The sequence below is a fragment of the Fredinandcohnia onubensis genome (assembly GCF_002734215.1).
Taxonomy (GTDB): domain Bacteria; phylum Bacillota; class Bacilli; order Bacillales; family Bacillaceae_L; genus Ferdinandcohnia; species Ferdinandcohnia onubensis.
Genome location: NZ_NSEB01000006.1, coordinates 1 through 115343 on the forward strand (window position 1 = coordinate 1; position 115343 = coordinate 115343).

Consider the following 115343-nt stretch of genomic DNA (forward strand, 5'->3'; position numbering starts at 1 on the left):
TATTGTGTTCAGTTTTCAAAGAACTTTTTTACCGTCGCTCAAAAGCGACTTTAATAATATATCATCTAACAACATTTCATGTCAACAACTTTTTCAAGAAATTTTTCTTCTTTATTAGTTATGACTCAATCAATCACGTTGTCGTGATGACTTAATCTATATTATCAGTCCTCCGTATATTTTTCAATAGTTTATACCACGGTAATTTATGGTAAAAAAGAGACTCATCCAAATTAGGTCGAGTCTCTTCTATATATATTTATTGTTTTTGGAATCGTAAAACAGGTTTTCTAGCTGCTAATGTTTCATCAAGTCGACTTACGACTGTTGTATGTGGCGCTTCTTGAACGATTTCTGGATTCTCTTCAGCTTCTTTTGCAATTTGGATCATGGCTTCGATGAAGTCATCCAATGTTTCTTTAGATTCTGTTTCAGTTGGTTCAATCATCATACATTCCTCAACATTTAATGGGAAGTAGATTGTTGGTGGGTGATATCCAAAATCGAGTAATCGTTTTGCAATATCTAATGTACGAACACCCAATTTCTTTTGACGTCTACCTGAAATGACAAATTCGTGTTTACAATGTCTATCATATGGTAGGTCAAAATATGGTTCTAGGCGACGCATCATGTAGTTTGCGTTGATAACCGCATTTTCAGTTACAGCTTTAAGTCCATCTGGTCCCATTGAACGAATGTACGTATATGCACGAACATTGATTCCGAAGTTTCCATAGTAAGGTTTTACGCGTCCAATAGAATGTGGACGGTTATAATCAAACTGATAGCCTTCTTCTGTCTTAACGAGTACTGGTTTTGGAAGGTAAGCTATTAGATCTTCTTTCACACCGACTGGGCCAGAACCTGGTCCCCCACCGCCATGTGGTCCAGTAAAGGTTTTGTGTAGGTTTAAGTGAACCACATCAAATCCCATGTCTCCAGGGCGCGCCTTACTTAATACCGCATTTAGGTTTGCGCCGTCATAGTATACTTTACCACCGGCAGAGTGAATGATTTCTGTCATTTCAAGAATATTTTCTTCAAATAGACCTAATGTATTAGGGTTTGTTAACATTAATGCCGCAGTGTCTGGTCCAACTACACGACGTAAATCCTCTAAATCAACTAGTCCATCTTCATTGGACTTTACTGTAATGGTTTCAAAACCTGCAACTGTTGCAGATGCCGGATTTGTACCGTGTGCAGAGTCAGGTACGATTACTTTTGTACGAGCTGAATCGTTATTTGCTTCATGGTATGCACGGATCATCATTAAACCAGTCCACTCACCATGTGCACCAGCCGCTGGTTGAAGGGTAACTTCATCCATACCAGTGATTTCTTTTAGGTGTTCTTGCAGGTCATACATTAATTCCATTGCACCTTGGACAGTACTTTCATCTTGTAATGGATGGATGTGAGCAAATCCATTGAAACGTGCAACATTTTCATTTATCTTCGGATTGTATTTCATTGTACATGAACCTAATGGATAAAATCCTGAGTCCACCCCGTGATTACGCTTGGACAATGCTGTATAGTGACGCATGATATCTAATTCTGATACTTCAGGTAGTTCTGGCTCCTCTACTCGAAGATAGTCACTAGGGATAACTTCAGCAATGTTGATCTCAGGTACGTCTAAATCTGGCAAACTATAACCAGTTCGGCCTGGCTTAGTTAGTTCAAAAATTAATGGTTGATCTTGCTTATTCATGGCTATCCCCCAATTCTTTTACAAGAGTATCAATCTCTTCTTTTGTACGAAGCTCAGTAACTGCTACTAACATATGACCCTCTAATTCTGGGTAGTCACGACCTAAATCATATCCACCGATAATTCCATTTTCTAATAAACGAGCATTCGCTCCTTTAACTGATTTACCTACTTTTACAACAAATTCATTGAAGAATGGTCCTTCAAATGCAATTTCAAAACCATTTGCTGCAAATTGTTGTTTAGCATAATAAGCTTTTTGAATGTTTTGTGTTGAAATCTCTTTTACACCTTTTTTGCCTAATGCTGTCATCGCAACCGATGCTGCTAATGCGTTAAGCGCTTGGTTCGAACAAATATTTGAAGTAGCTTTGTCACGACGAATATGTTGTTCACGTGCTTGAAGTGTTAATACAAAGCCGCGTTTTCCTTGTTCGTCTACTGTTTGACCAACTAAACGGCCAGGTACTTTACGCATAAGTTTTGATGTTACTGCAAAATATCCACAGTGTGGTCCACCAAATGCCGCTGGGATACCAAATGGTTGAGCATCCCCAACCACGATATCAGCACCAAGTTTTCCAGGAGGTGTTAAAGCCCCAAGTGCTAATGGGTTGCTTGAAACAACAAACATGCTTTTACCTGTATGAGCAACAGTTTCAATTTCTTTTAATGGTTCAATTTGACCAAAGAAATTTGGATATTGAACAATAACACAAGCTACATCGTTATCCATTAGAGAATTTAATGCTTCAACGTCAGTAACACCGTTCTTTGTTGGAACTTCAACAACCTCAATGTATTGGCCCTTAGCATATGTTTCAAGTACTAGTCTTGATTCTGGGTGCACTCCCTGTGAAACTAAAACTTTTTTATTTCTTGTACTACCAGAAGCTAGCATCGCTGCTTCTGCAAGTGCAGTTCCACCGTCATACATAGAAGAGTTTGCTACGTCCATTCCAGTTAACTCACAGATCATTGTTTGAAATTCAAAAATCGCTTGTAGCTCACCTTGAGAAATCTCAGGTTGGTATGGTGTATATGCTGTATAAAATTCTGAACGAGAAAGAACATGATCAACAATGACTGGCATGTAGTGATCGTATACACCTGCACCTAAGAAGGAAGCATTGTGGCGTAAATCAGCATTTTTTGCTGCTAGTACTGAAAGTTCCTTCATTAAACTAGACTCTGATTTTGCCTTCTTAATGTTGTATTCGCCTTTAAATCGAACACTTTCTGGAATATCATTAAAAAGCTCATCGACTGTAGATACGCCGATTGACTGAAGCATTTCGTTTTTATCTTGTTCCGTCATTGGTAAATAACGATGTTTCATTGATGTACCCCTTTCCCAATTATCCATTTATTTTTTTGGTCGCTTATAAAACGGTGTTGCAACTATTACTGCTTTAAGGCGTTTTTTACGAACTTGAACTTCAACTTCTTTTCCTAGTTCGGCATGCTCTGATTTAATAAGAACTAACCCGATATTCTTTTGAAGAGTTGGCGATTGGGTTCCGGTTGTAACTTCACCCACTTGCTCATCTTCAACATATACTTCATAGCCATGACGAGGAATCCCTTTGTCAATCATTTCAATTCCTACGATTTTACGTGGAGCACCTTCTGCTTTTTGCTGTTTTAACACTTCTTTTCCAATAAAGTCGGCCTCTTTATTCGGCTTAACCGCAAAGCCGATTCCTGCTTCGATTGGCGTGATATCCTTTGAAAGTTCTTGACCATAAAGCGCAAGATTTGCTTCAAATCGTAATGTATCACGTGCACCTAGCCCACATGGTAAAACACCTTCAGGTTCACCAGCTTCTAAAATAGCATTCCATAACGCAGCTGTGTCTTCAGCTTGGCAATAGACTTCAAAACCATCTTCGCCTGTGTAACCTGTTCTCGACACAAGTGTTTTCTTTCCAGCGATTTCGACATCGTCTTGGAATTTAAAAAACTTGATTTCACTTAAGTCTGTGTTTGACATCTTTTGTAAAACTACTTCAGCTAGCGGCCCTTGAATTGCTATTTGGCCGATTTCATTTGAGATGTTTATGACTTCTACATCACCAAAGACATGCTGTTTTAACCAGTCAAAATCTTTGTCTGTATTTGAAGCATTTACAACGAGTAAGTAGTGGTCATCCGATTTTTTATAGATTAGTAGGTCATCAACCGTTCCACCGTTTTCATAGCACATTGCTGTATATTGTGTTGCGCCATCTTTTAAAAGTGAAACATCATTTGTCATCATTTTTTGGAGAAAAGCTAAGCTGTCCTTTCCTTTCACATCAATTTCACCCATATGTGAAACGTCAAAAAGACCTGCTTTTGTACGAACCGCTTCATGTTCCTCTTTAATACTTGAAAATTGGACTGGAAGATCCCATCCACCAAAATCAATTGTTTTGGCGCCATGCTTTTGATATTCATCAAATAATGGTGTTCGTTTTAATTCAGACAACCGAATTCCTCCTTAAAATTGATCATTTTAGTAAGCTACTTGGGTTTTTGCACCATAACCAAAAGATTCTGAAAATGCAAAAAAGGACAGATAAACTCCACAGCAGTGTGAAGTCTCTGTCCTTGCACCTGAAAGTTTACCTAAAAATTTATAAGTCTTAGGTTTGCCCCTTTGGTGGCCGTTAATCGGCTCTCTCCAGAGTTGCGTCAAACAAGAGTCTTTTTGCCTGAGAGATTCACAATCGGCTTGCTTGCTCCTTCGGCGCTACAAAAATGTAGTCTCTCCCCTTGTTCTCATTCGCGGTCTTCATATTTTTCATTTTTTTGGTAATACTAACAAAACGACTATGGAAATTTTATCATGTCCAAGCCCAAAAGCTCTTATTTTATCATTTAATATAATTTGCTAATCCCTACTGAATAGCGTGGAGAAGCGTTTTCTAACTACCTTCATCCTACCATCATCTAGAGATTTGGGCAATAACTTATTTTCTTAACATTAATTTATTTTTTTAGAAAAACGTTCGGGTTTTATAAAAGACCTTACTTTCTTCTATATAATATATCTACTAAGAAAGGACTGTAATTTTATGAATGTCGATTTTGAATTTGATCAGTCGTGGCAAGGTGACTTTCTGCAACGAATTGACGATGACGGTCCTTGGGCGAACTGGGAGTTATATAAACTTGCATATGAAGTAGAAAAACACCAGTCGATACCTGAATTCGAAGGACTTCAGGCTCCTAAGCATTTACCACAGCTAACACCACTACCACATCAGCTTGAAGTTGCTAAGCAAGTGGTAGAAAAAATGAACGGAAAAGCCATTTTAGCCGATGAGGTTGGGCTCGGGAAAACGATAGAGGCCGGCCTCATATTGAAAGAATATATGATTCGTGGACTGGTGAAGAAGGTATTAATCCTTGTGCCTGCATCCCTTGTGTCACAATGGGCTTCGGAATTAAATCAGAAGTTTTATATTCCAGCGGTTCAGCAAAAAAAGAGCTATATGTGGGAGCAATATGATGTAATTGTTTCGTCTATCGATACGGCAAAAAGAAGTCCACATCGGGAAATCGTGTATGAACAGGATTATGATTTGATCATTATCGATGAGGCTCACAAGCTAAAAAACAACAAAACAAAAAACTATGAATTTGTTCAAAACTTAAAAAAGAAGTTTTGCTTACTATTAACAGCTACTCCGATTCAAAACCGGATCGATGAAATTTTTAATCTTGTGTCATTGCTGAAGCCTGGGCACTTAGGGAATCAGGAGAATTTTGAGGAATCATTCGGAAAGAAAAGTCGTTCAATTGATGACCATGAGCATTTGAAGGAATTAGTGAATAAGGTAATGATTCGTAATCGCCGTGATGATACTGGAATCGAATGGACAAAGCGCAAGGTAGAAACAGTGCCAATTGAATTTTCTGAGACTGAACAGGAACTATATGATGCTATTTCTGCCTATCGGTCTAGCTTTTCAGGCTTTGCATCCAGTATGTTCTCGATTTTAACCTTACAAAGAGAAGCTTGTAGTAGTCGTGAAGCTGTCTACTTTACGTTAAAAAAAATGCTTGAGAAAAAGAATGAAGACGGAAGTAGTGCGGTTCCAGAGGATATGGTGATTGGCCTGATGAAAAAGGTGGAACAGGTTACTCAAAATTCTAAGGCGGAAAAAGCGGTTGAATTAATCAAGCAAATCGATGATAAAGTCATCATATTCACCGAATACCGTGCAACCCAAATGTATTTACAATGGTTCCTGCAGCAAAATGGAATTTCATCTGTTCCTTTTAGAGGTGGATTTAAACGCGGGAAAAAGGATTGGATGCGAGAATTGTTTAAAGGAAAGTTCCAAGTGCTGATTGCAACAGAAGCTGGTGGCGAAGGAATTAACCTACAATTCTGTAACCATATTATCAATTATGATCTCCCGTGGAATCCAATGAGACTTGAGCAACGGATTGGGCGTATTCACCGCCTAGGTCAGGAAAAGGATGTTCATATTTATAATTTCGCAACGAAGAATACAGTTGAAGAGCATATTTTAAAGCTATTATATGAAAAAATTAATCTGTTTGAACGTGTCATTGGACAATTGGATGATATCTTAACAAGATTGGATCTCGGAAACATTGAGGACCATATTCAGGACATCATGCTTCGTTCGCGCAGTGAGGGTGAAATGAAAATTAAGATGGAAAATTTAACTTCTATCATAAGCTTTGAAGAACAAAATGGTGGTGAGCAGCATGCAGCAACAGGAAATAGTTAACTTTCTCGAGAATTATTTTGTGTCAAACCATTGTGAAATTCTTGAACGTCATCCCGGATATATGACCGTACAATTAACAGTTGATTTAGATAAGCAATTAATGAACCGACCTTTTTATTGGACATATGTAGAAAAAACAGGTGGAACCCCAAATCCGATGAAGCTTACATTAATTACAGATCGGGACCAAACGCCTGACAATGTGAAGGGCGACTTTATTCATTTTGGTGCCCCCCGTTTACATCAAATTTTTGAATCAACAAAAAAACTTGCAAGCTATATTCGCTTGTATCAGCAATCACCACTCGGTGTTCAAGGAAATACCCCTCTTTACCCTTGGCTCGGGTTGAATGTGAAAATTTCATATAAAAGTGACCGCAAGCGTGATGTGCTGATGTCACTTGGATTGCAGCTTATTAATGGAATCATTGTTGAAGATTTTCAAGAAAAGGTTGAAAAGTTGCCGCTTACTCCGAAAATACCTGATCACACCTATACAATGTCACCTCTTGTTAAACCACAAAGTGGCATTAACCGTCTCCAGCAATATGTGAGAGGGTATGTTGAAACGCAGGACCACTCTTGGGCAGATGAAGCAAGGCAACGCTGGAACGAAGATTTAGCCTTGTTAGATTCCTTTTATGAAGGAATCGACGAAAAACCAGAAAGCTATGAAATTGAAAAAGAAGCACTCAAAGATCAATACGAACCGAAAGTTCTTGTCGAAATTATCAATGGCGGGTTGTTTTATCTTTGTCAAAACACGATGTAAAAATGGCCTATCCTCACTTCCGAGGGTAGGTTATCTTTTTGTGAGGGTATTTCAGAAGAAATCGTTCGACAAATACCTTACATTTTTATGGTGATTTTACATAAAAACACATTAGAATACTACTAAGTATTAACCATTCGCTTCATCAAGTTTACATTTCATAGGTCTAAATCCCTATCCTTCGAGTTTATTCTACACAAATAGTAAAAAACAGCCAAAATCCGCTTAGACGGACGGACTATTATTTATCTTTTGTAAATATTTTGACATCGACAGATTTTTACAGAAAGTTTTATTTTCATGTTTTATACTTCTAAATGTAATACAAAGGTTCTATACATAAGGGACTATCGTTTTAGGTAGACGGCTTAGGTTCGAACAGACAAAGGCAAACCTATTGAAAAATAGGGACGCAAAGTCACAGGTCTAAGATTGGACGTAACAATTAAGACGGCTGGACTGCCTGGAATACTAATTGTATTTTGGGAGGAAACGAAATGTTAAATGAAGTTCAAAACAAAGATGAGCAATTGGATCAAGATTGGATCGACCTTATTTTAGAAGCAGTGGAGATGGGAATGAGCGTCCAGGATATTCAAGCTTTCCTCCAAAGTAAACCAGCATAACGGACCTTCTCTATACAAATAATAATATTTAGGCTACGGATTGGAAACATAAGGATGCGAGGGACTCGGTGACAACGGGTTCTTTTATTTTTCAGTTTTTTGTGTTCTTATTATAAAACATTTTCTTCGTTATATGCTATAATAGGTATATGAAGGAAGGTGAGAAAGAATGATTGGTCAACGTATTAAAACATTTCGTTTGCAAAAACAATTATCTCTATCTGAACTAGCAGATCGCGCTGGAGTTGCCAAATCATACTTGAGCTCTATCGAACGGAATCTCCAATCAAACCCTTCTATCCAATTTCTCGAAAAAATATCTACAGTATTAGGAGTAACAGTCAATGAATTACTCCATGAACAATCAGAACCTGAAAGTGTAGAACTTGATTCAGAATGGACTAGACTTGTACGCGAGGCAATGAAATCAGGAGTTTCCAAAGAGGAATTTCGATCATTCTTAGAATTTAATAAGTGGAAAATGGATAATAAATAAAAAATGCTTCGGCACATCGGTTGCCTGAAGCATTTTTTATTTTTAAACAAGGTTGTTGATTTCCATTGCAGACACTCGCTTTCCGCGGGCGGTCTGGGAGCCTCCTCGTCGCTAGTGCTCCTGCGGTGTCTCCCCTGGCCACGCTTTTCCCGCAGGAGTCTCGTGTCTTCCTCTTCAATCAACAAGTGGAAATTTGATTAGCTTCTTTATCAACTTTATTTTCATATGTATGTATCGAAAGTGGAATTACTGTGGGATTCAGATTGTTGGGGAGTTGGGTATTTTTTATGTATTGATGAAGGATATGCTTCACCAGCATCGCGGGCACGTAATGTTGTGAGATTATGATTACAAATTGGGCAGTTCCATTCACCTTGCTTACTACTGCTAAAGGATGGCCGATAACATCTTGGACAAGTTTTTGTATACATAGGGACTCTCCATTTAGAAAATTTGAGTAATCCAATAGCCATGGAGGATAAAAACATATGCGTATAAAGCAGTGGCTACATAGGATAAAGAACGAATAAACTTATTCACAGGAATGCGAATGATAAAATAAAGTGAAATTAAACATAAAGAAAGCATTGCTTTTATAAATAAAAATAAGACCGGATGGATTTCGTATATGGTGTACATCAACGGATTCGCTTCCGAGATATGGCCGCCTAGGATTCCAAAATGAGTGATAAAAGCATCTAATAAATTTAGGGCTGCTAGAAAAATGAATAAGGGTTTCATAGTGGACCTCGCCTGAAATAGTAATAAAACTACCGAACGTTCTTTATAATGAACAAAACGTGTACAAAGTAGACCTTGATTTTCATCTTTTTATCCAATCAAGGTCTTGTTAAGGACGTTTTGTATCTAGTTTTTTTCTTTTTACATAAGCGAATAGGATTAAGCCTGCTAAAAGTAAAGCTGCACCGGTTGCCAAAAGGTTGAACATTTCAGATCCAGTTGTTGGGAGTTTGTTGTCTACTGGTAGGACGCCACCTAAAGTACCTTCTACGTAGAATTCAAATTCGAATTCACTTGATAAGCCTTGATACTCATTACCTAATTCGTACGGCATCTCAATGACAAAAATTAACCTATCTTGACCAGAACTTTCTATGTATCTGGGTTTTAGTTTTGTGAAATCACTTAATTTTCCAGCGAAAATTTCTTCATTTTCATTTGATATTTTTAACACAAGTGCTTCGTATAGTTTTTTGGAACCTGATTTGAAATTTGATTTTGAAAGATAATTAAAATCTTCAGATCCTTTATTGAAAATTAGTATTTCTCTACTTGCGATGTCACCTGGAACCATTTCAGTAACACTAAATACCACGTTTCTACGCGAGGTTTCAATATTTATTACTTCCTGATGATTTGAATCAGCAAATACTTGAATAGTAATGAAAAACAAATAAAAATAAACGATTACTCCAAATGTGAGTATATTTGTAAATAGTTTCATAGTAGCCCTCACCTAATTTATTATAAAAAACACAATCATTTCAACTCAGTAATTAGAAAGGTGGTATAAACCACCTTTCACTAACATTTTGAGATAAATTAATTATTAATCATTAGCTCCAGAATCAGCAGGTACTCCATTGACTCTTTCTACACCATCTCTTTGAATAGCTTCAAACACAAACTCAATATCTGCACCTTCACCTTGGTATTTGTTTTGATGTTGTTCACCATCAGCATCCTTGAGGTCTTTGTTAACAAATTCAATAGTTAGATAAACTTTGTCAAAATCTTTACCATCCTCATCTGTGTTTCCATTAGGCAAACCTGTTCCTCGAGTAATATCATAAGAACCATCAGCTTGATCCTCTAAATCTGCTAAAGAGATAAATGTTCTTCCTTTATCATCAACACCAGTTCCTGTTATTCCCTCTAATAAATCTCTACCTCTTGATCCATCAGGAAACCCATCTGAAGAGAATAATGTTACTTCAAATTGAGAAAGGAAATCTCTTTTACTATTACCTGCCCCTTTACCATCTTTTGTTGTTTTATCTACCCAATTCGATGAATTGATATCTAATAAAACCTGTTTTATATCCACATTACCGTTATTTGCAACTTTAAAACTTCTAGTTATTGTATCACCAGGCACTAGCTTTTCAAGACTAATTAGTTCTGAGTCTGGGTTAATACCTAAGTCTAGTACACCTGCAGTTATATTGTTTCCTCCCATTTTCTCAACATCATTAAATGCTGCCCAAGTTCCCCCTCCAACTAATGATAAACCTAATGCTGCTGAAGCTACTCCTAAACCTAATTTCTTCTTAATTCCCATTTTTCTTCCTCCTTGGTTTCTCCCCCGTTTTGGGGTATGTAATTTTTTTATATTGAACCTTATGTTTTCATAAGGAGTTCAACCGGTAATTTCAAGCGGGTCGTCCATTATCTTGCGGTTTGCTATTCTTCTCAATTTCTTTAATAGCTTGATAGATTGAGAGTCCGGAATATCCGAGTAATAAGATACCTGGAATGATTAGTAAAATCGCTGTTCCTTTTCCTGATTGAGCAAAGTTAATAAGATAACCAACATAAGGTATTGTAAATCCTGTATATTCTGCTACTACATTCTCGGCTAAAACGGGCTGAATATCCATATCTTCATTGTTGTCGCCCTTTGTTCTATATGTGGTATAACCGTTATTCTCAATTACTTCCATTACTCTGTGAGTTACCAGACTTTTATCTTCTTGTATAAAAGTTATTACGTCATTTTTTTCTAAGCCTGTTTTGTCTTCGACTGGCTTAACTGAAATAATTGACCCTGTTTTGAATGTCGGCTCCATAGAACCAGAGAGAACTGTTTTTAGTTGATATCCAAATATCTGAGGCTCTCCTCCAGAAGCTTTGGAGGAGATTACTACAAAAACCATTACTAATAAGAGTAGAAAAAGTATCACTGATATAGCGTTACTAGTAATCTTCAATATTTTTTTCGTCATCATTTTTACACCACCAATATATTTATTCGATTATAAACGGCCCAATAGTAATTCCTACAGACTCATTACCCATTTTATCTACAGTTGTAATTTTTAAAGTAACCGGATTCTGAGTTCCAACATCCAAATTTTTTATTTCCTCATTTGTTATATTATCTTTAATTGGTTTTTCTTGACCTACTATATAGATTCTCACATAGCTGAAATCCTCGGTTGGGTTTTTCCAAGATAAATTTAAGTTAGAGCTTTTTCCACTTCGACTCACCTTTTGAATTAAGACCTCATTAGGAGGTATATTGTCGATTGCAATTGTTGTAACTTCAATTGTTATACCTGCGGATTCATTTTCAGTCTCATCAATAGTAGTAATCTTGTAGGAATATATCTTATTTGGTTCTAAGTTCGTATCTTCATAAATTTCACTTGTAATATTACTTTCGATTAAATTTCCATCACGATAGACGTTAACATGTTTAAAATCTAAATCAGCTGGATTATTCCAAGATAAAGTAATAGAATCGCTAGTAGGAGTTCCATTTAAACTTATTATTTCTGCAGGAGCAACTTCATCAGTAGGTTGAGGTATAGTGTCCCCTTCACCATCTTCTTGGTCTACACAATCTGTTACATGTATTGTTCCGCTCCAAGGACCTTTATCGTCTCCATTATTTCCATTTGCATGACCAACTTCATGATAAGCTTTAAATTTATAAAATCCATTTTTTTCTGGTTGGTAATGGATTTCATAAACCTCTCCTTTATCTGGAATTGGAAATGTACCTTTTTTTACGATTTCACCATTTTTAACATTATCCTCTGTTTCACTCCAGTAAATTTCATATCTTGTAAGTTCATGATCAACACTTTCACCAGTATTTTTAAAGCTAGCAAAAATGCCATTTTCCGGAGAACAACTACCACCTTGACTAACCTCTTTTAAAGAACTATTTCCCCAATCGTTATCAGACGGTGGATACTCTGGTTCCTTATCTTCCCATTCTGCTTTAATACCAAACGAATATGTTTCAACATCATTAAAATAAGCCCCAGTATCTGTTGTAAGGTATGAAACCATTGCAAAAGACAAATACCATATCGCAGCGATCTGAGCTAACAGAGCTAATGTTCTTCCCCGCTTCCCAAACTTTCTCAATCTTGAGTGCCTCACTGTTCCACCCTCCTCATTCGTTCTTTTCAGTGAACGCATTACTTTATGTATTTTATTAAGAACGAAGTTGGAATATTTGTTTTTCATATTCATCAACTTCCTTTTGGTTTATGTATTTCGTTCGTTTTTGTTCTTATTACCGAACCGATAGTCTGAGTATAATCCATTAGCACTAATTTTGAAAAATCTCAAAATAAGCCATATTTTCTCAATAAAGAACGTTTACCGTTCGTTTTCTCGAAATACCTCCTTTTTCCTTACTATCTTGTAATTTTATAAAGAACAAAATGTTTCTTATAATGAACATACAGAAAGATTCTTTTAATTAAGGAGAAAGAAGATGATAGGATCTAGGATTAAAGATTTGCGAAAGCAAAGGAAGCTTTCAATTACAGAGCTAGCTAGGCGTGCAGGTGTTTCAAAATCGTATTTAAGCTATATTGAACGAGATGTACAGAAGAATCCTTCTCTACAATTCTTATCAAAGATTGCAACTACACTAGATACAAGTATTGAATATTTGTTAGGGGAAGACCAGGACAATCATTATGAACTTGACGGGGAATGGACGAAACTTTTACAACAAGCAATTGACGATGGGTTAAGTAAAGAGGACTTTCGAGAATTTCAACAGTTCATCCAGTTTCGCAACTGGCAGAATGGGCAAGAAGAGTTGAATGTTATTTCAACGAATCATAATGGGGGGAAGAAATGATACTTACTTCAGTTCAGGAAACACTAGACCAGGAATGGGTCAAGTTATTGGTAGAAGCTAAAAACCTTGGAGTTACAATTGAAGAAGTAGAGGCATTTTTCCATACAAGACAAACCATTAGTTGAGAAAAAGCGACTCCCAGGTCGCTTTTTCCATTTAATCCGTCTTCTCAACAGCTGATAACACCAAACCTCTTTCATTTTCTTGGGCTTTATATGTGATGTTGTTTAGTGTTGCAGTTCCGTTGATTTTTTTATCTTTGTCGCGAAGGAGCCCCAATTTATATGTGACTTTTCCGATGTCCTCTTCTTTTACAGCCTCTTCTGTGTTTGTTACGGCAACCAGTAAGAAGAATGCAGCAATTGTGTCCTCATATTTATCTAACGTAGTGCTGAGGTTGTCTGATTCTATGTCTTTTTTCACGATTGATAAACGAACGACTTCATTAGTTGTTTCATTTACGATTCCTTCAAGAATCATTCCGTTGTTGACATCGTGTTTAAATTCGCCATTTCTTACATTCAATTGTTCAATTTTGTCGGAATCCTTCATTTCTGTTTGGGCTTCATTCCAATTTTTAACGAGGTCTTCGGTTGTAAAGCCCAAAGAGCCCAGATTCATGATTTGTTCGTCAGCTTGTTGAATTTTGGTTGCTTTTGGATCTTCTTTTTTCTCTTGTTCTTTCGCCTTGTCGTCACCTTTACAACTAACAAGTAATAATGAACTAAGTAGCAAAATCGCAAAAATAAAAATTCGTTTCCGCATGATTTTCCTCCTACCTGCTAACTTTTCACATAAAGTTAATATGCGCGTAGAAGTACCAAATCATGCAGAACCGTCACACAAAAAAAGCGATCTGCTATAGATGGCTTTTTATTCGTAATCCTCTGTTTTGCTAATCATTACCCTTACAATATACACTTCATCATTTTCTTTTACTGTGTCTTCAATAACATCTTCATCCAAGCCAACTTGTATACCGTTTGATCCATCCTTAACTATTAACGCAAGTACTTGTGGCTTTTCTGCTTCAATATTTATTTTATCAACGATCTGAGTTTGAGCGGTGCCAATCGAGGTATCAACTTCCAGAACTGGGGACTGCATCGTGGAAGAACCTGTGCCGTCTGTCATCGATAATGTCCACCGTGCATATGTAGTGTTGTCCTTCAAGTTAAAATTCATTTTGGCAGCGGCCAATGTCATATCTTCGTTTGTTGCTGTCGCCCCACGTGCAATATCCTCTTGTTTTTCTCCATTTTTATATTGCTCAACCCAAACATGAATCATCTTTATATCTTCATTTTTTATTTTAAGGTCGTACATTAAAAGTGTATCGAACCCGAGTGAACTAATTATTTGTGTATTTCTTTCATTTTGTTTGACCGGAGTCAGCACACCATCTGCTTTCTTTGCAGTATTGCTTTCATTACTACAGCCAATCAGAGCAAGTAAAATAAGAAATCCAATCGTTATTTTAAGTAGCCTGCCCATTAGCACTCCCCCTTTTTTCTCATAATACCATACCTTTCCATTAAGCTGTATAAATTTTCCTACCGCAGGGAAATCTAAAGTAAAAGTGAGGTGCTGTGTGTGTTGCGCAAGATTTTGATTGGATGTTGCTTCTGTTTGTTATTAACCCCGACTGTTTTTATCGACAATGACTCTGCAGCTATTTCTGCTGAGCAAAAAAAGCCAGTCCCAGAGTATGCAAAATGGGGAAAGCTTGCGATGGAGGAGACACAGAAACGTTATCCCTCCGCTCAAATTGTTGATTACTTACACGTTGGAAGACATAAGAAGAATGTGATGTATGTTGAACGTTTTAAGCTTTGGCTGAAAGAGGATAATCGTGAATTCGGTGTTATTGTGAATATTACGTTTGAACCAGAGACTGAACGAGTTAAAAATATTACCGTTGTGGAAACAGACCGATAGTGCATTTACATATAATCCATCTATTATGTAAAAAATATGGGGTAAAGGAGGTGTGAAGGATATGACTAACTTTATTATGAAATTAATCTTGTTACCTTTAATAGTAGCCATTTGTTCTGGCATTTTTGATAGTGTTGATTTAGTTGCATGGTATCAGCCAATCGGGATTGGCGTACTGTTAGCCATTCTTGGTTATTTAATGGAGAAAGCGATGCTTAGAAGAGATACAACGGTGATGACAGATATTGCCGATTTTGTTACTGCAGCCCTGGTAGTATATTTTCTTTCCTTGTTTTACGATGGTGCTAGGGTTACCCTTTGGGGCGCAATCCTAACAGCCCTTGTTATTACATTAGTTGAGATACCTATCCACCGCTGGTTAGTTAGGTCAGGTAGAACCGAAAAATCTACAGCATGATTATTACAAAAAGAGGTGCCGAAATAAGGCACCTCTTTTCCATTTATCCACCTATATAAGACATTTCAATTTTCTTACGTTTCTTCGCAGTTTCCTCGGTTCGTTCATCTGAGTATCGATCACGTCTTACTTGCCAAATCGACTTAAGGGTTTCATCAATCTCATTTTCAGATACATCTGAACGAATTAATGATCTTAAATCATGGCCCGCCGTTGCAAATAGGCATGTATAGAGCTTTCCATCTGCGGAAATTCGTGCTCGGGTACAGCTTGAGCAGAAGGATTCTGTAACAGATGAAATGAAACCAATTTCCACATCTGTACCTACGTAACGATATCTCTTCGCTACTTCCCCATAATAATCGGCATCGACAGGCTCCAATGGCATTTCACTATGGATTAAGTCATGGATTGCCTTTTTCGAAACGACTTGATCAAAATTCCAACCATTTGTCGTTCCAACATCCATAAATTCGATGAAACGAAGGGTGATTCCTTTGTCTTTAAAAAATCGAGCCATCGGAAGAATCTGCGAATCATTCTTTCCTTTTCGGACAACCATATTCATTTTTACATGAAGTCCAGCTTCCTGTGCTGCTTCAATCCCCGCTAATACCGGTTTCACTCCTACGGAACGACCATTCATTCCTTTAAAAATATCGTTATCCATTGCATCAAGGCTAACATTAACACGCTGTAGCCCCGCTTCTTTCAATTGTTTTGCATATTTTGGCAAGAATATGCCGTTTGTCGTGAGGGCAATATCTTCAATACCTTCTATATGAGTTAAACGCTCAACGAGCTCATGGACATTTTTTCGAACTAACGGTTCTCCACCTGTTAACCGAATTTTTTGCACACCAAGTTTGACAAAGCTTCTTGTCAACGTTTCTATTTCAGAATAAGATAATAATTCTCCTTGCCTTAAGAATTGATAATCATCTCCAAAGATTTCTTTAGGCATACAATACGAACAACGGAAATTGCATTGATCTGTGACAGAAATGCGCAAATCACGTAGAGGTCGATTCAATTGATCAACGATTTTTTCATTTTTTGTAGTCATTTAACCTGTCACTCCTACACTTTAAGTACCTATTACTCTACCATACTAACAAATTCTTGTGAATAGAAACGATATTCCATGAAATCTGGTTTACGAAATTATTTTCAAAATGTAGACAAACGCCCACTACTTCTAGCCTATGGTTACATATCCATGTTAGTGAGGCAAGAATAAGGAGCAATTCTAGCCCAATCACGGTAAAAAGAAATATCCCGTGCCCGTAGTGGGAGATTAAAAACAGGAGGTAATTAGATGGGACCATATAGAAGACCATATGGATATGGCAGACCTGGCCGGTTTTTTTGGGGAGCACCTTTAGTTGGGGGATTAGTTGGAGGACTTGTTGGAAGTGCCCTTTTCAATCCATATTTCTATGGAGGATATGGTGGTTATGGAGGATATCCATTTTATCGCCCACCATTCTACCCTTATGGCGGCGGTTTCTGGTATTAATCAAAAAAGAGAGCCGACAATATGACTCTGTCAGCTCTCTTCTTTTTTGTTCTTTTTGAACATGAGGGACACCGCAAGCGGCATAATTCCAAACCACCGATTGGTTAATGGGGGTTGTTCTTCCTTACGCTGCTTTTTTGTAGCCTTACGTACTTCTTTTGGCTGGTCTAAAGTCTTGACAATCTGTTGGGTTACAAACTTTACATAATCGTTTGTAGACATAATAACACCTGCCTCTAATCAAATGCGCCTTGGCGTATTTGTGCCCAGATTTTTCGAGCTTGCTCGAACTTCCTTTGAAAATCTGTGGCATCCGCCGGAGACCTTAACTGATATTATTATTTCCATCTTTTTGCAAATGTAACCACGACACTATGTCATCGACAACTTCGTCTAGATTTTTTTCAGTTGTGTCAACTTTATAATGTGCTTCATTGTAAAAAGGCATTCGCTCACTATAAAGTTTACTTGTGTTGTCCTTTTTCTCTGAATCAAACAATGGTCGAGTTGGGTCAAACTGAACACGTTCAAAGATTTTCTCTATGTCACAATATAAGAAAATTACGTGACCTTTTTCCATCATCCACTGACGATTTTCCTCCTGAATGACAATTCCACCACCGGTTGTTATCACCATATCATCTGTTGGTATTTCTTTTAGAAATAAGCGTTCATAGTTTCGAAAGGTTTGCTCACCATTTTCTGAGAAAATATCCGCAATTCTTTTTCCTATCTTTTCTTCAATAAATTGATCCGTATCAATCACCGGCAAGTGTAAGACTTGTCCGAGTTTTTGTCCGATCGTTGTTTTTCCTGCTCCCATAAATCCTGTTAAATAAACGGCTTTCATTTCTCTACTCTCCTAAAAATGCGGCCTCATATGCGTCCACTCGATTTTTCTAAATTATAACAAAAACATCCATGTTTGTCTTAACGTAATTCAATCCAAGAACCTATCACTTTTTTCTCATAATCATATACAAAGCGTGCACTATATTTGCGCTGTTCCTTTGTTGTACAAGAGATGGTAATTTGAGAGGTTGTTGTCGTTATTGGCACAACAGTATACGATATTGTACCGGTTGGAAAGTTAAGAGAACCAGTTCTTCCTGAGCTTTCTACATCTTCCTTTAATTTAGCCCGTATCTCCTCAACGCCTAGTTGCATTAGGTTCTCCAAGATGAATATTTCCTCTGTCTCCTTTGAAAAACCTTTTTCCGTCAAATACGCATTTACTTGAAACGTGAACACAAGAAAAAATAAAAAAGATATCGCAAGTGTAACAGGAAGGATAAAACCTTGTTCATTTTTCATGCATCCTTAACCTCCACTGTAGTGAATGCCGAAATAACGGCTTGATACGTTTTCCCATCAACGGTTACAACTGAAATTAAAAAACCATTTGTTTTCGACTCAAATGTTACACCCGTTATTTGCTGAAGTAACACCTCATGACCTTTTCCGTTTACCCTTCTTCTTATTTTGTCATTGTATTTTTCGAAACTCACTGATTCACCGGCCGCATTTTTAAAGAACACTGAACTATTTTTTGATACAGTAATTTCACTTGCTTCACGCACTTCCATTTTCATTTGTTGAATTAAAATTTGCCATTCAAGTATATTGAACTGTTCATTATTGTCTCGGAACACGACACTAAGAAATGGTGTAATAAATGAAAGAATGACTAGCAAAATTGAAAAAGTTACTAACATCTCAACCAAAGTAAAGCCCTTGTCATTATTCACCATTAAGGTATCCACATCTTTCGTACGTTTTTGAGAGCTTGTCCTCCCATGTAATACAAAGCTCCCATTTTTGAAGCTCCTCATTAAATGTTTTTGAAAAAAGATAGGTAACCCCGTTTTTTATGACCCTATCTATATTTGATTCATCACCGTTGTAGTCCTTATTGAGCTCCTCTGATAATAATTGTCTTCCCAGATTATAGATTTCAGTGTTTTTTCGTTCTGTCATGATAAGTAATAGTTGGGGAAGGAGTGTTGCACAAAGCATAAGCCAAATCGAGACTGCAAGGAGCATCTCTACTAATGTAAAGCCTCGTTTATTCCTTACTAACATAAAACCTACCCTTTCCCAACAAGAACGTTACAGTATATTTGGTATCCTTATACAAAAACCAGATCTCCCCGGACCGCTGAATATTCCCATTACTTGTAAAAACTAACCTCGACCCAAGTGTGGTAATAACGATCCGAATCGTCGGGTTAATTTTTCGAACAAATACCACATCATTTGATTTCGCACTGCTAAGCTCATAATACGACCCGCTTGCACTGAAATAAAGCCTTGTTGATTCATTATGGCTGATCGCATATTGTTGGCTGTAAAAAATATCATTTTGCAGCTGTTCCAGAAAATGATCTATCTTTTTGGATTCATGTAGTGGTCTTAGCTGCAGAAGACTTATCGAGGAAATGACAATCACAATTGATAGGACAACTAAGGCTTCGATTAGGGTGAAGCCTTTATGGTTGAGTAGAGGCTGTATTTTCAACTTGTGCAACTTTTCCGTTTCCATCAATTGTAATGGTGTCACCATTTGGACAAGCTGGGATGCCATCTTTAAGATATTTTTCATCCGTTAAATCTTGTTCTGTTGGGGTCTTGTCATTTTCCAACTCATACGCCTGCACCTGCGCTTCAACCATTTTCACTAGTGCATCACACCCTTTATTTTTAATAACTGAATTATGCTTCGTCACATTGGGCACGGTTATCAAAAGCAAAATCGATACGACTAATAACACTATTAACATTTCCACAAGGGTAAACCCCTTTTGATTTTTCAATTTCATCTACATCTTCCTTTCTATATTCCATTTAAAAGTTGAAACATCGGAACCATGATGGCGGCGTACATCAACATGATGATAATTCCGATAGTCGCAAATAAGATTGGTTGGACGATTGCTAATAATTTTGTTACCTTTTCCTCGGCTTTTTCCATTACATATTGGCTATAATGCTGGAGTTCGCTGGCTAAATTTCCGTTAGATTGGCCATGTAAAATAACCATTGCTAAATCTGCCTCGTAATATTCTCGCACTCTCAAAATGTCCTCGAAACGATTACCCGCTCTTAGAAGCTGTTTCATTTCTATTGCTTCCTCTCGAAAAAAAGGCGAGTGAAGCTGCTGTTCAAACATGGTTAACGCTTGAAAGATCGATAATCCACCTTTTAATAAATTACTAAGTTGCACGGAAAAGAAATGTGAATTAAACATGATCGTTACTTTTTTTAAAATGGGAATCTTTAAGAGTAGCTTCATTTTTTCAACTGGGGTAAGTTTTTGAAAATGAAGAATATAGTAAGTGAGGCCAATGATCATTAGTAAACCGACAATGAGGAGTAAATTTCGATTTAGTTCAGGGAGCCTTAATAAAAGTTTGGAAATCATCGTCTGTTCATAACTCATCGAGGTAAATAAGCTTTCAAATTGTGGTAAAAGGATTTTTTCAATCATAGTAAACATAAATCCAACAAACAATAATAAAGCAAGTGGATAGCGAATTAATTTTTTTCCTTTTTCAAAATGGGTAATCTTTTTCTGCAACATTGTGCTTCCTTCACGGAGGGCAAATGAAATATCGCCATGCTGCTCGGCAAAATACAAGTAACCGAGTATATCCTTATGAAATTCCACCTTACTAAAGGCAGAATATAAGGATTCACCTTGTTTACAGCTTTCAATGATTACTTCAATGTCCCTGCTGTGTTTCTTCGGCAACTGGAACAACAGGAATTGTGAGGCTTGTTCAAAGGAATAGCCTTGATCAAGTAAATTACCCATTCTACTCAAATATAATGATTGTTCCTTTAAGGTCCAATTCTTATTTCTTTTCCTTGGTATCATTGACAACCCATCTTTCTAACGCATCGGGATATAAGTATCCAAGGGCAATTCCTTTTTTAATAACGTCTCTTAACTTTTCGTATCGGTATTCGGCTTTGTCTCCCCTTGCTTCCTTCATTACTTCATTCAGGGCATGTCCATTCAAAAGCTCGTACACCCCCACTCGTCTTACTTTTCGGTACTTTTTACATTGTGGGGAACATTTACCTTCACAATATGGACATTTGAGGTCAACAAGCCTTTGTGCTGCGATTGCTATTAACGTTTGCTCGATTTCCTGCAAGGATACATCAAATTCTAACAGCCGATAAATCGCACCTTTTGTATCTCTAGTATGCATAGTTGTGAGGACCAAATGACCTGTGAGAGCTGCCCGCACAGCAATTTTTGCCGTTTCTGAATCCCTAATTTCGCCCACCATGATAATATCGGGATCATGACGCAAAATAGCCTTCAAGCCATGTGCATATGTGATTCCGGCTTTTTCGTTCACCTGAACCTGTAGAACATCTTCACTTTGTTTTTCAATGGGATCTTCTAATGTAATGATATTTCGGTTGAAAAGCTTCTTCGTTGCGTGCAGTAAGGAATAGAGGGTGGTTGTTTTGCCTGATCCTGTTGGTCCAGTAAAAATAATTAACCCGTGTGAATGTTTTAATAGTGAAAGAAGTTTAGTTGTCATAGTCGGAAAAAGCGATAGATTTGCAAGAGAATAGGTTGGTGTTTCAGGTAGGATACGTATGACTAGACTTTCGTTGTAAGGTGTGGGCAGTGTAGACAATCGAAGGTTAATGGTTATGCCTTTTAGATTTAAGGTAATTGCACCGTTCTGTGGTCTTCTCCTTTCTCCAATATCCATTCCAGCAAGAAATTTATAATGGGAAATTAACCGTTCGCAAACATCCTTTGGAATGGTTTGCTTATTGAACAAATCGCTATCGAGTCGGTATTGGACCACGGCATCGTTGATTTTCGGAACAAAATGGATATCTGATACATTCATTGACCAAGCATTCTCGATCAATTGGTCACCGAGCTGTTCGATTTCACTCAAATAATTCACTCCTTTTTGAACTCATATTTTTATTTTTTTCTCTTGCAGGTAACATATTTCAACAAATATCTACAAACTCCTTCTTTTTTTAAAAAAATATTTGTGAACTTTATTTGAACATGGAGAATTGTGAACTTCTCAAAAAAAATAAAATACAACCCCTGCCATTAGGGTTGTATTTTGGTGGAAATTTGAATCTATTATTAGGAGGAATCAATACATTGTATGTTCGTTTTCTGCAAAGTATGCCAATTATACTTGAAAATAATCGTTGTTTATTTATGAACTTTTATCTACAAGTGATATAAATCACTTATTGATGGTAATTAACTGTAATATAATTGGGGTATCAATAGGGTCGCAAGGAGTGAAGACGGTGGAACAAACACTGAAGATAACGAACGTTTTAGCAGATCCAACCCGTTATTATATTTACCAATACATTATTAAACAAAATGAAGATGTCACCGTTCAAGAAATCGCAGAAGAATTTGAAATTCATCCGAATGTAGCAAGACTACATTTAACCAAGCTTGAAGATGTCAATATGCTTGTGTCGGAAGCAAAGAAAACAGGAAAAGGTGGCAGACCGAGTCGTCTTTATCGACTATCAAATGATCACATTCAAATTAATTTTCCGTTTCGCGATTATCAACTACTTTCAAAAATTGCAATTGAAACGATGGCAACACTTGGTGATGTGGGAAAACAAGCACTTGAACTAACAGGTAGAAGATTCGGGGAGGAACTAGTGAACCATCAAATCCCAGTTTCAATCCATGAGCTAACCTTTGACCAAAAGCTTGATATTTTAAAAAAGGCATCCACAGTTGCGGGTTTTTATCCAGATTTAGACCATAATAAGGATAAGACAAAAATCTTTTTAAAGATTAATAATTGTCCATTCAGAGAAATTGCTCAAGAAAACTTTGAAGCCGTTTGTGGAATGCATCATGCATTTCTAAGAGGAATGTTTAATTTACTCTTTGACGATGTGGTGCTGGAGGAGTCAGAAAATATCATTCTTGGTTGTAATTCTTGCAGTTATCACGCAATTGTCGCAAAGTAATGTTTACATTTGTGTAATCGTTACATTATAATAATAAAAGTGATGTTAAATCATGTCTAAGGGGGGAAATATACATATGGAACGTATGTACCGAGTTTTAGGTTTTTGGACAGGTATATTTGCAGTAATGTTCTACGTTGGTGGTATGGATGTTCTAGCACTAATTTTCTTTGCACAAACCGGATTTTTCGTCCTTTTAAGCTATTTAAAATTGTCTGAAAGAATGTACATTTACGTGTTTGGCGCATATTTAACTGTTTTCTTCTGTGCCTTCTCTTACTACACCACATTTATGATGCCACTTGGTGGAGGTCACTAAAAAAAAGCGATGGAAACATCGCTTTTTTATTTGCCTTGGAAGATATTTTCCCAAGATACTTTTACATTCTTTTGCTGTAAGAGAACATGAAATGCTGCACTCATTCCACTATCCATGATAAGAGAACGAATCGCTCGATTTTGTTTACTTTTTTCTGAAAAGGGATTGGGATCAAAATTCTCCTGTAAAAACGTTAAAATTCCCGCTTCCAATAAAAATTCATCCTGTCTACATTTCTTCACTAGTTCAAGTCCTAGTTTGGAACTATATGTAACCAGCGCGTCAAAATGAATATGAGTTGTTAAATCCATTTCTCCTGGGTACTCGAGTGGGTTATGTATTAATTGATGATTGTAGTACCCCCTCAGGCTTCCCCTCTTTCTTGCAGGTTCTTCCCATTCAGCATTCGTATACCCATAATCAACTGTGAAGACAACAGCATCCCCAAGAAAGCTGGACAGGTCTTCTAGGTAGGAAAGCATCTGAAGTGGAATTTCAAACCGTTGTCCATTAGTCAGTACAATCTTATTCGTATTTAAATATTTCTTAATTCCTTCATCTGTAAGAGGTGTAAGTATTTCGGTTAATTGCTCTTCCTCTGTTAGTGTGATGTTCACTTCATACAGATTATGATCCTTTTTCTCAATCACTCTTACCGGAAAAGCATCAAACAATTCATTTGAAAACACAATTCCATGAAAAATCGGGAAATCTCTTTTTGCTTCATCAAGACTCTGATATTGGATCACTTTTTTGCCTACAGGTAGAATGTCCTGCTGCAAACGTTGATGGTAAGGACTTGTTTCTATAATGATGTAGGTTATCTTTTGAAACGTATCAATATAGGAATCTTGTAATTCGTCAAGAACAGCCTTTGCAAATCTACCATTTCCACCACCTATTTCACAGATATATGGTGGAATTTTTTCGAGAGTAATTAGTTTATGAAACAGGGTTGCAAACAGTTTGCCAAAGACATTGGAGATATTACTGCTTGTGATGAAATCTCCTTCTTTTCCAACCTTTACTTGGTCCATCTTGTAATAGCCTTTATTTTCATGATATAGAACTGTATTCATAAACTGTTCATATGTAATCTGTTTGTTTAAAGATGATTGAATGGCATCTTTTAATATGTCTAGCATATGCTCACCTTTTAGAGGATGTTCAAAAAGTCGTCCGAAAATGACACATCGAATTTCTTCGTTGGTTTGCTTTTCCGTTCCTCACGTATTAACTGCATACGCTCCGGTACTCAAAGCTGCACCGCCTTGAAATTTCGACGCACATGATGCGCTAGTGTCGACAAGACATTAGGCCGTGGCGTTCTTGTCGACGCGGTCCTTTTCACCCACCTTTTGAACATTTATTTTTACTATTTTTCACCATTGACACAGTGTTTATATTATTATATTGTAAATTTAGTAGCTTACAATATCCCTCCCATTATACGGATATATAAGTATTGACATTAGGAAGGAATTCTTAATGTTTAAACATCCCCAAAGAATTGGTCTGACTCTACCGGAGTTAGACCTTTTCTGTGTTTAGTGTTTAAAACCCATTTAAGAACGGGTTTGAGTCCATTTCAGCTTCGATCGTTGTTTCGGGTCCATGCCCTGATAGGACAATTGTTTCTTCTGGTAATGTAAGAAGCTTTTTATGAATACTACTTAGTAATTGTTCATGGCTTCCACCTGGTAAGTCTGTTCTCCCGATGCTACCTTGAAATAAGGCATCCCCTGAAAAAACAACTCCAAGTTCTTTGCAATAATACGAAACACTTCCCGGTGAATGTCCTGGCGTATAATAAAGGTCTAAATGAAAGTCACTTACAACAAAACTCCCTTCTTTTGGAAGGATGGTTGGTTCTGCTTTTGATAAGATTTCTTGACCAGGAATGAAATAAGCTGACCCATTTAAAGCAGGGTCTTTCAGCCAATTCTTCTCTTTCTCGTGAATATACACAGGTACATCCCAATTAGCGATTACATCGTCAATGGCACCAATATGATCGAAATGAGCATGTGTTAATAGAACCGCAACTGGTGTAAGTCCCTGTTGCCTTAATATCGTATTTAATCTTTGTCCATCTCCACCCGGATCAAAGATGACGCACTCCTTGTTTGAACTGGTCAAAATGTACGCGTTTGTTTGTAAGGGTCCTAACGGAATCCTTTGCCACTTCATAACTTTCCCTCCGATGCTTTTTAATCTATCCTTTATTCTACACTATCAATTGAAAACGAAAAAGCACTTAAACAAATGCACTTGAGGTTTTACCTAAATGGTAATTTGTCTTGAAAGTGTCACTTTTTCCTCCTCGACAAATACGTATAAAACGATTAGAATATAGATTGAATCTATCTATTTCTTTTACATAAAGGGTTTTCAGCCTTTCGGAGCAACATTTTTCATGAGTTATTTGATGGGATGTTGTAAATTTTCATGCTATGGGGAAAAATAGTAATGAATATTAAAAAAGGAAAGGCGCGCTTTTACATGTAACATTGATTATAGCAAGGGGGTAAGTCACATGGGTCTAATGATTATCTTTTCACTAATTGTAATTTTAGCTGCATTTGGTATTATTCGTTCTTTACGCGATAAGAACCTTTTAGCCTTATTATTCTCTACTGGTATCTTTTTAGTATTAGGCTGGTTCACAATCATGACAATCTGGAAACATGGTTTCCCAACTGCTCACTAAGATAAAAAAGATTTAAAAGCCATCAGAAACGATGGCTTTTTCATTTGTCCTTAATATAGTACAAGGTCTGTTATTTTACTTGTCCTCATATCAATGATTTTCTCAAATTGAAATCCATATAAACATAAGAAACCGTTTGGAGAAAAATTAAGGGGTTGATCATCTACCTTTTCAAGGATGACCTCTTCTTTCCTTGTACTGATGTCGTAGGAAACCAATTCGAATTTTTCTCCATACGTATCAAATGCCCCATTTGAATATGGCTGAAATGAGTAGAATTTCTTTTGTTCAACAACATAATCGGCCGAAGGTATATACCATTTCGAGTAGTCACTTAAGAGTGGCATTTCAAATTCATATAGCTTTTTATTCTTTTCGGGATTGTAAAGGCCAACCTTCGCAAATGCCTCCTCGCCCTGAATTAATTCATACGTAACAAGTAGGTCTTTAAAAGAAGAAAACGAAATAATATCCTCAAATAAGAGCCCTTCTGTTTTTGTATCTAAATGATACGAATAAAGTGGTGCAAAGTAATCTAACTCGTTTTGGTCCCATTTTAAATATGAAATCGTATTGGGACTAACCCATTGAATAAAAGGCTGAAAGACCTCAAATTTCGTTTTTTCCTCGGCCTGAATGTCCACCAAATGAGTTTGAAACGACCAATCTTCTAAAAACGACGTTACGAATACCTCACTTGGATGATAAGGATTCCAGCTGTAAAACAAATCAAAGGAATTAATTTCCCATTCAAATTGCACGTTTCCCTCTTTGTCCACTGCCGTTAACTTCGCCATATTTTGAGAATCTGATGTATGTATTAAAAACATGGAATGATCCTCATTTGCCTTCATTGTCAGCACAGGGGCAGAGGTTTGAATGAACAGTTCCTTTTCACCTGTAAACAAATGATACTTATATATTTTTGAAATGCCATTATCATTAGTAACATAGAGGATGCTTTCATCATCATACCATTCGCCCACACTATTGAATTCTTCACCACGGAGTTCAAGTGGCTGCACCTCTTGATTTTCTCCAAAGAATTCTGTAGGTACAGGACCTTTTGTGACATTCTTATTCCTACTATTTGGCGCATCACTTGTATCAAAAGGTTGATGAGAATTACAGCCAGCCAGTAGAAAAAGAAACATAAAAAAGAATATTAAATTTCTCACCAACTCAATAACACCTCTTTAGCTTCTAAATAGAGTTCCACGTTCTATTGTTTCCCTTAACAGATAATACGATTATGCACGCTAAAAAGTTTCAGCGCAAGGAAAAAAGCCGGCCTTTTCGCCGACTTTTTTAGAGAGCATTTTCACATATACAAGGAGGCTAAAAATGCTCCGAGAGTCTCCTGATAAATTTCCTCAAATTGAGAAAGCGGGAGCGGATTAACGCCTTCCCCTAATTCGAATGTAAACCCTGGTCTCCTCCATTCTTGGATAAACCAATCCTTATACCCTGCATGGCTATCTATCGTTCGAACGGCTCTATACCCACTAACCCTCGAAAATTCGTTCACAATGGTTCCTGCCTCTGATGGTTCTAATCCCTCATATCCCCAATAAATAACCTCTCCTTGAGTATGGAAGGCTAGAACACGATTAAAGTTTGAGGCTCTTGTTAGTTTTTCAATCGCGATTGCTTCAGGCTCAGTTAATGGAGCATCTCCTGGGTAATCTCGGGGTGCGGGTGATTTCGGTTCCTTTCGTTCTTTTTCAATCTCCCAATTCGCCGGAAATTGATTGTTTAAATCGACACCGCGAATATTGGCTTTCCAGTCTTTAAATTCAAGATTTCCATTGTTAACCTTCACAACTTCCTGTCTATATGGTTCTTGTTCAGGAGGACCATTTAACACCAAATTAACGCCATCTGGATTTACCATTGGGACTATTGATAAGAATGCTTCCAAATAGAATGGCTCTACATAAAACCCTCTTATCGGGGCCATATTGGTTAACGCCAGCAAATACTCATTTATAAAGGTCATAATGACATTTGTTGTAATCCATTCATTTGCATGAAACGACCCATTCCAATGAACCTTTTTTGCTCCTCTTCCAATTCGAAGTTCAAGCAGATCTTTTCCTAATACACTTTTACCAATAGACCGGGTTTGAAGAAATGGATAAATGGTCTTTAATTGCTCTATATCCCTCATCATGTCAGCAAAATCGTATTCCCTATCTCCATTTACGATCGGTTGAACCACTCTTTCTGGAATCAGAATCATTTGGCCAACATCTAGAGTTTCCGCTTTTATTCCTGGATTTACTAAAAATAAGGAATCTTCGATAAGTGTACGAGATTTCGCCAACTTCCATAACGTATCACCTTGAGCAATTCTATGCTGTTTTAAAAGAAAACCGGGAATATTTACTTCTGCCCCAACCTGCAAGTTATTTATATTCAAATGTAAATTTGAGTCAATTAATAAATGAGTAGGGATAGCAAACAATTGACTGTAATACCAGAACGTGTCTCCTGGACGGACAGTTACCTTCACTCCTAATACCTCCTTGTTAGCCTCTCCTACCATTTTATGAGTAAGGGGATGTACTTCATGCCATTGGAAAAGCCTTGACCTAATTGGCCAAGGCTTTTAACTACTTATTCTTTAAACTCTTCAGGGACAGGTTCATGATAAGATGTTCCATTATAGAAACGGAGAAGGTCTCCATAGACAATCTCATCTGAGTAATCTAATTCTAGCCCTGCTTTTTCCATGTAAGGCTCACAATAGCTAATTTCTGCCTCTTCACCTGTTGCTTTATCATAACAAGCATTTTTCGTATATACATGCTGATCTGTGATAAAGCTTCCATCACGTAAGACAGTCAATGGAATTTTTTCATTAGAAAATAAATCACTACCGAAATGAACGTCATTGCGTATATCCATTCCAAGGAGATTTAAGATAGTTGGTTTTAAATCAATTTGTCCAGATACAGTTGAAATAACTTGTGGATTCTTATCTGTCACTCCAGGTATGTGAATGATTAATGGTACCTTTTGCAATTGAATGGAATCAAATGGTGTGATTTCTTCTTTCCCTAGGAATTGTGCCATCGCTTTATTATGGTTTTCAGAAATTCCATAGTGATCCCCATAAAGGACAAATATTGTATTTTCATACATTCCTTCTTCTTTAAGTCGTTCAATGAAGATTTTTATAGACTCATCCATATAGCGAACGGTTGGGAAATAACGGTTCAATGTTCTTGAGTTTGAATTAAATTCATTTACCATTTTATCCTCTTCACCAAGTTCAAAAGGGAAATGGTTTGTTAATGTAATAAATTTCGAGTAGTACGGCTGTGGCTGTGATTTTAATAGGTCAATGGATTGTTCAAAGAAATCGATATCCTTTAAGCCCCATCCAATTGAATTTTCCTCTGTAACCTCATAGCTTTCTACATCAAAAAATTCATCGTAGCCAAGGGAATCATACATGATATCGCGATTCCAGAAAGTCTTATTATTCGCATGAAAGACGGATGAAAAATATCCATAGTCCTTAATAAATTCAGGAGTTGCTGTAAATTCATTATTAGCATGGGTAAAGAATACGGCTCCGCGCCCAAGTGGATATAATGAATTTTCTAATAAAAACTCTGAATCGGATGTCTTTCCTTGACCTGTTTGATGATAAAAATTGTCAAAGTAATAACTTTCTTTTATAAAATCATTTAAGAATGGCGTGATTTCTTCCCCATCAATAGTTTCATTAATGACAAAGTTTTGTAGTGATTCCATTGAAATCACGACGACATTTTTTCCTTGTGCAATCCCAAATTTATCGCTTGGTTCCTTTTGATTCGCTTTTAAGTAGTTCTCGATTTCAATAAATGAACTACTGTCGGCTAAAGCTCGTTGGGCGGAAGATTTTGATTGTAGGACAATATCATAAATTTGATAGTTGTATGTCCCGATATTCTTCACTAACATTTCACGGTCGAAGGTTCTTGTCAATAACTGTGGTCGCTGTGCTTCTGCTAATCCAAGATTAAAAAAGAATATAGCTGCAACAAGGATGAAATAGGATCTTCTCTCCTTCTTCGTGATTACTTCAGCGGCAGTAAAGCTTGGTTTACATTTATTTATTAAAATTAGAATAACCACATCAATGAACAGAAGTGAATCTGTTGCCTTTAAATTTCCTGTAATACTCGTTCCTAAATCCCCCATGTTACTTGTTTGGAAAAGAACAGGAAGAGTCAAAAAATCGTTGAAAAATCTGTAAAAGACAACATTGGCAAATAACACAAATGAAGATAGTAAACTAGCAAAAATAATAAACTTAGTTCGATGTTTTTCCTTGATAAAAATGGAAATACCAAAGAACAGCAATAAGAAACTCAATGGGTTTATCAGTAAAATAAACTCTTGCATCAAGTTTTCTATTTTTATATCAAAGCTAGTTTTATATACGATATATGTTTTTATCCAAAGCATACATGCAGCTAAAAAGATGAACTTTGATTTGGATAACGTTGATGACGTAATCATCAATATACCTCCTTGTTTTCAAGACCGCGGAGCACCAAAAATCGATGTATTTTATTTCCATTTTTAGGTATTTTAGAAAAATCTAAAGATAATCTTAATACTTTTTTTACCAAAAATCAATCATCCAAACAACTTAATTTTATAGAATCATATAGATGTACATTATGTATATACATATAAGACGTTTAGTTGACTAGAAAGTTTCATAGTAATTAAAAGTAACAATCTTTTAAATATTCTAATAAAAATGTAAAAAAAGAGATTTCATTGTGAAATCTCTTTTTCCTATTTATTGGTTATTTTTAGCCAAATAAGCAGCACCTATTACACCCGCATCGTTTCCTAATGTGGCAATGGCGATTTCAGTAGCCTCTGCTACCCTTGGAAACGCAAAACGATTAAACTGTTTTCTTAATGGAAGCAGTAATTGCTCACCTGCTTTTGAGACACCGCCACCAATAACAATTTTTTCTGGGTTTAGGCCATTTGCAACATGACTTAAAGCTAATCCTAGATGTGTTGTTACATTGTCAATGATTTCTTGGGCTATAAGGTCCCCTTTACCTGCTGCTTCAAAGACATCCTTTGAAGTGACTTCTCCCGTTTGTTCAAATAGTTCTCGAAGGACACTTGATTCGTTTCCACCCTGAATGGCCTCTTTTGCCAAACGTGCAATACCAGTAGCGGATGCTATCGTTTCGATACAGCCCGTCTTTCCACAGCCACATAAAGCACCACCATCAACCAAGGAGGTGATATGGCCAATTTCTCCACCTGCCCCATTGGCTCCGCGAACAACGTTGCCATTAGAGATAATTCCTCCGCCGACACCCGTTCCTAGCGTTACACAAAGTAAGTCCTTTGCGCCTTCACCTGCACCCTTCCACATTTCACCGATAGCCGCGACGTTTGCATCATTATCGACAACTGTAGGCAACCCAATATTTGCTTCAAGCTCTGCTTTAAGGGGATACATTTCTCTCCAGCCTAGATTGGTTGCTTTATAGATAACGCCATCTTCAAAATGTATTGGACCAGGCGCACCCATACCTACACCAGCAAATTGTTCTTTTGAAAACTTAAGTTCGTTCATTTTAGCTTCAATTGCTTCTGCAATATCTGGGATAATTTTTGCTCCAGATTTATCGGTTGGAATTTCCCATTTTGAAACAATCTCACCTTCTTGTGTGATAAAGGCAAGTTTGACTGTTGTTCCACCTAAATCAATACCAATTAATAATTTTTCCATTTGTATTCCATTCCTTTGTTTATTTGTTTTTTGCTCTTTTTTCGGTTTCCCAGACAATTTCTTGGCGGAGTAGAAAAATAGCTAATTGATAATCCTTTGTTTCAATGAGCTGTGAATTGTAAAGCTCTTGTATTTCAGTCTCCATTAATTCAAGGTCGGCAACTCTGTCACCAACATAAATGATCGTGCCGAATTTTTTTAAAAATTGTTGAATATCATAAATTGTTTTCACTTTCTCACCTTCTGCATTCCACAATATGATACTAGCTTATTTAAAAAAATAGAAACACGCAAGTTTTTCTCATGAAAGTCCATAAAAATGTAAAAGGAGTGCTCAATTTTACAGTGAACACTCCTAAAAATTTATTATTTATCCGGATCTTTTGGATGTAATATCCTCGGTCTATTTCTTTTTAACGGAATAGGAGCACGGAATAAAACGTCCTTAAATCCTTTCAAGGAAAATGGAATAAACGGCCATAAATAAGGAACATTAAATGATTTCATTCGTGCTAAATAGAGAATCCATAGTGTAATTCCTCCGACAAATCCAATTACTCCAAATATACTGGTCGTTAATAAGAAAAATAGTCTGGCTAAGCGGTTTGCAAGGCTCATCTCATAGCTTGGTGTTGAGAAGGTACCAATTGCTGCAATTGCGAGGTACAAAATAACCTCATTTGTAAATAAACCGACTTCAACTGCAACCTGTCCAATTAACATGGCTGCGACAAGCCCTAGTGCTGTAGCAAGGGCGGTCGGGGTATGAATGGCTGCCATCCGCAACAGATCAATTCCAATTTCGATTAGAAAGAACTGTAATATCAATGGTAATCTGCCATCATCATTTGGACCGATAAATTTAAGACTATCTGGCAATAGTTCAGGATGAACTGCAAATAAATACCAAAGTGGTAATAAAAACAGTGATGCCCAAACTCCAATATAGCGAACCAGGCGCAGGTATAACCCAGTTACGGGACTGTTTCGATATTCCTCGGCATGCTGCATATGATGCCAAAATGTGGTGGGTGTGATAAGAACACTTGGTGAACCATCAACCATGATGATAATATGACCCTCGAATAGATGTGCAGCTGCCGTGTCTGGCCTTTCCGTATATCTTACGACTGGATAGGGATTATAATGTCGTCCTGAAATATATTCCTCAATGGTCTTTTCACCCATCGGCAAACCATCTGTGTCAATCTTTGAAATGGCATCTTTAACTTCTTTAACGTGATCGGGATCAGCAATATCCTCAATATAGCTAATCACGATATCTGTCTTGGAACGTCTTCCCACCTGCATATATTCCATTCGGAGGGACTTATCCCGTACTCTTCTTCTCGTTAATGCCGTATTAAAGACAATCGTCTCGACATAGCCATCCCTTGACCCTCTTACAACTCTTTCTATATCAGGCTCTTCTGGCCCCCTTACAGGATAGGTTCTAGCATCTATTAAAATAACCTTTTCAATGCCATCGATAACTAGAGCAGTTGGACCCGCAAGGACCATGTCAACAACCTTATCTAGGTCATCTGTGCTTTCCACTTCTACATATGGAATATACGTTTTTAGCAGTTTTTCTAATCCATCTATTTTGAAAATACTTTCGTCCTGTTTCGCAAGAAATTTTTGCAATAAATGTAAAATATCATCTTTAATAAGGCCATCAATTAAAAACATTGACATGTCTTTTCCAGCGTATTCTACATCAACTTGGATTACATCAAAGCTTTTATCTACACCAAGAGCCTCTTTTAAATAGCTCCGATTTTCTTCTATATTTAATGAGACAGGATGTTTTGGCTCTTCTTTTTCATTTCCCATGAGTATCACTCCAATCACGTACAAAGACCTCTGTTTGTTTTCGTAATAGGCTACTAATCCATCTTTGACGTAAAATTGGAAAATCATACCTATCCAAGAGAAATAAAGAAAAAGCGTCCCATATGAGACACTTTTACATTGGACTTTCCAATTTTTTTATTTCGTTGATAAGTTCTTGATAGTTTTCATTGTCTGGGTCAATTTCAAGAGCCTGTTCTATTGACTTTTTTGCATTTTCAAATTCTTGCAACTGAACATAGATTAGCGCAAGATTGTAATGCGCTTCTGAGATATCTGGTGCCTTTTGAGTGACGATTTGTAAATGCTCCCGAGCGTCTTCAAGTTTACCAAGCTTAATTTCAGTATAGGATAAATAAAAATAGACTTCTGGTGAGTCAGTTCCTTTTTCCTCAACACCTTTTAGCATCTCATACGCCTTATTGATCTCATTCGCTTGTATATATTCCTGAGCAGTTTGTACGACAAATCGTGGGTTATCGGAATGTGGCTGAACAACATATCCCATATAAACAAGGGCACCTACAGTCGCCAATGTTAAGACAAGGCCACCCACTCGTTTCGCAAACTCTTTGCGCTTAGGTAAATGAACTATACTTGCTGCTAAAAAGCCCCCAACCAAGCCTCCAATATGCCCAGAGTTATCAATACCAGGAATCATAAAACCAAGGACTAAGTTTATGATAATAATTCCAATCACATTTGGCCCCATTGTTCTAAAGAATAACGACGGATACGCTGCACCAAAAAATAATAACGCTCCAAAGCATCCAAAAATAGCCCCAGAAGCTCCTGCAGAAATATTTGCGTTAAAAACAAAGCTTGCCAAACTACCTACAAATCCGGCGAACACATAGATCCATAAAAACCTTAGTTTCCCGTATAGTCGCTCTACCTCTGCTCCTAAATAATACAATGCAAAGGTATTCATGAGGAGATGAAGGAAACCAATATGTAAAATCATTGGCGTGAAAAAACGCCACCATTCACCATTTAAAATCCGAAAGTTTTCCTTTGCCCCATATTTCAGCAAGGTTTCGGTATTTGTACTTCCCCCATTAAATTCTAATATAGCAAACATAACTAATTGAATCGCAATTAAGATATATGTAAAAAAAGGCTTCCCGTTTTGAAAAATTTGCTTTTCATTTGTTATACGTTTGTTGGCAACCGTAATTACCTCATGCTTGATATTTTCAACTGTTTCTAGATCAATATAGATGGAGTCATCCATTGTAAATTCAGTATGAACAAGTGCTGAAACTTCTTTTAGTCCGGTTTCTTTATGTTCAGAATCGATTAAAACAGTTTGTAAAGTAGTTAATCCTTTTGCACCTGCAAGTAATGATTGTTCTATCCGAAACTTCCAATCATCAACAGGTGGGTATGTAGTTATATAAATATTAAGAGCTTCCAATTTACGGGCATATAGTCGTTTTCTAAGTTGTTCCAATCGTTGGGCGGTAATTTCCATATCCCGCTGCATCCAATTGCTCCAATCTAAATCATGACGTAGGATACGAATAATTCTTGGTTTGTTCTTCTGCAGCGTTTCTAACCAAATTTCATTATTCGATTTCGATAATTGGAGAATTCGATAGCCACCTTCTGTTTGAAGCTCCTGTATCATTTTCCAAAAAAGATAATCCTGTTTGAACACCAAATCCCCCCTCTTCCAATGGGTATTATATTTATTATAAACGTTTTTCTATTTCCGTTACCAAATTTCTGTTTCAGAATTAAAAAAACCTGTTGAAAATCACTTCAACAGGTTAACTTTATTCAGCAGAGGCTCAACATTATCAGTAGTGGAGTAAAAAGTATAGTCCTTCTCACTCTTACTGAATAAAGTTAAGCCTCCGGCGGATGCCACAGATTTTTAAAGGTAACTTTTCGAGCGAGCTCTAAAAATCTGGGCGCAAATACGCCAAGGCGTATTTGATTATTCTTTTATCGGAAGGCTGTTTGCATCATTTTGTTACGAATAAATGGGATTTTCATCGAGGTACTGATAGCAACACGACGAACAGCAGGATTGCCGAAAACGCGATTAAATATGCGATATCGGTACCTGTAGACTGCATATATCCCACCAAAAAGTAGAGCTATTCGGGTCAATAAGCTTAACATATTCATCCCTCCTAGTTATACTTTTTGATTATCTCTTTCATTTTATCCTAGTAAAAGAAAAAAGAAATATGTCCCAAGTCCTGATGCCAGAAGGATTGATAAAAAGTTCACAACATCATTATCGCAAATCCGCAATCCTTTTAAATAGGTCGTTTGTTTTTCGCAATGGAACTTCTTTTCAGTTTCTATTCCACAGACAGGACATTTATAAACAACTTGAATACTCGCTCCCAAAATCGTATCAATTAGATTACCGCAAAAGCCGATCACGGCTAGTCCAAGAAACAGAAAAAGTGAAAGCTCTGGCCACACTATAAATGAAATAAAACTAATAAGTAATGAACCCAAAAAGCCCGCAAACGTTCCTAATACAGAAACTGCTCCGGATGTCCCCGTATCAACCCGCTTCAATTTTGTTAGTAACATTGGCTTTTTCTTACTTAGTGTTCCAATTTCCGAAGCCCAAGTATCAGCATTCGCAGCTGCGATTGATCCAACAAAGAAGACAAGCCAAAAGATGGAGTCAGTGAAAGCAAACATTAAGCTTGTAAAGGCAGCGACACCACCGTTCGCAAAAACTTGAACAATATCCCGCTGTTCTCCTTTTGCACTCTTATTTTTGAGATTATTTTTATTTCTAGCTTTGATTTTACTCCATAAACTTGAGCTCACAAAAAAGACGCCTAATAAAAGCAAGCCCCGATAACCAAATCCAATCGACACGGCGCCTCCAACAAGAATTGTCCCCACTGCTCCACTTTTTGTTAATGATTTAAGTTTATATCCTAATACTGCTACAACTATGGAAGCAAAAATTTGGATAAGAAGATTAATCATTTGTTTCGATGACCCTTGTATCTGTTACGATTTTCTTGACCGGGATATCAAAAGGCTCGACAGGGATTTCATCTACAACCTGTATAGGGAATGCTAAAGAAACTGTATCTCCCTGATATTGAGCTAAATACCGATCATAATAACCTCCACCATGGCCTAAGCGGTATCCCTTTGTTTCAAAACTAAGGCCTGGCACGAATAATAGATCGATTTCATTATGTATAACGGCGGATGTTTGTTCTTCAACTGGTTCTTGGAGGCCATAATAGACTACTTCTAATTGAGAATAGAATGTGATTTCACGGAAAGTCATGGTTTTTGTTTTTGGATGGCATTTTGGTACTGCCACTCGTTTATTTAATTCCCATGCTTTTTCAATTAAATATTTTGAATTGACCTCATACTCCCCTGAAATGGTGATTCCAATCGTATTTGCATTCATCCATTCAGGTAAAGCGAGAACTTGCTCAGTAATTTCCTTAGACCACTTGTCTAAAGTTTCTTTATCAATTAAACGTAACGTTTCCTTCATCTCTTTTCTCATTTCCTGTTTCGTCTTCAACTTATTCGCCCCTCTCCATTTATTACTTTATATAATATAAAAAAACAGCAGGAAATTGCTTCCTACTGTTACTTTGTTTCGCGGTGTAGAGTAACCTTTTTTAGTCTTGGGCAATATTTCTTAAGTTCAAGACGGTCAGGGTTGTTTCGCTTATTTTTAGTTGTAATATAATTACGATCACCAGTTTCAGTACAAGCTAAAGTGATTTTAACACGCATCTTCATTTCCCTCCAAACATATAAAGCTTTAATCAGACTTACCTATCATACCACTTAACTTCTTAAAATTCCAGTCCTATTTTTTGGACAAAGTAAATTTAATTACTATATCAAAATACAATTCAATAGACGAACTAGTATTGTCCACATAAACAAGTTACGATAAGATAGATTATGGAATGGAGTGACGGTATGGAATATGCAATTATTATCTTATTAGCCATCGCAATCCTTCTTCTTGTCGTTTCTTTCTATGGAAAGGACAGAGTTAAAATGGTGCAAGAAGAAATTGATCAACTTTCTCTTTCTATGGTTCAAGAAACATACCTTTTAAAGAAGAAAATAAAAGTACTCGAAGAAGAGCTTCTAACCAATGACATCGATTATGAAACGGGGCCATCTCAAACATGTGTTATGTCTTTGTCAAATTCCACCATTTTATCCTTATATGATAAAGGCTTAAGCTATGAAGAAATTGGAACAAAAACAAAGTTACCAGTTGAAGAAGTTCGGCTCATTCTGGAACAAGCAAAGAAAATGGGGCTCATCTAATGGATAAATATATGTTACGGGGAATAGCAGTCGGTATTATTTTTTCTACGATTGTATATGGTCTTATCTACTATTTAACGACAAAGTAAAACTCAAGCCGAGATTGGCTTGAGTTTTTTTTAGGCATTTAAATCGACTTTTTTAGCTTTTACCATATAGATGATGTGTTCAGCCATATTTGTTGTGTGGTCTGCTACTCTTTCTATATGGCGGCTGATAAAGGCTAATTGTGTAATTTGGTTAATTGAATTAGGATTGCTCGGCATTAATTCCAGTAGTTCTTTAATGATTTTTCCATATAACTCATCAACCTCATCATCTGCTTTAGCTGTTTGAATGGCTAAATTGATGTCTTTTTCGATATACGCTTTGATTACGTTGTTTAACATGTCTAAAGCTTTTTCAGCCATTTTTGGGATATCCACTATTGGTTTGATGAGCGGACCATCTCCAATGTGGATAGTCGATTTTGCGATATTTACGGCTAGATCCCCGATTCTTTCAATATCACTTGAGATTTTCAAGCCGGCGATGATGGCACGTAAATCAGATGCTACTGGTTGTTGTTGTGCGATTAATTGGATGATAATATTATCGATTTGTTCTTCAAGTTCATTAATTTTTTGGTCATCTTGAATGATTTGTTCAGCCAATTTAATATCTTGGTGTGCGAGTGATTGTACTGATCTTTCAACTGCCGTTTTTGATAGATTGACCATTTCAACCAATAATTCTTTAAGACGATCCAAATCCTTATCAAATGTCGTACGTATAGCCATGACATACACCCCTCTTTTTCTTTATTATCCAAATCTGCCAGTGATGTAATCTTCTGTGCGCTTGTCGGATGGATTTGAAAACATTTTATCTGTTTTTTCATATTCAATCACTTCTCCACTTAGGAAAAAGGCTGTTCGGTCTGAAATACGTGCAGCTTGTTGCATATTATGAGTAACGATAATAATACTGAAGTTTTGCTTAAGTTCTTGAACAAGTTCCTCAATTTTTAATGTTGAAATTGGGTCAAGAGCAGAAGTCGGCTCATCCATTAGAATCACATCAGGCTCAATTGCCAAGCATCTTGCAAGACAGATTCTTTGTTGTTGTCCGCCTGAAAGTCCATAAGCATTTTCGTGAAGGCGGTCTTTTACCTCATCCCAAATAGCTGCTCCACGTAAACTTTTTTCAACAATTTCATCTAAGATTTTTTTGTTTCGAATCCCATGAATACGAGGTCCATAAGCAATATTGTCATAAATTGATTTTGGAAAAGGATTCGGCTTTTGGAATACCATCCCTACTCGAGTTCTGAGTTCTTCTTCTTTATATGATTTATCGAAAATATTCTTTCCTCTGTATAAAATTTCTCCAGAGATGCGAACAATCGGAACGAGTTCAACCATACGGTTTAAGGTTTTAATATAAGTTGATTTCCCACATCCTGACGGCCCAATTATTGCTGTTACTTCGTTTTCATAGATCGGAAAATTAATATTCTTAAGGGCATGATCTTCCCCATACCATAAGTTTAAATCCTTTGTATCATAAACAATATTTTTATCTATCTGTTCTGGATTTATATTTTTATTAGTCATTACTTGTAATGTCATAATCTGAGTTTCTCCCCTTCAAATTAGAATCAAATGCGCATGGCCAAATTGCGCATGAAATTAATACTTGTTGCTTTCTCTTCAAAAGAATTAAAATCTTCTTTGGAACTTGTTTCGTATCATGATGGCTATTGAATTCATTAAAAATAGTACGATTAATAAAATGACAATAGTTGCTGCTCCTAGGTTTGCGTATTCAGCTACTAGGGCAGAATCGAGTGTCCAATAATAGATTTGCATTGGCAACACAGTAAATTTATCAAAAATACTATCTGGAAATGGAATTAGTAAGGCTGGAATTCCTATTACTACAAGTGGAGCTGTTTCTCCAACTGCTCTAGAAAGTGCCAAAATAACCCCTGTAAGAATACCAGGTAATGAAGCTGGTAAAACAACATTTTTTATCGTTTGCCATTTTGTAGCTCCCATTCCATAAGAAGCTTCTCTCAAATAACCCGGAACTGCACGGATTGCTTCTTGACTAGCAACTACTACGATTGGAAGTACGAGTAATGCCATTGTAAGTCCACCGGCTAACACGATATTGCCCAATCCAAAACCACGAACAAAAATGGTGAGACCTAATATACCAAATACAATTGACGGAACACCTGCAAGATTTGAGATATTTGTTTGAATAAACCGTTGTAGACGTCCTTTTTTTGCATATTCTTCGAGATAAATAGCTGTACCAACACCCAGGAAAAGTGTGATTGGTGCAACCACAAGCATTAACCACAGCGTTCCAAGGAGGGCACCCATAATTCCTGCGTTCTCCGCAACCGTCGAAAGCTTGCTAGTTAGAAATTGGAGATCGATCCAACCCAGACTTTGAGAAATGACTCGGTAAAAAAGAATGACGAGAACGACTAAACCAAACAAAGTTGATAAAAAGAAAATTGATTTTGCTATATTATTTGTAAAAAGTCGAGAATTAAGTTTCTTTTGCACTTGTGCGGCATTTACATATTTCATTTTAATATTCCTCCTTAAACTTGCGAGAAATATATTGTGCAAGTAAGTTCATTACTAATGTGAACACGAATAGTGTAATAGCTACAGCGTATAAACTATAATATAAAGTTGAGCCCGCTGGTGCATCTCCACTGTTTACTTCAACAATATAAGAGGTCATTGTTTGCATTGATTGGGTAACATCAAAAGTAAAGTTCTTGGAACTTCCACTAGCAAGCGTAACAATCATCGTTTCGCCAATAGCTCTAGATATACCAAGAACAAATGATGCAATAATTCCAGACATTGCTGCAGGAATAACAACCTTCCATGTTACTTCAAGTTTTGTTGAGCCTAGACCAAGCGCACCTTCTCTAATAGAATTTGGTACAGAGCTCATTGCATCCTCTGAAAGCGATGCGACCATAGGAATGATCATAATTCCCATCACGATGCCTGGACTGAGGATATTGGTCGGTTCAAGACCAGGAATAATAGATTGTAATAGAGGTGTTACGAACGTTAAAGCAAAGAAACCATATACAATGGTCGGAATCCCCGCAAGAATTTCAAGAATTGGTTTTAAAATTTTTCTTACTCGTTCAGACGCATATTCACTTAAATATATTGCTGACATCATTCCGACAGGTATTGCGACAAGCATTGCTATAGCCGATGAAATAATCGTTCCTGTTAGTAGAGGTAATACCCCAAATTCGGCATTATCGCCAAGGGGTTTTAATACGGTACCTGTAAAGAAATCAAGAAATGGTACACGTTTAAAAAACTCAAATGTTTCAAAAAGAAGTGTAAGTACAATACCAACTGTAGTTAAAATCGAGATAATCGCAATTAAGAGTAAGCCTTTTGGAATGACTTTCTCTACAATAGTGTTAATGCTTTTTGTACTTTTATTTTTGGCAATCATCTCACGCACATTCACTTTAGAACCTTCCTTCATGATAAACTCCCTTCGATCCATTTCATCATTAATAAAGACCAAATTTTTTATCTATCTATAATCAGGTAGAAGATGAGAAGCAAAGATTGCTCTCACCTTCATTTTTAATTCTTATTTTAAACCTTCTAATTCTGTTACTACTGCATTTAATTCTTCTTCTGGAAGTGGAGCAAATCCGGTTTCAGAAGCTACATCAGCAGCGTTTTTCATTGTATAAATTGCATAGTCTAATACTTGAGCCTTTTCTTTCGCCATGTTGACATTTAAATAAGTAAATACTGGTCTTGTGAATGGAGCATAGTCGCCATCTTCACTGATTGTATCTAAGTTAGGTTCAACAGGACCGTTACCAAAATCAACTTTTACAATTTTAACCTTATCTTTGTTGTTTACTGCATAACCGTATCCGAAGAATGCAATTGCATTTTTATCTTTTGACACTAAGTCTACTAATGTAGAGTATTCTTGTTGAAGATTTGCTTCAGCTACTAAGTCTTGTTCGTCTAAAATGTTTTCCCAGAAGAATTCATACGTACCGTGGTTTTCGTTTGGACCGTAAGTTTTGATTGGTTCATTTGGAAAATCAGAACGTACATCTGACCAATTTTTCTTACCAGCACTTGCTAAGAAAATATCAATTACTTCTTGTTGAGTTAATTCTTCAGCCCAATCGTTATCAGGGTGTACAACAAATGTTAAACCATCAAGAGCAACTTTTAATTCTTTTACTTCAATTCCTAAATCTTCAGCAGTTGCTGCTTCTTCGTCCTTAATTTGACGAGATGCATCGTTGAAATCTGTACCGCCTTCTTCAACTAAAAACTTTTTAAAACCAGCACTTGTTCCAGCGCGACTTACTTCAACTGATACATTTTCTTGCTCATTAGTCATATAATTTTCTGCCATCTTTGACATGAAAGGATAAACTGTTCCAGATCCATCAATTACAACGCTGCCCTCTAATTCAGCACTTGCATTTTCGTTTTTGTTTTCTGTTTCACTATCTCCAGTACTGCTTTCGTTACCACATGCAGCTAACACTAACATTGTGATTGTGATCATTGCTAAACCTAAGAACTTCAAGCGTTTCATTCGTTTATTCCCCCTAAGAGTGAGTTTGTTTTGCTTTGTCTTACAAACTAAGAATAATCGCATTCTATTAATCTCGTATGAATTGAATGTAAAGGTTTTGTAAATTCGAGTAAAATGATGAAAATCCCTATTTTTTGTCGAAGTTTTCAATTAGGAATCATAGAAAAAAGCCTAACGAATTCGTTAGGCTTTTTTCATTCTTATTCATTTTACTGAGCATCAGCTTCATCTGCAGATGTTTCTGTTTCAGCTTCTGGATCCGTTATTTGTTGAGGCTGTGAAGCTCGTTTTTCTTTCAGTTCAAAATATTTATCTAAAATGGCTTCTCCAACTTTAAGGTTCATATTATGTGATGTATTTCCATAATATGCGTATGGTAATACGACAGCAAATGCTACCTCAGGATTATTAAATGGAGCATATCCAACAAGTGTACTATTTACTGCTTCTACACCTTTGATGAATGATTGAGCAGAACCGGTTTTACCAGCAGCGTCATAAGGTTTACCCGAAAATGCGCTACGTGCTGTTCCACTTGATCCTTGAAAAACTAATTTAAATCCTTGTTGAACCCTCTCAATATATTTCATATCTATATCAAGTTTGTTCATTACAGTTGGTTCAAAAGGTTCTTGAATTGGACCTAATTCATTTTCTTCCAAGGTTGGTTGATGAATTTGTCTTACAATCTTTGGTTGCATCCTATAACCGTCGTTAGCAATCGTGGACACATACTGCGCTAATTGCAAGGTTGTATAAGTGTCATATTGTCCAATTCCTAAGTCCATTAATAGACCAGGAGTAAGATCTGGTCCAGGATACCCAGTCGCTTCACCAGGTAAGTCAATTCCCGTTTTCACTCCCAAACCAAACTGACTAAAATAATTTCTTACAGTACGAAATGCATCGGTATCAATAGAGATGGGTTGGCCATAGACATAATGTCCACCCGCTAATTCAAGAAATAACTTAAACATATATACGTTAGATGACAATTCTAGTGCTTTTAAATCATTAGTAGGTCCTAAATTTCTCCATGATTTTTTAAGTGATCCTTCTCGACCAATTTTCATTGGTGAATCATAGTACATAGAACCGATATCAATGACACCTGTATCATACCCAGTTAACATGGTAGCACCCTTAACAGCAGATCCCATCTCATAAGCTGCATTCATTGTACCTAGGGCATAGTCCTGAAATCCCATTTTGCCATCTTTGCCTCTTGTGTAGACCTTTCCAGCCATACTTAGAATTTCACCAGTTTTTGGATTCATCATGACTACAAATGCGCGGTCTAGATACTGAGTACCCTTCATTTGTTTATGAACCAACATTTGCTCTTCGATAATTTGTTCAACAGCTTGTTGAAGCTCCATATCGATTGTTAGAACTAGGTCACTACCTCTTTGCCCTTCAGAAATCATGATTGTTTCTTGTACGGCATTACCCTTAATTATATTTTCTACTTTTGCCTTTTGACCATGTAATACTGATTCATATTGTGCTTCTAAATAACTTAAACCAACACGATCATTCCGGTTATACCCACGAGCTAAGTAGTAATCAAGTTTATCACTTGGTAGTCCTTCATCTGTATCAGAAATACGGCCAAGGATTGATTTTAAAGTGTTATCAAATTTATAATCACGAATCCAGTCAGTTGTCGTGTTGACACCTGGCAAATGTTCGAGATTTTCACTGACTACAGCATATTCTTCTGGTGTTACATTTTCATTCTTTACTATCTGTGGGACAAGTGCATAGCCCTTCGTCATTTCACGGAAGATTGCTGCAACCTCTAGCTCAGCTTCTGTAATCTGTTTAAGATCTTTTTCCGTAATTCTTTCGATTTGGAGTTTATAGATGTCTTTAGTGGATAATTCCAGTTCCCCATCTTCCATTTTTTTCATTTCTTGCTCGACCAATGCTTTTGCTTCATCTGGGTTTTTAAGCATCCAAAAATCTTTCAAATCACGTTCTGTTACTTTGTCCGACTTCATTTCAATAAGCGTTGCAAGTGTTTCTGCAACTTCTAGTACTTCTTCTTGCTTAGTCCCTCTTGCACGTGTATATGTGATCGCATTTAACGCCTTATTATCAACGATGACATTTCCATTTTTGTCATAGATTTTACCTCGTGGAACAGGAAGATTTACAATTTCATTTTCGGTTTTTTCTACTTCCTTTTGAAATTTCTCACCATGTACAATCTGCACAACCCCTAGTCGGAGGATTAAGGCTGAAAATAGCAAAAAGACAGCAAAAAATAACATATTTAAACGAAATGGAACATGTGATTTTTTCTTTTTGATCATAAACATCAACTACCTTTAATTATTTGCGTATTCCTAATTTTATCTTTAAGCTACATTCTTATGAATAAAAAAGACACCTAACAAGGCTAGGTGCCTTTATCTTCTATTGTAAAAGAAACTCAAGTTTTTTTCCATGATTAAATATTGCCTTAAGCGGTGGATCCACCTTCTCCTTCTATTAACTTGCGATTTGCCCCCGATTTTGATTGGACTGGACCAGATGCATCTGGTGTTTCGATACGCCGGATCGGGATATAAAGTAGGATATGTCCTGCACCGACAATCGCTAGAAGGATTGGAATGCTTTGTTTTTCGTCGAAGAAAGTAACAGCAAGTAGGAACAAAATAATCGAGAGTATTCTGCCGCAGTTTAAAAAGATTTCCCTCACTACCACATATTCAATTCTCATCTCTTTTGCGTTCCATCCCTTACCAATTACATCATAGGTTAAAGAGTTATAAGGAACGAGTAAGATGGGATAAGCAATTCCAATAATAACACCATATATGATGAGCCTTGCATAGGTTACATCAAAAAGAATCGCAAATATTGCAAGATATATCATTAAACCGCCAAGAAGTATTGCCTTTTTGCGCATTTTCTTTTTGATTAACCTCGTTGCCAGGAAATAAAACAAAAACGATACGGCCGAATTGATTAATCCAAATTTCCCTAAAGCCAACTCGCTGCCTGTCGCAACGAAAACAAACACTGATATGACAAATACAAATGTACCTTCACGGATTCCTTGGAAAAAGTGAGCATGAAGAATATTTTTCCAGTTTGAATTATTTTTCCGTTCAGCTAGAATTCGCCTAAATACAAAATCTCCTTCGGCACTTCGCCTTTTCAAGAAAAAGCTCAGCACAACAGCACCAGTAAACAACCCTAAAGAGATTCCAAAAATAACCGTGTAACCAGTAAAACTTTTCATTGAAGATATGATGATTCCCGCTGCAATAGGACCAATCATTCCTGCGAATGAGCCTAGCAACCCTAAAAATCCGTTAAAAAAATCACGCGTTTCAGGCTCTGTAATTTCAAAGGTTAAAACATTAAAGGCTAACCAGTAAAAGCCATAACCTATTCCAAGTAGAGCCCCTAGTAAAAGCAAATACTGCGAGGCATTTTCACCAATCCAGAGAACGGTGATATAAAAAATGGCTAAGAATGAAACTCCAAGCCTTAGCACGATCACTCTATCTATTTTCTTAGCCCATCTTCCTGCTAGGATAAAGGTTATTGGTTGCATAACAACGACTGCTAAATTATATAACCCTAAATCCTTAAAATCTCCTGACTGCTTCCATAAGTACACATTCACAAAGGTGTTCGATAAGGCAATACTTAATGCATACAATCCACCAATTACTAGTAATAATATTAAATCCCTGTGTATGGGTACATCACCTAATACCTTTTTAAAACCAAACATCTGCTGACTCCCCTTTTTAATCTACATCATTATTGTGTGATAAAAAAAAGGAGATATACAAAGAAAAGCAGAAGGTTCCTGAGCTTTTTAAAAAATAAAAAGCCAGTGAACGAATCCACTGGCTCTCATCTAGATTACTTTGCAGAATTGTAACGGTTTGCTACTTCTTCCCAATTAACTACATTAAAGAATGCAGAAATATAATCAGGACGACGGTTTTGATAGTTTAGGTAGTAAGCATGCTCCCAAACATCAAGACCAAGAATTGGAGTTTTACCTTCCATTAATGGAGAATCTTGGTTTGGAGTGCTTGTAACTTCAAGCTCTCCATTGTTAACAACTAACCAAGCCCAACCAGAACCAAAACGAGTTGTAGCTGCTTTAGCAAACTGATCTTTGAATGCTTCAAAGCCTCCAAATTTGCTATTGATTGCTTCTGCTAATTCGCCAGTTGGCTCTCCGCCACCGTTTGGAGAAAGAATAGTCCAGAATAAGCTGTGGTTTGCATGTCCACCACCATTGTTTCTTACTGCTGTACGAATATCTTCTGGAACAGCGTCAAGATTAGAAACTAACTCTTCTACTGATTTACCTTCTAGATCAGCTTTTCCTGCGATTGCATTGTTTACGTTTGTAATGTAAGTATTATGGTGCTTAGTGTGGTGAATATTCATTGTTTCTTTGTCAATGTGTGGTTCTAAAGCATCATAAGCATAAGGTAATTGTGGTAATTCGTATGCCATTGTTTTTTCCTCCTTAAATATGTATGTCAAATTGAACCTTGAAAACGATTTCGTCTTCAGTAGTCCTCACTTGTAAGATTACCAAAATAAGTATAACCTTTCAAATGAAAAGCACTATTAATTCATAAAACTTAATACGTAATCAAATAGTACCAGATATAAAGTTCCCTATAGATGAAAGGATTATTCATCAGAACACAACAATTAAAAAATAGATAATCATAATAGCTTGAATGATCCCTTTTGCCAGAACTCCACTGAGAAACCCAATAAGAGAACCTACACCACTTTTAAATGCATCTTTTACATTCTTTTTATGCACGAGTAATTCTGCTAAAAATGCACCCAGAAATGGACCTATAATAATACCAAAGATCGGAATTATAAAAGGGCCAACGAGAAGTCCAATCGTACTTCCCCACACAGCTGCCTTACTTCCACCATACTTCTTTACCCCAACTAAATTAGTCGCATAATCAGCACCTAATAATAGAAGGAGAAATAACCCCTCAATTACCCAAAACCAAATCGAAAACGAATCAAATCCTTGGAAGAACCCATAAACTAAGAAGCCACCAGCAATGAAAAGCACACTCGGAATAATCGGATAGACAAGCCCGATAAATGCAATTACAAACAATAATATAATAATTGTCCACATGAGAAATTCCATAACTTTCATCCTCCTTTAAAAAAATACAAGGCATTGCATGCCTTGTATTTATTGTAAGAATATTAAAGTTGTCTTTCGCCTAGAACTGCTTCTGCAATATTAACAGCGTGGTCACCGATACGCTCAAGATTACTGATAATATCAACGAATACGATTCCAGCTTGTCCAGAACATTTACCTTCATTTAAACGTAGAATATGCTTCTTACGTAATGAACGCTCCATTGTATCAATCTTTTCTTCTTGTTTTACAACATCAATCGCCAATGTACGATCATTCTTTTGAAGACTTTGAACGGCTTCATTCACTGTGTATATTGTTAATTTAAACATTTCATTTAAATCTTCCATTGCATCGTCTGTTAATTTCACTTTATTTGAAATCTGATAGTCAACTAACTCCACAACGTTTTCAAAATGGTCACCGATTCTTTCGATATCACGAATCGTATTAACAAGAACGGAGTGTAAGGATGATTCCTGTGCAGAGAGTGATCTCGATGAAATTTTGATTAAATAATCAGTAATTTTTTTATCTAAATTATTTATCGCGTCCTCAATTTGCATAGCTGTATCTGAATATTTTTGTGCTTTCTCATTTAAATAGGTATTTGATTCTTCCAGACCCTTAACAGCAAATTCACCCATTCGAACGACCTCTTCTCTCGCTTGCCCCAATGCGATTGCAGGTGATTGTTCAATAAAGACAGGATCAAGATGTTTTGCCTTGTACTCAATTAGCGAATCCTCGCCTGGAATTAGCTTCGTAACAATAAAGGCTAAAACAGCAATAAATGGAAATTGAATAATAGTATTTGTCACATTAAAGGTACCGTGTGCAAATGCAATGGTCATTTCCGGATTTAAATTTAAGGCATCTTGTAGATATCCTATAAATTTTGTAAATGGAACAAGGAAAAGCATAAATAGAATAGTACCAATAATATTAAAGAGAACATGTGTTAATGCAGCCCGCTTTGCAGCAACAGATGCCCCGATTGCAGCCAAAACAGCTGTGATTGTCGTTCCAATATTATCACCAAACAGAACAGGTATAGCTGCTTTTAGATCTAAAAGGCCTTCTCCAAATAATCCCTGTAATATACCAATTGTTGCACTTGAGCTTTGTACAACAACCGTAAATAAAGTACCAATAACAACTCCTAGAATAGGGTTAGAACTCATATTAACCGTTAAATCATGGAAGGTTTCAAGGGATCTAAGAGGCTTCATTCCATCCCCCATTAATTCTAAACCTAAGAATAAAGCACCAAATCCGAAGACAATCTGTCCAAAATTATGTACTCTTTTATTTTTAAAGAAGAAAAGTAAGATTGCACCTACCGCAATAATTGGGAGTGCGTAATCAGAAATTTTAATACCTATGATAAATGCAGTAATCGTTGTCCCGATATTGGCTCCCATTATGACACCAATTGCTTGTCTTAACGTCATAAAACCAGCACTTACTAGTCCTACAACAATAACTGTTGTCCCTGAACTACTTTGGATTAAACATGTTACAAAAATACCAGCGAGAACACCCATGAATGGATTGGTAGTAAATTTATCTAAGATATCCCTGAGTTTATCACCAGCAGATTTTTGTAATCCATCCCCCATGTACTTGATACCAAATAAGAAAATACCAAGCCCACCTATAAACTGAAATATCATACTTTGTACGTCTAGTTCCACAATGCCAACTCCTAAAAATATAATCGAATTTTGTAGTAAAGCCATAAAAATAGTACCGTAGTCCATTTTTAATGTAAAGGTTTATTAAGTAAATTTACAATACTGTAACATTAAGTTATTTTCCCTTCTCTTGTAGCTCTATTTTTCACTTGATATGCAAAATTATGTATTTCTAGTTTCCCTATTAAATTTTTCTCCCTAATCTATTATTTATTGGAATATAGTGGTCATCGAAGCATATTCTGTATTAAGTAGACCTAGCGGAGGTTTTAATATGAAACGTTTATTTGCATTCCTAGCCATCGTGTTTATTGTATATATTATTTATTACGACATAAAAATCGGGACTCTACCAACAGTAAAAAATGAAACGATAGAGACAGCTGAAGTTGTTGCCCAAACATCAAACGATCCATATTTGGAAGTCAAGGTGAAAGCAGGTGACACTTTGCTTTCCATCGTTGAGAGAGTAAATGAAGAGAGACAAATCTCCTCCATCGAATCTGTAATCAAGGATTTTGAAGAGCTTAATCCAGATAGTAAAGCAGAGCTTCTACAGATTGGGAAAACTTACAAATTTCCATTGTATATGAGTGAATAAGGGTAATTTCTTGTCAATTTATTATTTCAACTGTAAAATAGGCAAGTAAATGATTCTTTAGACTAGATATTTTTGAAATAAAGGATTACTCTTATATAAGTTATTCAAATGCTTTTAAAAGGAGCGATATTTGTGAGTGAAATCATCCATCGTACAAAAACACGTCCTGTAAAGGTAGGTAATTTAACGATTGGTGGTAACAATGAAGTAGTTATTCAAAGTATGACCACAACAAAAACACATGATGTAGAAGCAACGGTTGCTGAAATCAAAAGACTTGAAGAAGCAGGCTGTCAAATCGTTCGTGTAGCATGTCCTGATGAGCGTGCAGCAAATGCAATATCTGAAATCAAAAAGAGAATTTCAATTCCTCTTGTAGTTGATATACATTTTGATTATAAATTAGCCTTAAAAGCGATTGAAGGTGGGGCCGATAAAATTCGGATTAATCCAGGGAATATCGGTCGCAAAGAAAAGGTTGAAGCTGTTGTAAAAGCTGCAAAAGAAAAAGGGATTCCAATTCGAATCGGTGTAAACGCTGGATCGTTAGAGAAGCGTATCCTTGATAAATATGGCTATCCAACAGCAGATGGTATGGTTGAAAGTGCTTTACATCATATTAAAATCTTAGAAGACCTTGATTTCCATGACATTATCGTTTCAATGAAGGCATCAAGTGTACCGTTAGCAATTGAGGCATATGAAAAAGCAGCAATGGCTTTTGATTACCCACTTCACTTAGGGATCACTGAATCCGGGACACTATTCTCTGGAACAGTAAAAAGTGCAGCAGGTTTAGGCGCTATTTTAAGTAAGGGAATTGGAAATACACTACGTATTTCATTAAGTGCTGACCCAGTGGAAGAAATTAAAGTTGCCCGTGAATTGCTAAAATCATTTGGTTTGGCGGCTAATGCAGCAACATTGATTTCATGCCCAACCTGTGGACGTATTGAAATTGATCTAATTAAAATTGCAAATGAGGTTGAGGAGTATATCTCAACGATTAAAGCACCAATCAAGGTTTCTGTGTTAGGATGCGCGGTTAACGGCCCTGGTGAAGCACGAGAGGCTGATATCGGCATTGCAGGAGCAAGAGGAGAAGGTTTACTCTTCCGCCACGGTAAAACTGTCCGTAAAGTACCTGAAGAAACTATGGTAGAAGAATTGAAAAAAGAAATTGATAAGCTTGCTGAAGAATATTACGCAAAACAAGCAGCAGAGCAAAAATAAAAAACAAGCCCGACAAATTGTCGGGCTTATTTTTATTCCACATAATCACGTTGTTAAAAAAATGGGAGGATAAAGATGCCAACGATAATCGAAACAGCACCAATTCCAATTGCCCATGCTCCTAAACCAGTTGCTCCACGTCGACGTGCAATAAAACCAATGATAATACCTGCTGCTCCTAATAATACAGGCATTACGAATAAGGAAATGATTGATAAAGCTAAAGCAAGCCAGCCTAAACCAGCACCACTCGATACATTATCATTCGTATTATTTCCTTGATTTTGGTTGTTCGCCTCACGTTTAGGGGTTCCATAATTGATTGGAGCGGCAACTTCTGCTGCCGTTTCCTCATTGTAGCTTGAGTCAGCATTTGCACCTAAATTTGGATCAACGTATTCAAAATCATCGTCTCGAATCTTTCTTACGTTTGTATCTTCATTCGCCATGCTTATCCCTCGCTTTCCTTATCGGTAAGGAGCATTTTTAGTATGAGTTAAAGGAGCGAGAAATATAATTGTTAATCATTGACTGTAATACCAATAGAGCAGAATAAAGTTAGATTCTACATTCTGGACATGAACCATAAATTTCAAATTTGTGACCTGTTATATCATAACCAGCTAAATTATCGTTCATTTTATCCATAGGACATGATTCAATTTCCTTAGTTTTCCCACATTCCAAACAAATAAAATGATGATGATGGTGACTTCCACCACAAGTAAACCGAAAATGCTTCTCACCTGAAAGCTCCGTCATTTCCAATATACCAAGCTCCACAAATAATGAAAGATTTCTATAAATGGTATCAAAACTTAGTCCAGGAATGTTTTCCTTTAAATCGTCCAAAACATCCTTAGCTGTTAAATACTTATCAGATACGGAAAAGAGTTCAAGCATTTCCTGTCTTTTCCCTGTATGTTTAAACCCTTTATCCTTCATTAACTGCATCGCTTCAGAAACATTCATGTTGTTCTTCCTTTCCACCTTTTTTTCCAACTGATTGCGCCTAAAAGAATAATGATTGCAAGTACAACGATGGTTCCCCCTGGAGCTAAATCCAGATAGTATGAAAGCACTAATCCCAAAATGACGGCTAACTCTCCAAATACAACCGAAAGGATGATCGTTTGTTTAAAACCCTTTGCAATTCGAATGGCTGCCGCAACAGGCAATGTCATTAAAGATGAGACTAATAAAATCCCAACTATTCTCATTGATGCAGCAATGACTAATGCGACTGTAACAATAAAGATAAAATGAATTGTTTTTGCATTAATCCCTGAAACAGCTGCATGCTCTTCATCAAACGATAATAAAAATAATTCCTTATATAGAAAAGTAACAATAACAATTACAAGCACAGAAATTGCAAGAATGGTCCATAAATCTAACCGGCTAATCGCACTTACACTACCGAACAAATAATTGAATAAATCTGTGTTAAAGCCGTCTGCGAGTGAAATAAAAATAACGCCTAAACCAATTCCACTGGATAAAATAATGGGAATTGCAAGTTCCTGATAATGCTTATAAACTGTTCTTAAACGTTCAATAAATAGAGAACCAACGACTGAGAAGGTCATTCCCATGTAAATGGGATTAATTGGCCCCGCTAGCCCAAGCTTCTTTTCAAGTAAAAGGCTCGCAGCAATCCCTGCTAACGTCACATGACTTAAAGCATCCGCAATGAGTGACAGTCGTCTTACCACTATAAAAACACCGAGTAACGGTGCAATAAATCCAATTAGCAATCCACTAAGGAATGCATTTTGTAAAAATTCATATTGAAAAATATCTGAAAGCATCGTTTCACCTTCCATGGCTATGTTCATGGGTAATTACTTGAAGTGAATGTCCATAAAACTGGGATAAATCCTGATCTTGAACATGTTCAAACTCATCAGCACTTCCATGGAAATGAAGGTGCTTATTTAAACATGCAACATGTGATACTTTTTCGGATACTGTCCCTACATCATGGGTAACTAATATCAATGTAATTCCCTTGTTTTTATTTATGTCCTCAAGCATATTGTAAAAAGTTTGAACAGTTTGGGCATCCACCCCAACAGTCGGTTCATCAAGGATAAGAAGGTCTGGTTCACTGACAAGCGACCTTGCGATAAAAACGCGCTGTTGTTGTCCTCCAGAAAGCTCCCCAATGTTCCGATATAAAAACTTTTCCATTCCAACTGCTTGAAGTGCATCCATGACTTTTTTCTTGTGTTCTTGTTTGAAAAAATGAAACAATCCAAGCTTTGCGGTAAGGCCGCTTGAGACAACCTCAAATACCGTGGCCGGAAAGCCTGAGTTAAAGCTATTTGCTTTTTGAGAAACAAAACCTATTTTTGGCCAATCTTTAAATTTTGAAATGGGTGTGCCAAATAATTCAATTGACCCTTCTTGAAGTTTAACTAGTCTAAGGATGCTTTTTAACAGGGTGGTTTTACCAGATCCATTAGGACCTACAATAGCTAAGAAAGATCCTTTAGGGACAACTAGATTAATGTTTTCTAAGACGGTTTGTTCCTCATATCGAAAAGAAAGATCCTTTATCTTTAATACCGAATTTGGATGTGTCAAGTTATCACCTTATCTATCGTTAATTTTTGCTCTTATTAAGAATCATTACGATTTATACTTTATGAAGTATACAGGATGAATTTTATAAAGTAAAGAAATTGATGTTCAAAAAAGATTTATGCACACACCTTTTCGTTATGAAATAGACTAACGAGAGGAAGGTGAAGATGATAACAATGAACATTTATCAACAAATCATTAATCAAAAATTAAAAACGTTAACACCTGATGACTTAATGAAATACGGGAAACAATATGATATATATGTATCCAAGGAACAAGCAACAAATGTATTAAAATTAATCCAAAAAAACAAGAATATTAATATCTTTAATCCAGAAGAAAAAAATCAGTTATTAAGGGAAATTGCCCGTGTTACAAGTCCTGAGGTTGCAAGAAAACTCAACCAATTGTTTATCAAATTTACAAGTTAAAAAAAAGCTGTCCATGGACAGCTTTTTTATTTACTGATTGATTATTTTCTCGAGTAAACCCTCATCAAATGATTTTGATCGGATCATTTCAATTTCGTACTTATATGGAGCCTTTTTACTGTTTTTGTCCTCACCTACATAAGGTGTTTCAAGGATTTTAGAGACATTTTCTAGGGATGGATGATGAACAATATAATTGATTGCATTAAATCCAATTTTACCAAAACCAATATTTTCGTGACGGTCTTTTCTTGCCCCTTTATCATTTTTGCTATCATTAATATGGAGGACTTTGATTCGATCTAGACCCACTAACTTATCGAATTGTTCTAAGACTCCATCAAAATCATTCACAATATCATAGCCTGCATCGTGAGTATGACAAGTGTCAAAACAGACAGATAGCTTTTCATTATGTGTTACTCCATCAATAATTTGGGCAATTTCTTCAAATGACCTTCCACATTCAGATCCTTTACCGGCCATTGTTTCTAACGCGATCTGTACTTTGTGTTCCTTTGTCAGTACCTCATTTAAACCCGCAATTATCTGCTTTATTCCCGCTTCAGCACCTGCTCCAACATGTGCACCAGGATGAAGTACAATTTGATTGGCACCAAGTGCCTCTGTTCTTTCAATTTCAGAACGTAAAAAGTTTACACCTAGTTCATATGTTGCAGGGTTTGAAGTATTACCGATATTGATGATATATGGAGCATGAACAACAATCTCATCAATCCCATTTTCCTTCATATGAGCATGTCCAGCTTCTATATTTAAATCCTCAATTTTTTTTCGTCTTGTGTTTTGGGGTGCTCCTGTATAAATCATAAATGTATTTGCACCATATGATACGGCTTCTTCACTTGCTGCTAGAAGCATTTTTTTTCCACTCATTGATACATGTGAGCCAAGTTTTAGCATGCTATACCTCTCCTATCTCCCTACAAATTCATAAAAGTATATTACCATAGATCATGCTTATTTTCTCTTTAAACGTTTTTGGCGCTTTTTAATTTTTTCCATTTCTTGATTCATCTTTTTCTTATAGCCTGGTTTCACCTTCTTAGGCTTTTTCACCTGACTTTGTGCAAGTTTATCAATTTCATCAACTTGCTTTTTTCTAGCCTTTCGTTTGTTTCTTTCGCCAATATTGACCCATTCTTCATTTTCAAGGTCCTTATTTACAAAAGTAACTCCCATTTTTTCAAGTCTTATAATTGCATCTTCATCCGCTGGCTCATAAATCGTAGCTGCAATTCCTGAATAGCCCGCCCTTGCCGTTCGACCTACCCTGTGAATGTAAAAATCAAGATCACTAGGTAGTTCATAATTAATGACATGGCTCACACCTTCAATGTCAATACCTCTTGCGGCTAAATCCGTTGCCACTACGTATTGGAACTCTAATGAATTAATTTGCTTCATGACCTTTTTACGTTCTCTTGGTGGGAGGTCTCCGTGGAGTCGCCCTACCTTCATCCCTTTTGCGATTAAGCCATCCGCTACTTCGTCAGCCATTTTTTTCGTATTGGTAAAAATAATCGCTAAATATGGATTATAAACCTCTAACATAGATTTCAGAAGGTTAAGCTTATTTCGATGTCGTGATGGTACAAGAATATGTTCTACTTTAGCGGCAGTAGCCTGTTCAGGTGCAACATGAGTGTATCTAGGGTTTTCCATATATTTTTTTAGAAATGGCTTTAATTTCTCAGGTATGGTTGCTGAAAACACTAAAATTTGTAGATCTTCGGTCATTCTCGCTGCAATTTGGTCGACGTCTTCGATGAAGCCCATATCAAGCATTAAATCAGCTTCATCGACCACGATTTGACTCGCTGTGTAAACTTGAAGAGCTTGTTCTTTAATTAAATCGTGAATCCTTCCAGGGGTTCCAACAACAATATGTGGTTGTGTTTTTAGTTTTTCAATGGCACGTGCTTTATCCGTCCCACCTACAAACAATTTTGCTGTAATTGGATTCTCTCCACTAAATTTAATGATTTTTCCTATTTCATGATGTATTTGCGTTGCAAGCTCACGGGTAGGTGCAGTAATAACTGCCTGTACCTCCTGTTTTGCAGAATCAATTTTATTAATAATTGGCAGTATGTACGCATGGGTTTTTCCTGTACCTGTTTGTGATTGCCCAATCGCACTTTCGCCCCGCTGAATGCTCGGTATTAACCGTTCTTGAATTTCGGTCGGCTTTGTAAATTTAATCTCTTTTAATGCTTCAAGTATAAATGGCTGAAATTGAAAACGTTCAAAATCTTTTACTGTCATTACGATCCCTCATTTATATAAATATGAATTTGTTTTGCAAGGTTTGGGTTTTATTATATGTTTTCTCATAACCTAACAATTTATTATATAGGAAAGCTTGTCAAAATACCAATTGCGCCCATTTGAAGTAATAGGTAAAACATTTAATTCACCCACCGCATATCCTAAAAATAAGGTATTATCACCCGATTCATTCTTCTACTTAACTTAGGTAATCTGAAAGGAGGAGAAGTAAATGTTTTATCCACGACAACCAATGAATCAAATGAGAGCAATGAGACAAATGAGGCCACCATCCATGTTTCCACAGCAATATGGGTTTCGACCACCAGGAATGTACGGTGGTATGCAAGGCATGCAAGGACAAGGAAGATCCGGATTAGGTGGCCTTTTGAAAAAATTAATCCCTGGAATGGGAAAGTCGAATCCCATGCAAGGAATGGGAGGTATGCCTGGTCTCTTTAATCCTTCACAAGGAATAAACGCTGGCACCCTTCAAAGTTTAGCAAACCCCTCTAATCTTAGTGCGATGATGGGAAATGTACAAAAAACGTTAAAAATGGCTGAATCTGTTGTTCCAATGGTTCAACAATATGGGCCATTAATGAAAAACATCCCCGCAATGGTTAGGATGTATAGTGCGATTAAAAATGCAGGGAATGAACAGGAAGAAGAGAATGAGACTATTTCACTATCGGATGTGACTTCAGACAGTGAAGAGTTTGAAAATAAAGAAGAAAAACCAAAAGCAAGTGGTACCGGTAAATCCGTTCCAAAGCTTTACATTTAAAAGACTTTGTATTATCCTTCATACTCAGATATAATAAATACGAGATTACGAGAGTACCAATAGGTATGAGCTATCCGATTTATTGACTGAGGAGGTGAAGAGCATGGAAGTAATCAAAATTGCTCCCCGTGGATATTGCTACGGTGTAGTAGATGCGATGGTAATTGCGAAAAATGCCGCTTTAGATAAAACATTACCAAGACCTATATATATACTAGGAATGATTGTTCACAATAAGCACGTAACTGATGCCTTTGAAGAAGAAGGAATTATTACGCTTGATGGAGCAAACCGTTTAGATATTTTAAATCAGGTTAAAGAAGGTACCGTTATTTTCACAGCACATGGCGTTTCACCAGAGGTGAAAAGTTTAGCAAAAAAACGTGGTCTTGTTACACTTGATGCAACTTGCCCTGATGTAACTAGAACACATGATTTAATTAAGGAAAAAACAGCTGAAGACTACCACATTATTTATATTGGTAAAAAGGGCCATCCAGAGCCAGAAGGTGCATTAGGTGTAGCACCTAATTTCGTTCATCTTGTTGAAACGGTTGAAGATGTTGAAAAACTAGAGCTAAATCATGAAAGGCTTGTTGTGACCAACCAAACAACAATGAGTCAGTGGGACGTTCTTCATGTAATGGAAAAAGTTAAGGAAAAGTTTCCACACGCTGAAGTCCACAATGAAATATGTTTAGCTACACAGGTTCGACAAGAAGCTGTTGCCCAACAAGCAACTGTGGCTGACTTAACAATCGTAGTTGGAGATCCGAAGAGCAATAACTCAAACCGTCTCGCACAAGTTTCCGAAGAAATTGCAGGTACAAAAGCATATCGTGTTGCAGACGTAAGTGATATTCAACTTGAGTGGCTAAAAGGTGTTGAGAAAGTAGCCGTAACAGCTGGCGCTTCCACTCCAACGCCAATCACAAAAGAGGTCATTAACTTTTTAGAGCAATTCGATCCTGAAAATGAGGAAACATGGGAACGAGCTCGAAAAGTTCCACTCTATAAAGTGTTACCAAAGGTAAAAGTAGCTAAAAAATAAACGATCAAAAGCGTTCTTAAATAAAGAAAAGGTACTCCAGCAAAATTGGAGTACCTTTTTTCATAGGAATTGAAATGGGTCTGTATTTAGTTCCGAAGTAATCACAGTAACCTCGAGCTTCTCTTCTTTGAAACGCTCTGTTAAGATATTAGCTACCCCTTTTTTCATGACTTTTTCAACATTGTGGCCTGGATCAACAATATTAAGGCCCATCATCATTGCATCATGAGCAACATGGTAATACATATCTCCAGTTACATACACATCTGCACCAGCTCTTTTAGCCTGTGAAACATATTTATTTCCGTCTCCTCCAAGCACCGCAACCTTCTTCACTTTATCTGAAAGAGAACCAACGACACGAAGTCCATCTACTTCTAATTTATCTTTAACATGCAAGGCGAATTGTTCAAGTGTCATTTCCTGTTCGAGATAACCAACACGTCCAAGTCCAAGCACATTACCTTCATTTTCAAGGGGATAAATATCGAAAGCAACCTCCTCATATGGATGCGCGTTAAGCATAGCCGTGATCACCTTCTTTTGAAGGCCACTCGGGAAAACTGTCTCAATTTTGATTTCATCCACAACTTCTAATTTACCGACTTCGCCTATATGTGGATTTGTCCCTTGATGTGGTAAGAATGTTCCTGTACCAGGCGTGTTGTACGTACAATGACTGTAATTTCCGATATAACCGGCACCAGCCGAGCCTAAAGCTTCTCTTACCTCATCAGCAGACTCTCGAGGGACATAAACAGCTAGTTTTTTTAACTTTTCCTCGTAGGTTGGTGCAAGCAATTTAATATTGGTTAACCCCAATGCTTCCGCAAGTAAGTCATTCACGCCCCCGACAGCCACGTCTAAATTTGTATGTGCTGCATAAATAGCAATGTTATGTAAAATACATTTTTCAATGATTCTACCAGACGGTGTATCCGTTTGAACCGTTTTTAAGGGTCGAAAAATAGGAGGATGATGAGCAATAATCAAATCAACATCATTTGAAATGGCTTCATCAACCACATTTTCTAATACATCCAGTACAACCATTATTTTTTTTATTGGTTTGTTTAATGTACCAACTTGAAGGCCAATTCTTTCTCGATCACCTTCGACGGCTAAGTGCTTTGGAGAAAATTGCTCAAATACTTGTATCACTTCAAATCCGTTAGGTATTTTGCTCATTGAAATGCCTCCTTTACTATTTTTATTTTTTGCTTGAGCTCTTCTTTTCGTGTCTGATTTTCGGGTGTTTCTCCTGCTGTCTCAAGCTTTGATAAGATCTTTTCCCAATGTTTCAGTTCATGAGCCCATTTTTTTTCAAAAACTGAATTTTTTTCTTTTAATAAGAATGGTCCTAATAAAAGTTCTTGTTCCTTATCCTGATAAGGCTTAAGTGGGTTTCCTTTTTCGGCAACTAACACTTCATAGATTTTTTTGTCTTCCTCTAGGATTTCTTCAGCGATTAGCTCCCAATCGTTTTCAATAAGCCATTCTCTAATTGTTGAAGCACCAATATTTGGTTGCAGGATGAGTCTTTGTACACCAGGAAGTTTGTTTTTGCCATTTTCAAGAATGGAACGGATAAGCGATCCACCCATACCTGCTATGGTAATACATGTAACTTCATTTGGTTGAATGACTTCCAGACCGTCCCCTTTACGAGCTTCAATTTTGGAATCAAGCTCACTTTTGGAGATTTGTTTTTTTGCAGATTGTAATGGTCCCTCTGCTACCTCTCCTGCTATCCCCCCAGAGATAAACCCATTTAAGTATGCATAGCACGGAAGATAGGCGTGGTCAGACCCGATGTCTGCTAATATTGCCCCTTTTGGTATGTATGATACGACAGTTTCAAGCCGCTTTGATAGCTTCTCTTCATTCATTATAACACCACATTTTTTTAGTTATTATTATACAAGATGTCAGTAGAAACTTCCATCTGACAGGGGAGGGCAGTAAAAAACCCTTTACATTTATGCAAAGGGTTTTTTTATTATTTATTTTTGTTCAACTAACCAATTTGCGATTTCTTGTACTTGTGCAGGGTCTTTAACTAAGCCACCTGGCATCGCACCTCTACCATTAGTGATTACATCCTGAATCTCTTCTACGGAAAGATCAATACCTTTTAATGCAGGCGCAGTACCTTGACCTGCTAAATCTTGACCATGGCATGCTGCACATGTTCCTTGGACAACTTCTTCTGGGGAAGCAGCTGCTGTTTCTGGAGCCTCTTCACCTTGGTTTGCCATTTCATCCATGTTACCTAGTCCAACAAAGCCTAAAAGGAACATAAGTCCAATACCGAAAACTGCAATCAGGGCAAATGGTATTAATGGATTCTTTTTCATTATTCTGACCTCCCTTACCTTATGTACATCAAAAATAGATATAATTATTATTCTATACAAACACTCTCTATTTTACTTGAAAAATGATAGAAGTAAAAGACCTATTTGTACAAGAACTTATTTAACATAATATTGTAAAATTATTTTACACAAAAACGTCACAAATTTGTCATAAAAAATAATAAAAACTCCTTACCAATTGGCAAGGAGCTAATCAGACATATTCATTTTAGCATCCAATTGAACGTGCAATGACCAGTCGTTGAATTTCAGATGTCCCCTCCCCGATTTCAAGAAGCTTTGCATCCCGCATAAATCTTTCAACATGATATTCTTTCATATAACCATAGCCACCGTGTATCTGGACAGCTTGATTTGTCACCTCCATACAAATTTCAGAGGCATAAAGCTTTGCCATTGAAGCTTCTTTTGAGAAACTTCTTCCTTGATCCTTCAACCATGCAGCTTTGTATACCATATTCCGTGCCAGTTCAATCTTCATCGCCATATCTGCTAATTTAAATTGAATAGCCTGGAAGCTCGAAAGGGACTTTCCAAATTGTTTGCGTTCTTTTGCATAATGTAGGGCCTTTTCATAGGCTGCTTGTGCAATTCCAACTGCCATTGCTCCAATGCCAATTCTGCCGCCATCTAGCGTTATTAGAAACTGTCTGAAGCCCTCTCCTCGTTTTCCTAGCAGGTTTTCTTCAGGTACATGAACGTCCTCTAAAACTAATTCCGTCGTGTTTGAAGCATTGAGTCCCATTTTCTCATAATTATCAATAACCTTAAAGCCTTCTGCATCAGTTGGCACTATAATTGCGCTAATTTCTTTTTTAGCCCCATGACGGCCCGTTATCGCTGTGAGGGCTAGATGTTTTGCGAAACTAGCATTTGTGATGAAGCATTTATTTCCATTAATGATGAATTGATTATTTTCAACAATGGCTTCTGTTTGGGTCCCACCTGCATCTGAACCAGCATTGGGTTCTGTTAATCCAAAGGCTCCCAAGGACTCTCCTGTGCAAATAGGTGTTAAGTATTTTAGTTTTTGTTCTTTTGTTCCAAATAAATGAAGGGGTGCACCACCAAGTGAGATATGTGCCGAGTATGTAATTCCGGTAGATCCACAGGCACGGCTAAGTTCTTCGACCACGATTGCAAAGCTAATTGTATCAGAATCTGCTCCACCATATTCTTCAGGAAACGGCAGACCCATCATCCCTAATTCTCCCAGCTTTTGAAAAATTTCCTTTGGGAAACGTTTGTCTTTATCCCGTTGTTCAGCACCTGGAGCAACTTCTGCTTCGGAAAACTCTCTAATTGTTTTTTGAATCAATTTTTGCTCGGTCGTTAAATCGAAATTCATAATACCCCTCCCGATGTATACGTTTTCATATCCATTATATCGGGAATTGATGAATTTTCAAATAATTTAAATTTTCAATAAAGTAACTACTGAAATTATACTAACGAGAACGCCGGCTATCAAAAAATACTTCTTCTTTAAAAACACTCCAACTAAAATCCAACTGATACAATTCAATAAGATCATACCTATTAAATAAAGTGCCTGTCCTTTAAAAAGTAGTTCACTTAAATTCGCTGTTAAAAGCAAGGTAAAAAGGGCGAGAATAATTGAGCCAATATGAACGAAAAGTGGATTTGATCTTTGAGTAATTAGGCCTAAAATGCAGATAATTAAAAAAATAAAGTTTAATACCATTTGCAATATAGGCGATATTTCAGTAAAATAAGTGACAAGTAATAAAACTGGTAAAAGTAAACCAATTCCGATGATCGAAACAAATGGTGTTTTCTTAGTTAAAGTTGTTTCTTTTGTTGATTCAATTCCTTCTCCCTCTGTATATAACGAGAGTAGGAAATTACAATATGCTTCTGGCAATAATTTATTTTTACGCCAATATAGGATTTCATTGATAATAATCTTTTTTCTGTCTTGATTCATGAAAGCGCTCACCTTGTTTGAATAAAATCAAAGACAAAAACTCCATGTTTGAGTGGCATTGTCTTTGTGACCCCTGTCGAATGGGGCTAAAACTAAAAAAAATAGTTTACTTCAATTGTATGAAGTAAACTACGGAATGTAAATGAAAATATTTATCCCGCATTAACGGGCAGTAAGATCTCAATTCAGGACTTAGAGAAAAGAAGAAGGACAATTGGAGGATCAACTGCCCGTAAAAGCCCGATTGGTTCAACTAACCATCACAGATGGAAGTTTCACTTTATTCTAAGAAATCCTTTAATCTCTTACTACGGCTTGGGTGACGAAGCTTTCGTAGGGCTTTTGCTTCAATTTGTCGAATACGTTCACGAGTAACACCAAATACTTTACCAACCTCTTCGAGAGTACGAGTACGTCCATCATCCAATCCAAAGCGCAGACGTAATACATTTTCTTCTCGATCTGTTAAGGTATCTAGAACATCTTCCAGTTGTTCTTTTAAAAGCTCGTATGCAGCATGCTCTGATGGAGAAGTTGCGTCTTGGTCTTCGATAAAGTCTCCAAGATGTGAGTCATCTTCTTCACCAATTGGTGTTTCTAATGATACAGGTTCTTGTGCAATCTTTAAGATTTCCCTTACCTTTTCTGGTGTTAAATCCATATCTTCTCCAATTTCTTCAGGCGTTGGTTCGCGCCCCAGGTCCTGGAGTAGCTGACGTTGCACACGGATTAATTTATTAATTGTTTCTACCATATGAACAGGAATACGGATGGTTCTAGCTTGGTCTGCAATCGCACGTGTGATGGCTTGACGTATCCACCATGTTGCATACGTACTAAATTTGAAACCTTTGCGATAATCAAATTTTTCAACAGCTTTAATAAGTCCCATATTACCTTCTTGGATTAAATCTAGGAACAACATCCCGCGACCAACGTAACGCTTTGCAATACTTACTACAAGTCGTAAATTGGCTTCAGCAAGTCTACGTTTGGCCTCTTCATCACCTTGTTCAATTCGTTCAGCAAGTTGAATTTCATCATCAGCGGAAAGTAAATCAACACGGCCAATTTCTTTTAGGTACATACGTACCGGGTCATTTATCTTTACTCCTGGAGGAACACTTAGATCATTAAGATCAAATTCTTCTTCCTTGGATAGTTCTTGAATATTTGGATCATCTTCATTGTCATCATCAGCATCATGATCCCCGCTATCACCTAATAATTCAATTCCCTGCTCTCCAAGGAACTCATAATATTCATCAAGGTGGTCTGATTCAACTTCAAAACCAGACATACGCTCAGCGATTTCTTCATATGTCAATACACCGCGTTTTTTCCCTAGTGCTGTTAATTTTTCTTTAACTTGCTCTAATGTTAACTCTGTATCGACTTCTTTAGACTTTTCAGCCATTTGTTCCCCTCCTTCCAAACTTGTAAGACATAGAGGTTAGAAAACCTATTTGTTAAATTAATGCTTTTTTCATTTGAATGATTTCATTTGCAATTGTAGCAGCCTTCAAATAATCCTTACTTCGTTCAGCCTCTAGTTGCTCAGATTCTTTTTCTTTTATCATTGACATTTTTTTGTGATTCAACACCTGTTTCACATAATCTGATAAAACAGATTCCGTTACTTCCTCTTCAATGGACATCATTGCAATATCGGTGACAATCCTTTTTAAACTCTCATCATGAATCCTTGTTAGTAATGTGCTGATATCTGGTTCATAGCCTTCTTCATAAAATGCATATAGGTACGTCACAATCGCTCGATGCTCTTCGATATTAAATTCGGCTTGAAGCTGATCCTGTATTTTCTCAGCAATATCCCGACTACGCAACATATAAGCAATTAAATATCGTTCTGCATTATGATAGGCTTTTAGTAAATGTTTTGATACGGTAGGTTTCGCTTTCGTATTATTTCTATTCGAAGAGAAATTATCCCTTTTTTTCCGTTCAGATTTATAATACTGAAGCTGTTGGGTTTTTAATGCATCAAGTGATATTGAAAATTCACTTGATAATTGGCGCAAATAATGGTCCCTTTCTACAGCCTTTTCTAAAGAGGAAATTTCTTTAATAACATCTTCTATATAACGGATGCGATCTCCTTCATCCTGAAGATTTTTTCCTTTTCTTAAGTACTGCATTTTAAATGCCATTAATGTAAGACTTGCCCCTATTACATCATTTTTAAACTTATCTGCGCCATATTTTCTAATGTAGTCATCAGGGTCCATGCCATTTGGCATTGTTGCTACTCTTACATAACAACCCGCTTCACCTAGCATACTAGAAGCTCGTAAAGCGGCATCTAAGCCCGCATTGTCAGAGTCATAACAGATAACAACAGATTCCACATTCCGTCTTATTATTTTTACATGTTCATCCGTCAAGGATGTACCCATTGTACCAATTGAATTTGGAACATCAGCTGTATCTGCTGCAATGACATCTGCAAATCCCTCAAAAAGAACCACTTGCTGGTGTTTTCGAATAGCAAGTCTAGCTTGATGGAAATTATAAAGGGTCTTGCTTTTATTAAAAATAATCGTTTCGGGGCTGTTTAAATATTTTGGTTCTTGCCCCTTATCGAGCACCCTGCCAGAAAATGCTATGGTTTTACCTTGGTGATCCCATATCGGGAACATGATGCGATTTCGAAATCTATCAAAGAATGTTCCGGTATCCTCCTTTTTTACGAGCAGTCCGGCCCTTTCCATCAACTCAGGCCTAAAGCCTCTCTTCTGGAGAAATTTCGTGGCAAAGTCCCACGAGTCAAGGGCATAGCCAATTTCAAACTTATCGATGATTTCTCTTGTGAAGCCCCTATTGGTTAAATAGTCTAGCGCTGGTTGACCCTCTTTTGTATTAAGTAATAGGTGATGATAGAATTTCTTTAATAATTCGTGTGCTTCTTGCATTTTTGATGTTTCATTGTTTTTATCAGAAACAGCAGTTGGCTGTTCATAATCTGACAAATCTATGTTCACTTTATTAGCGAGGTTTATTGCCGCCTCCGCGAAGGAATACCCTTCTAAGTCCATTAAAAAAGAAAATACATTTCCACCTGCTCCACACCCAAAACAATGAAAGATTTGTTTATCGGGAGATACAGAGAATGAAGGGGTATTTTCACCATGAAATGGGCATAAGCCAAAATAATTTCTACCTTGCTTCTTCAATTGAACATATTCACTAACAACATCAACAATGTCAACAGAAATACGAATTTTTTCGATTGTTTCTTCGGGTATTCGATATCCCATGTATAACATCCCCAAGTACTAAATTATTCGATGTTTAGAGTTTAAATCCTGCAAGATTCGACAAACTTTTTTTAAAAATTTTAGTAAAATGTTGTCTGTCTTCGTCAGTAAAGGGTTTTGGTCCTTTTGAATATGAACCACTCCGTCTTTCTTTTGCAGATAAAAAGCGAAAATGGAGGATTTGTTCCATATCCTCTTCCTTAAACTCTTTGCCACGAGGTGATATAACAGTTACACCTCTATTTACTAAAATACTCGCTAAGCCAGTATCCTGGGTAATGACGATGTCTTTTTTTATTGCATGATTCATAATATAGAGATCTGCTGCTTCTTTCTCAGCATCCACGTACACCCATTTACCACCCATTGGAGTCGACATAACATGAGCATACGACGCTACAAATACAACATTGATATTATATGTACCTGCTATGCTAAGTATTTCTTCTTTAACTGGACAAGCATCCGCATCCACAAATATTTTATTCTTTTTTTCGTCATATTTCTCTATTCTACATCACTCCGAAGAATCCTTCTTTTCAAGATAAAGATTACAAATAAGTTCAAAAATCTGTGATTGTCCCATCTTTAGGTGAGCAATTATGGACAGATATTCTATCATTTATCGAAGGAGAAATATTGAAACAAGAAAAAAATGTCGAAAATTAATTCACCTATTCCATAATTTATCCTTGACAACCTTCAATATATAGTTTATTCTATCCAATCGAACTCTAAACCTAAAAATATGTATTTTTATCACAATTTTTTATTATAATATAAAATTCCTTCAAGCGCCATAAAAAAACATATCTTTTTTGAGATATGTTTTTTACTGTATAAGTAGTCTTATGATTATTTTGTTTTACGATTACTGATTTTATTTAAAATAATATTGGCCGTTTCTTCAACCGCTTTATTTGATACATCTACTACATCACAATTAATTTTATTCACGAGAGATTCAAAGTGGTCAAGTTCTTCTTTAATACGATTAATATTTGCATAGATCGCTTGGTCATCTAAACCTAATGACTTTAATCTTTCACGTCTAATATGGTTTAGCTTCTCTGGGCTGATTTTTAGTCCAAAGCATTTATTCGGTGATACTTTAAAGAGCTCTTCCGGTGGATCAACTTCTGGTACGATTGGGACGTTTGCGACTTTATAACGCTTATGGGCGAGATACTGAGATAAAGGCGTTTTCGACGTTCTTGAAACCCCGATTAAGACAATATCTGCACGTAAAATTCCTCTTGGGTCGCGACCGTCATCATACTTAACAGCAAATTCAATTGCCTCAATCTTTTTGAAATAATCCTCATCGAGTTTTCGTACAAGACCTGCTTCAAATCTTGGGTTACTTTCATAAAGGCCAGACATTTTTTCGATTAATGGACCAAGGATATCGTTTACAATTACCCCTTCACGTGCAGCTTCGATCACAAGAAAATCTCGTAGTTCAGGAACTACAAGTGTGAATGCAATAATTGCATTATTAAGTTTGGCAAGTGCGACAACCTCTGCTAATGTAGCTGTATCTTCTACATAAGGAATTCGTTTGATTTCTGTATGGGAGCCGTTAAATTGGCTAACTGCCGCTTTAACAACTAATTCAGCTGTTTCCCCAACTGAATCTGATACTACATATACAACGCGATTACTCATTTTAATTCTCCATCTCCTAACTTAAAAGATCAAAATGCTCATTAAAGGATTTCATCACCAGCAAGTCCTACGAACGCTTTTGTCATATTTGTCTTAGTGATTCTGCCAATTACCTCTATACCCCGTTCCGATTGCTTAACAATTGGTAATGCATCAATTTGTTTTTCAATCAATTTATGAGCCACGTCAATTAAAAGATCATCTTTTTCACACATCGTAATATTTGGCATACGTGTCATAATAATTGTAACGGGGACAGATTTTAAATCCTGATTTCCAAGACTTGCCCGCAGTAAGTCTTTTCGTGATAAAACTCCAACAAGAAGTGATGATTTATCCACCACAAACAATGTACCGACATCTTCTAAAAACATTGTCACAATTGCATCATAGACAGATATACTCTCATTAATCACAACAGGGATGGATTGGTAATCCATCACTTTAATTTTATTTATCCTATCCGCAAGTAATTGCTGACCTGTTTTACCCGTGTAGAAATAGCCGACACGTGGCCTGGCTTCAAGATATCCTGCCATAGTTAATATAGCGAGGTCCGGTCGAAGAGTTGCCCTAGTCAAATTTAAACGATCTGCAATAGCTTCACCAGTAATTGGCCCATTGTCTTTTACGATTTGTACGATTTGTTCTTGCCGCTTACTCAGTTCTATTGTACTCACCACCATTCCTAAAATCTATAGTATTTATTTTAAATATGTAAAGTGTTTGAAAAGAGTTATACTAATTATTAATTATTATATACTAATTGCGTAATCACGTATAGTAAATAGAAAAAGACTAGGAGCTAATTCTTCTGCTCCTAGTTTTTAATTGTTTATCCCAAGCGTTACTTTTTCGCGGTCATAAACGTGTACATACGTTTTTCATGTTCACTTTATTTTACAATAATTGCGTTCATGTCCCCAATTAAATAAATAATGTTAGCTAGTTGCACCATTTGTGCAAGTCGATTTTTCCTTACTGCTGCATCATCTGCCATAACCATTGTATGTTCGAAGTATTGATCAATTAGCTCTCTCAATGAAGCTAATAAGTGGAAAGCTTCTGCTACTTCATGATTGTTTAAACTTTCCATTACTTTTGGTTTTACTTCAGTGAACTTCTCAAAGAGATTCTTTTCCTCTTCAGATTGGAAAAGGCTTGGATTAATTTCAGCTTCTTCGCCTTTTTTGGCGATGTTAACAACCCTACCTAATGACTCAATAGTTGTTTTAAAATCTTGGTGGTCCTTGTTGTTCTCAAGCATTTCCGCCTTTTTAATAATAAGTCCAACATTTCCAATCTTTGTACCAAGAACCGCATCAATAATATCATAGCGGATGTTTCTAGTATTTAGTTCATGTTTGATTCGTAATTTGAAAAAGTGAACAAGTTCTTTCTTAATTTCTTGTTTTTCAAGCTTCGCAACTTTTGCCTCAACAAACAGATCTAATACATCATCAATTAGTTCTTCAAGGCCAATATTCCAACCTTTATCAAGTAATATTTGAACGACACCAGAAGCCATACGGCGTAATGCATATGGATCTTGTGAACCTGTTGGAATAATACCGATTGAGAAACATCCAACTATGGTATCCAATTTATCCGCTAAACTAACTAATGCGCCAATAGTCGAAGCAGGACTAGAATCGTCAGCATGTCTAGGCATGTAATGCTCGTTAATAGCTACCGCCACTGCCTCGTCTTCTCCACTTATTCGTGCATAGCGTTCTCCCATTACCCCCTGAAGCTCAGGAAATTCATACACCATATTGGTTACAAGGTCAAATTTGCATATTTCGGCTGCTCTGCTTGCTTTTTCCTGTGTTTGGCTATCAATTTTAAGAAGTTCTGACACCTTCTTAGTGATATGCTGAATTCTTCTAACCTTATCGCCAATTGAACCAATTTCTTCATGGTAGATTATTTTATCAAGCTTTTGGACTAAGTTATCAATTTCTAACTTTTGATCTTCTTTATAAAAGAAGTCTGCATCAGATAAACGTGCTCGTAAAACCTTCTCATTCCCTCTAGCAACTTTATCAAGATAGTTATGATCACCATTACGAACTGCAACAAAATAAGGTAGTAGGGCCCCGTTTTTGTCCTTTACAGGGAAATAGCGCTGGTGCTCTCTCATACTTGTAATTAACACTTCTTCCGGTAAATTCAAAAATTCTTCCTCAAATTTTCCGAAAAAGGCAGTAGGATATTCAACAAGATTCGTTACTTCATTCAGTAAATCTTCGTCCATTGGAATCTCCCAATTGTTGTCCTCTTCAAGTATTTTGATTTGATTCGTAATGGCTTCTTTACGCTCAAGATAATCCGCAATCACATATTGAGACATAAGTACTTTTTCAAAGTCTCTAGGTGATGTGATCTCAACCTCTTGACCTAAGAAACGATGTCCCCATGTTTTATTTCCTGATGTTACATTCGTAATCGTGATTGGTATAATTTGATCTCCAAACAAAGCGACAATCCATTTAATTGGACGGACATAGCGAAGCTCTTGATCGCCCCAACGCATATTTTTAGGGAATGAAAGATGTACGATAACATCCTCAAGTTCACCTAAGATTTCCTTCGTGTCTTTCCCTTTAATAAATTTATTGATATGTGCATATTCCACACCATTTATTTCTTTAAAAAAGATATCCTCAACAGAAGCACCTTGTCCTCTTGTGAACCCCATTGCAGCTTTTGTCCAATTTCCATCTTGGTCTAAGGCAATTTTTTTTGCTGGTCCTTTTGCTTCTAGTTCAACATCCTTTTGTTTGTCGGCAACGTCCCGAACAAGAACCGCTAGTCTTCTCGGTGAAGAAAAACTCTCTACTTGCTCAAATGAAATATTATGTTCAAGCAGCCAGTTTGTAACCTTGTCAGAAAGCTGATTCATAGAATCTGTTACAAAGCGTGCTGGCATTTCCTCTAATCCAATTTCAATCAATAAATCTCGATTACTCATTACGATCGTCTCCTTTTGCCTTCAGCATTGGGAAGCCTAATTTTTCCCGCTCTTCATAAAACGTTTTAGCTACCTTACGAGCTAAATTACGAACTCTGCCGATATATCCTGTTCTTTCGGTAACTGAAATTGCTCCCCTTGCATCTAATTGGTTAAAGGTGTGAGAACATTTTAAGACATAGTCATAGGCTGGATGAACGAGGCCTTCGTCCATTTGACGATGCGCTTCCTTTTCATAAATGCTAAATAAGTTAAATAGCATTTCTGTATCTGATGTTTCAAACGTATACTTTGAATGTTCGTATTCAGGCTGATGAAAAATATCTCGAACTGTAAATCCTTTTGTCCATTCAAGATCAAAGACATTCTCTTTATCTTGAATATATGAGGCTAAACGTTCAATTCCATATGTAATCTCAACAGATACTGGCTTACATTCAATACCTCCAACTTGTTGGAAATATGTAAATTGAGTAACTTCCATTCCATCAAGCCAAACTTCCCAACCAAGCCCTGCTGCTCCAAGTGTTGGGGCTTCCCAGTTATCTTCAACGAAGCGGATATCATGTTCTAATGGATTAATTCCTAATGCACGTAAGGAATCTAGATATAATTCCTGAATATTATCAGGTGACGGTTTCATGATCACTTGAAATTGATGGTGTTGGTATAAGCGGTTTGGGTTCTCTCCGTAACGGCCATCGACTGGGCGTCTTGAAGGTTCAACATACGCCACATTCCACGGCTCTGGGCCAAGGCTTCTTAGGAATGTGTAGGGACTCATTGTTCCAGCACCCTTTTCAACGTCATAAGCCTGCATCAGAATGCAACCTTGATCCGACCAATGCTTCTGTAGGGTTAATATCATTTCTTGAATATTCATTAATCTTGCACCTCCACAATAATTGCGAAAAAAATAAATTAGTTTTTACGATAAATCTTTTATAAAAATAAAAAACTCCCCTCCTCTATGCCTAATTGTAGACATAGGGACGAGAGTTTACCCGCGGTTCCACCCTATTTGCAAATAACTCTATGAGTTATTGCCTCTTTCAAGCGATACACTCTGGAACGCCTTCCTTATCTGTTCATACCCTAGCTTTCACCATCCTAGGTTCGCTTTTATGAACGGGGATAAGTACTACTTTCCTTCACCGTGCAATATTTTAATTGAACTATATTCCAAATTCACTGCGATGTCAAGTAGACCACGTTAGGTTAGACGTAAATTTTCAAGTTGGTCTAGGAATCGTTTAGATTTTAGATATAAGCCTGAATATTCCTCGTAGTACATGTCAATGACCATCTTCAATTCTTTCTTCGTTTCGTCTTTTACGGCAATTTTTCCTAATCGGTTTAAATCAAAATAATAAAATAAACGCAACAATCGAATTGTTGCTTGAGATACTTTCAAATGATAGGGTTCTTTTTCATAACAGCGATGGCAAAGTAACCCACCCTCTCTTATCGAAAAGGCAAATTCACCCTCTGTACTGTTACAGTTTGTACATTCATTAAGTCGAGGATACAACCCAAGCAATGGTAGCATTTTAAGCTCATATATATACAAAAGAATATCAGGATCATACCCCTCATTTAAGTAATTTAGTGTTTGATACAACATTTCAAATAAAAACGGGTTTGATCTCTTATCTTCAGTGCATTTATCGGTTAACTCGACTACATATGATGCATATGCCGTTAGGAAAATATCTTCCCGAATACTTCGTAAAGTTGAAATCGTTTCACCTTGTTGTAATACGCCTAGACCTGACGTTTTTTGAACTAAAAACTGTCCATATGTAAAAACCTGGGTAATGGCTGCAAGGCGACTACTAGGTTTCTTTGCACCTCTTGCCATTACCCCTATTTTCCCCCATTCACGGGTATACAAAGTTACGATTTTATTTGTTTCACCATAATCACTTGTTCTTATGATAATACCTTCGCATTTTTGTAGCACTACTGTCACCATCCATTGGCAACTAGGCAATCCAATTACCATTGATTATTTACGTCATACATGACTTATAAAAGGTTTAAGACGCTTTTTTTAGGATGGTCAAGTAATTGGAAAATCTATTTCTGCTAGCTCCTCACTTTGTGCCTCGGGTCTCTCTGTCTTCTCTTGTTCCAATTCCTTAAAAAGAAGATACGTATCAACATTACCTGTTTGACTAAACACCTTCCAGGTAAAATCTAACATAGTAACCCCACCTTTCTGTATTATAAACACTAGCAAAGACTATTCCAATTTCATTCACTTGTAAGAATATCTTGACCGAAAATCCTAAAAAACATGTTACATAAATTTTGCTAATCTGTGTATTTTTTTGGAATTTACGTATACTTAAACTTTAATATTCATCTTCTCTAAAGCCGTAATCGCGAAGTTGAGAACTTTTGTTACGCCAGTCCTTTTGAACCTTTACCCAAAGCTCTAGAAAAACTTTTGAACCAAGCAATGCCTCAATATCTGCTCGTGCTCGTTTCCCAACTTCTTTTAGCATACTCCCTTGCTTTCCGATTACAATTCCTTTTTGCGAATTACGTTCGACAATAATAGTGGCACTAACGTAGACAGTATTTCCACTTTCTCTTCTTTCGAGTGAATCCATTACAACTGCAATTGAATGTGGAATTTCCTCTCTTGTTAGGTGAAGCACTTTTTCACGAATCAACTCAGTAATGATAAATCGTTCAGGATGGTCAGTTACCTGATCTGCAGGATAGTATTGAGGTCCCTCTGGTAAATAAACTTTGATCTGTTCAACTAATCTAGAGGTATTCGTTCCCTGGAGTGCAGAAATTGGAACAATTTCCTTAAACGGATAAAGTCCTTTGTACTTTTCGATTAACTCCAATAATTTATCAGGGTGTATTTGGTCTATCTTATTAACAACGAGAAAAACTGGTGTCTGAATATTTTTAAGTCGTTCAATAATGAACTCATCCCCACGACCATATCCTTCTTCCGCATTGATCATAAATAAAACTAGATCAACTTCCTTAAGTGTGTTCTGAGCGACTTTCATCATAAAATCTCCAAGCTTATGCTTTGGCTTATGAATACCAGGCGTGTCAATAAAAATAATTTGAGAATTTTCTTCTGTATACACACCTTGAACTTTATTTCGTGTCGTTTGTGGTTTATCACTCATTATAGCGATTTTTTGCCCGATAACATGATTTAAAAAAGTGGATTTCCCAACATTCGGTCGTCCTATAATTGAAACAAATCCTGATTTATAATTATTCTTAGTTTCCATGTAAATCCTCCGGTGTAAATGCTCCTGGTAGCAGTTCATCAATTGTTATTTCTTGTACGTCACCTTTAAGATTTGATAAGAATACCTTTGTATTACGTCCACAAAGCTCCGAAATCACTTGACGACATGCGCCACAAGGCGGTACTGGTCGTTCTGTATCTGCAACTACAGCAATTGCTGCAAACTCTTTATCTCCTTCAGAAACAGCCTTAAATAGCGCTGTCCTCTCTGCACAGTTTGTTACACTGTATGCTGCATTTTCGATATTACAGCCATGGTATACTTTACCATCCTTTGTTAATATCGCAGCCCCTACTTTAAACTTTGAATATGGAACATATGCTAGTTCTCTTGCTTTTTTCGCTTCGTTGATTAGTTCCTCTGTTTTCACTATTTCTTCTTCCTTTCTGCGTATCTAAGTACGGCAGTGTATTTTCATTTTACATAAAAACGTTCACGAAATCATCGTTTATGTTTCATTTGTTACACAATTGTAAGAATTTTCTCTATATTAGGTAAGGTAGAAAAATGATTAATCCAACGATAATGGATATTATCGCATATATAAGAACAGCTCCAGCTGCAATATCTTTAGCCTTTTTAGCTAAGGGATGATACTCACCCGTGACTAAATCAACCACTTTTTCAATTGCGGTATTTAGCATTTCTATTGCAAACATTCCACCGAATAAAAGGAGAATAATCAACCATTCTACCTTTGTAATATGAAACAAGAAACCACAAAAAATAACGATAACCGAGAAAAAAAAATGAATTTGCAAATTTCGTTCTGAAAAAAATGCTTCTCGCAAGCCTTGTAAAGCATACGAAAAGCTATTGATTAAGCGTGACCATCCATTTTTTTGTTTATCGTTCAAGACCATACGCCTCTAAAATTTCCTTTTGTCTTGAAAACATTTTTTCTTCATCCTCTTTTGTCATATGGTCATAGCCAAGTAAATGCAAGAAACCATGGACAGCAAGGAAACCTAATTCCCTTGCAAAAGAATGACCATAATCTTCGGCCTGTTCCTTTGCTCTCGGAATTGAGATGATAATATCCCCTAATACCTTTGGTATATCTTCACCAATAATCGCAATTTCCCCTTCACCCATTTCTTCCATAGCAAATGATATGACATCAGTCGGTTGATCTTTGTCACGATATTCTCGGTTTATTTCTTTAATCCGTTCATTATCAACAAACGTAACGGAGACCTCAGTTCCTTCACTGACTCCTTCTTTATCAGCAGCCAAGAATAATAGTTCTTGAACTAATGTACATTCTTCCTCTTTTACTTCACCAATTTCATCATTAAAATCAATTTCTAGTCTCATGCTTCCTTCACCTTCTGTTTTGTGGTCTCGGCAGGGTACTCAATTCTTGAATGGAAAATCCCTTTTAGTGATTCACAAAGTGTTTTCGCAACTACATCCAGTTCTTTCAGTGTTATATCGCATTCATCAAATTGTCCATCCTGTAAGCGGTCTGCAATGATGCTATTTACTAATGATTCAATCTTATGTGGAGTAGGAGTTGATAGCGACCTCACGGCTGCTTCAACACTATCTGCAATCCCAATCACCGCTGCCTCTTTTGTTTTCGCTTTAGGACCCACATATCTGAAATCTGATTCTAGGATTTCGCGTTCACTTTGTTGTTTTGCTTTATGGAAAAAATATTTTAACAGTGTGGTACCATGATGCTGCTCTGCTATATCCACGATTTCCTTTGGCATTTTATATTTCCTCAAAGTTTCTGCCCCGTCTGTAGCATGTGCTGTAATAATTGTTTTGCTAAGCTGTGGTGCAATCTTATCATGCGGATTTTCAATATTCATCTGATTCTCAATAAAGAAATGCGGCCGTTTTGTTTTACCAATATCATGATAATACGATGACACTCTAGCTAATAAACCATTAGCCCCGATTGCTTCACAGGCTGATTCTGACAAATTCGCAACCATAACACTATGATGATAGGTTCCAGGAGCTTCCGTCAAAATTTTCCGCAGTAACGGGTGATTTGGGTTTGATAACTCGATTAATTTCATAGTAGATAAAATATTAAATCCAGCTTCAAAGAATGGTAGTAGCCCTATTGTTAATACAGCAGCAATTACGCCAGATAAGACCGCCATAATAATCGAAGAACCATAGTCTAGACTTGAATAACTACCGTTTTGCAATAACATAATTGAAAATATGACTAAAATATTGATTAAAGCTACAAAGAGTCCAGCTTGGAGAATTTTCGCCCTACGATTGTGCTTACTTAGGAAAAGTACCCCAGCCAGGCTGCCAAACAGGAAATAGATTCCCGCTGAGAAATTAAGCGTACCCGTCACACCTTCATTAAAGATAAGGCTTCCACAAACAGCAAAAACCATGCTTGAAAGTATCGCAACTTTTTCATTAATCAATAGCTTTATTAGCATTGCCCCCATTGCCACTGGAACAATATATCCTATATCAGAATAATCGATTTGTTGGAATAAACTAATACCCTTCATCAATAGAATGGTAATAGTAAAGATAATCGCAAAAATTAATAAATAGATATTCCGATGCCGATCAGTTGGAATCATCTCATTATGAAAATGATAAATAATCCCGGTAATAATCAATAGAATAATCAACAATAGGCCGATGAATGGTTGTATAGGGTTATTTGTGCTAGTCATACCAAGTAGCTCTAACTGCCGATATATATCCCTAGTGATTAAATGTCCTTCTTCAACAATAATTTGACCTTGCAGGATTTTAACCGGCTCAACTGCTTCAATCGCTTGCTGACGCTTTTCTTCCGTGGCTTCAACATCATAATAGACATTTTGAACAACCGCAAACCGAGCCATTTCACGCATTGGTTCTCGAAGAGCCGTATCGACACTTGAGTAGCGTAGTTCCTCCACTACCTTATTTTTTGCATTCTCAACTTCAGAAGCTGGAATTCTTGTGTTCATTACATTATTCACTGCGGTAATAACTGCATCCTTAGTGCGTGATAATTGATTGGGACTTGCTGTTAATAATGCTGTAAGAACATCGTTTTGAATCCGATCAGTTAAATCCTGTGGAAGTTTTGTTTTTAAGATCTGTAACTTTTCAGAAGCTGTGAGTTGCTTTGGTTCTTCTCCTCGATCATCCTCCGAAAGACTTTCCCATTCTTTGACCTTTGAGTTGTATATATCCATTGCTTCATTATTTGTTTCATCAATTGAATCAAAAATAGAAATAACTAGGTCAACTTGATTGTCTGCATAATCTGATTTGAGAGTGAAAACATCTTCAACCTCTTTTGCAGCTGCATCCTGTTTTGTTTTTGTGGCAACTTTATCTTCAATTGTCAAAGGCGAACGAATTGTCTGTTCAGACGGTTTTAAAGCTTCGATTTGTAAAACTTCCGGTTTCACATTGCTAAACATGACTAAAAACATAATTCCCGCAAGGAGGGTGTATATCAAAATATGTAGGGATTGATAGCTTTTTAAAATGGACAACTTATTTTGCAGCTTATTCGGTTTCCTCATCTCTCGAACCTCCTTTAACCTGATTTTACCATTTTCTGTAATGGTAAAAAAGACCCATTTCGCATGGGTCTTGTCATGATTGTCCAGCTTCAGCCTTTTCATAAGCTTCAATGATACGAGCTACAAGGGGATGACGTACTACATCAGACTGTTCTAAGAAGATAAATGCAGAACCATATACATCTTTCAATATATGCATTACTTCATGTAATCCAGACTTTACCCCTCTAGGTAAATCGATTTGCGAGATATCCCCAGTAATGACCATTTTAGAGCCAAAACCAAGTCGTGTCAAAAACATCTTCATTTGGGCTAGTGTTGTGTTTTGCGCTTCGTCTAAAATGACGAAAGCATCATCGAGAGTACGCCCTCTCATATAGGCTAATGGAGCAATTTCAATTGTTCCTCTTTCTATTAGTCGTTCCGTATGTTCTGCTCCAAGTACGTCGTGTAATCCATCATATAAAGGTCGTAAATATGGATCTACTTTTTCTTTTAGGTCTCCAGGTAAAAACCCTAAGCTTTCACCAGCTTCTACAGCTGGGCGAGTTAGAATAATCCGTTTGACCTGTCCATTTTTTAGTGCATTCACGGCCATTACTACTGCCAAATAAGTTTTTCCTGTACCTGCTGGTCCAATTCCGAAAACTAAATCATGCTGTTTGATAGCAGCTACATATTGGCGTTGTCCATGTGTTTTTACACGAATTGATTTTCCTTTTGCAGTTTTTGTGATTTCTTCATCATATAATTCTTCAAATGAATCCAAATTTCCATTCTTCGCCATTTGAATACAATAAATAACATCACGTTCACTTATACGTATTCCTTTTCGAATGACACCAAGAAGCTTTTCAATAATTTCTTCAACAAGCTGTACACTTGTTGGATTTCCTGAAACATTAAGTGCCTCGCCTCTTGTTATAATTGAGACGTTTAATTCCTCCTCAATCCTTTTAAGGTGGAGGTCATTGTTTCCAAACAGCACAAGTGCTTCGTTTGGATTTTCAAGTTGATGTTTACTCATTACTAAATCTTCTGACATCCTTTAGTCTCCTTGAACTAATGGTATCGTTGTGACGATATTCTCAATAACATTATATTTTATTTCCAATTTTACTTTACCATTGTTAATGGATTGACGCAAAACTTTTTCTTCAATAATTTCAGCATCACTATCCAAATCTTGTTCTAAAGCATTCCGACCGATTCTCTTTGCTTCTTCGACCGCCTCATTTGTTGTGTACTTTCTTGTGATTTCTTCACTTTCTCGAAGAGACACTTTTTCATACGCAATTGGAAGTTCCCAATTAAAGAATTTGAAGGGTCTCTTATCTATTTCAGTTTGATATTCATTATATTCAACTTCACCATATCCCCATACTGGAATACGTAAATCCCCTATCGAGATATAATGCTTTTGTTTATTTTCTCCTGTCATGACATTAAGTTTCGTTGTAATTTCTACCTCTACTGCAGACTTGTACCAAGTCTCCCCATAAATCTTCCCACGTGCAGGTACGTAGACTTCTTCTCCTTCTTTTCCAATTTTGCCCGAAACTAAGATGTCTCCCTTTTTAACAAGATCATTTACTGCTTTAACTGGTTTTCCTTCCTCGACGATTAATTTTTTGATTATAGCTGTCTTATTTGCAACAAGATTTCTTGGACTGTACTGTTCTGGCGGGTCAGGTTGGTTCTTTTCAACAACCTCAAAATGATAGGTCGTCCCATTTAACTCTACACCAATCCAAGTAATATCGTTTATCGCTTCTTCTAGGTGCCTTTGTAAGGACTCATTATCCTCAATAAAAAATTGAAGCTTTCCTTTTTCAACTCCGAGTTTCTTCAGCTCTTTAATAATTAAATGCTCTGTTTCTGGCTTGGCACCCTCTACTTTAATGCCCCACACCATGTTTGATAACAAAGTAACAATGATAAGAAATAAAAAAGCCCCAATTAAAAATCCACTATTGTATATCGCCTTTTGGACGAGAAAAGGCAAACCTTTTTTTCCAATAAAGCGAAGCTTACAATCATTTTTACGGACAACCCGTCGAATTTTTTTAATATCCTTTAAATACATAGAGAAGCTAAGGGCATGGGTTCCTGGCTTCTTTACATCCCACACGACAATTCCTTGTCTTACACATTCATTTATGAATCTCTCAGTACCTTTTCCAGAAATAACAGCTTTGACACTCCCGCTAAAAAAGTGCATCCAATGATTTTTCATGCTTATCCCCCTACTGATTCAATGATTCAATTCTCAATATATTGCACATGTTCAATTTTTCCTTCAAGCATTATTTCTTCAGGTAAAATTGTTTTAATCACAAATGCATTTCCCTTTATCAGAAGTTGTCCTTGTTTCAGTAATAGCCGTACCTCTTTATCTGAAAAGGTTAATAATCCTCGATGATTTTCTATGTAAATATGTAATTGTCCAATCATGGTTATTCTTGGAAGATCCATCATGACGTCAGCAGGAAGTTCCATCTTGTTTGTAATCCAACTCTTCATTCGTTGACTTAGGTTTTTAGGCATAACAAAGAACCCCCTTTCATCTCATGTTTATGAGTGAAAAGGGGTTCTTAGTACATTTTTTAAAATCCATAAACGGACACCTAGCGACGGATTTGGTATGGTCTTTTTGCTCTAGGAGGACCCAGAATTTCAGACCATATAATACCTTCAACAACCTTGTTTTTCGAGTAGGTTTTTGAAGGCCTTGTTTCTCCTGAAACAGTTGGATTAATAACCGTTGGGACTGGTTCTTTTTCCTCGGTTACCGTTTCCGTATACGTGCCTTGCTGTTGAAGCTCGAGATAACGATCATAAAACGTATTTGGAACCTGAGTATTGGGAATCTCTTCTGGTTTTATTTCAGTTTCATATTTTGTTTCCACCTGATATTCATCTTTTTCAGGTTTACGTTCTTGGTCAAACGGATTAAACTGTTTTGGCATTGGTACTGGGGTTGTAGGCTCTGACTCCCCACTGTTAAATCGCCTAAACGTATTAAAAACAAATCCAATTATAATGATTAGAATCCAAGCATTTCCCATTACAAAATTAATCAAGTCTTGCAAAGGTGATTCCACAATGTAAACCTCCCTTCAAATTTTGAGGTTTAATTATTATTTATCTTCATCTTCTGGATGTGTGCTTTTACCAATTGAATTTCTCATATCAGTATCAGCCATGATATTTTTAAGGTTCGTATAATCGAGTACTCCTAGGTTACCTGAACGTAATGCTTCTGCCATAGCAAGAGGTACTTCGGCTTCAGCTTCCACAACCTTCGCTTTCATTTCTTCTACACGAGCGCGCATTTCTTGTTCACTTGCAACCGCCATCGCGCGACGTTCTTCAGCTTTCGCTTGGGCTATTTTCTTGTCGGCTTCCGCTTGGTCTGTTTGAAGCACGGCACCTATGTTTCTACCGATATCAATATCAGCGATATCAATAGAAAGAATTTCGAATGCAGTACCTGCGTCAAGTCCTTTTGCAAGAACGGTTTGAGAAATCATATCTGGATTTTCGAGTACCTTTTTGTGATCTTTTTGAGAACCAATTGTACTAACGATACCTTCACCTACACGGGCAATAACAGTTTCTTCCCCCGCACCCCCGACTAGACGGTCAATATTCGCACGAACGGTGATACGAGTTTTTGCTTTTACTTCGATACCATCCATCGCAACACCTGAAATAAATGGTGTCTCGATAACTTTAGGGTTAACGCTCATTTGAACTGCTTCTAACACATCACGACCCGCTAAATCGATTGCAGCTGCCCTTTCGAAGGTTAATTCAATGTTCGCACGTTGTGCAGCGATTAACGCGTTTACGACGCGGTCAACATTACCACCCGCCAAATAGTGACTCTCCAGTTGGTTTGTATTAAGATTTAATCCGGCTTTTTGAGCCTTAATTAACGGGATAATAACACGGTTTGGAATAACCCGACGTAGTCTCATCCCTATCAATGTAAAGATACTTACACGGACACCCGCAGCTAGTGCAGAGATCCATAGTGCAACTGGCACAAATGTAAATAGTACAGCTAATAAAATAATACCAAGTGCAACTAATATTAGAATTGTAATCATACCTGTTGGCATTCTAATTTTCCTCCTAGATTAAGTTTATTTATCAATATCAGTAACCTCTCGAACGACAATTCGAGAACCTTCTGTTTTGATCACTTCAATTTTTGTGTTTTTCTCGATGTAATTCCCTTGTGTGACAACATCTAGTCTTTCTTCATCAATGATTGCTGTACCAGAAGGTCTTAAGGTTGTAAAGGCAATTCCTCGTTTTCCAATCAAATCTTCGCGATTCTTATTTGATACATACCCGCTTTCGGTGTTCGTAGAATCGAAGAGAATAATCTTTTTAAAGGCGTGTAATTTCTTACCGAATACTTTAACCAAAATAATTGAAACGATGACAGTAGCTACTAAAGCAACTAATAGTGAAACACCAATAACCATAACACTACTTCCTGCCAAGAAAAAGCTTGTTAAAATTGCTCCTAAACCTATCAAGCCTATGATCCCCCCAGGCAATACAAACTCTAATAAAACTAAAACAATTCCTATTACAAATAGGATAATGGACTCCATTCCAGCTAGTCCTGCTACTAAATGTCCATAGAAAAAGAGTAGTAGCGATGATATTCCCATTATACCTGGAATACCAAATCCAGGTGAGTAAAGTTCAACTACTAAACCTAAGCTTCCAATTGTTAATAAAATCGAAACAACAACCGGATTCGTAATAAAGCGTGCAATTTTTTCGGCAAAGCTAAGTTCGGCTTCTTCAACAGCAGCTTTTTCATAGCCAATTGTCTTTAGTAAATCTGCTCTATTCTTTACAACACCTTCAGCATACCCAACCTCTAGAGCCTGATTTGCCGTTAATGTGAGAAATTTACCTTTTTCAGCACCTAGTTCTGGCAAGTCTATCTCTTTGTCCGCCATTGCTAAAGCGTAAATCGGATCGCGACCATTGTTTTCGGCAGCACCTTTCATCGCTGAAAGCCAGTATGAAACAGCTTTTTCATCTGCAGTATTCCCTGCCTGATCGATAATTCCTGCTGCCCCCATTCTTCCATTCTCAGACATATAAATCTCATTGGTATTTAAGGCGATAAATGCACCTGCTGAAATGGCGTCGTTATTTACAAAGGCAACTGTAGGAATAGTTGATTCCTGAATTCGTTTTCCGATTTGAGTTGCAGCATCAACGGCCCCACCAGGAGTATTTATCTCGAGAATGATGACATCGGCTCCCTTTTCCTCGGCATCTGTAATCGTACGATCAATAAAAGCATGTAAGCCTTTTTCAACCGTTTCTTCCAACGGAATGATATAAGCTACCTGATCTGTGGCACTAAAGCTTTTATTTGGCGTTAGTGTGAGGAGTAAAGGTAAAAGAATAATGGATAGGTACAAAAATATTCTCACTTTTTTCAAGGCGATCCCCCCTTTCTATTCCTGTTTACGACTTGATAGTATGTAATACGAATGAGATGTAGGTGAGGTTTCAATATTTTGTGTGTTTCTATACATTATTTTTGTTGGTATTTCTTGGATTATGTACATAGTGATATGAGGATTACAACCAACGAAAAGAGAAATTTATTTTCCCTCATATAAGAAAAACACCTTACACAATGTAAGGTGCTTTGTTTAAGATAGTTGCTGTTGAACAAGTTTGTTAATGAGACTGCCATCAGCCTTCCCTTTTACTTTTGGCATAATTGCAGCCATCACTTTGCCCATGTCAGCTTTTGAAGAAGCATTGACCTCTTGTACTGTTTCTTTCACAATCTCAACAAGTTCCTCTTCGGATAATTGTTTTGGAAGGTATACCTCTAATATCTCAATTTCAGTTTGAATTTTATTAACAAGATCTTCACGACCAGCGTTACTAAATTCGCGGAGGGAATCTTTTCGTTGTTTTAATTCACGAGTAAGAACAGTTAGTTCTGCATCTTCTGATAGCTCACTGGAACCAAGCTTAATGCCTTCATTTTGAAGAGCAGCCTTTACCATTCGAATAACAGATAGCCTATCTTTGTCTTTATTCTTCATCGCTGTTTTCATATCATTATTTAAACGCTCGAGAAGACTCATAAAACTACACCCTCTTTTAGAATTTACGCTTTCTAGCAGCTTCAGATTTCTTCTTACGCTTTACGCTAGGCTTTTCATAGAATTCGCGCTTTCTAGCTTCTTGAATCGTACCTGATTTAGATACAGTACGTTTGAAGCGGCGAAGAGCATCTTCAAGCGATTCGTTTTTACGAACGACCGTTTTTGACATTCTAATTCCCTCCCTCCGAAAACAACCACTAACATCTAATTAAGACACATGTTCCATTGGTTCTCTTAGTGTCGATAGCTAAATATCGTCTAAAAAATAAACATGTACTTTGCAATTATAATATATGCATGTTTTTTGGTCAACTATTTATCATAATTGAACACTAGAAAGCAATTTATATTCAGTAGTTTTGATAAAGTTTTATACTGTTATTCCTACTAATTCCTTACATTTTATAGTTTGTTACGTATTCCAAAAAATTTAACATGTAAAAAAGTTAAATAAATTGAAGTAGTCATTTTCAAGCAGCCTTGTCCATACAATGTGATAGGGGTGAAGATGGATGATTGAACTTATATCATTATTTGCTGTATTTATCACTATTTTTTTATTTGGTATGACTGTCATGAGGACAGGCTTGTATAATCTGACCGGCGATAAATTAAGGGTATGGCTAATTCGTTTTACAAATAATCCTATTAAAGGTTTATTAACTGGCATGATCATTACAGCAATTATCCACAGCAGTTCTGCTGTTATGGTTCTTGTTGTTGGATTAATTGCGACTGGATATTTAACCTTTAAACAATCGATCGGAATTATTCTTGGGACAAATATAGGCACGACATTTACTGCAGAAATGATCACTATTGATCTATTTGAATGGATTGTCCCTATATTAATCATAGGATTTTTATGTTTATTTGTTCGAAATCAGCAGGTATTTAGTTTTGGTGCCTTTTTATTTGGGTTAGGATGCATGTTTGTGGCAATGAATGGATTCGAACAACTCGCGAGACCTATCGGCGATTTCCCTTCGATTTATACCTTTTTTCAACATACAAATCAAAGTAATCTTTTTGGTGTATGGGTTGGAACCATTTTAACCTCAATTATTCAATCAAGTACAGCGACAACTGGAATTATTATGGGGTTTATGAATGAACAGCTATTAACTTTAAACGCAGGGATCGCCGTCTTACTTGGTGCGAATATAGGGACTTGTATTACTGCATATATTGCAAGTATTGGAAGTAAGCACGAAGCAAAATTAGCGGCATATGCTCATATTTGGGTAAATGTAATCGGGGTAGCGTTATTCTTCCCATTTATTAATGTACTTGGTCAAATCGCCATATTACTCACATCACATCCTGATGTGCAAATCGCACACGTTAGTTTAATCTTTAATGTCCTCAGTTCACTACTGTTTTTACCATTTGCTGGAGTCTTAACAAATTTTATAACGAAAGTGCATAGAACTGCATAAAAAAAGCTGGCCATTTGGCCAGCTTAATTTCTTTTTTAGTAATCCGAAGAACCAGTTAATCCATTAACGATTGCGACACCAGCACTCGCCCCAATTCTTGTTGCTCCTGCATCAATCATATCTTGAGTACCCTTCACATCACGAACACCACCAGATGCCTTTACACCGATATCTGGACCTACTGTTTTACGCATTAAACGAATATCTTCCACAGTAGCACCACCTGTCGAGAAACCAGTGGATGTTTTAACAAAATCAGCTCCAGCTTTTACAGAGAGTTCACAAGCTCTTACTTTTTCCTCATCAGTTAGCAAGGATGTCTCGATAATCACTTTAGTAAGCGCCTTTCCTTTGGCTGCTTCAACAACCATACGAATGTCTTTTTCAACTAATTCGTCATTTTTATCCTTAAGAGCACCGATATTGATTACCATATCCACTTCAGTAGCTCCTTTTTCAATTGCATCCTTTGTTTCAAATGCCTTTGTTTCAGAAGTACTAGCTCCTAATGGAAAACCAATAACTGTACAAACCTTAACATCTGATCCATTTAACAAGCTTGCTGCCGTTTCTACCCATGTTGGATTTACACAAACGGACATAAACCCATATTCTTTTGCTTCTGCACAAAGGGTTTCAATTTGCGCTTTCGTTGTATCCGCTTTTAATGCTGTATGATCAATCATTTTTGCAATATTCGTCATTATGTATTACTCCCTTCAACTTTCAGTTGTACGTACCTCTAACATCATATCATTGTTGCAACAGCTTGACTAGCACTTCTCTGTCATATTATGCGATAAAAAAAAGAAGCTAATCCAATGATTAACTTCTTTACGTTTCTCTAGTTCTTAGGCAGTCGTTCTTTGTTCTTGTTCAACCGTTAGTTCTTCTTCGACTTTTACAAATTTACCTTCATTATATGGATAACCGGCTTTTGTAATTTTTACTTTTACAATTTTTCCAATCATATCTTCAGTGGCGTCGAACTTTACTTTTAAATAGTTGTCTGTATATCCGATGTATAGACCACTTGTTGGATCGTCTTTGTCGATTTCCTCTGGAATGACCTCTAATACTTCACCTTCGTAATTAGACGCATACTCCTTCGCTAATTGGTCAGATAGTGAAATTAAACGGTGTACACGCTCATTCTTCACCTCTTCATCAATTTGGTCTTCCATTCTAGCGGCAGGTGTTCCAGTACGTTTTGAATATGGGAAAACGTGTAATTCAGAGAATTTATGTTCATTAATAAAATTATAGGTTTCCATAAACTCTTCTTCCGTTTCCCCAGGGAAACCAACAATAACATCTGATGTAATCGCCAATCCTGGTAATGCCTGACGCAACTTTGTTAGACGTTCAGCAAAGAACTCCATTGTGTATTTACGTCTCATACGCTTTAAAACGGTGTTCGAACCTGATTGTAATGGAACATGTAGATGTCTAACCACTTTTTTCGATTTATCTAGCACTTCAATAATTTCATCTGTGATTTGGCTAGCTTCGATGGAGGAAATACGAATTCTCTTAAGACCAATGACCTTTGATTCTAGGTCACGTAAAAGAGCTGCCAGATTGTAATCTTTCATATCTTCCCCATAGCCGCCTGTGTGAATTCCGGTTAACACAATCTCTTTATAGCCTGCATTCACAAGCTGTTGTGCTTGTTTGATAACCTCTTGTGGGTCACGAGAACGCATTAAACCACGTGCCCATGGAATGATACAGAACGTACAGAAATTGTTACAACCTTCTTGAATTTTTAATGAAGCACGGGTACGGTCAGTAAATGAAGGTACATCAAGTTCTTCATACACACGTGTTTTCATTATATTTCCAACACCATTTATCGGTTGTCGCTCTTCTTTGTATTGCTCGATATATTCAAGCATCTTCTTACGATCCTGTGTACCAACGACAATATCAACGCCAGGAATCGCCATGATTTCCGCTGGTGATGTTTGTGCATAACATCCTGTAACACAAATAACAGCATCAGGATTCTTACGAATTGCTCTACGAATGACCTGTCTACTCTTTTTGTCCCCTGTATTTGTAACAGTACAAGTGTTAATTACATACACATCAGCAGTACTTTCAAACTCAGTACGCTCATAGCCAGACTCTTTAAAAAGCTGCCATATGGCTTCTGTTTCATAATGATTTACTTTACATCCTAATGTATGGAATGCAACTAATGACATGATTGTCACCTCGCTAATTCAAAATGATATGATACAGCTGATAAAACATATAATGGTGCTGTTTCAGTACGTAAAATTCGTGGTCCAAAGCTGCAGGAAATAAACTCATTTTCGATTAAGAAGGAAACCTCTTTTTCGGTTAGACCTCCTTCAGGACCGATCACAACAAAAAGAGATTCCCCATTTTTCATTTGTGATAAAAGACGTGCTAAATTAGAGTTTTCACCGCGCTTTGCATCCTCTTCATAAGCTACTACCTTATAAGTATAAGATTGACTAAAGGACAATAATTCTCGAAATGATAATGGTTTGTTAACGTTTGGAACCATTGCGCGATGGGATTGCTCAGCTGCTTCCTTTGCAATTTTCGCCCACCGTTCTACCTTTTTTTGTCCTTTTTTTTCATCCCATTTGACAATTGAACGTGCCGCAACAAAAGGGACAAACTCAGATGCCCCAAGCTCCGTCCCTTTTTGGATTACATATTCAAGCTTATCCCCTTTTGGTAGTCCGCTTGCAATACATACCTTAATGGGAAGCTCATTCGAGTTCTCTACCCATTCTACAACATTTGCCAAAACTGTATCATTGGTAATTTCAGTAATTGCACAAATAGCTACTCTACCATTATAACAACAAAAAATAGAGTCTCCAACTGACATTCTCATAACTCGTGTTATATGGTGAACATCTTCACCTGTAATTGTGGCCTGTGTTTCGTTTATAGTATCGACGAAATATCTTTGCATCTATTTTTCCACCACCTGCAAATACCCTTATTCGCTTTTCTTTCTTGCAATCATTGATACCCAGTCTTCCATAACGAGTACTTCCTCAATCTCGAATCCAGATGCTAGAAGACTGTCCTTTACTTCTTGTTTCTTCGTATTAATAATCCCAGAAACGATGAATGCTCCATTCGGTTTCAAGATTTTTGCTGCATCATCTGTGAAACGGACAATAATTTCAGCTAGGATATTCGCGACAATGAGATCCACAGGCCCCTCAATATCATCTAGTAGATTATTCTGAGACACGGTAACTTTATCATGAACCTTGTTCAATTTAATATTGAGTTTAGCACTTTCAACCGCAACTGTGTCTAAGTCAAGTGCTTTGACAGAACTTGCTCCCAGCATTGCTGCTGCAATACTTAACACACCAGAACCAGTCCCAACATCGATGATTGTATCTCCGTTCTTAACGGTTCGTTCTAACGCTTGAATACTCATCACAGTAGTTGGATGTGTACCCGTTCCGAAAGCCATGCCTGGGTCTAATTCAATTATTAATTCATCACTATGAACAGGCTCGTACATTTCCCAAGTAGGCACGATTGTAAATTTCTCAGAGATTTTTACAGGATGATAATACTTCTTCCACGCTGTAGCCCATTCTTCCTCATGTACTTCACTAATAGTGACTTTATTATGGCCCAAGTCAATATCAAAAAGCAAAAGATTGTTGATTGCTTCTTTTATCTCTTCAACCGTTTCACCTAAAAAGCTATTTACTGGGAGGTACGCCTTAACGATAACTCCTTCTTCAGGATAGTCATCAGGATTGAGTTGGTAGATCTCACCAAACACATTTTCACGTTCTTTTGTTAAGTCAAATGGATCCTCAATGACAACTCCACTTGCACCCGCTTCATGAAGTATATTTGATACCGGCTCCACCGCCTCTTGTGTAGTGTGAATACTAATTTCAGACCATTTCATTACTACCAACTCCAATCCATTTGTTAAAAAGTTGCTACACTTTTTTGTATCATTCGCCTTTAAAAGCTCGTTTTACTTTCGCGAAAAAATTATCATGTTGTTCATCCGGGGCTTCATTACCGCTTATTTCGGTAAATTCACGAAGTAATTGTTTTTGCTTTTCAGACAGCTTTGTTGGGGTAATAACCCGAACTTGAATATGTTGGTCTCCTTGACCATATCCACGAACATTTGGTACACCCTTGCCTCGAAGGCGGAACTTTGTTCCAGTCTGAGTACCAGCAGGTATCTTTAGCTTGACCTTCCCATGAAGAGTAGGCACTTCAATTTCATCACCTAATGAAGCTTGCGCAAAAGTTAGTGGCATTTCACAGAAAATATCATCTCCGTCACGCTCGAAAAATTCATGAGATCGAACATGGAACACAACGTATAAATCCCCTGGAGGTCCACCATTTACACCTGGTTCACCTTGACCGGATACGCGAAGCTGTTGGCCGTCATCAATGCCAGCAGGAATTTTCACATGAATTTTCTTGCGTTTTTTCACCTTACCAGCTCCACTACATGTAGAACATTTATCCTTAATGAATTTACCTGTACCGCTACAGTGGTGACAGACACGTCTGTTTACAATTCTTCCGAAAGCTGTGTTTTGTTCAACATTGATTTGACCCGAACCTCCACAGTGTGAACATTCTTGTGGGTTTGTTCCAGGTTTTGCACCTGACCCATGACAGGTTGAACATTCTTCCTCTCTCGGAATTTCAATGTCTGTTTCCTTACCAAAAACAGCCTCTTCAAACTTAAGTGTCATTGTATATTGTAAATCTGCACCTTGACGTGGTGCATTTGGGTCTCTTCTTCTAGTTCCGCCACCAAAGATTGAACTGAAGATATCTTCGAAACCAAAGCCACCACCAAAATCCGCACCTCCACCAAAGCCACCAAATCCTTGATTTGGATCTGCATGACCAAATTGGTCATAGTGAGCACGTTTGTTATCGTCTGTTAATGCATCGTATGCCTCTGTAATTTCCTTAAATTTATCTGCAGCATCTGCTTCTTTATTGATATCGGGGTGATATTTTTTTGATAATTTTCGATATGCTTTTTTAATTTCGTCTTTACTAGCATTTTTCGAAACCCCGAGTACCTCATAATAATCTCTTTTACTCATTGAATCCACTCCCGCATCATTCACATAAAGAATATTGTATCATTTAATTTTATGAAAAGGCAATAATACTTGTTTTAAGCATTAAGTTCATAATTGTCTAACTTTTAAACGGTAACCACTTTAAACAAAAAAAGCCAAAGCCAAGACAGGCCTGACTTCGACTTTTTTTTACATTTAATTCTTTTAACGGTGTCTGGTTTCAGTGCCTAGAAACTCGAGAAACTTCAACTCCTCCTGCAGAGGCAAACTACGCCTCTTTGTCGGAGTCTCCGACGCACAGGATGTGCTAGTGCCGACTTCGCCACAGGACGTGGCGTTTTAGTCGGCCAGTTTTCTCGTTTCTGTGCAAGGCACTTACGCCTTTCTATTTATCATCATTTACTTCTTCGTATTCAGCATCTACTACATCGTCGTCTTTCTTGCCTTGAGCTGCACCTTCCGCTCCTTGTGCGCCCTGAGCTGCTTGAGCTTGTTGCTGAGCTTGCTCATAAAGTTTCACGGAAAGCTGTTGAACGATTTCTTGTAGAGCATCTTTCTTCGCTCTGATCTCTTCAAGTTCGTTTTTCTCAATTGCTTGTTTTAAAGCGTCTTTAGCTTCGTTAGCTTTTTCAACTTCTGCAGCATCAACTTTACCTTCTAAGTCTTTAAGTGTTTTTTCAGTTGTAAACACTAATTGATCTGCTTCATTGCGAAGTTCAACTTCTTCTTTACGCTTTTTGTCGGCTTCTGCATTTTCTTCAGCCTCACGTACCATACGATCTACTTCATCATCAGATAAGCCTGAAGATGATTGAATTGTAATAGCTTGCTCTTTATTTGTACCAAGGTCTTTTGCACGAACATTTACGATACCGTTCTTATCAATATCAAATGTTACTTCAATTTGTGGTACTCCACGTGGTGCTGGTGGAATATCAGTTAATTGGAAACGGCCCAATGTTTTGTTATCGGCAGCCATTTGACGTTCACCTTGAAGTACATGGATGTCAACAGCTGTTTGATTGTCTGCAGCTGTTGAGAATGTTTGTGACTTACTTGTTGGGATTGTTGTATTACGATCGATTAAACGAGTAAATACACCACCCATTGTTTCAATACCTAAAGATAAAGGTGTTACGTCAAGCAGAACAACATCCTTAACGTCACCAGTTAATACTCCACCTTGAATTGCTGCACCTAAAGCAACTACTTCATCTGGGTTAACACCTTTATGTGGTTCCTTACCAGTTTCTTTTTTAATTGCTTCTTGAACAGCTGGAATACGAGTTGAACCACCAACAAGGATGACCTTGTCAATTTCACTAGCTGATAGACCAGCATCTTGAAGTGCGCGTCGAGTTGGTCCCATTGTGCGCTCAACAAGTCCTGCTGAAATCTCATCAAATTTCGCACGAGTTAAATTAACTTCTAAGTGAAGTGGTCCTGCTTCTCCTGCAGTGATGAATGGAAGAGAGATTTGTGTAGAAGTTACACCGGATAAATCCTTCTTCGCTTTTTCAGCAGCATCTTTTAAACGTTGTAATGCCATTTTATCTTTTGAAAGATCAATTCCATTTTCCTTTTTGAATTGGTCTACTAAATAATCGATAATTACTTGGTCAAAGTCATCTCCACCAAGACGATTGTCACCCGCAGTTGACTTAACTTCGAATACTCCGTCACCAAGTTCTAGGATGGACACGTCGAATGTACCACCACCAAGGTCGTATACAAGAATGGTTTGGTCTTCTTCTGTTTTATCTAAACCATATGCAAGAGCAGCAGCAGTTGGCTCGTTAATAATACGTTCAACTTCAAGACCAGCAATTCGACCTGCATCCTTAGTTGCTTGACGTTCAGCGTCATTAAAGTATGCTGGAACCGTGATAACTGCTTTTGTTACCTTTTCTCCAAGATATTCTTCTGCATAAGATTTAAAGTATTGAAGTAGAATCGCAGATACTTCTTGTGGAGTATATTGCTTACCTTCTATTTCAGTTTTATAATCTGTTCCCATGTGACGTTTGATTGACATAATTGTGTTAGGATTTGTGATTGCTTGACGTTTTGCCACTTCACCAACTTGTCTTTCCCCATTTTTAAAAGAAACAACAGATGGTGTTGTGCGGTTACCTTCTGGGTTCGGAATAACTTTCGGTTCTCCACCCTCCATAACAGCAACACATGAGTTTGTTGTACCTAAATCTATACCAATGATTTTACTCATAAAAAAACCTCCTAATTGAATAAAACTTTGAACTATTCATTCACCTTCACCATTGAAGGTCGCAACACTCTATCTTTAAGTTTGTATCCTTTTTGGAACTCTTCTAGAACCACATTTGATTCCGTATCTGGCTCACTCACCTGCATAACGGCTTGATGCACATTCGGATCAAATTGTGTTCCCACTGCTTCGATTGCTTCTACCCCTTCTTTTTTAAGGGCATCTATAATGCTTCGGTAAACCATCTCTACACCTTGCATAAGAGATTTTGCTTGGTCATTTGTTGCTTCTATTTGAAGTGCCCTTTCAAAGTTATCAAGAGCTGGCAACAAATCCGTTACAAGACTTTGTGATCTATATGTAGCAGCTGTTTCTTGATCTAAGCGTGAACGCCTCTTAAAGTTTTCGAAATCGGCAACTTGGCGCAAAATGCGACTTTCTGCCTCCTCTAGCTTAGCTTCAAGTTCTGCAATTTTTTCATTGGCTTTCGAAAGTTCGGCTTGCACATTATCTTCTTGTTCTTCTACTAATTCTGCTTCAGCCTGTTCAATCGTTTCTACCACATCATTATCTACGTTAGCTTCTTCTAGTTCAATTTCTTCTTTTACTACTTCGTTCTCGTTAGCCAATACACTCACCTCCCTTAAAGTGAAGTCCCTATCATCATAGTATCTAGTATATGTATTAGAGGGTTATTCCACCCTCTACTAAATATAGCCACGGCTATTCGTTTTGATACAGTTTTGTCAGCACCTTCGAAAAATCATGACTGATATGCTGCAACAATGTAATAACTCGTGAATATTCCATTCTGGTCGGGCCCAAAATCGCGATAGACCCTAGGTGTTCATTCCCAACCGAATAAGTTGCAGTAATTAGGCTGCAATCATTCATTGCGATATTGTTGTTTTCATGACCGATTTTGATATTGATTCCTGCTTTATCAGTTCGTAACAATCGAGAAAATTCGTGTTCACTTTCAATCATGGTTAATAATGATCGAATTTTTTCAATGTCATGAAATTCGGGTTGACTTAACATCTTTGTTTTTCCACCAATAAACACTTTTTCTTCGGTTGACAGTGTAAGTGTTTTGTCTAAAACACTTATAACCGTATCGTAGTTACGTATATTTGTTTTTAACAGAGAAGCAACTTCTTTATAAATTTTGTTTTTTAAATCAGTCAGTGGAACACCAACAAGTCGCTCATTTAGAATGTTTACCATTTTTTCAATATCACTCGGATGGATGGACTCCGGAAATGAAATTGTTCGATTTTCCACATGGCCATTATCTGTAACGATAATGGCAACAGCTGTTTCATTGTTAATTGGAACAATTTGCAGCTTTTTGACTTTATTTTCTTTAAAGGCGGGACCTAAAACAATTGAAGTATAGTTTGTTAGATCTGATAAAATCTGTGCAGATTTTTGAACGATTTTTTCAAGCTCATAGATCTTCTCTGCAAAAATTGACTTTATCTCATGCTTTTCCTTTAAAGTTAATCGACTCGGAGATAATAAATGATCCACATAGTATCGATAGCCTTGTTCAGATGGGACTCTACCAGATGAGCTATGGGTTTTCTCAATAAATCCTAGTTCTTCTAGATCTGCCATCTCATTGCGAATAGTTGCTGAGCTAAACACAATCCCATCCTTTTTCGACAATGTTCTTGACCCTACTGGCTGTGCAGATCTAATAAAGTCATCAATTATTACTTGAAGAATCAATAGTTGACGATCTGTTAGCAAGGAACATCACCTCTGTTAGCACTCCTAATCTGCGAGTGCTAATTCTATAATTAAATTACCAAATACGCGTGCCATTGTCAACGATTTAAACTCCTTCTTTATCTATAGCAAAAACGCTTGAAAAACTTCATTTCCAAGAAATTTTCCGGCTTGTGTTAACCGAATATAATCATCTTTTTCTTCTAACAAACCTTTTTCTTTTTGTTCTTTAATTTGGTCTGCAAAAACATCAAAAATACTGATTGAAAATTTTTCCGAAAAATGTGAGAGCGAAACTCCTTTTGTTTTACGCAAACCTAAAAAAAGCTCTTCTTCCATTTTTTCTTGTTTTGTTACTTCATGCGTTTCGACATACGGAAAGCGATGTTCTTCTATAGCTTGCATATATTTTTTAATTGGACCGGCATTTGAAATCCTTCTTCCAGCCACATAACTATGGGCGCCTGCGCCAATTCCATAGTATTCTTCATTGTCCCAATACGTTAGATTATGGCGGCTTTCATAGCCATCCTTTGAGAAGTTACTAATTTCATATTGATGGAAACCATGCTTTTCCATTTCCGCCATTAAAATTTCATACATTCTTGCTTCATTTTCCTGACTTGGCAGATTCAGCTTCCCTTTTCTCATTAAATTATAGAACACTGTTTTTGGTTCAATAATGAGTGAGTATGCTGATACATGCTCTACATCGAGTGAAAAGGCTAAGTTAAGTGATTCTTGAAAACTTTCTATCGTTTGTTGGGGTAAAGCATACATTAAATCAATACTAATGTTTTTAAACCCAACATGTTTCGCCAAATCAATTGTGTGAAAAACATCTTCACGACGATGTGTTCTACCAATAGCTTTGAGGAGCTCATCATCGAAAGTTTGTACTCCAAAACTTATTCGATTGACACCTGAATCAAGCAATACTTTTAATTTATCCTCTGTAGGATCACCAGGGTTTGCTTCAAAGGTGAATTCGATTGTGTCGCTTTGGGGCTTTAAATATTGATTAATACTCGTTAGGAATGTCTCTAACTGGTTTGCGGAAAGAACGGTTGGCGTTCCTCCACCAACGAAGATGGATTTGAGAGTCGAAGGTGGATAAGCCTCGACTGTATTTCTCATTTCAGTATCCATGTATTGAAGATATTCATCAACGGGTTGTCCTTTTAGAAAAACTTTATTGAAATCACAATAGTGACAAATTTGTTCACAAAAGGGGATGTGAAGGTATGCTGCTTGTACCAAAAAATCACTTCTTTCTATAAGCGGATGTCGCGATTAGTAGAATAAAGAAAACCGCAGAAAAGTCTGCGGCCTCTTACTTTATATGTCTAGTTCCAGGCGCCATCGGCTCGAGGTCATAAGCCAATCGCTTCGGAAGGTAAAAGGCACCTTCTGTCAGCGCTTGTCTTATGCTTGTCACCGATAGGCGGGCGCCTTGCACTTTTCTTATTTATCATCCATTTTCAATACTGCCATGAATGCCTCTTGAGGTACTTCGACTGAGCCGACTTGCTTCATTCGTTTCTTACCTTCTTTTTGTTTTTCAAGAAGCTTACGTTTACGGGAAATGTCCCCACCGTAACATTTTGCTAATACATTTTTACGCATTGCCTTAATGGTTGAGCGAGCGATAATCTTTTGACCAACCGCGGCTTGAATAGGTACCTCAAAATGCTGTCTTGGAATTAATTCTTTCAGCTTTTCTACGATCACTTTTCCTCGATCATAAGCTGAATCCTTGTGGACGATGAATGACAGTGCGTCTACTTTTTCAGCATTTAATAAAATATCCATCTTCACAAGCTTTGAAGGCTTGTAACCTATTAATTCATAGTCAAATGACGCATAGCCTTTTGTGCTTGATTTTAATTGGTCAAAGAAATCATATACAATTTCTGCAAGTGGAATTTCATAGACAATACTTACACGTCTTTCATCAAGATACTGCATATCAATGAAGATACCTCGTTTGCCTTGGCATAACTCCATAACAGCACCGACATAATCATTTGGAACCATCATGGTTGCTTTTACGTAAGGCTCTTCAATTCTGTCAATTTTCTGTGGATCCGGCATTGATGCTGGGTTATCAATTCGTACGTCTGTACCATCCGTTAGAAACACATCGTAAATAACGCTTGGTGCAGTGGTAATTAAGTCGATTTTAAATTCTCTTTCAATTCTTTCTTGAATGATTTCCATATGCAATAGACCTAAAAATCCACATCGGAAACCAAAGCCTAGCGCCTGGGAAGTCTCTGGTTCGAACTGAAGGGCTGCATCATTTAATTCAAGTTTTTCTAACGCTTCACGTAAATCATTGTATTTAGCTGTATCGATTGGATATAAACCACAGTACACCATAGGATTTAAGCGTCTATATCCTGGTAGGGGCTCAGTAGCACCATTTTTCGCGTTAGTAATCGTATCACCTACACGAGTATCCCCGACATTTTTGATGGCTGCTGTTAAAAATCCAACGTCCCCAACAGTTAACTCTTCCTGAAGGGTTGCGCGAGGTGTAAATACGCCCGCTTCAATGACTTCAAACTCCTTACCTGTTGCCATCATTTTTATTTTATCACCAGGTCTGACTTTACCTTCTATGACACGAATGTACGCAACTACACCACGATACGGGTCATATAAAGAGTCAAAAATAAGAGCTTTTAGAGGTGCTTCAGGGTCACCCTGCGGTGCAGGGACTTTTTCAACAACCTGCTCTAATATCTCTTCAATTCCAATACCCGCTTTCGCAGAGGCTAAAACAGCTTCTGACGCATCAAGTCCGATAACATCTTCAACTTCTTGTCTAACGCGCTCTGGATCCGCACTTGGTAAGTCGATTTTATTAATTACCGGTAATATTTCTAAGTCATTGTCTAAAGCGAGGTACACATTTGCTAGTGTTTGTGCCTCAATCCCCTGTGCTGCGTCGACAACGAGTACTGCACCCTCACATGCTGCTAAACTCCGTGAAACTTCATATGTAAAGTCAACATGTCCTGGGGTGTCAATAAGATGGAATATATATTCCTCACCATCTTTTGCCTTATATTTTAATTGTACCGCGTTTAATTTAATCGTTATACCACGTTCTCTTTCTAGGTCCATGGAATCTAGCAATTGTTCTTTCATTTCACGATGGGTTAACGCATTTGTTTTTTCAAGAATGCGGTCGGCCAATGTTGATTTACCATGGTCTATATGAGCAATAATTGAAAAATTTCGAATTCTAGATTGCCTAATACGTCTCTCTTCTTGGTTCATTAAAAATCCTCCTGTATGGAACAACTACACTAGATTAGATTATACAGAACTATTTTGTCACATTCAATTACGAAAAAAAAACGACCATAAAACAAAGAGAGCTTGCTTTGTATTTCATAGCATGCTCTCCTCTAAACTTTATCAAGCAAATTTCCAATTCCATTTCCAATAGCAATCATGATTTTTTCAAAAATAGCACTGATTCCATTTCCTAGTTTTTCACCAATACTTGAAAAAAAGTTAAATGATTCAACATTTTCAAGTTGTTTCTGTTTTTCTTCTAGGTCATGGCTTGTGACCTTTCTGCCTAAGACAGATGCTTCAACTTCACCGTTATTGTCGGAAATATGAAAGGCGCCTTGAAGGGAGGGGTCATTATAGCCCCTCATTTTCTTCATCCCTTCATTCGCCTGCTGCATGCCAATCAATACGCCCAGAAGAAGTACGGTTACTATTAAAAAACATTTCATCATGAATTTAACCATTGGAATTACTCCCTTTATTGCCTATTCTTTATTCGTTTCATTCGCATTCACTTTCTCAGCTTGCCAGTAGTATTCTGCTAAGACATCGGCTACGGCCGCTGTTGTTCGGCGGAGTTCTTCGAAATTATTATCGACACCACCAAATTCAATTAACATGGCATTTCCAGATTTATCTTGGTTATATACTCCATTATTGCCAACTCCACCTTGTTTAAAAATACCTCGATTTAAACCTGGATATTTTTTTTCAAATATATCATGGAGCGAATTTGCAAGCTCAAGATTTTTAGCAATGTTTGGATTGTCTGATCCAACAATAAATGCTATTTTTGCATAGGACTTTCCGTTAATTGTCACTGTGGTTTTTTCTTTTCTATGTGCATCCCGGTGAATATCAATGAAGTAATTTAATTCCTTATTACTTGACATAGCGCTAGCCATAATCTCGCCAGAAGCTTTATATGATTGATACCAATTGTATCCTTTTCCTTTTATATACTGATCCATATTTGTCTTATCAATATCTGTACCAATTCCTCTTGCCTCTAATTCTTGCTGAAGCATTTCCCCTACTTTTGTTACATTCACTTCAGGATGTCTTGCATTATTCGCATTATTTGTATCCACGCCTTTTAAATGTGGGAAGTAGGCTTCTGATGAGTGGGTGTGATATATATAGGCAACTTTTTTTTCGCCGGTTGTCATCGTTGGTGGTGGCACAGGTTTAGCAGGCTTTTCTGCCTGTTCAACATTTTGGGTAGCGACTTTTCTTTCATCTAGTAAAACATCTAATGGTGGCGGAGACTCTATCGGCATATTCGTGTAATTGGTTCCTTCACCTGCTACAATGATCTTCCCGTCAAATATCGAGAACCCTGGGAGCTCCCTGCCTAAGAAGCTCCGTGGGTCATCTAATGTAAGGTTTGTCGCTGCTTTAAAAACAGCTCCTACATAGTCTGGTTTCGTAGTAGATTCAGGTAAGCCTTGAACGAAATAATGGTTTTCATACCCTAATAAATGAACAAGTGCTTCCCCTGAAAGATTTGTTGCAACATTACTTATAGACGAAGAACTTATTCTAAATTCTGGTTTAAGAGAGACAATTGCTCCCGTTATCGTAAACAATAAAATAAAGCTAAATATGAGGAATAGAATCCCTTTTACAACGCTGGTTCCTTGAATTGAGATCATCATTCCTTGAGATCGAAAGCCCTTCATATTCTACCTCCTCAATGGTTTGTCTATCATATTGATATGAGCAAACAAGAGTTAGTAGAACTGAAATGATAGAATCTATTCAATTTTATTAATGAGTATATGCACCTGAATTATCTTGGCCAATTTCACCATGTAATGCAGTATTAAGGCCACCCGCTATCACATTTGCCATGTCCTCAATGAAGACATCGACCTCTTTTGGGGTAACCATTAAGTTATGACCAAGAGGTGACAGTACTTCATGAATTAATTTTCTTTTTTCATCCTCTGGTAGAGTTCCGACGATCCCTAAGAAAGTATTTCTTTCTTGCTCACCAGGCAAGTCATCGTCTGTTAGTACTTTTTTCTCTCCAAAAGTCATACCTGCAGGAATGAGAGAACGTGAAGGCTTATCCCCTTCTTTAAGCTCTCTACCAAAATGCTTTAAAATAAAATCAAACGCATCGCTTGTAATTGAAACAGCGTCAACAACTGTTGGAATTCCAATTGCGATTACGGGAATACCCAAAGAATCCTTACTTAATTCTTTACGTTTGTTTCCAACCCCAGAACCCGGATGGATACCAGTGTCTGATATTTGAATCGTTGAATTCACCCGCTCAACCGAACGTGCTGCCAATGCGTCGATGGCAATAATAAAATCAGGCTTTGATTTTTCGATGACTCCGTAGATGATGTCACTTGTTTCGATTCCTGTTAATCCCATCACCCCTGGTGCAATCGCACTTACAGAGCGAAAGCCATCCTGCACATTTTCAGGCTGGAGCTCAAAGAGATGTCTTGTTATGACCAGGTTTTCAACTGCCAACGGCCCAAGCGCATCTGGTGTGACATTCCAATTTCCTAAACCAACGACTAGACAACTAGCATCTTTCCCAATATTTAGTTTTGATAAAAAATGATTAAATTCCTTTGCAAATACTTCTTGCACCTTTTGCTGAAGTTCTGAATCTTTTTGCCGTATCCCCTGAACTTCTAGTGTTAAATAATTACCTTTTTTCTTTCCGATTGCATTAGCGCCTTCCTCAGTAATTTCGACTGTGGAGATGGTAATTCCATCCTCTTGCCTCTCTTTTATGATGACACCGTCAATTTCTGATACGGGCTGTTGATCTTCTTTTAGTGTTTTATTTCGTTCCTCGACTGCCATTGCGCTTGCTTCTAGCGCTAAGTCAGTACGAACAGAGTATTTTGATAAGTCTAGTTGTTCTCCCATTCCAATGACCTCCAATTTTTACATAGTATCTATATCTTTACCTGTTAAAATGTGGTTCATGCAATTTTTATCAAGTAGGAAATAGATTGGTATTGCATTCTCACAGCCAATTTGATAGAATAACTTTTGTTGTAACATCAGAGTATCAATGAATGTATAAGAGATCATTAAGCGAAGAAAACTTTATAAGAGAAGGTTTTCGTTAAGTTTCGTAGATGATTGCGTGTTAGATCATCTTGATATTCGCAGGAGGTGAAAGTATGCCAAATATTAAATCAGCTATCAAACGTGTAAAAACAAGTGATGAAAGCCGTGCTCATAATGCAACTGTTAAGTCTGCAATGCGTACTGCTGTAAAAAACTTTGAAGCTTCAGTTGCTAACAATGACGTTGAAAACGCAAAAGCAGCTTATCTTACTGCTTCAAGCAAGCTTGACAAAGCGGCTCGTAAAGGTCTTATCCATAAAAATGTTGCTGACCGTCAAAAATCTCGTCTAGCGAAAAAACTTAACGAGGTTAACGCATAATAAATAAACGACTCGATTTGAGTCGTTTTTTTTTTGCGTTTATTTTACTTCCCTAACTTCATAATAAATAATTCCAAAATTAATTTCTTATCCTTTTTCCCATTTTTCATTTCATAGTCAGCTTCAGCTAGCTGGCTCAAAATCCCCAGTAATTCTTCCTGTGTAAATAAATTTGCTTGTCCACCCGCAAGCTTGACCCGGAACGGATGAACTTTAAGATTTCCAGCAATCTGTTGTTGTCCGTAGCCTTGTCTAGAAAGCTCCTTCACCTGAAAAATCAATCTAAACTGTGTAGCAAGCAAAGATAATATTTTGATGGGTTCTTCATTGTTTTGCAAAAGGTCATAAAATATTCTTAGTGCCTCATCGAGTTTCCTATTCACTACCTTATCAATCAACGAAAAGATATTTTGCTCCAAAGACCTGGGTACCAGCAATTTCACGGTTTCCTCAGTTATCTCTCCATTTCCCCCAAGATATAAACACATTTTATCGATTTCTTGGGTTATGTTCATAAGATTCGTCCCTGCCACATGTAACAGTTCCTGAATCGCAGAGGGTGAAATAGTAACCTGATGTTGGTTCGTTCTTTCAGTTATCCAGCTATGTAAATCCTTTTCAGATAATGTGTTAACAGTCAACACTTCAGCATTTTTCTTTAACTGTTTAACAATCTTCTTCCGCTCATCTAACTTTTCATACGGTGCCGTAATGACAAGAATCGTAAAAGGAGCAGGTTCATTTAAATATTGTTCAAGTACCGTTACATTATGTTCAACCTTTTCCTTACTCTTTTCAGCTGTTAAAAAGTGTGGATTTTGTAAAATAACCAGGCGTCTTTCTCCCATAAAAGGAAGGGTCTCAGCATCAGCCAATGCAATTTCAACGGGAGTCTCCTCTAAATCAAAAATAGATAGGTTAAAATCTTTTTCTTCCTCTTCAATGCTATATTTGATCAGTAACTCCTTTGTTTCCTGTATTAAAAAGGTTTCTGAACCATGTAATAAATAAACAGGGGCAAATTGCCTTTTCTTAATTTTTTTCCAAAGCTCTAAATTCATACATATTCCTCTCCACTGTAAGCCTTCAATTCTTATCTAATCGTATCGGTAAAACACAAATTTTTCAACCTCCATAAAAATTCAAAGGGAATTGGTTTTAGCCAATTCCCTATCTATAGAAACATTACCAAACAAGCCCCGGGTATCTTGTCGAGTAATGATTATTTGTAACCTGACGATTGCTGTGATGTTGTTCTTATGTACTATTAGGATTTACATTGTTTTTTTGAACTATTTGTGACAAGTGTTGTTAATAAAGGAAGAGTATCGGATAATAGGGGAAAAAGGGTGCTACCTTTTTTTGGCTTTGTTTTATTTACCTGAGGTTTCTAACTTTTGATTAGTAAAACAAAACCAACTTTTTAAAGGAATTATAGATTTTTTTGACTAGTTAGGCTATACTATAACTGTTTAGGAGGGGTTAGGCGTGAACGAATTTGAAAAGAATATAAAAAACACACGAAATGACGTTATCGATGCTGGAGTAGCTTTCGTTGCATCATTTGGCTTCTTCGCAATAATTTTCATTATCGCAACATTAATTAAAATTATCGGAGCTTAATTTCGACAGAATACATACTGTCAAAACCAAGACTGCCCATATATGGCAGTCTTTTTACGTTCCTTGCCTTTACTGTATCTTATGGAATTGTGGTTATAAAGGTTCCTGAATTTTTGAAAAAACGATATTGTATGGCTCCATTTGTGTCCGTTCTATATACCTTGATTTTTTCTTGTTTTAATCGATTAATCACATCTGGATGTGGATGATTAAAACGATTATTCACACCCACAGGGATTAGGGCAATTTTTGGATGAATGTGTTGAATAAAGCTCTCCGATGACGATGTCTTGCTTCCATGATGCCCCACCTTTAAAACATCAATCCTCATGTTTTTATATGTATTGATAAGCTCAAGCTCCACTTCTTTTTCGATATCACCTGTAAATAACCAACGTAGACCACCAAACCGTGTAAAAATTACGATTGAATTATCATTTTCCACCATTTCATCTCCTTTTGGGGCAAGGATATAAAATGTATTTCCTCCTTCCTGCCATTTTTGTCCACGTTCAACTAAATGGATGGGGATCCCTTCTTTAGTAGCTATTTTCTTCAACTCTATTTCTTGTTTGGCATCCTTCTTGTTTTTTCCTAAGACGATTTCATTAATCCTCACTTTTTCAATAATTTCCTTCGCACCACCGATATGATCTTGGTCACCGTGGGTAATGATTAGCTTATCTAAACTTCGTACTCCTTTTGATTTTAGGAATGGAATGATAATATTGGCAGTCGAGAATTCTTTCCTTCTTTCTCGCCATTGCTCTTGATCAAACTGAATGTTTCCACCAGTGTCAATGAGATACGTTCCTTTTCGGTACGGTAGCTCAATAAAAATACTATCGCCTTGCCCAACATCAAGCATGGTCATTTCACCATATGGATTTAGATAGGGCAATAGCATATGAAAAATTAAGACTACAATCGGAGCAAGAAGCGCACTTTGCATCAAGGATTTTCTCTTTTCCCAACAAATTAAAAAATATAGAATAGATGCACAATACAGGATCATTAAGACTAACCCAGGTTTACCTGGTGTCAATAAAGCGAAAGTGAATTGGGATACCCAAACTGTCACCTGATTTAGTATTTCGAGCATCCACGAAAGCATTGCAGCAAAGATTTGGCCAATCGGGGCGAATATGCTCAGCAAAAATACAGTGAGTAAGGCAAATGGTAAAATCACAACTGAATATAATGGGACATACAGCATATTAAGAGGTAAGCTCAATAACGAGAACTCATAAAAGTGGAAGAGCAGAACCGGCATTGAAGTAATTTGCGATAACAATGAAACGACAAATAAAGAAGCAATTGTAGTTGGATAGTATTTAAAAATGGCTCTTGAAGAAAGGATCAAGGATGCACTTACTAAAAAGGACAATTGAAAACCGATATTTACGATATAGTACGGATTAAACACCAGCATGGTCATGCAGGCAAAACTAATGACATCAAGGATACTGCCTTTTTTCCACCACATCATACTTGCTAATAAAAGCATACTCATTAAAACGGAGCGAATAACCGAGGGGGAGCCACCGGCAATTAAGATATATGCTGGTAGTAAACATAACAGTAAAATTGCGGTTATTTCACGTGTCATGCCGAAGCGTATACACAAAAAGTAAAACATCCCTGTCATGAGACTTACATGCAGTCCTGATATCGCCAATAAATGTATCAATCCTAATGATTGGTAGGAATTTTCTATTTCACTTGCGATATTTGTTCTTTCCCCATATATCAATGCCTGGATTATTCCTGCAGTTGAGCCATCAAAATAAGTATCAATATGACGGATTCCAGCATCTCTTATATTTAGAAGCAAATGATTTATCGTCCACTTTTCGTTTAAAAAACATTCTTCTGCCTTCATTTCATTCGCTTCAAAAATCCAATGGATTTTTTGTGTATACAAATATTGTTTATAGTTAAAGGAATTGGGATTCCGTGCTACTTGGGGTTCTTTTAAGCTTCCATTAAAGGTACAAACTAACCCTATACGAACAGAAGTGCTTAGTTGCTTTTTCTCGATTTCCGTTTCGATGTAATAAACTAACAGCAGTTTTTCATCCCTTAAAGTATTTACGATAACGGATAGCTTGTCACCATTAATAGATGGTGCTTCAACTATTTCCGCTTCAATCCTTTCTGTGGTAGGATTCAATTTTGTGTGATTGTTGGAGTCGATGATGGTAAAAATACACATAAAAGTAAATAGAGTAATAATACTGAGGATAAAGAGAGAGAAATGGTGGCGGATTATGATAAAACCTAATAAGAGTAGTGTGAGGATTATACTTAACCATGAAAAAGATGTATAGGGGACTAGTATTCCAAATATTGCAAAGGATGCAAGAAAAATAAGCTTTCCTTTTACATAGTCCCCATACTTATTTATCAAACTAACCGATATTTGAAAATAGCGCAGCAGTCTTCTCATGCAACTTCTCTATTTCTCTATCATCCGCACCTGACTCTGTTAATTTTTCTATTAAATCATTAACAAATGCTAATTTCTCTTTTGATTTTAAGTCAATCACCATTTCTTGAAGAGGAACCTTCTCAATTCTTACATTTGAATTCTCAAGTAATTCTATTGCATAAGGATGATTTTTATAATCTTCCGCATAATAGACAACCTTAATCCCTGCTTGAATAATTGCTTTTGTGCATTGGAGGCATGGAAAATGAGTAACATAGATTTCCGCATTTTCTGTAGGTACTCCAAACTTGGCACATTGCAGTAATGCATTAATTTCAGCGTGAACGGTTCTTATACAGTGATTTTCGACTACATAACACCCCTCATCTGAACAGTGTGTACCTCCAGACACAGAGCCATTATAGCCCCCTGCAATAATTCGCTTATCTCGTACAATTGTTGCCCCAACTGTTAGTCGAGTACATGTACTTCTTAATGCAAGTAAATGGCTTTGTGCCATAAAATATTGATCCCATTTGATTCGATTCAAAATTTCCCCCATCCCTTCAACAAAATCTTACAATTATTTTATCGGTTATTTGTACAAACCGTCAATTTAATTTGAGCTCGTCTTTTATTTTCTCAAAGGATTTTTCCCCAATTCCGCTAACTTCCATCAGGTCCTCAAGTTGTTTAAACGGTCCATTTTCTTCACGGAATGTAATAATCGCTGCCGCTTTAGATGGGCCAATTCCTGATAAGGTCTCAAAATCTGCCTGCGTTCCCTTATTTAAAGAAATCTTTCCATCGCTTTTTGAGGACAAATTGTTCTCCATTTCGAAATCCTCACCAATGCGTGGAACGTAAATAACCATTTCATCCTCCACTCGCTGTGCTAAATTCACTTGCTTAATGTTTGCATCTTCAGTAAATCCCCCCGCCATCTCTATAACGTCCTTAATCCTCATCCCATCATCGGCCTCAAATACATCCTCATTATGTACCGCACCCTTGATATCAACAAGAATTACCTTAATCTCTTCCTTTGCAACGGGCTCTTCATCAACGTTTGGTTCAAGAAGCAAATCCTCTTCTACCTCGTACGGTTCTGCTCTAGTTCCATGTCCAAAAATATTATAGAAGATAATAAAGATAATTAGACAAATTCCACAACTCATAAAAATTAACTTAATCTTTTTTTCTCTAAGATTCATGATTTGGTCTCCTTTGTTTTTTATTCTTTTAGAAAAATCATTCATAATTTCTTACGGGAATACATATTGTGTTAGGAGAATAGTCTGTAAAGGAGGGACGAACTTGAATATAGGGTTTATTGGTACAGGAAATATGGGGAAAATTTTAATAGAGTCCTTTGTAGAATCTCTTGCTGTTCCGCCTTCGAAATTAACGATAACAAATCGTACGATTGAAAAAGCAATAGCCATTAAGAACTCCTTGCCAGATATCACCGTTGTAGCGACAAATGAAGACGTTGTAAAAGGCTCTGATTTAATTTTCATTTGTGTAAAACCTTTGGAAATTCACCCCCTTTTACACCAATTATCTCCTTGCCTAACGAGTAGTAAATGTATCGTTTCAATTACGAGTCCGATTTCTGTTGAACAGCTCGAATCAATTGTGAATTGTCAGGTCGCACGTATTATTCCAAGTATTACAAATCGCGCACTAACAGGCGTATCCTTATTTACTTTTGGAAGCAGCATTAGCAGTAGATTTAAGGATTATTTAGAATTTCTTTTTGAGCAAATTTCTGCTCCGGTTCACATAAATAACGACATTACAAGAGTCGCTTCTGATATTGTAAGCTGTGGCCCTGCGTTTTTTACTTATCTTGTGAGAAAGTTTATAAATGCAGCAGTGAAGGAAACGAAAATCACAGAGGAACAAGCAACACTATTAGCTAGTGAAATGATTGTCGGAATGGGGAAATTGCTCGAAAAGGAAATTTATACGTTACCTACTCTCCAGGAAAAAGTATGTGTAAAAGGTGGTGTAACTGGGGAAGGTATTAAGGCAATGGAAGAAAATATCGGCGAGTTATTTGAAGAACTATTTAGGAGTACCCATCGAAAATTTGATGAGGACATTTGCGAAGTGAATAAACAATTTAACGAGACTCCATCTCGATAAATATATCATGTTCCTTCCTAAATAGGAATACTCATTTTTTCTCGACAAAATAAAACGAGGGCAGACATCGTCTGACCCTCTATTTTTTTGCAGTAAATAATATCCGTTCAGAAGTCTCCTGAACTTGATTATTAAAATCAGCAAGCACATCAATGACTTTAAAACCAATTTCCTCAAGCCAATTTTGAAACGTTTGAATCGGAAAGGTTCGCTGTTCATGAAATTCGTCAAATCTCGTATAATCATCATTATGTTCATTTTTCACAAAAAACGATAATTCATGTTCTACACTGTGAGGATGTTCTCCCTCAAAACAATTCCAAATAAAACTAACCTCTTCATCACTGCTCACAAATGGCCCATCCATAAAAATGGAGTCCATTTTATAAACGGAATGAACATCAAACAATAAAAGTCCATCGTGTTTCAAAAGCTTGAATACATTTTGAAAGGTTTTCTGCACATCTTCTTCTGTACGTAGATAGTTAAGGGAATCACAGAAAATGACAATCACATCAAATGGGTCTAACCCCGAGATTTCCACCATATCCTGTTGGTAAAACTCAACCCTCACTCCAGCTTCCATGGCTTTGTTATTCGCGACTGCCAGCATATCCTCAGAGAGATCTACCCCAACAACCTCATAGCCCTCTTTTGCAAGTCGAATAGCAATTTCACCTGTTCCGCATCCTATATCAAGAACACGCAGGGGATGTATTTTATTATCATGTGTAACTCTCTCTTTAAAGAACGAAATCCATTGCTCATAATCCACATCACGCATTAGTTCATCGTAGATATAGGCAAATTCTCCATAGCTCATAAACTTAGCACGTCTTCTACTGTTTCAGTAGGCGCATCTCCCCAAAGACGTTCTAAATTATAGTAGGTACGCTCGTCTTTATGAAATACGTGAGCAATGACATCTCCTAGATCAACAAGTACCCATCTTGCTTCATCAAAGCCCTCTAGGCGTTTAATTTGAATACCATTTTCATCCGCTTTGTCTTTAATTTCACGTGCAATTGCTTGTACTTGTTTTTCAGAATTTCCGTGGCAGATTAAAAAATAATCGGCAACAAGGGATAACCCCTTCATATTTAATGCGACAATATTTTCAGCGCGCTTATCGTCAGCGGCTTGAACTGCAAATGTTAAGATGTCTCTTTCATTCACCCTAGGATTCCCCCTTTTTATTTAAGATTAATGCATTGTATGTTTGCAACGTATCTGGATAAATTGCTTGATTTTTTTTTGCCAAAAACATGATGGTGTTTCTTAATGAGTAGATGAGGGCTGTGTCTAAATCCTGTTTTGCGACTTCTCTAACTTCGTCTACACCTGTAAAATGTCTACCTGGCTCTATGTAATCTGCGACAAAAATTACCTTCTCAAGCAGAGTCATTCTTTCACGTCCAGATGTATGGAAACGGATTGCATCAAGGATTTCTTCATCCTGAATCCCTACCTCTATTTTAACAAGGTAGGCTCCAACTGGCGCATGCCAAAGTTCTGTATTATGAATTAATAAATCCGTTGGCATATGTTGGTCGATGATGACCTGCTTCATCTCTTCCTTTGATCTAAATTTCGCATAGTCATGGAATATGGCAGCCATTTCGGCCTTTTTCACATCAGCATCATAACGTTTGGCCAGTTCAATGGCTGTCTCCATAACACCAAGTGTATGCTGATAACGGTGCTCCGTTAATTGTTCTTTAACAAGCTCTAGGGCCCTATCACGTTCCATATAAATGCTTCTCCTCTATATAGTTTCGTACTTTTTCAGGAACTAAATACATTGTATTTCTATTTTCCCTCAGCCTCTTTCTTATCATTGAAGAAGAGATATCTAATTGAGGAACATCAACTTCTATGATTGGATATTGAGTCGGAAAGGAATATCCCGGTCTTTTCACCCCAACAAACGTAATCATATCCATGAGTTCATCAATTTTATGCCAATGTGGCAAATATTCGACCATGTCCCCACCAATGATAAAATAAAACTTTGTATTACGATATTGTTTACGTAACAATAGAATTGTGTCGTATGTATATGAGGGGCCTTCTCTATCCAGTTCAATTGGCTGTAACTTGAACTTTGGTTGGCCTGAAATAGCTAAAGAGAGCATTTCAACCCGCTCCCCATCGGTCACATAACTTTTCCGTTCTTTGTGTGGAGGTATACGATTGGGCATAAACCAAACCTCTGAAAGATTTAGCTGTGTTAATACCTCTGAAGCAATGAATAAATGACCAATATGTGGCGGATCAAATGTACCACCTATGATTCCGATATGGTTCATTTTTTCCCTCCTAGTCGGCCGAAAATGACCCATCAAATTTCTGCGTTGGCTTGCTTCTCCGTTCCTCACGGATTAACTGCATACCCTCCGGTACTCAAAGCTGCGCCGCCTTGAAATTTTCGGTCCTTTTCAACCTCCTTATTTGGATGCTTACTTGTTAGCCTTTGGTAGCTCCAATTGCTTGTTTTCTTTAGACTCTTTGTACAGCACAATGGTATTACCAATGATTTGAACCAATTCAGCTTTTGCACCTTTGCTCAACTCTTGCGCTACCGTATCGCGGTCATCCTCGCAGTTTTGAAGGACACTTACCTTTAATAGTTCACGAGCTTCTAGCGCATCGCTGATTTGTTTAACCATGTTGTCATTTACCCCACCTTTTCCAACCTGAAAGATTGGATCTAAATGATGGGCTTTGGATCGCAAAAATCGTTTTTGTTTACCTGTTAGCATGTTTTTCCTCCTAATAGCTTTGTAACTAGTTTTTCCATTCTAACCGTATCTGGAAATATTCCTGTCCATTTTTCGAATGCTAAAGCACCCTGATTAACAAACATTCCAATCCCATTTTGCGTAATTGCACCACGCTTTGCAGCTTCACGCAAGAGCTTAGTTTCAAATGGATTATAAATGATATCACTTACGATTGTTTTTGGAGCCAAATTCTCCAGTCTAAGCGGCGTGTCACCCACCTTGGGATGCATACCAACTGAAGTTGTATTGATAATGACTTTATATTTACCTAGATTACTCTCTGCATCCGCAAAAACAAGTGCATGCGAGTGAACCTCGAATTTGCAATCATCAATAATGGCTTTTGCTCGGTCAACCGTACGATTTACAATATCAATTCTTTGCACACCCATTGCTGCTAATGAGATAAATATGCCTCTAGCTGCACCACCGGCTCCGATTATCAATACATCCGAAGAACGCAATTCCTCATTACTGATGACACGATTTAATGAACGGATAAATCCATTTCCGTCCGTGTTATAGCCAACTAATTTCCCATTTTCATTTACAATCGTATTCACTGCACCGATATTCTTAGTAACCTCTTCAATTTCATCTAAATAGTCGATTACCTCTACTTTATGTGGAATTGTAACATTAATTCCTGATACCCCGAGTGCCCTTATTCCTTCAATTGCAGCTTTCACCTGGTCTTGTTCCACATGAAAAGCATGGTATCTGGCATTAAGATTATAATGTTCAAAAATATCATTGTGCATCATCGGTGACATCGAATGTGAAATGGGACTTCCAATTACCCCATATACCTTTTCCATTTCCTCACCCATTACCATTCATTTTACTACTATCTTTTTTTAGATTAATGATTTTCTTATCATAACCCCAACGCCCTTTGGAACATGAGCTACTACCTTCGTATGTGGTTCATTAATCGTTACCCAACCCAATCCAGAGAAAACAATATCTGTTTTCGCTTCTTTGATCATGAATTCATGGGCAACCAGTGGTGGAAAATCATCTAGTTCATTTTTGCCAGGAGGCTGCAAGATCTCACCCAGATGTTTTTCATATAGTTCAGCGGCATTTTCAAGTTTTGTACGATGGATATTTAGCAAATTTGAGAAATGACAAACGAAAGACTGTCTGCCACCACTTACAAAATCAAACCTTGCTAAACCACCAAAAAACAAGGTTTGTCCTTCATTTAACTGAAAGACTTTCGGTTTAATTTCTTTCTTAGGTGTAATAACTTTTAAGTCTTGTTTTGATACAAAGTGTGCCATTTGATGGTGATTGATTATTCCTGGAGTATCAAATAAGGAATGCTCCTCATCAAGAGGAATATCAATAATATCTAATGTTGTACCTGGGAAGTGAGAAGTAGTGATGATGTCCTCTTTCTCTCCACTAAATTCCTTAATCAGACGATTGATGAATGTAGACTTTCCGACATTCGTACACCCTACTACATATACATCTTTTCCTGAGCGATAATGCTCAATTGCTTCAGCTACCTCCTTGATGCCTGTACCTTTTTCTGCACTGATTGAAAAGACATCAACCGGTTTTAAGCCAAGATCTCGAGATGATTCTTTCATCCAATTTACTAGTTTTTTTGGTTTCACCGATTTCGGTAGCAAATCCACTTTATTACCGACTAATAGTATATTATTGTTCCCCACAAATCTGTGAAGACCTGGTAACCAGCTGCCGTTAAAGTCGAATATATCAACAATTTTTACGATTAATGCATTGGTAGAGCCGATCCCATGTAGGATTTTTAAAAAGTCATCATCCGTTAAAGAAACATCTTGCACTTCATTATAATGCTTTAATTTAAAGCATCGTTGGCATATGACTTTATCCTTTTCTAATGCAGATGCTGGTGCATATCCTAATTTTGTTTCGTCAGCTGTTTGGATTTCTACTCCACAGCCAATACAGCTAATTTTTTCTTGTTCCACTCTATTTAATCCTCCCAATAAAGCATTCCACGACGCTTCATCCAAGTTAATATTCTTCTTTCAACTAGGCGGTTAAATTTTGTAAAAAAACCGTCTGTTTGGGCAACTGGAACAACTAGAATCGTATGCAAGCCACTCCGGTTCCCACCGAAGACATCTGTTAGAAGTTGATCACCGATTACAACAACTTCATCCTTTTGTAGACCCATTTCCTTTACTGCGCGCTTAAAAGCACGTACCAAAGGTTTTCTCGCCTCAAAAATAAATGGAATTCCTAGCGGATCTGCAAATTCTTTTACTCGTTTTTCATTATTATTTGAGACAATTGTTACGGTAATATCTTGCTCCTTAATCTCCTTAAACCATTCAACAAGTTCTGGAGTTGCACTTGGGCGATCCCATTCTACCAAAGTATTATCTAAATCTGTAATGACACCTTTGATGCCTAGTTCTTTTAATTTGCTTGGTGAAACCTCAAAAACTGATTTCACATGTTCATTTGGTAAAAAAACATTTAACAATTTGTTTACACCTCTCTCGGACTACCCTTTTTATACCCATCCTATCATAACGAATTAATATGATTTCCACAAAGCAAAAAGATGACAAAATGCATGATAATATTTCATATTTTATACAAAAAATAAAAAGTTTTCGACAAAAGTCAGTAAATTTCAACACCTGTGGATAATCTTATGCACATTTCACACAGCGATATACATAGATTTCCAAATTTTATAAACAAAATACCCACAGGTTATCCACCAATTCCTGTGGATAACAGAACGGTTGTTCTATTATTTTTTTCGTGATAGAGTTAATTTAACAACAAAGAATAACATAATAGTATATGCAACATGAGATACATTAGAACATAATACACGTAAATAATTTAGGAGGTGAATGGCCAACTATTGGCAGTATGATATGAAAAAATTATCAGATGACTTGTTAGTTGAATCTTATTTTAAAGCAATAAAATTAAAGCTAAGTCCTGATTTTATTCACCTTATTGAAACTGAAATAATGCGCAGATCATTGGGACATAAAATTAGAAATATATCATAATTCATTTATTTAAAGAGCCATTTAGTGGCTCTTTTTTTCTTTATCATTCATGACCCCTAAAACTTCACCTACTTTAATATCTGTCGAGGCATTCATTTCAGGGCTAAGCATAAAACTGTCTTTTTCAAATAACAATATGACGGTTGAGCCAAATGAAAAGTACGCAATTTCTTTCCCTTTTTCCACAGTATCACTTGTATATGTAGTTTCTATACTATTTACAAACATTGCACCAACCTTTATCATCGCAACATATGAATCATTGCCCTTTATTTCTGTGATTTTTCTAAAGTTCTTGGATAAAGGGTCTCTACCATATTTTAACCCTAGTCGATTAACTGGATACGATTTCCGACCTAATTCCCATTGCTTCGTTACGACTCCAGAAATTGGACTGTGAATTCGATGATAGTGGCTTGGGCTTAAATAAAGAATAAGGAAGGTACCACCTATGTATTTTGAAAGCGACTCTTCATCACCGAGCATTTCCGCAACCTGGTAGTGCTTACCCTTTACAATCATTTCTTTTGAAGCGGTAATAATCCCCGTTTCTTCAATGACAGCATCAACAGGACTAATCACCGTATTTTCGGTTTGGTCGATTTGCCTACTTTCTTTTCTAAGCCGTCTTATAAAAAGGTCATGTAAGGTTGAGAACTCAGTCAAGTTTTTTTCCATTTCTGCTTGGTTAATCTTGTATATTTTCGCATAACTCGGAATAAGTATAGCACTAACTCTTGATTGTGAAAATTTTTTTAAAATCGCCGATGAAAAACGATGATTTGTTAATTCTATAAAAAAGCGATAAAGCCATTTTTGCAAACCCAATTCCTCCTAGGATATAACAATTCTCTTTACAAAAGCAAAATAGAACGAATAAAATAAGATTAATAAAGTGATACTATACTATTTTATTGATTTTTGGTCCTTTTTACAAAGACTTTTCCAAGAAAGGAGTGATGAGATGTTTTTATTAGAATATTTAGATTCAACTTTTAAAAAGCTTAAAGCACACACAGCTAATATTCTTACTTTAATTAACTTAAGCCTAGGTGGTTTTTCAATATTATTTATTCTTAAAAACGAATTAAACTTAGGATTATTGTTGATCTTTTTAGCTGCTCTTGCTGATCGATTTGATGGAATGGTAGCAAGAAAGTTTCAAATTGAATCAGAGCTCGGAAAACAGCTTGACTCGATGTGTGATATTATTTCATTTGGAGTCGCACCTGCACTTTTATTATACCAAGGAATTATTCATGAATTCGGAGCACCAGGAATGTTTTTCACCGTTTTTTATATCGGATGCGGAGCATTTCGTTTAGCAAAATTTAATATTAGCGACAATAAAGGCTTCTTCGTTGGCTTACCAATTACAGCTGCAGGCTGTCTTTTGACATTAAGCTTCTTAGCAATCCCTTATGTTTCTCCTCAATTTTTTATTTACCTCATGATTATTCTGTCCTTCCTGATGGTTGGTTCATTTAAATTAAGGAAAGTTTAATTCAAATTCAAAAACACCTATCCACTTTTAACAGCAGATAGGTGTTTTTTACTTGTCTAGCTCCAGATACCTTTGCTTTTCTTTATTACTTTGTTAGTTCTAAAAATTCCTCAACATCTTTTATCGAAAGTTTTACTGCCTTTTCCCAGAAGTCACGCTTTGTTAAATCAACACCTAAATGTTTTGCAGCAAGATCTTCTACTTTCATGCTTGCTGTATCCTTTAACAGTGCAATGTACTTCTCTTCATAATCTGTTCCCTCTTCTAATGCTTTCGCGTAAATACCTAAAGAGAATAAATAACCAAATGTATATGGGAAGTTATAAAAAGGGACTCCCGTTATATAGAAATGCATTTTTGACGCCCAGAATTGTGGATGGTATTCCTCTAATGCTCCACAGTATGCTTCCTTCTGCGCTTCAAGCATAAGTTCATTAAGACGTTCTGTGCTTACAATTCCCTGTTTGCGCTCCTCATAGAATCTTGTTTCAAATAGGAAACGAGCATGGATATTCATATAAAATGCAACACTTCTTTGAATTTTATCCTCTAGAAGTGCAAGCTTTTCGTCTTCTGATTTTGCATTTTTTACAGAAGCATCAGCGACAATCATTTCTGCGAACGTGGATGCAGTTTCTGCCACATTCATTGCATAACTACGGTTTAACGTGTGAACCCCTGCCATTGCATGCTGATGGAATGCATGGCCAAGCTCATGAGCAAGCGTTGATACATTAGATGGTGTTCCCGAGAACGTCATAAAGATTCTTGACTGATTGCTTTCAGGGAAGCTTGTGCAGAATCCGCCTGGACGCTTACCAGGACGATCTTCAGCCTCAATCCAACTATCTTCAAATGCTTTTTGGGT

Annotated in this window: 126 protein-coding genes, 1 pseudogene and 2 riboswitches (1 of these 129 running past the window's edge); of the genes and pseudogenes, 24 read left to right on the forward strand and 103 right to left on the reverse strand. The window is 37.0% G+C overall.

Annotation, left to right across the window (positions count from 1 at the left end; genetic code table 11):
- Positions 1-259: 259 nt before the first annotated feature.
- From gcvPB to gcvT, 3 genes are read right to left on the reverse strand one after another with little or no spacing between them, the layout of a single operon-like run.
- Positions 260-1720: an aminomethyl-transferring glycine dehydrogenase subunit GcvPB gene (gene gcvPB / locus CKK03_RS06845; RefSeq protein WP_099361883.1), complete on the reverse strand. Its 1461-nt coding sequence runs from the start codon at positions 1718-1720 to the stop codon at positions 260-262.
- Entirely contained in the window at positions 1713-3059 is a 1347-nt protein-coding gene (gcvPA, locus tag CKK03_RS06850; protein ID WP_099361884.1) for an aminomethyl-transferring glycine dehydrogenase subunit GcvPA, read from the reverse strand. The genes gcvPB and gcvPA overlap by 8 nt, the downstream gene beginning before the upstream one ends.
- A 27-nt stretch (positions 3060-3086) precedes the next feature.
- Entirely contained in the window at positions 3087-4190 is a 1104-nt protein-coding gene (gene gcvT, locus CKK03_RS06855; protein WP_099361885.1) for a glycine cleavage system aminomethyltransferase GcvT, read from the reverse strand.
- A 204-nt stretch (positions 4191-4394) separates the two neighbouring features.
- Positions 4395-4487, reverse strand: a riboswitch (glycine riboswitch).
- Positions 4488-4779: 292 nt separating this feature from the next.
- Between gcvT and CKK03_RS06860 the strand changes: the two genes are divergently transcribed.
- The 4 genes from CKK03_RS06860 to CKK03_RS06875 all read left to right on the forward strand — a co-directional run bounded on the left by CKK03_RS06860 (position 4780) and on the right by CKK03_RS06875 (position 8365).
- On the forward strand, positions 4780-6471 hold the full coding sequence (locus CKK03_RS06860) for a DEAD/DEAH box helicase (protein ID WP_099361886.1): 1692 nt from the start codon (positions 4780-4782) through the stop codon (positions 6469-6471).
- Positions 6449-7243 carry a YqhG family protein gene (locus CKK03_RS06865; RefSeq protein WP_099361887.1) on the forward strand — a complete coding sequence of 265 codons (795 nt, stop codon included), beginning with the start codon at positions 6449-6451 and terminating at the stop codon, positions 7241-7243. Before CKK03_RS06860 ends, CKK03_RS06865 begins: the two co-directional genes overlap by 23 nt.
- Positions 7244-7620: 377 nt before the next feature.
- Positions 7621-7710: riboswitch (cyclic di-GMP riboswitch) on the forward strand.
- A gap of 30 nt (positions 7711-7740) precedes the next feature.
- Positions 7741-7869, forward strand: a complete 129-nt coding sequence (locus CKK03_RS06870) for an anti-repressor SinI family protein (protein ID WP_099361888.1) — start codon at positions 7741-7743, stop codon at positions 7867-7869.
- Positions 7870-8038: 169 nt separating this feature from the next.
- On the forward strand, positions 8039-8365 hold the full coding sequence (locus CKK03_RS06875) for a helix-turn-helix domain-containing protein (RefSeq protein WP_099361889.1): 327 nt from the start codon (positions 8039-8041) through the stop codon (positions 8363-8365).
- 444 nt (positions 8366-8809) lie between these two features.
- Here the strand turns inward: CKK03_RS06875 and CKK03_RS06880 are convergent, their stop codons facing one another.
- From CKK03_RS06880 to tapA, 5 genes are all read right to left on the reverse strand, one after another.
- The gene (locus CKK03_RS06880) at positions 8810-9106 is read right to left on the reverse strand and encodes a DUF5658 family protein (protein ID WP_099361890.1); all 297 of its coding nucleotides are present in this window, start codon (positions 9104-9106) and stop codon (positions 8810-8812) included.
- 109 nt (positions 9107-9215) lie between these two features.
- On the reverse strand, positions 9216-9830 hold the full coding sequence (locus CKK03_RS06885) for an LPXTG cell wall anchor domain-containing protein (protein WP_099361891.1): 615 nt from the start codon (positions 9828-9830) through the stop codon (positions 9216-9218).
- Positions 9831-9935: 105 nt separating this feature from the next.
- Entirely contained in the window at positions 9936-10667 is a 732-nt protein-coding gene (locus CKK03_RS06890) for a TasA family protein (protein WP_099361892.1), read from the reverse strand.
- Positions 10668-10758: 91 nt separating this feature from the next.
- Entirely contained in the window at positions 10759-11331 is a 573-nt protein-coding gene (gene sipW / locus CKK03_RS06895) for a signal peptidase I SipW (RefSeq protein ID WP_099362269.1), read from the reverse strand.
- Positions 11332-11353: 22 nt separating this feature from the next.
- Positions 11354-12586: an amyloid fiber anchoring/assembly protein TapA gene (gene tapA / locus CKK03_RS06900; RefSeq protein WP_180271188.1), complete on the reverse strand. Its 1233-nt coding sequence runs from the start codon at positions 12584-12586 to the stop codon at positions 11354-11356.
- 253 nt (positions 12587-12839) lie between these two features.
- On the opposite strand from tapA, the gene CKK03_RS06905 reads away from it, so the two are divergent.
- Both CKK03_RS06905 and CKK03_RS06910 read left to right on the forward strand, forming a co-directional pair.
- Positions 12840-13214, forward strand: a complete 375-nt coding sequence (locus CKK03_RS06905; protein WP_099361894.1) for a helix-turn-helix domain-containing protein — start codon at positions 12840-12842, stop codon at positions 13212-13214.
- Positions 13211-13339, forward strand: a complete 129-nt coding sequence (locus CKK03_RS06910) for an anti-repressor SinI family protein (protein ID WP_099361895.1) — start codon at positions 13211-13213, stop codon at positions 13337-13339. Before CKK03_RS06905 ends, CKK03_RS06910 begins: the two co-directional genes overlap by 4 nt.
- Before the next feature lie 31 nt (positions 13340-13370).
- Here the strand turns inward: CKK03_RS06910 and CKK03_RS06915 are convergent, their stop codons facing one another.
- A complete protein-coding gene (locus tag CKK03_RS06915) occupies positions 13371-13979 on the reverse strand; it encodes a ligand-gated ion channel (RefSeq protein WP_099361896.1) in 609 nt (202 codons plus the stop codon).
- A gap of 108 nt (positions 13980-14087) precedes the next feature.
- Complete coding sequence (locus CKK03_RS06920) at positions 14088-14708, reverse strand: YgaN family protein (protein ID WP_099361897.1); 621 nt, start codon at positions 14706-14708, stop codon at positions 14088-14090.
- A 99-nt stretch (positions 14709-14807) separates the two neighbouring features.
- Between CKK03_RS06920 and CKK03_RS06925 the strand changes: the two genes are divergently transcribed.
- Together CKK03_RS06925 and CKK03_RS06930 are read left to right on the forward strand one after the other, a co-directional pair.
- The gene (locus CKK03_RS06925) at positions 14808-15152 is read left to right on the forward strand and encodes a YqzG/YhdC family protein (RefSeq protein ID WP_425432847.1); all 345 of its coding nucleotides are present in this window, start codon (positions 14808-14810) and stop codon (positions 15150-15152) included.
- A gap of 61 nt (positions 15153-15213) precedes the next feature.
- A complete protein-coding gene (locus tag CKK03_RS06930; protein WP_099361899.1) occupies positions 15214-15570 on the forward strand; it encodes a DUF2512 family protein in 357 nt (118 codons plus the stop codon).
- Between the two features lie 43 nt (positions 15571-15613).
- Here the strand turns inward: CKK03_RS06930 and moaA are convergent, their stop codons facing one another.
- Positions 15614-16636 carry a GTP 3',8-cyclase MoaA gene (gene moaA, locus CKK03_RS06935; protein WP_099361900.1) on the reverse strand — a complete coding sequence of 341 codons (1023 nt, stop codon included), beginning with the start codon at positions 16634-16636 and terminating at the stop codon, positions 15614-15616.
- Positions 16637-16909: 273 nt separating this feature from the next.
- Between moaA and ymaG the strand changes: the two are divergent.
- Positions 16910-17089: pseudogene (gene ymaG, locus CKK03_RS06940) on the forward strand (inner spore coat protein YmaG); the annotation flags it as partial.
- A 30-nt stretch (positions 17090-17119) separates the two neighbouring features.
- On the opposite strand, the gene CKK03_RS06945 reads toward ymaG, so the two are convergent.
- The 9 genes from CKK03_RS06945 to comGA form a co-directional block, all read right to left on the reverse strand.
- Entirely contained in the window at positions 17120-17311 is a 192-nt protein-coding gene (locus tag CKK03_RS06945) for a YqzE family protein (protein ID WP_099352285.1), read from the reverse strand.
- 103 nt (positions 17312-17414) lie between these two features.
- Entirely contained in the window at positions 17415-17939 is a 525-nt protein-coding gene (locus CKK03_RS06950) for a shikimate kinase (protein ID WP_099361902.1), read from the reverse strand.
- Between the two features lie 80 nt (positions 17940-18019).
- Positions 18020-18403, reverse strand: coding sequence for a competence type IV pilus minor pilin ComGG (gene comGG / locus CKK03_RS06955; RefSeq protein ID WP_099361903.1), 384 nt, complete (start codon positions 18401-18403; stop codon positions 18020-18022).
- Positions 18400-18840, reverse strand: a complete 441-nt coding sequence (gene comGF, locus CKK03_RS06960) for a competence type IV pilus minor pilin ComGF (RefSeq protein WP_180271202.1) — start codon at positions 18838-18840, stop codon at positions 18400-18402. Before comGF ends, comGG begins: the two co-directional genes overlap by 4 nt.
- Positions 18830-19171: a type II secretion system protein gene (locus tag CKK03_RS06965; RefSeq protein WP_099361905.1), complete on the reverse strand. Its 342-nt coding sequence runs from the start codon at positions 19169-19171 to the stop codon at positions 18830-18832. Before CKK03_RS06965 ends, comGF begins: the two co-directional genes overlap by 11 nt.
- Positions 19155-19616, reverse strand: a complete 462-nt coding sequence (gene comGD, locus CKK03_RS06970; protein ID WP_180271189.1) for a competence type IV pilus minor pilin ComGD — start codon at positions 19614-19616, stop codon at positions 19155-19157. Before comGD ends, CKK03_RS06965 begins: the two co-directional genes overlap by 17 nt.
- The gene (gene comGC / locus CKK03_RS06975) at positions 19579-19908 is read right to left on the reverse strand and encodes a competence type IV pilus major pilin ComGC (protein WP_099361907.1); all 330 of its coding nucleotides are present in this window, start codon (positions 19906-19908) and stop codon (positions 19579-19581) included. The genes comGD and comGC overlap by 38 nt, the downstream gene beginning before the upstream one ends.
- A gap of 14 nt (positions 19909-19922) precedes the next feature.
- The gene (gene comGB, locus CKK03_RS06980; protein WP_099361908.1) at positions 19923-20966 is read right to left on the reverse strand and encodes a competence type IV pilus assembly protein ComGB; all 1044 of its coding nucleotides are present in this window, start codon (positions 20964-20966) and stop codon (positions 19923-19925) included.
- Positions 20944-22020 (reverse strand): competence type IV pilus ATPase ComGA, encoded by a 1077-nt coding sequence (comGA, locus tag CKK03_RS06985; protein ID WP_099361909.1) that lies wholly within the window; start codon positions 22018-22020, stop codon positions 20944-20946. The genes comGB and comGA overlap by 23 nt, the downstream gene beginning before the upstream one ends.
- A gap of 376 nt (positions 22021-22396) precedes the next feature.
- Between comGA and CKK03_RS06990 the strand changes: the two genes are divergently transcribed.
- Positions 22397-23089: a helix-turn-helix transcriptional regulator gene (locus CKK03_RS06990; protein WP_099352278.1), complete on the forward strand. Its 693-nt coding sequence runs from the start codon at positions 22397-22399 to the stop codon at positions 23087-23089.
- 76 nt (positions 23090-23165) lie between these two features.
- Positions 23166-23408 (forward strand): DUF2626 domain-containing protein, encoded by a 243-nt coding sequence (locus tag CKK03_RS06995; protein ID WP_099352277.1) that lies wholly within the window; start codon positions 23166-23168, stop codon positions 23406-23408.
- 26 nt (positions 23409-23434) lie between these two features.
- Here CKK03_RS06995 and CKK03_RS07000 read toward each other — a convergent pair whose 3' ends face one another.
- Both CKK03_RS07000 and CKK03_RS07005 read right to left on the reverse strand, forming a co-directional pair.
- The gene (locus tag CKK03_RS07000; protein WP_099361910.1) at positions 23435-24553 is read right to left on the reverse strand and encodes a class I SAM-dependent methyltransferase; all 1119 of its coding nucleotides are present in this window, start codon (positions 24551-24553) and stop codon (positions 23435-23437) included.
- 409 nt (positions 24554-24962) lie between these two features.
- Entirely contained in the window at positions 24963-25598 is a 636-nt protein-coding gene (locus CKK03_RS07005) for an MBL fold metallo-hydrolase (RefSeq protein WP_099361911.1), read from the reverse strand.
- Positions 25599-25944: 346 nt separating this feature from the next.
- Here CKK03_RS07005 and CKK03_RS07010 point away from each other — a divergent pair, with 346 nt between their 5' ends.
- Positions 25945-26118, forward strand: a complete 174-nt coding sequence (locus CKK03_RS07010) for a DUF2759 domain-containing protein (RefSeq protein ID WP_010678113.1) — start codon at positions 25945-25947, stop codon at positions 26116-26118.
- A gap of 50 nt (positions 26119-26168) precedes the next feature.
- On the opposite strand, the gene CKK03_RS07015 is transcribed toward CKK03_RS07010, so the two are convergent.
- From CKK03_RS07015 to rpmG, 11 genes are all read right to left on the reverse strand, one after another.
- Positions 26169-27296: a YqgU-like beta propeller domain-containing protein gene (locus CKK03_RS07015; RefSeq protein WP_142354006.1), complete on the reverse strand. Its 1128-nt coding sequence runs from the start codon at positions 27294-27296 to the stop codon at positions 26169-26171.
- Positions 27297-27439: 143 nt separating this feature from the next.
- Positions 27440-28633 (reverse strand): M14 family zinc carboxypeptidase, encoded by a 1194-nt coding sequence (locus tag CKK03_RS07020; protein ID WP_099361913.1) that lies wholly within the window; start codon positions 28631-28633, stop codon positions 27440-27442.
- A 104-nt stretch (positions 28634-28737) separates the two neighbouring features.
- Positions 28738-30633 (reverse strand): LTA synthase family protein, encoded by a 1896-nt coding sequence (locus tag CKK03_RS07025; RefSeq protein WP_425432851.1) that lies wholly within the window; start codon positions 30631-30633, stop codon positions 28738-28740.
- A gap of 292 nt (positions 30634-30925) precedes the next feature.
- Positions 30926-31885: an ROK family glucokinase gene (locus CKK03_RS07030; RefSeq protein ID WP_099361915.1), complete on the reverse strand. Its 960-nt coding sequence runs from the start codon at positions 31883-31885 to the stop codon at positions 30926-30928.
- A 19-nt stretch (positions 31886-31904) separates the two neighbouring features.
- Positions 31905-32117, reverse strand: a complete 213-nt coding sequence (locus tag CKK03_RS07035) for a YqgQ family protein (RefSeq protein WP_099352270.1) — start codon at positions 32115-32117, stop codon at positions 31905-31907.
- Positions 32118-32251: 134 nt separating this feature from the next.
- Positions 32252-33721: a spore germination protein gene (locus tag CKK03_RS07040; RefSeq protein WP_099361916.1), complete on the reverse strand. Its 1470-nt coding sequence runs from the start codon at positions 33719-33721 to the stop codon at positions 32252-32254.
- A gap of 133 nt (positions 33722-33854) precedes the next feature.
- The gene (locus CKK03_RS07045) at positions 33855-35399 is read right to left on the reverse strand and encodes a rhomboid family protein (protein ID WP_245864053.1); all 1545 of its coding nucleotides are present in this window, start codon (positions 35397-35399) and stop codon (positions 33855-33857) included.
- 290 nt (positions 35400-35689) lie between these two features.
- Positions 35690-35869: a protein YqgO gene (yqgO, locus tag CKK03_RS07050; RefSeq protein ID WP_099361918.1), complete on the reverse strand. Its 180-nt coding sequence runs from the start codon at positions 35867-35869 to the stop codon at positions 35690-35692.
- Positions 35870-35911: 42 nt separating this feature from the next.
- On the reverse strand, positions 35912-36706 hold the full coding sequence (locus CKK03_RS07055) for a DUF92 domain-containing protein (protein WP_099361919.1): 795 nt from the start codon (positions 36704-36706) through the stop codon (positions 35912-35914).
- Entirely contained in the window at positions 36699-37268 is a 570-nt protein-coding gene (locus CKK03_RS07060) for a 5-formyltetrahydrofolate cyclo-ligase (RefSeq protein WP_099361920.1), read from the reverse strand. The genes CKK03_RS07055 and CKK03_RS07060 overlap by 8 nt, the downstream gene beginning before the upstream one ends.
- 68 nt (positions 37269-37336) lie before the next feature.
- Positions 37337-37486 (reverse strand): 50S ribosomal protein L33, encoded by a 150-nt coding sequence (rpmG, locus tag CKK03_RS07065; RefSeq protein ID WP_010678123.1) that lies wholly within the window; start codon positions 37484-37486, stop codon positions 37337-37339.
- Between the two features lie 192 nt (positions 37487-37678).
- Here rpmG and CKK03_RS07070 point away from each other — a divergent pair, with 192 nt between their 5' ends.
- Positions 37679-38038: a hypothetical protein gene (locus tag CKK03_RS07070; RefSeq protein WP_099361921.1), complete on the forward strand. Its 360-nt coding sequence runs from the start codon at positions 37679-37681 to the stop codon at positions 38036-38038.
- Between the two features lie 119 nt (positions 38039-38157).
- On the opposite strand, the gene phoU is transcribed toward CKK03_RS07070, so the two are convergent.
- The 10 genes from phoU to CKK03_RS07120 form a co-directional block, all read right to left on the reverse strand.
- On the reverse strand, positions 38158-38817 hold the full coding sequence (gene phoU, locus CKK03_RS07075; RefSeq protein WP_099361922.1) for a phosphate signaling complex protein PhoU: 660 nt from the start codon (positions 38815-38817) through the stop codon (positions 38158-38160).
- 24 nt (positions 38818-38841) lie between these two features.
- The gene (gene pstB, locus CKK03_RS07080) at positions 38842-39648 is read right to left on the reverse strand and encodes a phosphate ABC transporter ATP-binding protein PstB (RefSeq protein ID WP_099361923.1); all 807 of its coding nucleotides are present in this window, start codon (positions 39646-39648) and stop codon (positions 38842-38844) included.
- A 90-nt stretch (positions 39649-39738) separates the two neighbouring features.
- Complete coding sequence (gene pstA, locus CKK03_RS07085; RefSeq protein WP_099361924.1) at positions 39739-40623, reverse strand: phosphate ABC transporter permease PstA; 885 nt, start codon at positions 40621-40623, stop codon at positions 39739-39741.
- Between the two features lies 1 nt (position 40624).
- A complete protein-coding gene (pstC, locus tag CKK03_RS07090; RefSeq protein ID WP_099361925.1) occupies positions 40625-41563 on the reverse strand; it encodes a phosphate ABC transporter permease subunit PstC in 939 nt (312 codons plus the stop codon).
- 111 nt (positions 41564-41674) lie between these two features.
- A complete protein-coding gene (locus CKK03_RS07095) occupies positions 41675-42655 on the reverse strand; it encodes a PstS family phosphate ABC transporter substrate-binding protein (protein WP_099361926.1) in 981 nt (326 codons plus the stop codon).
- Positions 42656-42864: 209 nt separating this feature from the next.
- The gene (locus CKK03_RS07100; protein WP_099361927.1) at positions 42865-44973 is read right to left on the reverse strand and encodes a peptidoglycan D,D-transpeptidase FtsI family protein; all 2109 of its coding nucleotides are present in this window, start codon (positions 44971-44973) and stop codon (positions 42865-42867) included.
- 149 nt (positions 44974-45122) lie between these two features.
- On the reverse strand, positions 45123-46409 hold the full coding sequence (locus tag CKK03_RS07105) for an MFS transporter (RefSeq protein WP_099361928.1): 1287 nt from the start codon (positions 46407-46409) through the stop codon (positions 45123-45125).
- A 134-nt stretch (positions 46410-46543) separates the two neighbouring features.
- Positions 46544-47152, reverse strand: a complete 609-nt coding sequence (gene sodA / locus CKK03_RS07110) for a superoxide dismutase SodA (protein ID WP_099361929.1) — start codon at positions 47150-47152, stop codon at positions 46544-46546.
- Positions 47153-47342: 190 nt separating this feature from the next.
- Positions 47343-47825, reverse strand: a complete 483-nt coding sequence (locus tag CKK03_RS07115; RefSeq protein WP_099361930.1) for a DUF456 domain-containing protein — start codon at positions 47823-47825, stop codon at positions 47343-47345.
- A gap of 62 nt (positions 47826-47887) precedes the next feature.
- Positions 47888-49522 carry a Na/Pi cotransporter family protein gene (locus CKK03_RS07120; protein ID WP_180271190.1) on the reverse strand — a complete coding sequence of 545 codons (1635 nt, stop codon included), beginning with the start codon at positions 49520-49522 and terminating at the stop codon, positions 47888-47890.
- Positions 49523-49796: 274 nt separating this feature from the next.
- Here CKK03_RS07120 and yqfZ point away from each other — a divergent pair, with 274 nt between their 5' ends.
- Complete coding sequence (gene yqfZ, locus CKK03_RS07125) at positions 49797-50123, forward strand: protein YqfZ (RefSeq protein WP_099361931.1); 327 nt, start codon at positions 49797-49799, stop codon at positions 50121-50123.
- Between the two features lie 126 nt (positions 50124-50249).
- Positions 50250-51356, forward strand: a complete 1107-nt coding sequence (gene ispG, locus CKK03_RS07130; protein WP_099362271.1) for a flavodoxin-dependent (E)-4-hydroxy-3-methylbut-2-enyl-diphosphate synthase — start codon at positions 50250-50252, stop codon at positions 51354-51356.
- A 53-nt stretch (positions 51357-51409) separates the two neighbouring features.
- Here ispG and CKK03_RS07135 read toward each other — a convergent pair whose 3' ends face one another.
- The 4 genes from CKK03_RS07135 to CKK03_RS07150 form a co-directional block, all read right to left on the reverse strand.
- Complete coding sequence (locus CKK03_RS07135) at positions 51410-51805, reverse strand: hypothetical protein (RefSeq protein ID WP_099361932.1); 396 nt, start codon at positions 51803-51805, stop codon at positions 51410-51412.
- Positions 51806-51914: 109 nt separating this feature from the next.
- Positions 51915-52328: a zinc uptake transcriptional repressor Zur gene (zur, locus tag CKK03_RS07140; protein WP_099361933.1), complete on the reverse strand. Its 414-nt coding sequence runs from the start codon at positions 52326-52328 to the stop codon at positions 51915-51917.
- Positions 52325-53167, reverse strand: coding sequence for a metal ABC transporter permease (locus tag CKK03_RS07145; protein ID WP_099361934.1), 843 nt, complete (start codon positions 53165-53167; stop codon positions 52325-52327). The genes zur and CKK03_RS07145 overlap by 4 nt, the downstream gene beginning before the upstream one ends.
- A 4-nt stretch (positions 53168-53171) precedes the next feature.
- Entirely contained in the window at positions 53172-53945 is a 774-nt protein-coding gene (locus CKK03_RS07150) for a metal ABC transporter ATP-binding protein (protein ID WP_099361935.1), read from the reverse strand.
- A gap of 167 nt (positions 53946-54112) precedes the next feature.
- Here CKK03_RS07150 and CKK03_RS07155 point away from each other — a divergent pair, with 167 nt between their 5' ends.
- The gene (locus tag CKK03_RS07155; protein ID WP_245864055.1) at positions 54113-54379 is read left to right on the forward strand and encodes a DUF2624 domain-containing protein; all 267 of its coding nucleotides are present in this window, start codon (positions 54113-54115) and stop codon (positions 54377-54379) included.
- 30 nt (positions 54380-54409) lie between these two features.
- On the opposite strand, the gene CKK03_RS07160 is transcribed toward CKK03_RS07155, so the two are convergent.
- Both CKK03_RS07160 and CKK03_RS07165 read right to left on the reverse strand, forming a co-directional pair.
- Positions 54410-55303: a deoxyribonuclease IV gene (locus tag CKK03_RS07160; RefSeq protein WP_099361936.1), complete on the reverse strand. Its 894-nt coding sequence runs from the start codon at positions 55301-55303 to the stop codon at positions 54410-54412.
- A 57-nt stretch (positions 55304-55360) separates the two neighbouring features.
- Positions 55361-56668 (reverse strand): DEAD/DEAH box helicase, encoded by a 1308-nt coding sequence (locus tag CKK03_RS07165; protein WP_099361937.1) that lies wholly within the window; start codon positions 56666-56668, stop codon positions 55361-55363.
- Positions 56669-56903: 235 nt separating this feature from the next.
- On the opposite strand from CKK03_RS07165, the gene vrrA reads away from it, so the two are divergent.
- Both vrrA and CKK03_RS07175 read left to right on the forward strand, forming a co-directional pair.
- Positions 56904-57458 carry a VrrA/YqfQ family protein gene (gene vrrA, locus CKK03_RS07170; protein ID WP_099361938.1) on the forward strand — a complete coding sequence of 185 codons (555 nt, stop codon included), beginning with the start codon at positions 56904-56906 and terminating at the stop codon, positions 57456-57458.
- Positions 57459-57561: 103 nt separating this feature from the next.
- Positions 57562-58509 carry a 4-hydroxy-3-methylbut-2-enyl diphosphate reductase gene (locus tag CKK03_RS07175; RefSeq protein ID WP_099361939.1) on the forward strand — a complete coding sequence of 316 codons (948 nt, stop codon included), beginning with the start codon at positions 57562-57564 and terminating at the stop codon, positions 58507-58509.
- 60 nt (positions 58510-58569) lie between these two features.
- On the opposite strand, the gene CKK03_RS07180 is transcribed toward CKK03_RS07175, so the two are convergent.
- The 27 genes from CKK03_RS07180 to rpsU all read right to left on the reverse strand — a co-directional run bounded on the left by CKK03_RS07180 (position 58570) and on the right by rpsU (position 83893).
- Positions 58570-59697 (reverse strand): Nif3-like dinuclear metal center hexameric protein, encoded by a 1128-nt coding sequence (locus CKK03_RS07180; protein WP_099361940.1) that lies wholly within the window; start codon positions 59695-59697, stop codon positions 58570-58572.
- Positions 59694-60398, reverse strand: a complete 705-nt coding sequence (locus CKK03_RS07185; protein ID WP_099361941.1) for a tRNA (adenine(22)-N(1))-methyltransferase — start codon at positions 60396-60398, stop codon at positions 59694-59696. Before CKK03_RS07185 ends, CKK03_RS07180 begins: the two co-directional genes overlap by 4 nt.
- A gap of 114 nt (positions 60399-60512) precedes the next feature.
- Entirely contained in the window at positions 60513-60866 is a 354-nt protein-coding gene (gene cccA, locus CKK03_RS07190; RefSeq protein WP_099361942.1) for a cytochrome c550, read from the reverse strand.
- A 229-nt stretch (positions 60867-61095) separates the two neighbouring features.
- Entirely contained in the window at positions 61096-62235 is a 1140-nt protein-coding gene (locus CKK03_RS07195; RefSeq protein WP_099361943.1) for an acyl-CoA dehydrogenase family protein, read from the reverse strand.
- A 66-nt stretch (positions 62236-62301) separates the two neighbouring features.
- Positions 62302-62835 (reverse strand): hypothetical protein, encoded by a 534-nt coding sequence (locus CKK03_RS07200; protein ID WP_099361944.1) that lies wholly within the window; start codon positions 62833-62835, stop codon positions 62302-62304.
- 280 nt (positions 62836-63115) lie between these two features.
- The gene (gene rpoD / locus CKK03_RS07205; RefSeq protein WP_099352239.1) at positions 63116-64252 is read right to left on the reverse strand and encodes an RNA polymerase sigma factor RpoD; all 1137 of its coding nucleotides are present in this window, start codon (positions 64250-64252) and stop codon (positions 63116-63118) included.
- Positions 64253-64304: 52 nt separating this feature from the next.
- Entirely contained in the window at positions 64305-66113 is a 1809-nt protein-coding gene (gene dnaG / locus CKK03_RS07210; RefSeq protein ID WP_099361945.1) for a DNA primase, read from the reverse strand.
- Positions 66114-66147: 34 nt separating this feature from the next.
- Positions 66148-66588: a YaiI/YqxD family protein gene (locus CKK03_RS07215; RefSeq protein ID WP_099361946.1), complete on the reverse strand. Its 441-nt coding sequence runs from the start codon at positions 66586-66588 to the stop codon at positions 66148-66150.
- Between the two features lie 380 nt (positions 66589-66968).
- Positions 66969-67781 carry a pyruvate, water dikinase regulatory protein gene (locus tag CKK03_RS07220; RefSeq protein ID WP_099361947.1) on the reverse strand — a complete coding sequence of 271 codons (813 nt, stop codon included), beginning with the start codon at positions 67779-67781 and terminating at the stop codon, positions 66969-66971.
- A 41-nt stretch (positions 67782-67822) separates the two neighbouring features.
- Positions 67823-68467: a transcriptional regulator CcpN gene (gene ccpN, locus CKK03_RS07225; RefSeq protein ID WP_281254481.1), complete on the reverse strand. Its 645-nt coding sequence runs from the start codon at positions 68465-68467 to the stop codon at positions 67823-67825.
- Between the two features lie 209 nt (positions 68468-68676).
- The gene (gene glyS / locus CKK03_RS07230) at positions 68677-70755 is read right to left on the reverse strand and encodes a glycine--tRNA ligase subunit beta (protein WP_099361948.1); all 2079 of its coding nucleotides are present in this window, start codon (positions 70753-70755) and stop codon (positions 68677-68679) included.
- Complete coding sequence (glyQ, locus tag CKK03_RS07235) at positions 70748-71638, reverse strand: glycine--tRNA ligase subunit alpha (RefSeq protein WP_099352233.1); 891 nt, start codon at positions 71636-71638, stop codon at positions 70748-70750. Before glyQ ends, glyS begins: the two co-directional genes overlap by 8 nt.
- Before the next feature lie 330 nt (positions 71639-71968).
- Complete coding sequence (gene recO / locus CKK03_RS07240; protein ID WP_099361949.1) at positions 71969-72718, reverse strand: DNA repair protein RecO; 750 nt, start codon at positions 72716-72718, stop codon at positions 71969-71971.
- Between the two features lie 99 nt (positions 72719-72817).
- A complete protein-coding gene (locus CKK03_RS07245; protein ID WP_099352231.1) occupies positions 72818-72961 on the reverse strand; it encodes a YqzL family protein in 144 nt (47 codons plus the stop codon).
- A gap of 151 nt (positions 72962-73112) precedes the next feature.
- Positions 73113-74024 carry a GTPase Era gene (gene era, locus CKK03_RS07250; protein WP_099361950.1) on the reverse strand — a complete coding sequence of 304 codons (912 nt, stop codon included), beginning with the start codon at positions 74022-74024 and terminating at the stop codon, positions 73113-73115.
- Entirely contained in the window at positions 74014-74415 is a 402-nt protein-coding gene (locus CKK03_RS07255; protein WP_099361951.1) for a cytidine deaminase, read from the reverse strand. Before CKK03_RS07255 ends, era begins: the two co-directional genes overlap by 11 nt.
- A gap of 115 nt (positions 74416-74530) precedes the next feature.
- Positions 74531-74908 carry a diacylglycerol kinase family protein gene (locus tag CKK03_RS07260; RefSeq protein ID WP_099361952.1) on the reverse strand — a complete coding sequence of 126 codons (378 nt, stop codon included), beginning with the start codon at positions 74906-74908 and terminating at the stop codon, positions 74531-74533.
- Positions 74892-75362 carry an rRNA maturation RNase YbeY gene (gene ybeY, locus CKK03_RS07265; protein ID WP_099361953.1) on the reverse strand — a complete coding sequence of 157 codons (471 nt, stop codon included), beginning with the start codon at positions 75360-75362 and terminating at the stop codon, positions 74892-74894. The genes CKK03_RS07260 and ybeY overlap by 17 nt, the downstream gene beginning before the upstream one ends.
- The gene (locus CKK03_RS07270) at positions 75359-77557 is read right to left on the reverse strand and encodes an HD family phosphohydrolase (protein ID WP_099361954.1); all 2199 of its coding nucleotides are present in this window, start codon (positions 77555-77557) and stop codon (positions 75359-75361) included. The genes ybeY and CKK03_RS07270 overlap by 4 nt, the downstream gene beginning before the upstream one ends.
- A gap of 73 nt (positions 77558-77630) precedes the next feature.
- Entirely contained in the window at positions 77631-78602 is a 972-nt protein-coding gene (locus CKK03_RS07275; RefSeq protein WP_099361955.1) for a PhoH family protein, read from the reverse strand.
- A 3-nt stretch (positions 78603-78605) separates the two neighbouring features.
- Complete coding sequence (gene yqfD, locus CKK03_RS07280; RefSeq protein WP_099361956.1) at positions 78606-79793, reverse strand: sporulation protein YqfD; 1188 nt, start codon at positions 79791-79793, stop codon at positions 78606-78608.
- 26 nt (positions 79794-79819) lie between these two features.
- Complete coding sequence (gene yqfC / locus CKK03_RS07285; protein WP_099361957.1) at positions 79820-80104, reverse strand: sporulation protein YqfC; 285 nt, start codon at positions 80102-80104, stop codon at positions 79820-79822.
- An 80-nt stretch (positions 80105-80184) separates the two neighbouring features.
- Complete coding sequence (locus CKK03_RS07290) at positions 80185-80661, reverse strand: YqfB family membrane protein (protein WP_099361958.1); 477 nt, start codon at positions 80659-80661, stop codon at positions 80185-80187.
- A gap of 36 nt (positions 80662-80697) precedes the next feature.
- Positions 80698-81684 (reverse strand): flotillin-like protein FloA, encoded by a 987-nt coding sequence (floA, locus tag CKK03_RS07295; protein WP_099361959.1) that lies wholly within the window; start codon positions 81682-81684, stop codon positions 80698-80700.
- A 24-nt stretch (positions 81685-81708) separates the two neighbouring features.
- A complete protein-coding gene (locus CKK03_RS07300) occupies positions 81709-83040 on the reverse strand; it encodes an NfeD family protein (RefSeq protein ID WP_099361960.1) in 1332 nt (443 codons plus the stop codon).
- 216 nt (positions 83041-83256) lie between these two features.
- A complete protein-coding gene (locus CKK03_RS07305) occupies positions 83257-83703 on the reverse strand; it encodes a GatB/YqeY domain-containing protein (protein WP_099361961.1) in 447 nt (148 codons plus the stop codon).
- A 16-nt stretch (positions 83704-83719) separates the two neighbouring features.
- Positions 83720-83893, reverse strand: a complete 174-nt coding sequence (gene rpsU, locus CKK03_RS07310) for a 30S ribosomal protein S21 (protein ID WP_015595024.1) — start codon at positions 83891-83893, stop codon at positions 83720-83722.
- 343 nt (positions 83894-84236) lie between these two features.
- Between rpsU and CKK03_RS07315 the strand changes: the two genes are divergently transcribed.
- Positions 84237-85163: a Na/Pi symporter gene (locus CKK03_RS07315; RefSeq protein WP_099361962.1), complete on the forward strand. Its 927-nt coding sequence runs from the start codon at positions 84237-84239 to the stop codon at positions 85161-85163.
- A gap of 35 nt (positions 85164-85198) precedes the next feature.
- Here the strand turns inward: CKK03_RS07315 and deoC are convergent, their stop codons facing one another.
- The 13 genes from deoC to gpr all read right to left on the reverse strand — a co-directional run bounded on the left by deoC (position 85199) and on the right by gpr (position 100421).
- On the reverse strand, positions 85199-85867 hold the full coding sequence (deoC, locus tag CKK03_RS07320) for a deoxyribose-phosphate aldolase (RefSeq protein WP_180271192.1): 669 nt from the start codon (positions 85865-85867) through the stop codon (positions 85199-85201).
- A gap of 147 nt (positions 85868-86014) precedes the next feature.
- Positions 86015-87373, reverse strand: a complete 1359-nt coding sequence (gene mtaB / locus CKK03_RS07325) for a tRNA (N(6)-L-threonylcarbamoyladenosine(37)-C(2))-methylthiotransferase MtaB (RefSeq protein WP_099361964.1) — start codon at positions 87371-87373, stop codon at positions 86015-86017.
- 5 nt (positions 87374-87378) lie between these two features.
- Positions 87379-88122: a 16S rRNA (uracil(1498)-N(3))-methyltransferase gene (locus tag CKK03_RS07330; protein WP_099361965.1), complete on the reverse strand. Its 744-nt coding sequence runs from the start codon at positions 88120-88122 to the stop codon at positions 87379-87381.
- Between the two features lie 27 nt (positions 88123-88149).
- A complete protein-coding gene (prmA, locus tag CKK03_RS07335; RefSeq protein ID WP_099361966.1) occupies positions 88150-89094 on the reverse strand; it encodes a 50S ribosomal protein L11 methyltransferase in 945 nt (314 codons plus the stop codon).
- Positions 89095-89143: 49 nt separating this feature from the next.
- Complete coding sequence (gene dnaJ, locus CKK03_RS07340) at positions 89144-90274, reverse strand: molecular chaperone DnaJ (protein ID WP_099361967.1); 1131 nt, start codon at positions 90272-90274, stop codon at positions 89144-89146.
- A 364-nt stretch (positions 90275-90638) separates the two neighbouring features.
- A complete protein-coding gene (gene dnaK / locus CKK03_RS07345; protein WP_099361968.1) occupies positions 90639-92480 on the reverse strand; it encodes a molecular chaperone DnaK in 1842 nt (613 codons plus the stop codon).
- Between the two features lie 32 nt (positions 92481-92512).
- Positions 92513-93109: a nucleotide exchange factor GrpE gene (grpE, locus tag CKK03_RS07350; RefSeq protein ID WP_099361969.1), complete on the reverse strand. Its 597-nt coding sequence runs from the start codon at positions 93107-93109 to the stop codon at positions 92513-92515.
- A gap of 94 nt (positions 93110-93203) precedes the next feature.
- On the reverse strand, positions 93204-94235 hold the full coding sequence (hrcA, locus tag CKK03_RS07355; protein WP_099361970.1) for a heat-inducible transcriptional repressor HrcA: 1032 nt from the start codon (positions 94233-94235) through the stop codon (positions 93204-93206).
- A 102-nt stretch (positions 94236-94337) separates the two neighbouring features.
- A complete protein-coding gene (hemW, locus tag CKK03_RS07360) occupies positions 94338-95474 on the reverse strand; it encodes a radical SAM family heme chaperone HemW (protein WP_099361971.1) in 1137 nt (378 codons plus the stop codon).
- Positions 95475-95678: 204 nt separating this feature from the next.
- Entirely contained in the window at positions 95679-97502 is a 1824-nt protein-coding gene (gene lepA / locus CKK03_RS07365) for a translation elongation factor 4 (RefSeq protein WP_099361972.1), read from the reverse strand.
- A gap of 131 nt (positions 97503-97633) precedes the next feature.
- Positions 97634-97987, reverse strand: a complete 354-nt coding sequence (locus tag CKK03_RS07370; protein WP_099361973.1) for a YqxA family protein — start codon at positions 97985-97987, stop codon at positions 97634-97636.
- Positions 97988-98008: 21 nt separating this feature from the next.
- Positions 98009-99205 (reverse strand): stage II sporulation protein P, encoded by a 1197-nt coding sequence (gene spoIIP, locus CKK03_RS07375; protein WP_099361974.1) that lies wholly within the window; start codon positions 99203-99205, stop codon positions 98009-98011.
- An 88-nt stretch (positions 99206-99293) separates the two neighbouring features.
- Entirely contained in the window at positions 99294-100421 is a 1128-nt protein-coding gene (gene gpr / locus CKK03_RS07380) for a GPR endopeptidase (RefSeq protein WP_099361975.1), read from the reverse strand.
- A 260-nt stretch (positions 100422-100681) separates the two neighbouring features.
- Here gpr and rpsT point away from each other — a divergent pair, with 260 nt between their 5' ends.
- A complete protein-coding gene (gene rpsT / locus CKK03_RS07385; RefSeq protein ID WP_099361976.1) occupies positions 100682-100948 on the forward strand; it encodes a 30S ribosomal protein S20 in 267 nt (88 codons plus the stop codon).
- Between the two features lie 44 nt (positions 100949-100992).
- On the opposite strand, the gene holA is transcribed toward rpsT, so the two are convergent.
- On the reverse strand, positions 100993-102009 hold the full coding sequence (holA, locus tag CKK03_RS07390) for a DNA polymerase III subunit delta (RefSeq protein ID WP_099361977.1): 1017 nt from the start codon (positions 102007-102009) through the stop codon (positions 100993-100995).
- 427 nt (positions 102010-102436) lie between these two features.
- Here holA and CKK03_RS07395 point away from each other — a divergent pair, with 427 nt between their 5' ends.
- The gene (locus tag CKK03_RS07395; RefSeq protein WP_099361978.1) at positions 102437-102571 is read left to right on the forward strand and encodes a YqzM family protein; all 135 of its coding nucleotides are present in this window, start codon (positions 102437-102439) and stop codon (positions 102569-102571) included.
- Between the two features lie 79 nt (positions 102572-102650).
- Here CKK03_RS07395 and CKK03_RS07400 read toward each other — a convergent pair whose 3' ends face one another.
- The 3 genes from CKK03_RS07400 to CKK03_RS07410 form a co-directional block, all read right to left on the reverse strand.
- Positions 102651-105020: a DNA internalization-related competence protein ComEC/Rec2 gene (locus CKK03_RS07400; protein WP_099361979.1), complete on the reverse strand. Its 2370-nt coding sequence runs from the start codon at positions 105018-105020 to the stop codon at positions 102651-102653.
- Positions 104983-105552: a ComE operon protein 2 gene (locus CKK03_RS07405; protein ID WP_099361980.1), complete on the reverse strand. Its 570-nt coding sequence runs from the start codon at positions 105550-105552 to the stop codon at positions 104983-104985. The genes CKK03_RS07400 and CKK03_RS07405 overlap by 38 nt, the downstream gene beginning before the upstream one ends.
- Positions 105553-105613: 61 nt before the next feature.
- Positions 105614-106216 (reverse strand): helix-hairpin-helix domain-containing protein, encoded by a 603-nt coding sequence (locus CKK03_RS07410; protein WP_099361981.1) that lies wholly within the window; start codon positions 106214-106216, stop codon positions 105614-105616.
- Positions 106217-106319: 103 nt separating this feature from the next.
- Between CKK03_RS07410 and comER the strand changes: the two genes are divergently transcribed.
- The gene (gene comER / locus CKK03_RS07415) at positions 106320-107153 is read left to right on the forward strand and encodes a late competence protein ComER (RefSeq protein WP_099361982.1); all 834 of its coding nucleotides are present in this window, start codon (positions 106320-106322) and stop codon (positions 107151-107153) included.
- Between the two features lie 79 nt (positions 107154-107232).
- On the opposite strand, the gene CKK03_RS07420 is transcribed toward comER, so the two are convergent.
- From CKK03_RS07420 to CKK03_RS07455, 8 genes are all read right to left on the reverse strand, one after another.
- A complete protein-coding gene (locus CKK03_RS07420) occupies positions 107233-107976 on the reverse strand; it encodes a class I SAM-dependent DNA methyltransferase (RefSeq protein WP_099361983.1) in 744 nt (247 codons plus the stop codon).
- On the reverse strand, positions 107973-108329 hold the full coding sequence (gene rsfS, locus CKK03_RS07425; RefSeq protein ID WP_099352196.1) for a ribosome silencing factor: 357 nt from the start codon (positions 108327-108329) through the stop codon (positions 107973-107975). Before rsfS ends, CKK03_RS07420 begins: the two co-directional genes overlap by 4 nt.
- A 1-nt stretch (position 108330) precedes the next feature.
- Positions 108331-108903, reverse strand: a complete 573-nt coding sequence (gene yqeK / locus CKK03_RS07430) for a bis(5'-nucleosyl)-tetraphosphatase (symmetrical) YqeK (RefSeq protein ID WP_099361984.1) — start codon at positions 108901-108903, stop codon at positions 108331-108333.
- Positions 108893-109462: a nicotinate-nucleotide adenylyltransferase gene (locus CKK03_RS07435; RefSeq protein ID WP_099361985.1), complete on the reverse strand. Its 570-nt coding sequence runs from the start codon at positions 109460-109462 to the stop codon at positions 108893-108895. Before CKK03_RS07435 ends, yqeK begins: the two co-directional genes overlap by 11 nt.
- A 150-nt stretch (positions 109463-109612) precedes the next feature.
- Complete coding sequence (gene yhbY / locus CKK03_RS07440) at positions 109613-109915, reverse strand: ribosome assembly RNA-binding protein YhbY (RefSeq protein WP_099361986.1); 303 nt, start codon at positions 109913-109915, stop codon at positions 109613-109615.
- Positions 109909-110754, reverse strand: coding sequence for a shikimate dehydrogenase (gene aroE, locus CKK03_RS07445; protein WP_099362274.1), 846 nt, complete (start codon positions 110752-110754; stop codon positions 109909-109911). Before aroE ends, yhbY begins: the two co-directional genes overlap by 7 nt.
- Before the next feature lie 39 nt (positions 110755-110793).
- Positions 110794-111903: a ribosome biogenesis GTPase YqeH gene (yqeH, locus tag CKK03_RS07450; protein ID WP_099361987.1), complete on the reverse strand. Its 1110-nt coding sequence runs from the start codon at positions 111901-111903 to the stop codon at positions 110794-110796.
- 5 nt (positions 111904-111908) lie between these two features.
- The gene (locus tag CKK03_RS07455) at positions 111909-112424 is read right to left on the reverse strand and encodes a YqeG family HAD IIIA-type phosphatase (protein WP_099361988.1); all 516 of its coding nucleotides are present in this window, start codon (positions 112422-112424) and stop codon (positions 111909-111911) included.
- Positions 112425-112830: 406 nt separating this feature from the next.
- Between CKK03_RS07455 and CKK03_RS07460 the strand changes: the two genes are divergently transcribed.
- A complete protein-coding gene (locus CKK03_RS07460; RefSeq protein WP_099352317.1) occupies positions 112831-112971 on the forward strand; it encodes a sporulation histidine kinase inhibitor Sda in 141 nt (46 codons plus the stop codon).
- Between the two features lie 21 nt (positions 112972-112992).
- Here the strand turns inward: CKK03_RS07460 and CKK03_RS07465 are convergent, their stop codons facing one another.
- Positions 112993-113793: a phosphatidylserine decarboxylase gene (locus tag CKK03_RS07465; protein ID WP_099361989.1), complete on the reverse strand. Its 801-nt coding sequence runs from the start codon at positions 113791-113793 to the stop codon at positions 112993-112995.
- A 142-nt stretch (positions 113794-113935) separates the two neighbouring features.
- Between CKK03_RS07465 and pssA the strand changes: the two genes are divergently transcribed.
- Positions 113936-114475 (forward strand): CDP-diacylglycerol--serine O-phosphatidyltransferase, encoded by a 540-nt coding sequence (gene pssA / locus CKK03_RS07470; protein WP_099361990.1) that lies wholly within the window; start codon positions 113936-113938, stop codon positions 114473-114475.
- Positions 114476-114560: 85 nt separating this feature from the next.
- Here the strand turns inward: pssA and CKK03_RS07475 are convergent, their stop codons facing one another.
- Positions 114561-115343 carry the final stretch of a M3 family oligoendopeptidase gene (locus tag CKK03_RS07475; RefSeq protein ID WP_099361991.1) on the reverse strand. 1011 nt of this gene lie beyond the right edge of the window, so 783 of the gene's 1794 nt are visible here — the last part of the coding sequence; the start codon falls outside the window, past its right edge — the gene reads right to left on this strand; it ends in the stop codon at positions 114561-114563.

What these genes read in the sequence shown, in the direction of transcription:
- gcvPB (WP_099361883.1), bottom strand. Translation starts at nt 1,720, where the DNA reads ATGAATAAGCAAGATCAACCATTAATTTTTGAACTAACTAAGCCAGGC.
- gcvPA (WP_099361884.1), bottom strand. Translation starts at nt 3,059, where the DNA reads ATGAAACATCGTTATTTACCAATGACGGAACAAGATAAAAACGAAATG.
- CKK03_RS06860 (WP_099361886.1), top strand. Translation starts at nt 4,780, where the DNA reads ATGAATGTCGATTTTGAATTTGATCAGTCGTGGCAAGGTGACTTTCTG.
- CKK03_RS06865 (WP_099361887.1), top strand. Translation starts at nt 6,449, where the DNA reads ATGCAGCAACAGGAAATAGTTAACTTTCTCGAGAATTATTTTGTGTCA.
- CKK03_RS06870 (WP_099361888.1), top strand. Translation starts at nt 7,741, where the DNA reads ATGTTAAATGAAGTTCAAAACAAAGATGAGCAATTGGATCAAGATTGG.
- CKK03_RS06875 (WP_099361889.1), top strand. Translation starts at nt 8,039, where the DNA reads ATGATTGGTCAACGTATTAAAACATTTCGTTTGCAAAAACAATTATCT.
- CKK03_RS06880 (WP_099361890.1), bottom strand. Translation starts at nt 9,106, where the DNA reads ATGAAACCCTTATTCATTTTTCTAGCAGCCCTAAATTTATTAGATGCT.
- CKK03_RS06885 (WP_099361891.1), bottom strand. Translation starts at nt 9,830, where the DNA reads ATGAAACTATTTACAAATATACTCACATTTGGAGTAATCGTTTATTTT.
- CKK03_RS06890 (WP_099361892.1), bottom strand. Translation starts at nt 10,667, where the DNA reads ATGGGAATTAAGAAGAAATTAGGTTTAGGAGTAGCTTCAGCAGCATTA.
- sipW (WP_099362269.1), bottom strand. Translation starts at nt 11,331, where the DNA reads ATGACGAAAAAAATATTGAAGATTACTAGTAACGCTATATCAGTGATA.
- tapA (WP_180271188.1), bottom strand. Translation starts at nt 12,586, where the DNA reads ATGAAAAACAAATATTCCAACTTCGTTCTTAATAAAATACATAAAGTA.
- CKK03_RS06905 (WP_099361894.1), top strand. Translation starts at nt 12,840, where the DNA reads ATGATAGGATCTAGGATTAAAGATTTGCGAAAGCAAAGGAAGCTTTCA.
- CKK03_RS06910 (WP_099361895.1), top strand. Translation starts at nt 13,211, where the DNA reads ATGATACTTACTTCAGTTCAGGAAACACTAGACCAGGAATGGGTCAAG.
- CKK03_RS06915 (WP_099361896.1), bottom strand. Translation starts at nt 13,979, where the DNA reads ATGCGGAAACGAATTTTTATTTTTGCGATTTTGCTACTTAGTTCATTA.
- CKK03_RS06920 (WP_099361897.1), bottom strand. Translation starts at nt 14,708, where the DNA reads ATGGGCAGGCTACTTAAAATAACGATTGGATTTCTTATTTTACTTGCT.
- CKK03_RS06930 (WP_099361899.1), top strand. Translation starts at nt 15,214, where the DNA reads ATGACTAACTTTATTATGAAATTAATCTTGTTACCTTTAATAGTAGCC.
- moaA (WP_099361900.1), bottom strand. Translation starts at nt 16,636, where the DNA reads ATGACTACAAAAAATGAAAAAATCGTTGATCAATTGAATCGACCTCTA.
- CKK03_RS06945 (WP_099352285.1), bottom strand. Translation starts at nt 17,311, where the DNA reads ATGTCTACAAACGATTATGTAAAGTTTGTAACCCAACAGATTGTCAAG.
- CKK03_RS06950 (WP_099361902.1), bottom strand. Translation starts at nt 17,939, where the DNA reads ATGAAAGCCGTTTATTTAACAGGATTTATGGGAGCAGGAAAAACAACG.
- comGG (WP_099361903.1), bottom strand. Translation starts at nt 18,403, where the DNA reads ATGAAAAATGAACAAGGTTTTATCCTTCCTGTTACACTTGCGATATCT.
- comGF (WP_180271202.1), bottom strand. Translation starts at nt 18,840, where the DNA reads ATGGTGAATAATGACAAGGGCTTTACTTTGGTTGAGATGTTAGTAACT.
- CKK03_RS06965 (WP_099361905.1), bottom strand. Translation starts at nt 19,171, where the DNA reads ATGTTAGTAAGGAATAAACGAGGCTTTACATTAGTAGAGATGCTCCTT.
- comGC (WP_099361907.1), bottom strand. Translation starts at nt 19,908, where the DNA reads ATGAAATTGAAAAATCAAAAGGGGTTTACCCTTGTGGAAATGTTAATA.
- comGB (WP_099361908.1), bottom strand. Translation starts at nt 20,966, where the DNA reads ATGATACCAAGGAAAAGAAATAAGAATTGGACCTTAAAGGAACAATCA.
- CKK03_RS06995 (WP_099352277.1), top strand. Translation starts at nt 23,166, where the DNA reads ATGGAACGTATGTACCGAGTTTTAGGTTTTTGGACAGGTATATTTGCA.
- CKK03_RS07000 (WP_099361910.1), bottom strand. Translation starts at nt 24,553, where the DNA reads ATGCTAGACATATTAAAAGATGCCATTCAATCATCTTTAAACAAACAG.
- CKK03_RS07005 (WP_099361911.1), bottom strand. Translation starts at nt 25,598, where the DNA reads ATGAAGTGGCAAAGGATTCCGTTAGGACCCTTACAAACAAACGCGTAC.
- CKK03_RS07010 (WP_010678113.1), top strand. Translation starts at nt 25,945, where the DNA reads ATGGGTCTAATGATTATCTTTTCACTAATTGTAATTTTAGCTGCATTT.
- CKK03_RS07030 (WP_099361915.1), bottom strand. Translation starts at nt 31,885, where the DNA reads ATGGAAAAATTATTAATTGGTATTGATTTAGGTGGAACAACAGTCAAA.
- CKK03_RS07040 (WP_099361916.1), bottom strand. Translation starts at nt 33,721, where the DNA reads ATGGGAAATGAAAAAGAAGAGCCAAAACATCCTGTCTCATTAAATATA.
- yqgO (WP_099361918.1), bottom strand. Translation starts at nt 35,869, where the DNA reads ATGTTAAGCTTATTGACCCGAATAGCTCTACTTTTTGGTGGGATATAT.
- CKK03_RS07055 (WP_099361919.1), bottom strand. Translation starts at nt 36,706, where the DNA reads ATGATTAATCTTCTTATCCAAATTTTTGCTTCCATAGTTGTAGCAGTA.
- rpmG (WP_010678123.1), bottom strand. Translation starts at nt 37,486, where the DNA reads ATGCGTGTTAAAATCACTTTAGCTTGTACTGAAACTGGTGATCGTAAT.
- CKK03_RS07070 (WP_099361921.1), top strand. Translation starts at nt 37,679, where the DNA reads ATGGAATATGCAATTATTATCTTATTAGCCATCGCAATCCTTCTTCTT.
- phoU (WP_099361922.1), bottom strand. Translation starts at nt 38,817, where the DNA reads ATGGCTATACGTACGACATTTGATAAGGATTTGGATCGTCTTAAAGAA.
- pstB (WP_099361923.1), bottom strand. Translation starts at nt 39,648, where the DNA reads ATGACATTACAAGTAATGACTAATAAAAATATAAATCCAGAACAGATA.
- pstA (WP_099361924.1), bottom strand. Translation starts at nt 40,623, where the DNA reads ATGAAATATGTAAATGCCGCACAAGTGCAAAAGAAACTTAATTCTCGA.
- pstC (WP_099361925.1), bottom strand. Translation starts at nt 41,563, where the DNA reads ATGAAGGAAGGTTCTAAAGTGAATGTGCGTGAGATGATTGCCAAAAAT.
- CKK03_RS07095 (WP_099361926.1), bottom strand. Translation starts at nt 42,655, where the DNA reads ATGAAACGCTTGAAGTTCTTAGGTTTAGCAATGATCACAATCACAATG.
- CKK03_RS07100 (WP_099361927.1), bottom strand. Translation starts at nt 44,973, where the DNA reads ATGATCAAAAAGAAAAAATCACATGTTCCATTTCGTTTAAATATGTTA.
- CKK03_RS07105 (WP_099361928.1), bottom strand. Translation starts at nt 46,409, where the DNA reads ATGTTTGGTTTTAAAAAGGTATTAGGTGATGTACCCATACACAGGGAT.
- sodA (WP_099361929.1), bottom strand. Translation starts at nt 47,152, where the DNA reads ATGGCATACGAATTACCACAATTACCTTATGCTTATGATGCTTTAGAA.
- CKK03_RS07115 (WP_099361930.1), bottom strand. Translation starts at nt 47,825, where the DNA reads ATGGAATTTCTCATGTGGACAATTATTATATTATTGTTTGTAATTGCA.
- yqfZ (WP_099361931.1), top strand. Translation starts at nt 49,797, where the DNA reads ATGAAACGTTTATTTGCATTCCTAGCCATCGTGTTTATTGTATATATT.
- CKK03_RS07135 (WP_099361932.1), bottom strand. Translation starts at nt 51,805, where the DNA reads ATGGCGAATGAAGATACAAACGTAAGAAAGATTCGAGACGATGATTTT.
- zur (WP_099361933.1), bottom strand. Translation starts at nt 52,328, where the DNA reads ATGAATGTTTCTGAAGCGATGCAGTTAATGAAGGATAAAGGGTTTAAA.
- CKK03_RS07145 (WP_099361934.1), bottom strand. Translation starts at nt 53,167, where the DNA reads ATGCTTTCAGATATTTTTCAATATGAATTTTTACAAAATGCATTCCTT.
- CKK03_RS07155 (WP_245864055.1), top strand. Translation starts at nt 54,113, where the DNA reads ATGATAACAATGAACATTTATCAACAAATCATTAATCAAAAATTAAAA.
- CKK03_RS07160 (WP_099361936.1), bottom strand. Translation starts at nt 55,303, where the DNA reads ATGCTAAAACTTGGCTCACATGTATCAATGAGTGGAAAAAAAATGCTT.
- CKK03_RS07165 (WP_099361937.1), bottom strand. Translation starts at nt 56,668, where the DNA reads ATGACAGTAAAAGATTTTGAACGTTTTCAATTTCAGCCATTTATACTT.
- vrrA (WP_099361938.1), top strand. Translation starts at nt 56,904, where the DNA reads ATGTTTTATCCACGACAACCAATGAATCAAATGAGAGCAATGAGACAA.
- CKK03_RS07175 (WP_099361939.1), top strand. Translation starts at nt 57,562, where the DNA reads ATGGAAGTAATCAAAATTGCTCCCCGTGGATATTGCTACGGTGTAGTA.
- CKK03_RS07180 (WP_099361940.1), bottom strand. Translation starts at nt 59,697, where the DNA reads ATGAGCAAAATACCTAACGGATTTGAAGTGATACAAGTATTTGAGCAA.
- CKK03_RS07185 (WP_099361941.1), bottom strand. Translation starts at nt 60,398, where the DNA reads ATGAATGAAGAGAAGCTATCAAAGCGGCTTGAAACTGTCGTATCATAC.
- cccA (WP_099361942.1), bottom strand. Translation starts at nt 60,866, where the DNA reads ATGAAAAAGAATCCATTAATACCATTTGCCCTGATTGCAGTTTTCGGT.
- CKK03_RS07195 (WP_099361943.1), bottom strand. Translation starts at nt 62,235, where the DNA reads ATGAATTTCGATTTAACGACCGAGCAAAAATTGATTCAAAAAACAATT.
- CKK03_RS07200 (WP_099361944.1), bottom strand. Translation starts at nt 62,835, where the DNA reads ATGAATCAAGACAGAAAAAAGATTATTATCAATGAAATCCTATATTGG.
- rpoD (WP_099352239.1), bottom strand. Translation starts at nt 64,252, where the DNA reads ATGGCTGAAAAGTCTAAAGAAGTCGATACAGAGTTAACATTAGAGCAA.
- dnaG (WP_099361945.1), bottom strand. Translation starts at nt 66,113, where the DNA reads ATGGGATATCGAATACCCGAAGAAACAATCGAAAAAATTCGTATTTCT.
- CKK03_RS07220 (WP_099361947.1), bottom strand. Translation starts at nt 67,781, where the DNA reads ATGAGTAATCGCGTTGTATATGTAGTATCAGATTCAGTTGGGGAAACA.
- ccpN (WP_281254481.1), bottom strand. Translation starts at nt 68,467, where the DNA reads ATGGTGGTGAGTACAATAGAACTGAGTAAGCGGCAAGAACAAATCGTA.
- glyS (WP_099361948.1), bottom strand. Translation starts at nt 70,755, where the DNA reads ATGAGTAATCGAGATTTATTGATTGAAATTGGATTAGAGGAAATGCCA.
- glyQ (WP_099352233.1), bottom strand. Translation starts at nt 71,638, where the DNA reads ATGAATATTCAAGAAATGATATTAACCCTACAGAAGCATTGGTCGGAT.
- CKK03_RS07245 (WP_099352231.1), bottom strand. Translation starts at nt 72,961, where the DNA reads ATGTTAGATTTTACCTGGAAGGTGTTTAGTCAAACAGGTAATGTTGAT.
- era (WP_099361950.1), bottom strand. Translation starts at nt 74,024, where the DNA reads ATGGAAACTAAGAATAATTATAAATCAGGATTTGTTTCAATTATAGGA.
- CKK03_RS07260 (WP_099361952.1), bottom strand. Translation starts at nt 74,908, where the DNA reads ATGGTCTTGAACGATAAACAAAAAAATGGATGGTCACGCTTAATCAAT.
- ybeY (WP_099361953.1), bottom strand. Translation starts at nt 75,362, where the DNA reads ATGAGACTAGAAATTGATTTTAATGATGAAATTGGTGAAGTAAAAGAG.
- CKK03_RS07270 (WP_099361954.1), bottom strand. Translation starts at nt 77,557, where the DNA reads ATGAGGAAACCGAATAAGCTGCAAAATAAGTTGTCCATTTTAAAAAGC.
- CKK03_RS07275 (WP_099361955.1), bottom strand. Translation starts at nt 78,602, where the DNA reads ATGTCAGAAGATTTAGTAATGAGTAAACATCAACTTGAAAATCCAAAC.
- yqfD (WP_099361956.1), bottom strand. Translation starts at nt 79,793, where the DNA reads ATGAAAAATCATTGGATGCACTTTTTTAGCGGGAGTGTCAAAGCTGTT.
- yqfC (WP_099361957.1), bottom strand. Translation starts at nt 80,104, where the DNA reads ATGCCTAAAAACCTAAGTCAACGAATGAAGAGTTGGATTACAAACAAG.
- floA (WP_099361959.1), bottom strand. Translation starts at nt 81,684, where the DNA reads ATGCCAACAGGTATGATTACAATTCTAATATTAGTTGCACTTGGTATT.
- CKK03_RS07305 (WP_099361961.1), bottom strand. Translation starts at nt 83,703, where the DNA reads ATGAGTCTTCTCGAGCGTTTAAATAATGATATGAAAACAGCGATGAAG.
- rpsU (WP_015595024.1), bottom strand. Translation starts at nt 83,893, where the DNA reads ATGTCAAAAACGGTCGTTCGTAAAAACGAATCGCTTGAAGATGCTCTT.
- CKK03_RS07315 (WP_099361962.1), top strand. Translation starts at nt 84,237, where the DNA reads ATGATTGAACTTATATCATTATTTGCTGTATTTATCACTATTTTTTTA.
- deoC (WP_180271192.1), bottom strand. Translation starts at nt 85,867, where the DNA reads ATGACGAATATTGCAAAAATGATTGATCATACAGCATTAAAAGCGGAT.
- mtaB (WP_099361964.1), bottom strand. Translation starts at nt 87,373, where the DNA reads ATGTCATTAGTTGCATTCCATACATTAGGATGTAAAGTAAATCATTAT.
- CKK03_RS07330 (WP_099361965.1), bottom strand. Translation starts at nt 88,122, where the DNA reads ATGCAAAGATATTTCGTCGATACTATAAACGAAACACAGGCCACAATT.
- prmA (WP_099361966.1), bottom strand. Translation starts at nt 89,094, where the DNA reads ATGAAATGGTCTGAAATTAGTATTCACACTACACAAGAGGCGGTGGAG.
- dnaJ (WP_099361967.1), bottom strand. Translation starts at nt 90,274, where the DNA reads ATGAGTAAAAGAGATTATTATGAGGTACTCGGGGTTTCGAAAAATGCT.
- dnaK (WP_099361968.1), bottom strand. Translation starts at nt 92,480, where the DNA reads ATGAGTAAAATCATTGGTATAGATTTAGGTACAACAAACTCATGTGTT.
- lepA (WP_099361972.1), bottom strand. Translation starts at nt 97,502, where the DNA reads ATGAACCAAGAAGAGAGACGTATTAGGCAATCTAGAATTCGAAATTTT.
- CKK03_RS07370 (WP_099361973.1), bottom strand. Translation starts at nt 97,987, where the DNA reads ATGGTTAAATTCATGATGAAATGTTTTTTAATAGTAACCGTACTTCTT.
- spoIIP (WP_099361974.1), bottom strand. Translation starts at nt 99,205, where the DNA reads ATGAAGGGCTTTCGATCTCAAGGAATGATGATCTCAATTCAAGGAACC.
- gpr (WP_099361975.1), bottom strand. Translation starts at nt 100,421, where the DNA reads ATGGGAGAACAACTAGACTTATCAAAATACTCTGTTCGTACTGACTTA.
- rpsT (WP_099361976.1), top strand. Translation starts at nt 100,682, where the DNA reads ATGCCAAATATTAAATCAGCTATCAAACGTGTAAAAACAAGTGATGAA.
- holA (WP_099361977.1), bottom strand. Translation starts at nt 102,009, where the DNA reads ATGAATTTAGAGCTTTGGAAAAAAATTAAGAAAAGGCAATTTGCCCCT.
- CKK03_RS07400 (WP_099361979.1), bottom strand. Translation starts at nt 105,020, where the DNA reads ATGAGAAGACTGCTGCGCTATTTTCAAATATCGGTTAGTTTGATAAAT.
- CKK03_RS07410 (WP_099361981.1), bottom strand. Translation starts at nt 106,216, where the DNA reads ATGAATCTTAGAGAAAAAAAGATTAAGTTAATTTTTATGAGTTGTGGA.
- CKK03_RS07420 (WP_099361983.1), bottom strand. Translation starts at nt 107,976, where the DNA reads ATGAGCTATGGAGAATTTGCCTATATCTACGATGAACTAATGCGTGAT.
- yqeK (WP_099361984.1), bottom strand. Translation starts at nt 108,903, where the DNA reads ATGGAACGTGATAGGGCCCTAGAGCTTGTTAAAGAACAATTAACGGAG.
- CKK03_RS07435 (WP_099361985.1), bottom strand. Translation starts at nt 109,462, where the DNA reads ATGAACCATATCGGAATCATAGGTGGTACATTTGATCCGCCACATATT.
- yhbY (WP_099361986.1), bottom strand. Translation starts at nt 109,915, where the DNA reads ATGCTAACAGGTAAACAAAAACGATTTTTGCGATCCAAAGCCCATCAT.
- aroE (WP_099362274.1), bottom strand. Translation starts at nt 110,754, where the DNA reads ATGGAAAAGGTATATGGGGTAATTGGAAGTCCCATTTCACATTCGATG.
- CKK03_RS07460 (WP_099352317.1), top strand. Translation starts at nt 112,831, where the DNA reads ATGAAAAAATTATCAGATGACTTGTTAGTTGAATCTTATTTTAAAGCA.
- pssA (WP_099361990.1), top strand. Translation starts at nt 113,936, where the DNA reads ATGTTTTTATTAGAATATTTAGATTCAACTTTTAAAAAGCTTAAAGCA.